The following is a 112,966-nucleotide window of genomic DNA, read 5'->3' on the forward strand; positions in this document are numbered from 1 at the left end:
TCGTGGTCTTCCCCGCGCCGTTGGGCCCCAGCAGGACCACCACCTCGCCGCGGCCGGCGGTGAACTCGACCCCGTCGAGCACCTCGGCCGCGCCGTACCGCATCCGGAGCCCGCGCACGTCGATCACCGGCGAGCTCGGGCCGAGCACCGTATCCATGCCACAGAAGATAGCAGAAGTACTACACAAGGGAGTAGAAATACTCTCGCCGTGTACTCCACGTCGTCGCGGTGCCGGTGCGCGCCGTGCCACAGGCCCCGCGTATATCGCACACGGGCCGGCGGACTTCAGCCACGGCTTGAAGCGTGCGGCGTTCATGGCCGCGGTGGCGCCCACGCCCAGGTGGACGGCGTTGAGCACGACCCGTCGTCCTCGTCGACCATCAGGTCCAGCTCTCGTACCTCGCCGTCGCCGAGCACGCGGCCGGCCCCGGCCGGGTCGAGCGGGATACCGAGGTTACGGGCGAGGTCGTTGCCCGTGCCGAGCGGTAGGAGCCCCACGGTCCGCTGGTCCAGTTCGCCGCGTTCGTACAGGGCCGCGACCAGCCGGTGGATCGACCCGTCGCCACCGGCGGCGACCACGGTCTCATCCCCTGGATCCTTCCGGTCCGGCGCGTGTCCGAGTTCCTCCGCCGTACCGCACTGGCGGATGGTGACGGGCTCGCCGCCCAGTTCTCCGGTCGCCTTATCCAGCGTCTCGTCGTCGTAGCGGCCGGCACCGCCGTGGGTGATGATGACCACTGTCGCCTTTCCTCCGCGCGCTGTCGGGGCCGGCGTCCGGTGGGCGCGTGTTCACCCGCGGTTACCCGGACAGGCCGGGAGAAACCCCGGCACTACGCTGACATGCATGCGTCCGGTGATCGCGGCGGTACTCGACCTGTGCTGTGTGCTGGTGTTCGTCCTCATCGGGCGGGCCAGTCACAGCGAGGGCGAGACCGCCGCCGGGCTGGCGAGGACGGCCTGGCCGTTCCTGGCGGGGCTGGCGATCGGCTGGGCGGCGACCCGGGCCTGGCGCCGGCCCGCCGCCCTCGTACGCACCGGGGCCGGGGTCTGGCTGCTGACCGTCGCGGGCGGCATGGTGTTCCGCGTTCTCTCCGGGCAGGGGACGGCGTTCACCTTCGTCGTGGTCGCCCTGGTCTTCCTCGGGCTGACCATGTACGGCTGGCGCGTCGTGGCCCGCCTGGCGACGCGATCGGCCGATGTCTGATTGATTCAAGACCCGCCGCCGGGCGGCGGGCTAGCCTCGCCGCATGACTCCCACGTTCAGTGTGATCGGCATCGTCACGGCCGACCTGGCCGCCTCGCTGGCCTTCTACCGCCGCCTCGGGCTCGTCTTCCCGGACGGCGCCGAGAACGAGCCGCACGTCGAGGCCGAGCTGGCCGGCGGCCTGCGGCTGGCGATCGACACCGAGGAGACCGTCCGCTCCTTCCACCCGGCGTGGCGTCCGCCGGCCGGCGGGAGCCGCGTCTCGCTGGCCTTCGCCTGCGACTCCCCGGCCGAGGTGGACGCCGCGTACGAGGAGCTGGTCGGCGCCGGCCACCACGGCGAGCTCAAGCCGTGGGACGCCTTCTGGGGCATGCGGTACGCGGTCGTCCACGACCCGGACGGCAACGGCGTCGACCTGTTCGCCGCACTCCCCGCCTGACGGCCGTGTTGGCCGGCCGGCCGGGCGGGCCGGGTCGTGGGCCGGCATTCCGGTCAGGTGGGTGAGAGGCCGGGGTGTTCGCGTGGCAGGTGGGCCGGCGGGTCGCACTTGGCGGTCGGGGGCTGCGGTCTGCCGGCGGCGGGCATCCGTGTACCGCCCGGGAGGTGCTCCGGCCGGCAAGCCGGCCGCCACCACTCCGGCGGCCCTCATCCTCTCGCTCCCCGAATCGCCGGGCACGCCTCAGGGCAGGCCGATGCGGGCGGCGGCGTGGTCCCAGGCGGTCTCGTCGCCCTGTGGGAGGTACGTCGTCAGGTTCTGGGTGCGGCGTACGAGGTCGCGTGGGTCGCCGGTGAAGCCGTGGGCGCGGGCCTGGACCAGGGCGTTGCCGATCGCGGTGGCCTCGACCGGGCCGGCGATCACCGGTAGCCCGCACGCGTCGGCGGTCAGCTGGCACAGCAGGGTGTTGCGTGCGCCGCCGCCGACCACGTGCACGACCTCCACCGCGCGGCCCGACAGCCGTGACGCCTCGCGTACGGCGGCGCGGTGGCCCAGGGCCAGGCTCTCCAGGATGCACCGGACCGTCTCCGCGCGCCCTGAGGGCGGGCGCTGGCCGGTTCGCTCGCAGTGCGCGGCGATGCGGGCCGGCATGTCGCCCGGCGGCAGGAACTCCTGGTCACCGGGGTCGACGAGCGCGGCGAACGGGGGTGCCTCGGCCGCGGCGGCCAGCAGCGCGGGCAGCGACGCCGAGCCGCCCCACGTGCGGAGCGACTCCTGCAGCAGCCACAGCCCCATGACGTTGCGCAGGTAGCGGATGGTCCCGTCGACGCCCACCTCGTTGGTGAACCCGGCCGCCCGGCTCTCGGCGGTCAGCACCGGGGCGGTCAGCTCGACCCCCGCGAGCGACCACGTGCCGCACGAGACGTACCCGAAGCGGTCGCCGGACGCCGGCACCGCGAACACCGCCGAGGCCGTGTCGTGCGAGCCCACGGCGGTCACCGGCACCGAGGCGGGCAGCCCGGTCTCGGCGGCGACCTCGGCGCGCAGGGTCCCGATGCGCGAGCCCGGCCCCCGCAGCGGGGGGAACAGCTCACGCGGCAGGCCGAGCCGGGAGATCAGGGGGTACGCCCAGTCGCCCGCGCGGACGTCGTACAGGCCGGTCGTGGAGGCGTTGGTCGCCTCGGCGCCGGTCGAGCCGGTCAGCCAGTACGCGAGCAGGTCCGGGATCATCAGCAGCGTACGGGCCTGGGCGGGCAGGTCCGCGGCGAGCAACTGGTAGATCGTGTTGAACGGCAGGAACTGCAGGCCGCTCACGTCGTACAGCGTCTCCGCGCCGATCGAGCCGGAGACCTGCTCCATGACGCCGTCCGTACGGCCGTCGCGGTAGTGCACCGGGTTGCCGATGAGCGCGCCCGAGTCGTCGAGCAGGCCGTAGTCCACCGCCCACGAGTCGATGCCGATGGAGTCGGCCGGCCCGGCCAGGCGCAGGCCGTCGAGGATCTCGCGGTACAGCCCGAGGACGTCCCAGTGCAGCGTCCCGGCCACGCGTACGGGCCGGTTGGCGAAGCGGTGCGCCTCGCGCAGGGTCAGCTCGCCGGGGCCGACGCGGGCGAGCATGACCCGGCCGCTGGAGGCGCCAAGGTCGACCGCGGCGTACGTGCCCACCTCAGCCGCTCGACTCGCGTACGACCAGCTCGGGCTGGAACATGATCTGCTGATGCGCGTGTCCCCCGGGGTCGTCGCACTCCTCGAGGAGCAGCTCGGTGGCGATCTTGCCGAGCTGGTAGGTCGGCTGGCGGATCGAGCTGAGGGGGACGGCGGCGGCCGAGGTGAACTCGATGTCGTCGTAGCCGATGAGGGCGACGTCGTCCGGTACGCGCACGCCCGCCTGCGACAGGGCGCGCAGCACGCCGAGAGCGAGCAGGTCGTTGGCGCAGAACACGGCGTCCGGCAGCCCGTCGCTCAGCATCCTCTCGGCGGCGAGCCGCCCGCCGTGGGCGTTCATCTCCGGGACGACGATGTCGGTGAGGTCGCCGGCGCGACGGCCGGCCGCCTCCAGCGCCCGCTGGGCGCCGCGGCGCCGGTCGCCGCACTGGCGGATGGCCGGAGGGCCGCTCACGAACGCGATGCGCCGCGCGCCGCGCGCAAGGAGGTGGCCGGTCGCGAGCTCGCCGCCGGCCACGTCGTCGACGGCGACCGAGCACACGTCGCCGGAGGCGTAGTGGTCGACGAACACGACGGCGACCCCGCGGTCGCGCAACCGCTGCAGGCCGGAGGTGTCGTCCGCGGCCGGGGTGATGAGCACGCCGCGGACCCGCTGCTCGGCGAGGACCCGCAGGTTGCGCAGCTCCTTGTCCGGCGACTCGCCCGAGTTGCACAGGATGACGGCGTGGTCGCGGTCGCTGACGACGTCCTCGACGCCGCGCGCGACCTCCACGAAGAAGGGGTTGCCCACGTCGAGTACGACCAGCCCGATCGCGCGGCTCTGCCCGGCCCGTAGAGTCGACGCCGAGCCGTTGCGCACGAAGCCGAGCTCCTTGATGGCCTGCTCGACCCGCTCGCGCGTGCCGGGGGCGACGCGTTCGGGGCGGTTCAGCACGTTCGAGACCGTGCCGGGAGACACGCCCGCACGGCGCGCGACCTCCTTGATGCCCACGGTGACCATCCGCGCCCTCTCTCCCAGCAGTGGCGTTCACTTTGGCGAAACTATTAAAACGTGTCAACAGGTCGCCTCCGCCCGCCCCGATGCCCGGCGACAGTGACCGTCTCGTTATCCGGACATCGTTTTTGCAGCTCAGAGCCCAATGGCTAACGTGGGTCCGGAAAAAACCACCGAAGTCACCTCTTGACGGATCCGGTCGTCAGACCTAGCGTCCCGGGGCAACTTGTTAAAACGTTTTTACATCGTTCACATTCCGGGAGCGCAGCATGAGCGAGCCGCCTCCGATCCTCGCGCTCGAGGACGTAAGTAAGGCATTCGGCGCGGTGCGGGCCCTCCAGGACGTTTCCCTGGACCTGCGCGGCGGAGAGATCCACGCGCTCGCCGGCGAGAACGGGGCGGGCAAGTCCACCCTGGTCAAGATCCTGGCCGGGGTTCACCGCCCCGACGAGGGACGGGTCCTGTTCGACGGCACGCCGCAGGACCTGCGCGGTCCCGGCGACGCGCAGCAGGCCGGCGTGGCCGTGATCTACCAGGAACCCACCCTGTTCCCCGACCTGTCGATCGCGGAGAACATCTTCATGGGCCGCCAGCCGCGCGCCCGGTTCGGCCGGATCGACCGGCGTGCCCTCCGTACGGCGGCGTCGGACCTGTTCGAACGCCTCGGCGTCACCCTCGACCCGGACCGCCCCGCGCGCGGCCTGTCGATCGCCGACCAGCAGATCGTGGAGATCGCCAAGGCGCTGTCCCGCGACGCACGCGTGCTGATCATGGACGAGCCGACCGCGGCGCTGTCCGGCAACGAGGTCGCCCGGCTGTTCACCGTCGCCCGCACGCTGCGCGACCACGGCTGCGCGCTGCTGTTCATCTCCCACCGGCTGGAGGAGATCTTCGCGCTGTGCCACCGGGTCACGACGCTGCGCGACGGGCGGCTCATCGCGACCGAGGACCTCGACGGCCTCACGCCGGACGACCTCGTCCAGCGGATGGTCGGCCGCGAGCTCGACACGCTCTACCCCAAGCAGGACACCACCGTCGGCGAGCCCGTGCTGGATGTCGCCCGGCTGACCCGCGAGGGCGTCTTCACCGACGTGTCCTTCGAGGTGCGCGCGGGGGAGATCGTCGCGCTCGCGGGGCTGGTCGGGGCCGGCCGCAGCGAGGTGGCACGCGCGGTGTTCGGCGTCGACCGCTACGACGCGGGTTCGGTCACGGTCGGCGGGAAGCGGCTGCCGGGCGGCAGCCCCACCGCGGCGATGGCGGCCGGGATCGCGCTCGTGCCGGAGGACCGGCGCCAGCAGGGCCTGGTCATGGACGGCTCGATCGAGCGCAACATCGGCCTGACCACGCTGCGGACCCTGCGCCGTGGACCCGTCGTGTCCCGCAAGGCCGAACGCGACCGGGCCGCCGACTGGGCGATCCGGCTCCAGCTCAAGTACGCGCGGCTGAGCGACGCCGTCGGCGTGCTGTCCGGCGGAAACCAGCAGAAGGTGGTGCTCGCCAAGTGGCTCTCGACCGAGCCGGCCGTCCTCATCGTGGACGAACCGACCCGTGGCATCGACGTCGGCACCAAGGCGGAGGTGCACCGCCTGCTGTCCGAGCTCGCGGCGGACGGGCTGGCGGTCCTGATGATCTCCTCTGACCTGCCCGAGGTGCTCGGCATGGCCGACCGGGTGCTCGTCATGCACGAGGGGCGCCTGGCCGCCGAGATCCCGCGGTCCGAGGCCACCGAGGAGACCGTGGTCGCCGCCGCGACCGGCCGTACCCGGCAGGAGGCGTGATGGCGACCACCACAGCGGCGAAGGACACCGCGACAGCGGCCGCGACCGGCGGGCGCCGCCTCGTCGACACCGTCCTGCGCGCCCGCGAGCTCAGCATCCTCGCCGCGCTCGTCGTGCTCGTCGTCGTCACGACCGCGGCCAACTCCTCGTTCCTGTCCGAGCAGGGCGTCAAGGACATCTTCCTGAACGCCTCGATCCTGGCGCTGCTCGCCGTCGGGCAGACGATGGTGGTCATCACCCGCAACATCGACCTGTCGGTCGGTTCCGTGGTGGGCCTGGTCGCCTTCGCCTCCGGCAAGTTCGTCCTCGGCCACGACCGCAACGTGCTGCTCGTGCTCATCCTGGGCATGGCCATCGGCGCGGTCTGCGGCCTGGTCAACGGCGTGCTCGTCAGCTTCTTCCGCGTACCGGCGCTGGTCGTCACGCTCGGCACCCTGTACGTCATCCAGGGCCTGGACTACTACTGGGCGCACGGGCAGCAGATCAACGCCGCCGACGTGCCGAACTCCCTGCTCGAACTCGGCAGCGGCAGCGTACTGGGCATCCCGTACCTGCCGTTGATCACCGTCGTCGTCATGCTGGCCGTCGGCTACTACCTGCGCTCGTTCCCCTCGGGCCGGGAGTTCTACGCCATCGGCTCCAACCCCGACGCGGCCCGGCTCGCCGGCCTGGCCATCCGCCGGCGGATCCTCACCGCGTACGCCTGCAGCGGCATCCTCGCCGGGCTGGCCGGCGTGCTGTGGCTCGCCCGGTTCGGGACCGTCGTCGCCGACGCGGCGCACGGCTGGGAGCTGCGCGTGGTCGCGGCGGTCGTGGTCGGCGGCGTCGCCATCGTCGGCGGGCTCGGCACGGTGTACGGCGCGGCGCTCGGCGCGCTGCTGCTCACCACCATCGGCAGCGTCCTGGTGGTCCTGAAGGTCAACTCCTTCTGGCAGGACGCCATCGCCGGCCTGCTGCTGCTCCTGGCCATCAGCGTCGACCGCCTGCTCGGTCTGCGCGTCACCCGCGCGCTGCGAAGGAGGAACGTCCGCCATGGCGCCTGACGTGAAGAGGACCCCGCTCCAGGCGGCGTCCCGCCTGCTCCGCTGGGACGTCATCGTGATCGCCCTGCTGATCGTGGTGTTCCGCGCGGGCGCCCTCAGCACGCCCGACTTCGCCACGAGCGACAACCTGTCGTTCGCCTTCGACGACATGTGCGAGATCGCGCTCATCGCGCTGCCGATGACGCTGCTGGTCGTGGCCGGCGAGGTGGACCTGTCGGTCGCCTCGGTGCTCGGCATGTCCAGCGCGCTGTTCGGCTCCATGTGGGACGCCGGCTGGTCGATCGAGTCGATCATCCCGGTGCTGGTCGTCGTCGGCGCGGTCGCCGGGCTGGTCAACGGCCTGCTCGTCACCCGTCTCGGGCTGCCGTCGCTGGCCGTCACGATCGGCACGCTGACGCTGTACCGCGGGCTCGCCTATGTCGTGCTCGGCACCAAGGCCGTGGCGGAGTTCCCGCAGAACTACGCCGACCTGGCCACCAAGACGATCCCGGGTACCCCGATCCCGTACCCGTTCGCGCTGTTCATCGTGGCCGCGGTCCTCACCGCGATCGTGCTGCACGCGACCGGGGCCGGCCGGGCGATCTTCGCGATCGGCGCGCAGGAGGAGGCCGCGTTCTTCGCCGGTATCCGGGTGAAGCGCATCAAGCTCCTGCTCTTCGTTCTCTCCGGCGTGGTCTCGGCCTTCGCCGGAGCGATCTACACGTTGCGCTACGGGAGCGCACGTGCCGACAACGGTCTCGGGATGGAGCTGGCCGTCATCGCGGCGGTGCTCCTCGGCGGGGTCGACTTCGACGGCGGCCGCGGCACTCTCGCGGGCGTCGTAGCGGGTGTCCTGTTGATCGGACTGCTCCGCAACCTGCTCATGCTCCGTGACGTCGCGACCGAGATCCAGTCGATCGTCACGGGCCTCCTCCTCATCGTCTCGGTGCTCACGCCGCGGATCGCCGCGGGAGTACGCGAGATGCGACGACATCCCCGCGGGTCCATTTCCGCCTCCTCCAATAACTGAGAAGGAACCGAAATGCTGAAACGTCCAATGGCGGCCGTGGCACTCGTGGCCGCACTCGCCCTCGGCGCCGCCGCCTGTGGCGGCACGACCAAGAACTCCTCCTCCGGCGACAACGGCGCCGCCGCGACCAGCGGTACGAAGGCCGACCCGAACGCGCCGCTCAAGAAGAACCTCAAGATCGCCTTCCTGCCCAAGCAGGTGAACAACCCGTACGAGACGCTCGTGGACAACGCGGGCATCGCCGGGGCCAAGGAGTTCGGCGGCACGGCCAAGGAGGTCGGCCCGTCCGACGCCTCGGCCTCCTCCCAGATCTCCTACCTGAACACGCTGATCCAGCAGCGGCAGGACGCGATCCTCATCGCGGCCAACGACCCGAACGCGGTCTGCGGGCCGCTCAAGCAGGCCATGTCCCGCAAGATCGCGGTCGTCACGTACGACTCCGACGCGGCCAAGGAGTGCCGCGACGTCTTCATCAACCAGGCGAGCTCGGAGGAGATCGGCCGCAGCGAGGTCAAGGTCATCTCGGACCTGCTCGGCGGCAAGGGCAAGATCGCGATCCTGTCCGCGACCGCCAACGCCACGAACCAGAACACCTGGATCAAGTTCATGAAGGACGAGCTGAAGAAGCCGGAGTACGCCGGCATCAAGCTCGTCAAGGTCGCCTACGGCGACGACGACGACCAGAAGTCCTTCCAGCAGACCCAGGGCCTGCTGCAGGCGTACCCGGACCTCAAGGGCATCATCGCGCCGACCACGGTCGGCATCGCCGCCGCGGCCCGGTACGTCTCCGGCTCCAAGTACAAGGGCAAGGTCGAGGTCTCCGGTCTCGGCACGCCGAACCAGATGCGCAAGTTCGTCAAGGACGGCACCGTCCAGAAGTTCGAGCTGTGGAACCCGGGCGACCTGGGCTACCTCGCCTCGTACGCCGCGGCGGCCCTCGCCTCCGGGCAGATCTCCGGCGCCCAGGGCGAGAAGTTCAAGGCCGGCCGGCTCGGCGAGCGGACCATCGGCGCGGACGGCGAGGTCATCCTCGGCCCGCCGACCGTCTTCGACAAGGACAACATCGACAACTTCCACTTCTGACCGAATCTCGATCGGGGCGGGGCCGCGCGGGCGCGGCTCCGCCACCGGCCTCACCATCGAGGAGCCCTCTCGTGCAGCGCGTCTGCTTCCTGCTGAAGGTCCGCACCGACCGGCTGGAGGAGTACCGGTCCCGGCACAGCGCCGTCTGGCCGGACATGCTGGCGGCGCTGCGCGAGACGGGCTGGCACAACTACTCCCTCTTCCTGCGCGAGGACGGCCTGCTCGTCGGATACCTGGAGACCGAGGACTTCGCGGCGGCCCAGGCGGCGATGGAGCGCACAGAGGTGAACGCCCGCTGGCAGGCGGAGATGGCGCCGTTCTTCGAGGACCTCGACGGGCGTCCCGACGAAGGCATGACGCCGCTCGCCGAAGTTTTCCATCTGGCCTGAAGCTCGACTGAATCGGGGAATCTCTTGTGACCACTGACACTGCGCAGGTGAAGGCGGCACTGCGGACGCAGCACATCGAGACGCCGTCCTGGGCGTACGGCAACTCGGGCACGCGCTTCAAGGTGTTCGCCCAGCAGGGCGTGCCGCGTACGCCGCAGGAGAAGATCGACGACGCGGCGCAGGTGCACCGCTTCACCGGCGTCGCGCCGACCGTGGCGCTGCACATCCCCTGGGATCGGGTGGAGGACTACGCGGCCCTGGCCACGCACGCCCGCGACCGCGGCGTCGGCCTGGGCGCGATCAACTCCAACGTGTTCCAGGACGACGACTACATGCTCGGCAGCGTCACCAACCCCGACCCCGCCGTGCGCAAGAAGGCGCTGAACCACCTGCTGGACTGCGTCGACATCATGGACGCGACCGGCTCGCGCGACCTGAAGCTGTGGTTCTCCGACGGCACCAACTATCCGGGCCAGGACGACATCCGGGCCCGCCAGGACCGGCTCGCCGAGGCGCTCTCGGTCGTCTACGAGCGGCTGGGCGACGACCAGCGGTTCCTGCTGGAGTACAAGCTGTTCGAGCCGGCGTTCTACACGATGGACGTGCCGGACTGGGGCACCGCGTACGCGCACTGCGCACGGCTCGGCCCCAAGGCGCAGGTCGTCGTGGACACCGGGCACCACGCGCCGGGCACCAACATCGAGTTCATCGTGGCGTTCCTGCTGCGGGAGGACAAGCTCGGCGCGTTCGACTTCAACTCCCGGTTCTACGCCGACGACGACCTGATGGTGGGCGCCGCCGACCCGTTCCAGCTCTTCCGCATCATGCACGAGGTGGTCCAGGGAGGCGGATACGGCGAGCACGTGGCCTTCATGCTCGACCAGTGCCACAACATCGAGCCGAAGATCCACGGCCAGATCCGCTCGGTGATGAACGTCCAGGAGGCCACGGCCAAGGCGCTGCTCGTGGACATCGAGGAACTGAGCCGCGCCCAGCAGAGCGGCGACGTGCTCGGCGCCAACGCCGTCCTGATGGACGCCTACAACACCGACGTACGCCCCCTGCTCGCCGAGCTCCGTACGGAGATGGGCCTGGACCCCGACCCGGTGGCCGCCTACCGGCGGTCCGGCTACTTCGAGCGGGTCAGCGACGAGCGCAAGGACGGCCAGGCGGCCGGGTGGGGCGCCTGATGTCCGGGAACACGAATACCGTCGACGATCTGTTGAACCGCTCGCACGCGCTCGGCTCCGACCCGCGCAACACCAACTACGCGGGCGGCAACACCTCGGCCAAGGCCGTGGCCACCGACCCGGTCACCGCCGCGCCGGTCGAGCTGATGTGGGTCAAGGGCTCCGGCGGCGACCTCGGCACGCTCACCGCAGGCGGCCTGTCAGTGCTGCGCATCGACCGGCTGCGCGCCCTCGTGGACGTCTATCCGGGCGTCGAGCGCGAGGACGAGATGGTCGCCGCGTTCGAGTTCTGCCTGCACGGCAAGGGGGGCGCCGCGCCTTCGATCGACACGGCCATGCACGGCCTGGTCGAGGCGCCGCACGTCGACCACCTGCACCCCGACTCCGGCATCGCGATCGCGACCGCCGCCGACGGCGAGGAGCTGACCCGGCGCGTCTTCGGCGACCGCGTCCTGTGGACGCCGTGGCGGCGGCCCGGCTTCCAGCTCGGCCTCGACATCGCGGAGATCCGGCGGGCCAACCCGAACGCGATCGGCGTCATCCTCGGCGGCCACGGCATCACCGCCTGGGGCCGTACGAGCGAGGAGTGCCAGGCGAACTCCCTGGAGATCATCCGCACCGCCGAGGCGTACATCGCCGAGCACGGGCGCGCCGAGCCGTTCGGCCCGGTGCTGCACGAGCCGCTGCCGGAGGCCGAGCGGCACGCGCGGGCCGCCGCGCTGTTCCCGCTGGTCCGGGGCCTGGCCTCGACGGACCGGCCGCAGGTCGGCCACTACGCCGACACCCCCGAGGTGCTGGAGTTCCTCTCCCGCGCCGAGCATCCGCGGCTGGCCGCGCTCGGCACCTCCTGCCCGGACCACTTCCTGCGCACGAAGGTCCGCCCGCTGGTCCTCGACCTGCCCCCGGACGCGCCCCTGGACGACGTACGCGCCCGGCTGCGGGAGCTGCACGAGGCGTACCGGGAGGAGTACCGCGCCTACTACGAGCGGTACGCCGGGCCGGGCAGCCCGCCGATGCGCGGCGCGGACCCGGCCGTCGTGCTCGTACCCGGGGTCGGCATGTTCGCCTTCGGCAAGGACAAGCAGACCGCGCGGGTCGCCGCCGAGTTCTACCTCAACGCGATCAACGTGATGCGCGGCGCCGAGGCGATCTCCTCCTACGCCCCGATCCCCGAGTCGGAGAAGTTCCGCATCGAGTACTGGGAGCTGGAGGAGGCCAAGCTCCGGCGCATGCCGAAGCCCAAGGCGCTCGCCACCCGCGTCGCCCTCGTGACCGGCGGCGGCTCCGGCATCGGCGCGGCCGTCGCGCGGCGGCTCGCCGCCGAGGGCGCCTGCGTCGTGATCGCCGACCGGGACCTCGCCGCGGCCGAGAAGGTCGCCGCCGAGCTGGGCGCCTCCGCGTCGCGGCCCGCGGACGCGGCCGTCGCGGTGGCCGCCGACGTCACCGACGAGGAGCAGGTGGCCGCGGCGATCCGGCAGGCGGTCCTCGCCTTCGGCGGCCTCGACCTGGTGGTCAACAACGCCGGCCTGTCGCTGTCCCGGCCGTTGCTGGAGACCACGGTGGCCGACTGGGACCTGCAGCACGACGTGATGGCCCGCGGGTCCTTCCTCGTCTCCCGCGAGTCCGCGCGCGTGATGACCGAGCAGGCGATGGGCGGCGACATCGTCTACATCGCCTCGAAGAACTCCGTGTTCGCCGGCCCGAACAACGTCGCCTACAGCGCCGCCAAGGCCGACCAGGCGCACCAGGTACGGCTGCTCGCGGCCGAACTGGGCGAGCACGGCATCCGCGTCAACGGCGTCAACCCCGACGGCGTCGTACGCGGGTCCGGCATCTTCGCCGGCGGCTGGGGCGCCGAGCGCGCCGCCGTCTACGGAGTGCCCGAGGAGAAGCTGGGGGAGTTCTACGCCCAGCGGACCCTGCTCAAACGCGAGGTGCTGCCCGAGCACGTCGCGAACGCCGTCTTCGCCCTCACCGGCGGAGACCTGACCCACACCACAGGGCTGCACGTCCCCGTCGACGCGGGGGTGGCAGCCGCGTTCCTCCGCTGAAGTCCACCTCGTGGCCACCGGCCCCAGGCAGCGCGCTGCCACGCGCCGCCACGCGGGGCCGGTGACCACATCGGGGCCGCCGCATCCTCCGGCGCCCCGAGAAGGGAACAACGATGCGATCGGTACAGAGAGCCCACCGACGACCGCTGCCCGCCCTCATCATCCTCGCCGTCCTGACCATGCTGTTCGCCGGGGTCTCGCCAGGCCCGGCGTCCGCCGCGACCGCCTCCTCGCCCCTCCGGGTGTCGGCCGCCACCACCGAACGCGCGACGAACCCCGTCGGCGTCGACGCCGCCAAGCCCCGCCTCGGCTGGCGTCTCTCCTCCTCCGCACGCGGCCAGGCCCAGTCCGCCTACCAGATCAGGGTCTCCTCGCCCCCTGGTGACGGCGTCTGGGACAGCGGCCGGGTCCGGAGCACCCAGTCCGTCGACGTGCCCTACGGCGGCCCCGCGCTGAAGTCGGGTCAGCGCTACCGCTGGCGGGTCCGCGTCTGGGACGCGCGGGGCAAGGCGTCGGCCTGGAGCACGACGTCGTCCTTCGAGACCGGCCTGCGGGCGCAGGACTGGACCGCCAAGTGGATCGGCAGCCCGGCCACGACCCCGAGCCTGAGCGGCGCGAACTGGATCTGGTACCCCGAGGGCGACCCGGCCTCCAGCGTCCCGGCCGCCACCCGCTACCTCCGCCGTACGGTCGACCTCGGCGCCGGCGCGATCACCAGCGGGCAGTTCACCCTCACCGCGGACGACCAGTTCACGCTGTGGGTCAACGGCAAGAAGATCGACGCGACGCCGCCGACCACGGACATCTGGAAGCAGGCGCGGCTCGAGGACGTCACGTCCGCGCTGCACGCCGGCGTGAACACCGTCGCGATCCAGGCGACCAACACCAGCGCGGGTCCCGCCGGGGTGATCGGCCGCCTGCACGTCGAGCGGTCCGGCGCCGCCGCCGTCGACGTCGTCACCGACACCTCCTTCAAGGCGGCGCAGACCGCCGCCGCCGGCTGGGAGCAGCCCGGTTTCGACGACTCGTCCTGGCCCGCCGCGAAGGACGCCGGAGCGTACGGCTCGGGTCCGTGGGGGAGCCAGGTCATCCAGCCGTCGCCGCCGGTGCCGTACCTGCGGCACGGGTTCCAGCTCGGCAAGCCCGTCGCGAGCGCACGCCTGTACGTCTCCGCGCTCGGCCTGTACGAGGCCCACATCAACGGCAGGCGGGTCGGGAACGACGACTTCACGCCGGGCTGGACCGACTACAACAAGCGCGTCCAGTACCAGACCTACGACGTCACCTCGCTGCTCCACCAGGGCGACAACGCGATCGGCGCGCTGCTCGGCGACGGCTGGTACTCGGGCAACATCGGCTTCGCCGGCACGCACGTGTACGGCCGGCAGCCGTGGTTCCTCGGCCAGCTCCAGGTCGACTTCACCGACGGCACGTCCCAGACCGTGGGCACCGACGGCTCGTGGAAGACGGCCGCCGGCCCGCTGCGGTCCTCCGACATCTACATGGGCGAGACCTACGACGCACGGGCCGAGCGGCCCGGCTGGGACGCCACCGGTTTCAACGACGCGTCCTGGCCGGCCGCCAAGGTCAACACGACCGTGACGCCGAACCTCGTCGCGCAGGCCGGGCCGCCGGTACGCGTCGACACGGTGATCAAGCCGGTCAAGCGGACCCAGCCCACGCCCGGGGTCTTCGTCTTCGACCTCGGCCAGAACATGGTCGGCTGGAACCGCCTGACGGTCTCCGGCGCGGCCGGCACCACGGTGACCCTGCGCAACGCCGAGGTGCTCAATCCCGACGGCACGATCTACACCGCCAATCTGCGCGGCGCGGCCGACACCGACCACTACACGCTCAAGGGCGGCGGCACCGAGACGTACGAGCCCCGGTTCACCTACCGCGGGTACCGGTACGTCGAGGTGACCGGCTATCCGGGCACACCCGCCCTGGACGCGGTCGCCGGGGTGGTCGCGCACGCGGACGCGCCGCCGAACGGCACCCTGACCACATCCGATCCGCTGGTCAACCAGATCCAGCACAACATCGTGTGGGGGCAGAAGGGCAACTTCTTCAGCGTCCCCACCGACTGCCCGCAGCGCGACGAGCGGCTCGGCTGGACCGGTGACATCGGCGCGTTCGCGCCGACCTCGACGTTCAACATGAACGCCGACGCGTTCCTGGCCAAGTTCACCACCGACCTCGCCGACGCCCAGACCTCCGACGGGGCCTACACCGACGTCGCCCCGGCGGTCTCCGGCGGCTCCGGCACGGCCGGCTGGGGCGACGCGGGCGTGATCATCCCGTACACCCTGTGGCAGCGCTACGGCGACCTGCAGGTCGTACGGGACCGGTACTCCTCGATGCAGAGGTGGATCGACTACCTCAAGGCGCACAGCACCGGGCTGATCCGGCCCGCGCAGGGCTACGGCGACTGGCTCAACGTGGCCGACGACACGCCGCTGGACCTGATCGGCACGGCCTACTTCGCCCACTCGGTGGACCTGGTCGCGCAGATGGCGGACGGTATCGGCGACCACGCCGCCGCGGCGACGTACCGCACGCTGTGGGGTCAGATCCGCGACGCGTTCGACGCCAAGTACGTCAAGTCCGACGCCACGGTGGGCGGCGGCAGCCAGACCGCGTACGTCCTGGCGCTGTCGGACGACCTGCTGCCCTCCGCCCAGGTGACGCCGGCCGCGAACAAGCTCGTGGCCAACATCGCCGCCCACGGCGGGCACCTCACGACCGGCTTCCTCGGCACCGGCGAACTGCTGCCGACGCTCACGAGGACCGGCCACAACGACGTCGCCTACCAGATCCTGCAGCAGAAGACGTTCCCGTCGTGGGGCTATGAGATCGACAAGGGCGCGACCACGATCTGGGAGCGCTGGGACGGCATCAAGACCGACGGCACCTTCAACGACCCCGGCATGAACTCCTTCAACCACTACGGGCTCGGCTCGGTCGGCGACTGGATGTACCAGAACGTCGCCGGCATCGCGCCCGCGGCGCCCGGCTACCGGCGCGTCGTGGTCCACCCGAGGCCCGGGGGCACGCTGACCTGGGCGAAGGCGAGCTACCGGTCCGACTACGGCGACATCACCAGCACGTGGTCGGTTGCGAAGGGCCACTTCAGCCTCGACGTCGACGTCCCCGTGGGCACCACCGCCGAGGTGTGGGTGCCGGCCGGGGGCACCACCAAGGTCAGCGCCGACGGCGCGACGTTCGCCCGCACCCAGGGCGGCGACGCGGTGTACACCGTGGGCTCGGGCGCCTGGCACTTCCACACCTGATCAACCCGTGGCGGCGGGCCGCGCGCGGGCCCGCCGCCACACCGACCGTTGGGAGCATGGATGACCGTCGGCAAGCGGGTCCGGATGCGGGCCGAGCGAGCCTGGGTGAGGACCGGGGCGGCCGCCCTTCTCGCGCTGTCCCTGTTCGCCGTCGCGCCGGCCACGGCGGAGGGATCCCCGGTCCCCGCCGCGGCGGTCCCGGCACTGACCCGCGCCACCTTCGCCGACCCTCCCGCCTCCGTACGGCCCAAGTACCGCTGGTGGCAGCCGCTGGCCTACACCCAGGACGGCGAGCTCGCCGCCGAGCTCGACCAGATCAAGAAGGCGGGAGGCGGCGGCGCCGAGGTCGCGCCCTTCAACGTCGAGGGCACGGGGAACAACACCGATCCCTTCCTGCAGACGTACGGCTGGGGCACCCCGCTGTGGGCGGGCAAGACCAAGACGATGCTGGCGGCGGCCAGGTCCGACGGGCTCAGCCTCGACTTCACGATCGGCCCCCGCTGGCCCGCGACCGTCCCCTCGGTGACCGACGTCAACGACCCCGGCGCGCAGCAGCAGATCGTCTTCTCCCATGAGTTCCTGCGGGGCGGCACCGGCAGGTCCGGGCCGCTGCCGGCCGGCCTGAACGTCGCGCCGCCCGCGGGAGCGAACACGACCCTCATCGCGGCGCTCCTCGCCAGGTGCGCCGACCCGGCCTGCGGCGACGCCTCCAGCGCACCGCGGCTGCTCGACCGGTCCAGCGTCGTCGACGTGACCTCGAAGGTGGACGCACAGGGCGACCTGTCGGTCGAGGCCCCGGGAGACGCGAGCAGCACGTACGCGCTGATCGCCTTCTACCAGGCGCCCACCGGCCAGTCGCTGTCCGGCTACACCGCCACCGGCACCAACTACGTCCTGGACACTTTCGGCAAGGCCGGCGCCAGGGCCACCACGGACTTCTACGACGAGCACATCCTCACCCCTGACGTGCGGAAACTGCTCGCCCAGATGGGCACCGGCGACCTGTTCGAGGACTCCCTCGAACTCGGCAGCACGCAGAAGTGGACGCCGGACCTGCTCACGCAGTGGCGGAGGCTGCGCGGATACGACCCGGTCGACGTTCTCCCGGCGCTGGCCGGCGCGGGCGACCAGGGCATCACCGCCCAGCCGTTCTTCGACTTCGGCGACGGCCTCGGCGCCCGCGTGCGCACCGACTACCGGCAGACCCTCAGCGACCTCTACATCGCGAACCGGCTCGACGTGCTGCGTCAGTGGGCCCACGAACACCACCTGAGCACGCGCGTCCAGCCGTACGGCATCCCGGTGGACATCTCCGACGCCGCCTCGCACATCGACGTCCCCGAAGGGGAGTCGCTCGCGTTCGGGCAGTCGGCCGGCGCCTACAGCAACGTGCAGGACTACCGGGTGGTCGCCACCGGGGCGCACCTGTCCGGCCGTCCCGTCGTCTCGGACGAGTGCTGCGCCTTCTCCGGCGCGGTCTGGGGTTCGACCGCCGGCGCCGGCTCGGACGCCTCGAACCTGCAGGCCGTGTACCGCGGCTTCGCCGGCGGGGTGAACCAGCTCGTCTGGCACGGCTTCCCCTACCTGACCAAGGGCCCGCAGGGCGCCGGCGCACAGGAGGTGTGGCCCGGCATGAGCTACGGCGGCAACACCTCCTACTCCGAGGCGTGGGGCGCCAAGGGCGGCCCGAACTGGGCCGACTACCGTTCGGTCAACGACAGCCTGGCCCGCATGCAGCTCGTGCTCAGGCAGGGCGAGCCGAGGTTCGACCTGGCCGTGTACTGGCAGGACTTCGGGCTGAACGGCACCGGGACCACGGGGACCGGCTCGAACAGGCTGGTCCAGAGCTCGTCGGCACTGGCGGCCGCGGGCTACACCTATGAGTACCTCAGCCCGGCCCAGCTCCGGAGCGAGGACGCCGCGTACCGTGACGGCGCCCTGTTCGGCGACCGCTCGGCGTACCACGCGGTGCTGCTGAACGACCAGGCGACGATGCCGGTCGACGCCGCCGAGAGACTGCTGCGGCTCGCGCGGCAGGGGCTGCCCGTGGTCATCGCCGGCGACCTGCCGAGCACCGTCCCCGGGGCCCGGGACGCGGCGGCCCAGGACGCGAGGCTCAGGTCCGTCGTCACCCAGCTGGCCGGGCAGCGCAGCGTCGTACGGGTGGCGAGTGAGGCGGACGCGCCGGCCGCCCTGGCGCGCCTGCGCGTGACGCCCGCCGCCACGCCGCAGAGCGGCGCCATCCTCGACGTGCGCAGGCACGCGGACGCGGCCGACTACTACTACCTCTACAACCAGACGAACACCACGACCGCGCAGACGCTCACCCTCACCGGCGACGGCACGCCGTACCGGCTGAACACCTGGACCGGTGAGATCACCCCGATCTCCGGTCACACGTCCGGGCACGGCACGGTCACCGTTCCCGTACGGCTGGCCGGCGGCGACGCCGAGATCATCGCGGTCACGCCACGGCACGACGCCACCTTCGGCGGTGCGCCGCCGCGGCCCCGTGCGGAGAGCGCCCCGGCCGGAACGCCGGAGCCGGTGGCGCTGGGCGACTGGTCGCTCTCGGTGGACGGCTGGGGACCCGGCGCGTCCGGCCTGCCGGGCGACACCGCGCACAAGACGCTCGGGCCGGTCACGCTCAAGGCCGGCGCGGACGGCAGGCTGCCGGCATGGTCGGCGATCACGCCCGGCAACGGCTACCCCGCAGACCTGAAGGACGTATCCGGGACGGGCACCTACACGGCGCACGTCACCCTGGGCGCCGAGTGGAAGGGCGTCAGCGGCGCGAACCTCGATCTCGGCGTCCCGGTGGACACCGTGACCGTACGGGTCAACGGGCACGACCTGCCCCCGCTCGACCAGGCCGACCTGCGCCAGGTCGACGTCGGCCGGTACCTGCGCGCGGGCGACAACACGATCACGGTCCGGGTCGCCTCGACGCTGCTCAACGCGGTACGCGTCGCACCGGGCACGGGCGCGTCGTCGCGGACGCCGATGGACTACGGGCTGTTCGGGCCGGTCACCCTCACGCCGTACGCCGGCACCCGGCCGCTGCTGACCGCCACGGCGCTGGAGACGTCGCTGCCGCTGGCCGAGGGCGGGTACAACCGGGCCACCGTGCTGGTCGGCAACGGCTCCGGCCGGCCGGTCGGGGTGACGCTCAGCGCGTCGGCCGCCCCGGGGATCACCGCGACGCCGCCGAAGGGGCGCGTCACGATCCCGGCCGGCGGCTCGGTGGCACTGCCGGTCGAGCTGCGCGACTCCGGCGTCGCGACCGGGACGAGCACCCTGACGGTGACGGCGCGCGGTGACACCGGCCTGACCTCGATGACCTCGGTGACCCTGCGGCATTCGGCCGACCTGGCCCTCAACCCGGGCGGCACGCCGTTCCCGCGCGTGGTCGCGGACGCGAGCCAGGACCGCTATCCGGCCACCCTCGCGGCGGACGGATCGGCCGACACCTTCTGGGTGTCCTGGGGCAGGGCCGCCGGGCAGGGCCCCAGCGCGAGCCGTCCGGTGCGGTACGGCCTCGACTTCGGCGCGGCCGTCGGCATCGGCTCCGTCACCGTCGGCGGGCGGTCCAACTACGGGCCGCGCGACTACGACGTCCAGGTGTCCTCTGACGGCCGGAACTGGCGGACGGTGGCCACCGCGACAGACACCCCGAAGGCGGGGGGAACGACGGCCTTCACCCCGGTGAGCGCCCGCTACCTGCGGCTCAGCATCATCAGGAGTTGGGACTCCGTCAACGCCAACGTGCAGATGAGCGGGCTCACGGTGCGTCCGTGAGGCCTGAAGGGATCGATATGACCGAGAACAAGGGACAGGTACGCGTCGGGCTGGTCGCCGGAGGGCTCGGGGCCTACTGGCCGCAGTTCCCCGACCTGCTGCCGCAGTTGCGCCGCTCGGCGACGCGCGTGGTGGAGCGGATGCGCGGCCTCGGCGCCGACGTGGTCGACGCCGGGTTCGTCTCCGACGAGCGCGAGGGCGCGGCGGCGGCCGAGAAACTGCGGGCGGCGGGCTGCGACATCATCGTGGGCTTCCTCACGACGTACATGACCGCGACCATGCTCGTGCCGGTCGCCCAGCGCAGCGGCGCGCCGGTGCTGCTGATCAACCTGCAGCCGACCGAGTCGATGGAGCACGAGACCTTCGACACCGGGCAGTGGCTGGCCTACTGCGGAGCCTGCCCGCTGCCGGAGATGGCCAACGCGTTCCTGCGCTGCGGCATCCCGTTCCGTTCGGTCTCGGGCTACCTGGAGGACGAGCGGGCCTGGGAGAAGATCGGCCGCTGGGTGCGCGCGGCCGGCGTACGGGCGGCGCTGCGGCGCGGGCGGCACGGCCTGATGGGCCACCTCTACCCGGGCATGCTCGACGTCTCGACCGACCTGACGCTCGTGAGCGCCCACTTCGGCGGCCACATGGAGGTCCTGGAATTCGACGACCTGCGGGTCCGCGTGGAGAAGGTCACCGACACCGAGATCGCGGCCAAGAAGAAGGAGGCCACGGACGTCTTCGCGCTGGACGACTCGGTGAAGGAGGACGACTTCGGCTGGGCGGCGCGCGTCGCCGTCGGACTGGACCGGCTCGCGGACGACTTCGGGCTCGACAGCCTCGCGTACTACCACCGCGGCCTGGACGGAGAGGTCCACGAACGCCTGGGCGCGGGCATGATCCTCGGCGCCTCCCTGCTGACCGCGCGCGGCGTCCCGGCGGTCGGCGAGTACGAGCTGCGCACCTCGCTGGCGATGCTGATCATGGACCGGCTGGGCGCGGGTGGGTCGTTCACCGAGTTCCAGGCGCTCGACTTCGCCCGGGGCCACGTCGAGATGGGCCACGACGGGCCCGCCCACCTGGCCATCAGCGACGGGCGGCCGCTGCTGCGCGGACTCGGCGTCTACCACGGCAAACGCGGTTACGGCGTCTCGGTGGAGTTCGACGTGAAGCACGGCCCGGTCACCGCGTTCGGCCTCCGGCAGGGCCGCGACGGGGCGTACGCCTTCGTGGCCTCGGAGGGCGAGGTGGTCGGCGGCCCGCTCCTGCGGATCGGCAACACGACGTCGCGGGTGGACTTCGGCGTCGACCCAGGAGAGTGGACCGACGCCTGGAGCGCGACGGGCATCTCCCACCACTGGGCGATCGGCACCGGCCACCGGATCGCCGACCTGCGCGCCCTCGCCGACCTCATGGAGTTCGAGCTCATCGAGGTGCGCCCCTGACCGACGGGTGCCCCGCGCACCCTTCCCACCTGACGGCCGAGCCACGGGACGCCGCGGACCCGCTCGGCCGGCACGTCCGGAGATTCGTCCAGGCGAGCGGTGCGGAGGCGGTGATCCGCTCGCCGAGCCCGGGCGGGAGGGCGTTGCCCCGCCCTCCCGCCCGGTGAATCCCTCATCCCGTCATGTCCTAGGAGTGCGAGGAACCCATGTCATCGAGAGTACCCAGCCGGCGACCGATCGCAGTCGCCTTCGCGCTGGCCGCGGCGGCGATACCGGCCGTCCTGTCCGGCGGGCCGGCGACGGCCGCGCCGAGGCCCGTTCACCGTCCGGCCCGTCCCTGGGACGCCTACAACTACTCGCCCACGTCGCGGACCGTGAAACCGGTCGCGGTCCATGCCACGACGGGCACCGTCGCCGACGCCGCAGCCGTGCTGAAGGGCCACCGCACCCGGCTGAGCGGCACAGGGTCCGCGGTCACTCTCGACTTCGGCAAGGACGTCACGGGCCTGGTCACCCTCCACTTCGCGGGTTCCGACGGCGCGCAGCGGGTCGGGCTGGCCTTCAGCGAGTCATCGGACTACGCGGGCACCGGCACCGACGCCTCGACCGGCGGCCCGCGCAGCAGCGACGGAGCCCTGTACGCCGACGTCGACGGCGCGACCACCTACACGATGCCCGCGGCGAACCTGCGCGGCGGCTTCCGCTACCTGACGATCTTCATGGACTCGGCCGGGCGGGCCGACCTGGACCGGGTGTCGCTCCACTTCACCGCGGCCCCCACGATGAGGAACCCCGCCGACTACGCGAACTACTTCTACTCCAGCGACCCGCTGCTCAACCGGATCTGGTACGCGGGCGCCTACACGATGCAGCTCGACACCATCGACCCGAAGACCGGTCGCGTCTGGGAGGCGCCCGGCGCCGACTGGGACAACAGCGGCGACGTGGGCGTGGGGGACACCATCCTCGTCGACGGGGCCAAGCGCGACCGCACCGTGTGGCCGGGCGACCTCGGCATCGAGATCCCCTCCTCGTACGCGGCCTTCGGGGACACCGTCTCGGCGCGTAACGCCCTCACGACGATGTACCAGCACCAGCGGGACACGGGCGAGCTGCCCTACTCCGGTCCGATGATGAACAAGTACGGCTCGGACACCTACCACCTGTGGACCCTGTCGGCGACGTCCGACTACTACCGTTACACCGCCGACCGGAAGTGGCTCGCCGGCATCTGGGACGGCTACAAGCGCGGCGTCGACTTCATTGGCCAGAAGGTCGACGACAAGGGCCTGGTGTCCATAACGGGCACCTCCGACTCGGTCCGCATCCTGGCCAAGGGCGAGAACCTCACCGCCAACGTGCTGATGTGGCACGTGCTGAGCACGGGCGCCGAACTCGCGTCCGTCGAGGGTGACAAGGAGCTCGCGGCCTCGTACGCGTCGCGCGCCGCGGCCCTGCGCACCGCGATCGAGGCGAACTTCTGGGACGAGAGCGCCGGGGCGTACCGGTTCTACCCCGGCCAGACCGTTCATCCGCAGGACGGCAACGCCCTCGCGGTCTGGTACGGCCTCGCCGGCCAGGCGAAGGCCCGGCGCATCAGCGAGGTCCTCAAGGGCGGCTGGAACGACGTCGGCTCGACCGCGCCGGAGAACAAGGGAAACCCGGGTGTCTTCTCCGGCTCGATGGAGGTCAACGCGCACTTCGCGGCGGGCGGCCAGGCCGCCGACCAGGCCGGAGTGGACCTCATCCGCCGTGAGTGGGGGTACATGCTGGACAGTCCGCACGGCACGGGCAGCACGTTCTGGGAGTCCTATCGCGCGGGCGAGACGTGCGTCTTCTGCAGCTCCTATGTCAGCCTCGCGCACGGCTGGGCCACCGGGCCGACCCCGGCGCTGACCTTCTCGGTGCTCGGCGTCGCCCCGGACGACGCAGGCGGGCGCACCTTCCACTTCGTCCCGCACCCTGCCGACCTGAGCTTCGCCCAGGGCCGGATCACCACCACGTACGGGCGGGTCGACGCGTCGTGGCGGATCGACCACGGAACCTACTCGGCACGTCTCACCGCGCCGAGGGGCACCACCGGCCGTACCGGGATCCCGGTCCTCGGCGGCCGCGTGCAGGTCTTCGTGAACGGTCGGCCGGCTTGGAACGGTTCCAGGGGCACGGCGTACGGCGCGCACGCCGACGGTGACTACGTGTACCTGGAGGGCCTGCGCGCCGGTACGTACACGATCACGAGCAGGCGGCTCGGAGGCGGGTGACTTCGCGGTATCCCTTAAAAAATAAATGTTCGTTCACTATTCTGGCGGGCATGCGAGACAGACCGAGCCGGACCGCGCAGCACGTCGCGCTGTTCCGCGCCCTGGAGTCGGTGCGGCGCGGGCCGCGGCTGTTCGAGGACCCGTACGCCACCTCGTCGCTGGACGCCGGCTACCGGATGGTGGTGGCCCTCGCCCGGCTCCCGCGCGCCGGGCGGCGGATCGAGCGCTACATCGACGAGCGCTGGCCGGCCGGGCCGCGCGCCTCGGCCGTCGTACGGACACGGTTCATCGACGAGCGGGTCGAGGCCGCGCTGGCCGGCGGCGTACGGCAGGTCGTGCTGCTGGGTGCGGGTTTCGACAACCGCGCGTACCGGATCGGGGCCATGCGTGACGCGGCCGTGTTCGAGATCGACCATCCGGCGACGCAGGCGCTGAAACGCCGGCTGGCCGGGCGGGCCGTCCCGGCCGGCGAGCGCGGGCACGTGCGTTTTGTGTCCGCCGACCTGATGCGGGACGGCCTCGCGGAGGTGCTGCGCGAGGCCGGCCTGCGCCGCGAGCGTACGGCCGTGGTGTGGGAGGGCGTGACGAACTACCTCGACGCGCGCTCGGTGGACGCGACCCTCACCGCGCTCGTCGCGGAGACGGCGCCGGGCAGCCGGATCGTCTTCACGTACATGGACCGCCGGGCGCTGGACGGCACCGGCGGCTTCACAGGTGTCGCCGAGTGGGCCGCGCAGGTCAGCGACGCGGGCGAGCCGTTCACCTTCGGGTTCCTGCCGGACGAGGTCCCCGCCTACCTCGCCGCCCGAGGGCTCCGCCTGCTCGTGGACCGCTCGACGCGCGAGTGCGCCGCGGAGTACCTCGAACCGCTCGGCCGCCGCGAGCCCGCCGCGCCGTTCTACCGCGTCGCCGAAGCCGAGGTGGAGTAGGTGCCCAAGGTCAGCGAGGAGCACCTGCGGGCGCGGCGCGAGGAGATCCTCGACGGCGCCGCCCGCTGCTTCGCCCGCGCCGGATTCCACCGGACGACCGTCCAGGACATCGCCGCCGAGACCGGACTCAGCCCCGGCCTGGTCTACCGCTACTTCGCGGACAAGGACGACATGGTCGCCGCGATCGCGACGCGCTGGCACGAGCACAACGAGCGGCGGCTGCACGTCGACGATCCGGGCACGCTCGACGCCATGGCGGGGAGCTACCTCGCGCTGCTGCGGTCCATCGCCGAGCCCGGCGAGCGAGAGCGGGTCCGGCTGAGCCTCCAGGTCTGGGCCGAGGCCCTGCGCGCCCCCCGGATCCACGCCGTGGCCCGCGAGGGCGTGGACACGCCGCGCGAGGTCATCACCGAGCTGCTCCGCGCCGCCCAGGCGCGGGGCGAGGTGTCCCCGGCGCCGCCGCCGGACGGCCTCGCCCGGGTGTTCGTCGCGATCTACCAGGGACTGGAGCTCCAGACCGCCTGGGACGAGGGCCTCGACAACGAGGCCTACGTCCGCGCCGTCGAGGCCCTCATCGTTTCGCTGACCCGGTGACACGGCGCGCTCCGGGCCGTACTAAGGTCTCCTGAGTTACTCAACTTCCCTTGTGTGCTTTGTGAGGAGACATACCGTGGCCAAGCTGGAGATCATCATCGCGAGCACCCGTCCCGGGCGGGTCGGGCTGCCGATCGGGCAGTGGACCGAGACCCAGGCGCTCGCGCACGGCGGCTTCGCCGAGATCGAACTGGTCGACCTCGCCGAGGTGAACCTGCCGTTCATGGACGAGCCCAACCACCCGCGCCTGGGCCAGTACACGCACCAGCACACGCGCGACTGGAGCGCGAAGGTCTCCGAGGCGGACGCGTTCGTCTTCGTCATCCCGGAGTACAACTACGGCTACACCGCGCCGCTGAAGAACGCCGTCGACTACCTGCACAACGAGTGGCACTACAAGCCGGCCGGCCTGGTCAGCTACGGCGGCGTCGCAGCGGGCACCCGGTCCGCCCAGATGTTCAAGCAGGTGCTCACCACGCTCAAGGTGACGCCGGTCGTCGAGGCGGTCGCCGTCCCGTTCGCCGGCAAGTTCATCGACGAGGAGGAGAACTTCGTCCCGGACGAGGGGGTGGGCGTCGCCGCAAAGGCGATGTTCGACGAGCTGGTCCGCGTGAGCGAGGCCCTGCACCCGCTGCGAGCCGGGGCGCGATGAGCCCCTCCGAGGTACATCGGGTCTGCACGCGCTTCCACGCCGCGATCGAGCTGATCGGGGCACGCTGGACCGGTGCCATCCTCCGCGTGCTCTTCACCGACCAGCACCGGTACGCCCAGATCAAGGCCGCGGTGCCTGGCCTGAGCGACACGATGCTGGCCGAGCGGCTGCGCACGCTGGAGGCGGACGGCCTGGTCGAGCGGCGGGTGATCCCCTCCTCGCCGGTGCAGGTGGAGTACCACCTCACCGACAAGGGGCTCGACCTGGAGCCGGTGCTGGAGGCCGTGATGTCCTGGTCGCACCGGTGGATCCCACTCCCGGGCGAGAGCGTCTCCGCCCGGGACTGAGCCCCCGGTCAGGCGTTCCAGGCCTTGATGAACTCCGCCTGGTTGATCTTGCCGTCGTCGTCCTTGTCGGCGTGGCCGAAGATGGAGTCGATCTCGTCGCCGGTGACCTGCTCGTGGCGGGCGGTCATGGCGAGTTTGAACTCCATGGCGGTGACGAAACCGTCGCCGTCGTAGTCGAATTCCTGGAACGTCTTGGCGGCTTCCTCGTCGGGTGTGGTCATGGCGGACTCCTGAGACGTCGGGTGCGGCGAGACCTGCATGAAAGCACAGATACCTCGTGTGATGCGTCATAACCCTGCGCCTCGGACGAACGGGCGGCCGGCGGGCAGGTGGCCCGCCGGCCGTTCGCTCAGGTGCAGGGGCCTTCGTCGGACCAGACGTCGGCCTTGCCCGGGGTCTCGCCCTGGGTCCACCACTTCGCCTTGTAGGTGTGCTTGGTGTAGGTGACCTCCATGCCGCCGGTGTAGACGGCCGAGGCGCTCCACGCCGGCGCCGCGCACGCGCCGGCGGGCGGGTCCGGGGGAGAGGTCGGCGGGGTCGCCCCGCCGAACTTCGCCGTGTACTTGGTGAAGTCCCAGGCGCCCTGTGTGACGCTGGAGCAGGTGCCGGAGGTCTGGCCGTTGTCCGGCGGGCTGCACTGCCGGTCCCGGTTGACCGACCAGTACGTGTAGCGGGACAGGCCGTGGGAGGTCGCGTAGTCCAGGACGGCCTGGAAGTCGGCCTGCCGGAAGTACTCACCGGTGTCGGAGCGGCCGTTCATCAGCGACACGCCCTCATGGGCGTATGCGGTCGCGCTGCTCCAGCCGAACGTGCTCATCAGCGTGGTGTGGAACCCCTCAAGTGCGCTGATCTGCGCGGACGAGCCGTTGAAGCCGCCGTCGAACGGCATGATCGCGTAGTTGGCGGGCGTGAAGCCCTGGCTCTTGGCCTCGGCCAGCATCTGCTTGCCGAACCACCCGGTGCCCTCGCCGCCGGTCGTGCCGGCCGTGGTGACCGAGACGTACAGGCCGGAGTTGTTCTGCTGCAGGATCTTCGCCGCGCCGATCTCGTTGTGGATCGCCGCCGTGTTCTCGTACTCCGGCTCCTCCAGGTCGAAGTCGATCGCCTTGAGGCCGTACTTGGTGATCACCTGCTGGTACGCGGCCGCGGTCGAGGCCGGGTCGCCGCAGGTCTGGCCGAGCTTCGTGCCGCCGTACCCGCCGGCCGAGACGGTCACGTCGCCGCCGGCCGCGCGGATACCGTCGATCATGGCCTTGGCCTGCGTGTCGGAGGAGACGGGGTGGCTGCCGTCCCAGGTGGGGCTGCATCCGCCGCCGCTCGGGGCGAGGATGAACGCGAGCTGGAACGACTTCTGCCCGGTCGCGCTCATGACCGGCCCGAGGTCGGGCGGGCTGTTGTCGAACGGCATGACGTACGGCGCCGCGCCGTACCAGTTGCCACCGAGCGCGGCGGCCTGAACCGCGGCGGCGGGCGTGATCGCGGCGGAGGTGCCGGCGTCGCCGAGGGCGCTGACGGCCGAGACCGTGCCGAGCGCCGCGGTGACCGCGCCGACGGCCGCGGCGGCGAGCCTACGCCGCCGTCGGGTCACGCGTGTCGTCCATCGCATGTCGCTTTCTCCTTCGGAGGGGGATTGACGTACGGGCCGGCCGTCGTCCTGGCGGGGACATAACCGGAGTTAAAGCGCTCTTAAGGTTCTCTTAGGAAACCTTCCTATTGATTATCTGGAGAGTACTCCCACGGCGGCGTCCGTGGGAGACCCGATTCAGGAAGGCTCAGGAATGGCCGGGCGCCGACGTGTTCCATCGCGACTTCTGCACGACGTCATCGCCGTGTTCCGCGTGATCTGATGGCCTTCCACCGCCATTACGCACTACACCGCGACCGCGGCGCAGATGCCGATGAGGCAGGCCAGGCCGGAGAACCGGAAGCTCTGCTCGAACGAGTGGTCCAGCGCCGCGTCGATCGGCGCCGCCCGCCGCCACCTACCCGCGGAGCGCCGCCGCGCCGTCAAGACTCCGCCGGCGAGCGCCCGCCTCACCGGCCACGCACGGAGTCCCGGTAGGCGCAGATGGCACGGCACGGATCGTGCACGGGGTCAGTAAGGTGCCCGCCTATGGGAAATCTGCGCGTGCGGTTCTTTCAGGTCACGGTCTCCCTGAACGCGAACGGCATCCCCGAGGTCGCCGGTATCGCCACTCCTGACGAAGTAGATCTCACCGTCAATCTGGCGAGTGCGGTCAACGTGAACACTCTTGCCACTCCTGCACAGGGACCCGCGCGGTACGCGACGCTGCAGCACGAGGCGCGCCTTCTCAACTGCCTCCTGCTCGGGGCATCGTCCACATCGTCGGCCCTGCACCTCGATCCCGCCTTCAAGTGGAGCGCTCGCCACATCCGGAGCTTCGTCGCGGAGTGTGCGGGGCTCGGGCTCCTGACCGTGGCGGCCGAAGAATTCTTCGGCTGGCGAGCGCACCGGAACCTCCTGCACCATTTCGATGCGCTGCCGACCCGGCTCATCCCGCAATATCGTTCCCGCGGGATCCGGCCAGACCTGTTGTTCGATTTCGGCAGTTCAGGAGGGATTGCGGGCGAGGCCAAGGGACGTTCTCGGAAACCGCCGACCAAGGTGCTGGCCGAACAGATCACGTTCATGGACAAACTCCTGTACTGGAGCCATCGGCACGACGACCACCCGGTCGTACTGAGCTGTGCCTACCTCACGCCGGAGAACGTGACCGTCGATCTGTTCTCCCTCGGTTCCAACGCGAGGTCTCTGCTGCTCGACGTGGCCCGGGACCGAGGCGGAGAGGAGTGGGCCGATCGGGACACGACTCCCGATTCCCGATACGACGAGGCCATCGCTCAGGCACGCCGCGAACAGGCAGTCCAGAGCCGGCGTCGCCTGACACGCGATCAGGCCGACCAGGAGGATTTGCTGCAATACGTCGCCGATGAGCCAACTGGCGACGATTCGCCGGGATACGCGCGTGTCCCCGATGCCGATCATTATGAGGACTTCGATCGGAACGTCGGGGGTGGACAGGATCCGGCCTCGGTGCGGCTCGCGGCGGAGGCCGCGCGGCGGGCGGCCGAGATAGAGGACGAGCTTTACCGCGATGCCGTCCAGCTCACCGCATCCGACCGGACCGACCGCAGGACAGTGCTGGGGCGTTCGGTCGTTGGTTCGTGGACTCCGCTGAACTTGTTCTCCGGGACCGCGCCGACACGCCACCTCTTCCTCGGGGTGCTCGACGAAGAACTCACTGCAGACGAGATCAGCGAGCGACGGGTCGATCGCAGGGAGCGGCGGGCCGACGACACGGAGATCGACGTCGACGTCACCAGCAGGATGATGGTGGCGATCACGAAGCGGCCTTCGTGGTCGCCGCCCGCGTGGGAGGGCGTACGGGAGGTCGTGGAGCGCTGACGGCGAGCCGTACGGCTCACCGACCGCGTACGGAGTCCAGGTAGGCGCTGATGGCGTTACGGTTCTTGGCGAGGCAGGCGATGCGGGCGTCCATCTGCTCGCGTTGGTGTTCGAGGGCGGCGATGAGTTCCGGCGTCGCGTCCGTGACGTGGATCGTGCACGGGTCGTCGAGGCAGGGGAGGATCTGCCGGATGATGGCGGTCGTCATCCCCGCGTCCAGCAGGCCGCGGATCTGGACCACGCGGTCGACCAGGCGTTCGGAGTAGTCGCGGTACCCGTTGGCGGCGCGGTCCGGTGTGAGCAGGTCCTGGTCCTCGTAGTAACGGAGCAGCCGCGTCGACACGTTCGTGCGCTCGGCCAGTTGCCCGATCCTCATCCGCCCTCCTCGGCTGGGCTTGCCTTCACACTAGTGTGAAGGTCCGAGCATGGTCCTTCACCCCCGCGGAGGAGCGAGATGAAGGACCTGACCGTCGGCCGGAACCGGTCCGGTGAGTGCCCTCGGACATCGGCGTTGCGCGATCCGGCGTCGTCGCCCGTACCCTCGGCGGCATCCACCTCCCCGACGACGGAGTCCTTCGTGACCGTTGTGACAGCGTCGGCCGCGCCGGCGACCGTACGCCGATCCTCCGCCACCCTGGCCGTGCTCTCGGTGGCCCAGTTCCTCATCGCCCTCGACTACTCGATCATCTACATCGCCCTGCCGAGCATCGCCGGCGACCTCCACCTCGGACCGGCGCTCGCGCAGTGGGTGGTCAGCGCGTACGCCGTCCTGTTCGCGGGGTTCCTCGTCGTCGGCGGCCGCCTCTCGGACCGGGTCGGCCCGGCGCGCCTGTTCGTCGGCGCCATCGTCACCTTCGGCATCGCCAGCGCGGTCGGCGGGGCCGCCGAGGACGGTACGGTCCTGCTGACGGCGCGCGGCGCCCAGGGGCTGTGCGCGGCCCTGCTGCAGCCCGCGATCCTCGGCCTGATCGGCACGACGTTCCCGGCCGGGCCCCGGCGCAGCAAGGCCCTGGCGGTCTGGGGCTCGGTCGGCGCCTCGGGGCTGGCGGCGGGCGCGGTGCTCGGCGGGCTGCTGACCACAGCCTCGTGGCGGCTCACGTTCGTCGTCAACGTCCCGCTCACGCTCCTGTGCGCGCTCGGCGCGGCCGTCTGGATCGGCACCGACCGCGAGGGCGTCGCGACCGGCGGCATCCCGATGCTCGCCTCGATGCTCGGCACCGGCACCGTCCTGACACTGGTCCTCGGCCTCACGCTGGGCTCCGACCGGGGCTGGCACTCCGCCCCGACGCTCGCCTTCCTCGGCGTCGCGCTGACGCTGTTCGTGCTGTTCGTCCGCAACGAGCGCGTCTCGCGCAACGTCCTGATCGACCCCGTCCTGCGGCGTACGCGGTCGCTCCGCGTCGGCGCGGCGGCCACGGCGCTCTACATGGCGAGCGTCGGGTCGGAGTTCTACCTGCTCACGCTGCTCCTGCAGGCCATGAAGCACTACACGCCGTTCGAGGCCGGTCTGGCGTTCCTCCCGCTCGCGGTCATGGTCACCGTGGGCAACACCGTCGCGGGCCGGACCGTCCGGCGGCTGGGGCCCTCGCGGCTGCTCGCCGGCGGTTTCGCCATCGCCACGGCCGGCCTGCTGTGGCTGGCGCTCACCCTGCACGGCGACTCGTACGCCGCGGACCTGCTCCCGGGCCTGCTCCTCAGCGGGTTCGGGCACGGAATGATCTACACCTCGATGTTCATCATCGGCACCCACGACGTGCCGGCCGAGCATCAGGGCACGGCCGGCGCGCTGCTGACCACCTCGCAGTACTTGTCCGGAGCGCTCACCATCGCCGTCCTGACGCTCGCGCTCGGCTCGGCGACCGGCCCCGCGCGCTTCAGCGTCGCCTTCGTGCTGACGGCGGCGGCGGGCGCGGCCGGGCTCGTCCTCGCCGCCGTACGACGCCGCCGGCTCACCTAGCCAGGGCCTGTCTCGAAGTCCGCTGCGCGGCTCGCTGTGGCGGAGGGCCGGACCGGTCCGCCTCTCAGCGGCGGATCAAGCCAGATGAGACCGGCCAGCACGGCCACACCGACGCCGAGCACGCCCACGAGAATGACCAGCTCCCAGAGTCCGAGGTCCATCATGGTCAGTTCCTTTCTCCGGTGGTGAATCGTCTGCGTATGGACCGTCCGCCGCGGCGGAAAGACGGGGGTCAGGTGGTCTGGAATGTTCCGCCGGGGTTGATGACCCAGCCGTACTCCTCCGAGCCGTCGAACGCAGGGGCGGTGGTCGCCCGCTCGGCGATGTCGGCGTCCACCAGGAGGACGTGCCCCTGCGCCCGGACCGTGCACACGTTGGTCCCGATCACACCGCGTCCGGGAAAGTGCTTGGCCGTGTAGAAGGCGCCGCAGGTCGTCTTGCCGGAAGTGACCGGCCGAGGTGCTGCGTGCCCGGCGGGGAACGCCGAGGTGTGGGAGGGAGTGAGGCTGACCGCCGTCGGCGCCGCGATGATGAGCAGGACCGCCGTCCCGCCGGCCCAGGCGAGCGGTCGTGGCCGGCGGCCCGGCCGTACGGCCAGGTGACCCGCGCCGGTGACCGGCGCGACCGGCCCGGCGACGATCAGGGCCGCCAGTGCGCTCAGGCCCATCCACGAGCCGAACCGGCGGCGCGCCTCATCGGCGATCTTCCGCGGGTCGCCCAACCGGTCCAGGATGGCGTGGGGGTCCGTCTCCGTCTCCCGCGGGTACATCGGCGCGGCGCTCGGCGAGGTGATCCCGGATCTCATCAATGATCTCCCGCCGCTGCCTCGCCGGCAGCACGCCGAGTTCGTCGTTCAGCCGCCGCAGGTAGTCCTCGACGATCCGGTCGATGTGGCGAGTGGTCATGGGGATTCTCCGGTCCACTGATCGACCGCGTTCTTGAAGCGGTCCCATTCCGCACGGAACGTTCGCAGCGATTGACGTCCTGGCTCGGTCAGCCGGTAATAACGTCGCGGCGGACCGCTGTCCGACTCTCGCCAGAAACTCTCGATCGCGCCGTCCCGTCGCAGGCGGCTCAGCAACGGGTAGATGGTGCCCTCGCTGACGCCGCAAGGTACGTCCACCGGAAATCCCGCCCGCGGGAGCGGGGACGTCCAAGACGGCGTTACGGCGATCGAACACCTGTTTGAGTCGTGGCGTACACTCGGCCTCATGACGCTTGCGCTCCAGGGATCGCTGCTGGACTGCGGCGACGAGGTCGAGCTGGGCGGGCTCGGCGCGTCGGTGCGGCGCACCGCGCTGAGCCGCGGCGCCTGGATCGACCTGCGGCCGGGCTGGGTCACCGGCGCCGACACGCTGTTCGACCGCCTCGCCGCCGCGGTGCCGTGGCACGCCGAACGACGCCAGATGTACGACCGCGTCGTGGCGATCCCGCGGCTGCTGAAGTTCTACGACGAGGACGAGACGCTGCCCGACCCCGTGCTCGCCGCGGCCAAAGGGGCGCTGAGCGACCACTACGCGGCCGAGCTCGGCGAGCCGTTCCGTACGGCCGGCCTGTGCCTCTATCGCGACGGCGCCGACAGCGTCGCCTGGCATGGCGACCGCATCGGCCGGGGCCGGGACGAGGACACCATGGTCGCGATCGTCTCGGTCGGCGCCCCGCGCGGTCTGTTGCTGCGCCCGCGCGGCGGAGGGCCCACGCTGCGCCATGACCTGGGCCACGGCGACCTCCTCGTCATGGGCGGCAGCTGCCAGCGCACCTGGGAGCACGCCGTGCCCAAGACCGCGCGCCCGGCCGGGCCGAGGATCAGTATCCAGTTCCGCCCGCGCGGAGTGCGCTGACCGTCGGATTTGCGCCGTTTTCCAGAAAGCTGCCGGATCCGGCCACCTCGGGCGTTGCCTTTGTCACGGTCCATAGGGAATGACCTGCGGAGAGAGTCTGATTCACGAACGCGGCAGCGTTTGTTGGGATATTTTCCCACCTTTTCTACGGGCCGTGCGGAAGATATCTACCTACTAGTGGGTATCTTATTCGCGAAAGGAGCCCCCGCCCATCCCCGCGGTTTCCCCGCCGCCGTGACCGAGACAGCGCGAGCGTGCCGCCGCGGAGCACACGACAGTCCCCAGGTCTCCCCCTCCTTGGAGGATCACGTGTCACTACTCAAGCGCGCGCCTCAGACGGTGCGCACCTCCCGTCTCGCCGGCATCTCCGTCGCGGCGGCCCTGTGCGGCGCGCTGTTCGCGGCCGCCCCGCCCGCCGGCGCCTCCGCCGACCCCATGACCCACCCGGAGCGCGACTGGCTCGGCTCACAGGTGGCCAGGCACGAGCCGGGATCGGGCAACCTGATCATCAGGCCGAACGTCACCCAGACCCCCGGCCTGGACGTCAGCAGCTGGCAGGGCAACGTCAACTGGTCGACGGTGGCCGCCAACGGCGCGCGGTTCGCCTATTCGAAGGCGACCGAGTCGACCAATTACACGAACCCGTATTTCAGCCAGCAGTACACCGGCGCGTACAACGCGGGTCTCGTGCACGGGGCGTACCACTTCGCCACGCCCAACACCTCTTCCGGCGCGGCGCAGGCCGACTATTTCGTCGCGCACGGCGGCGGCTGGTCGCGCGACGGCAAGACCTTCCCGGGCATGCTCGACATGGAGTGGAACCCCTACGGCGCGGCGTGCTACGGCCTGTCCGCCTCCGGAATGGTCAACTGGATCCTCTCCTTCAGCAACGAGTACCACGCCAAGACGACCCGCTGGCCGGTCATCTACACGGCGACGAGCTGGTGGAGCCAGTGCACCGGCAACACGGGTGACTTCTCCTCCACGAACCCGCTGATGCTCGCCAACTACAACGGCTCGCCCGGCGCCATGCCCTACAACTGGGGCTTCCAGACCATCTGGCAGTTCGCCGACTCGGGCACCTTCCCCGGTGACCAGGACTACTTCAACGGCGACTACTCACGCGTCCAGGCGCTCGCCAACGGCTGAGCACGGCGACCTCGTCCCGCCCCGGCGTGAGCCGGGTCCCCCGCACCGCCGCCCCGGCGGCGAAACCGAAGGAAGAGAGGCAGCGCGCCGCTTCGGCCGCCCCGCCGGAGAAGGTGCGCGGACACAGCGATGAACGACAACTCGATGACGAGGCGTAACGCACTGATAGCCGGAGCCGGCGCGGCCGTCGCCACGATGGGCCTGGCCGGGGCCGCGCGGGCGGCCGGCCGGAGCCCGCGTGCCGCCGCGGCCCTGACGCCGGAGCAGCAGGCAGGACAGCGGGTGATCTACTCCTACTCGGGCACGACGGTGCCGCAGTCACTGCTGAACGCCATCTCCTCCGGCCAGGCGGCGGGCGTCATCTTCTTCGGCGACAACATCTCCAGCCTCACCCAGATCAGCTCGGTCTGCCAGCAGCTGAACGAGGCCAACGCCTCCAGCCCGGTCACCGCGCCGCTGCTTCTGATGACCGACCAGGAGGGCGGCCAGGTACGGCGGCTGCCGGGCGGCCCGACGATGTCGGAGAAGCAGATCGGCCAGTCCTCCAACCCGGTCTCGGCGGCCACCAGCGCCGGCAACGAGGCCGGCGAGCTGCTCGCCAGCGTCGGCATGAACGTCAACCTCGCCCCCGTCCTCGACGTCTACCGCACCGCGGGCGACTTCGAGGACCAGTACGGCCGGTCCTACAGCAAGGACCCGGCGGTCTGCGGGCAGCTCGGCAGCGCGTTCATCCGGGCGCAGCAGCAGGTCGGCGTGGCGGCGACCGCCAAGCACTTCCCCGGGCTGGGGTCGGCGACCGCGAGCCAGAACACCGACTCCAAGCCGGTCACGCTCAACGTCTCCGCCGCGAACCTGCGCTCCATCGACGAGGCGCCGTACGGCCCGGCGATCAGCGCGGGAGTCAAGCTCGTCATGCTGTCGTGGGCCACCTATCCGGCCCTCGACCCGAACTACCCCGCGGGCCTGTCGTCGACCATCATCCAGAACGAACTGCGGGGCCGGCTCGGCTTCACCGGCGTGACGATCACCGACTCGCTCACCGCCAACGGCCTCACCAACTTCGGCACCACGGCGCAGCGGGCGGTCTCGGCCGCCAAGGCCGGCATGGACCTGCTCCTGGTGTGCGGAGAGAACCCGACCAACGGCAAGAACGCGGTCACGGGCCTGGCCAATGCCCTGCGGAGCGGGCAGCTCGGCCAGAGCGCCTTCGACGCCGCCCGCAGCCGCGTCACCAACCTGCGCAACAGCCTGGCCTGAGCGCGTGTACGCGCGGTGCCGGCGTACGCGTGGCGGCACCACGCGTACGCGGGCGACGGCCGGTCGACCAGACGTTCAGCTTCGGCTTTCGGGCGAGGGTGGTTGGAAATGGCAGTGAGCACGACCGTCAGGCGCAGGCGAGGCCCGGGGCGCCCGCCGAAGGCCGAGGCGGGTGACACCAAGGCGGCGCTGATCGGCGTCGCGCTGAAGCTGTTCGCGCTGCACGGGTACGCCGGCACGTCGATACGGGCGATCGCCCGCGAGGTCGGCCTGAGCGAGAGTGTGCTGTACGCCCACTTCGACAGCAAGCGGGCGATCTACGACGAGACGATGAAGCTGATCGGGCCGCAGGTGACGGTCACCGCGCTGGACGGGGCCGACTTCGCCGCCGACCCCGGCGAATTCGTCCGGATGTTCGCCGACCGCGTCATCGCCGCCTGGGACACGCCCCAGGCGCGCCAGGTCATCAGCCTGATCTCACGCGACGGCCTCGTGCACGAGACCATCCTCACCGAGGGCATGGAGCGGGCGATCGGCCGGCTGAGCGTGATCTTCGAACGGTGGATGGAGGAGCGGAAGATGCGCTGCGACCTCGGCTCGGCCGAGGACCTGGCGTACGCCCTGCTCTCGCCGATCGCGCACGCCCGGCTCCTGTGGCTGCACGGCGGCGCGACCGACGAACGCCGCAAGGCGGCACGCGAGCGGGTGGTCCGGCACGCCGACCTGTTCGCCAAGGCGGTCACCCTGGGCCTGCCCTGACCCGGCCCTCCAGGTGTCTCAGCGGAGGTCGGCGGCGTGGTCGCGGGCCCACCGTGCGTGGGTACGGCCGGAGCGGCCGGTGACGGGCTCGCAGGTCGGCAGGGCCCAGCGGTGCGCCTCCACCGGCCTCCGCCGTCGGCGCCCCGGAGTAGTCCTCCAAGCCGAGCAGGAGCGCCGCGTTGTCCGCGGCAGCGCGGCCTGCCCGACCGCCCGGAGCGAGTCGGTGACGACCGCGCCGGGCAGGGCCTCGCGGCCGGGGAGGTGGGGGCATCAGTGGTTCAGTTCGCGAGCCGTGCGTTGTCCAGCAGCTCCCGCTGGCGGCGCCAGTCGGCGGCGGCCTGTTCGGGGGCGTCCGTACGGAAGGTGATCCCGCTGGTCACCGGCATGCCGGCGTGGGCGTCGGCCCGTACCTCCGTCACCGTCAGCTCGAAGCACTCCAGCTCGGCCGGCTCCGGGACCGCCAGCCGGGCCGGTCGGAGGCGGACGTAGATCACCGATCCGGGGGAGACCGCCCCGAACAGCGCGGTACCGCCACGGGTCAGGTTGGCGGCGGACCGCGTCCCGCGCCACAGTCCCAGCCGGAGCGTTCGCTCGTCCCGTACGAGGAGCTCGCCGGCGCTCACCATCGAGATGCGAGGCGCGCCGTCCTCGTCGCCGGTGACCAGCAGGAACGCCGGTTGTTCGGCCTCGGCCAGGGTCGCGTCGCCGAGCGCGCGGATGAGTTCGTCCGGAAGCCGGTCGGCCATGCTGATCAGGCCTTTCTCGAAAAGGGCCACCGTACGCGAAACAGGAGCGCCCCCACGAAAGCGGGGACGCTCCTGTGACGGAACCGGGAGATCAGGCGCGCCAGACCCGGCGGCGCTTGTCGTCCAGCGGCTGGGTCGAGGCCCAGATGCGGCGCCAGTGCGACACCTGCTCGGCGGCGCCCTCCGGCTGGGGCTCCGTGGGCTTGAGCGCGCCCGGCCGGACCGGGCGGGCACCGCCCGGGAGCTCCAGGGAGTCGTCGGCCGCCGCGCGGAGCGCGCCGTACCAGCCGAGGTCCTCCTCGGCCGCGAGCTGGCTCACGGCCTTGGCCATCCGGACGCGGAAGGCGCGTACCTCCTCGCCCTCCTCCGGGAGGATCGGGCGGCCGTAGCGTACGGTGACGCGCGGCTTGCCCGGCTGGGGCCAGTTGCGTCCCCGGGGCATGGCGGCGTAGGAGCCCCGCAGCGCGATCGGCACGCACGGGATGCCCTTCGTGACGCACAGCATCGCGGCGCCGAGCTTGAAGGGGTTGATCCAGCCGTCCTCCGAGCGCGTGCCCTCGGGGTAGAGCAGGAGGCTCCAGCCGTCGTCCACCAGGTCCAGCGCCAGGCTACGCAGCCGCCGCGAGCCGTAGCGCTCGACCGGGAACGCGTTGAAGAAGATCGCGGTCAGCGTCGCGCGCCAGCGTACGTCGAAGAAGTAGTCCGACGCCGCGCCCACCGCGACCCGGTCGGCGAACCGCTCCGGCAGCGAGCCGAGGATCAGCGGCGTGTCCAGGTGGCTGGAGTGGTTCGCCACGAAGACCACGGGACCGCGCACCCCGTCGAGGTACTCGGTGCCCTCGATGACCGGCTTGATCTGGCTGAAGGCGACCGGCTTCAGCAGCGTGCGGCGCAGGCCCTTGCGTGCCGTCACCGCGACCCGCGTCCGCGCCCAGGCGGTCGGGAACTCCCGGCCCTCCTGCTCCACGACGTGCGGCTCGGCCGACTGCGGCACCGTCGACCGGCCCCGCCAGTCGCGGCCGTGCCGCAGCAGCTTGATCTCCCGTCTGATGCTCATCGGCCGCTCACCACTCCTCGCTCGCTTCGTGGGCGGCCTCGTACCTCGGCCGCTCACTCCGCTCGCCGCGTCGGATTCGCTCCCGGCTCATCGCACGTCCGCCAGCGCCAACGGCGGAGCGTGCTGGTAGGTGATCGACGGGCTGGAGCCGACCGTGTCCTTGGCCATCTCCAGGGCGTCCGCGAGCGTCGTCGCCGCGCGGAAGCCCATCCGCGAGGTCGTCTTGCGGTTGCCGCCGACGAAGATCACGTCACCCAGGTGCTCCAGGGCGTGCGCACCCCAGTACCACATGTAGAACGGGTGAACGCCGTGGTAGGCGTAACTGTTGCGGTAGAGCTGGATGTACCACGGGTCCGTCGCGAACTGCTCCTCGTACTTCGTCTCGAGCAGCACCGGGTCGGTGCTCTCGGTGAGGATCTCCTCGAAGAAGTCGATGTAGCTCGGGTGGTGCACCGGGTGGAACTCGTTCGGCACCGGGTGGTAGAAGATCGCCACCCCGCCCTGCCGGACGATCGGCTTGTTCTTGTACAGGTTGAAGAAGTAGCCGAGCCCGAGCGACATCACGAGGATCGGGTTCATCACGGAGTTGACGTTGTACGGGCAGATGTAGGGCAGCCCGTAGATCGCGACGTCGGACTGGCCGTTCACCTCGGTGAGCTGCTGACGGTGGACGTTGTTCAGCGTCAGCGGGTGCACCTCGGACTGCAGGCCCGCGTGCACGCCGGTGACGCCGTACGGCGCCGCCGTCGACTGCCAGATGCGCCGCCGGGTCTTGGCCGGCATCAGCTCGTTCGCCCGCTTGACCGCGACGTAGGACGCCTGGTCGCGAACGTTCCACTCCCACTCGCGCTTGTTCAAGAAGCCCATCGAGGACGGGAAGGTGTCGTTGTTGACCGTCGTCTCGACCGTGAAGACCTTGACGTGCTCGTCGATGACGTCCTTCATCCGGTCATACGAGTGGTGCATCGCGGAGTTCGGCGGGTCGTTGAACGAGTTGGAGTGCCGCAGCGTGTGCACGTTGTGGTGGTGCTTGAGGCTCTTGTAGCTCGCCAGGCCGACCGAGACCGACTTGGACCCGCCGCTCATCGCGGTGAGCGTGATGTTGACGTAGACGATCAGATCGCTCTCGGCGGCCCGCCGGTTGATCTCGACGTCCTCACCGTGCTTGGTCGTGCCCATGTGGAGGAGGTTGTCGTGGTCCTCCGCGTCATGGTTCTTCAGGTGCTCGGGGAAGAACGCCTGGTAGACCCGGTCGCCGACGGTGCGCCGCAGCTCGGCCGGGGTCATCCGGCGGTGGAGCGCGTTGCCCGCGATCAGCTCGACGTCGTCGACGCCCTTGGCGGCCGCCATCTCCAGCACCTGCTCGATGATGCGCTGGCGGACGTCCGGCGTCTGCATCGGAGGCAGCGGCAGCGAGATGTCATCGAAGACGATGGTCAGCCGCATCCCGGGCGTGAGGAGCTCGGGGAGCGGTTCGGTGCCGTGCGGGTTGAGCAGCGCGTGCCTGATCGCGGCATCGACGTTCCGGATCCCCGGAAGGGAGTCCGGCGGGTAGATGACCCTGGCACCGAGCGGCAGCCGCTCCAGCCGGAAGCCCTCACCCTGGTGCATGAGCAGCGGCGGTGTCCGCTCATCCACGTCGAGTACGAAGCCTGGTCTGCTCACTCGTAATCGTTTCCTTTCCCTACCAAACCGACACCCGGCCTAACGGGCAGGATCGAAGGCGACTTTGACGGTGCCGAGACGCCCCGCGTCCGCGGCGTGATTGAGAGCCTCACGCCAGCGGGCGAGGGGGTAGGTCGTGCCTACGTATCCGTCGAGGGGCGCGGTACCGGCGAGACGGATGGCGTCGTCGAAGTCGGCCCCGTCCGCGCCGGAGCAGTAGGCACCGACGAGCTGTAGCTCGCGGTACCACAGCGGGGTCAGGTCGACCCCGCCGGACGGCATCCCGGACACGACGACCGTACCCCCGGCGCGGACCAGCCGCAGCGCGGTGTCCAGCCCGCTGGAGCCGCCGGTGCACTCGAAGGCGGCGTCGACGCCGCCGAGCAGGAAGTCGCCGCCGATCTCCGGCGTGTGCATCCGCGCGGCGGTGACACGCCGCAGCGCGCGTACGGCCTTGCGCGGCTCGATGACGGCGGTCGCGCCCAGGGCCTTGGCCTTCTCCTGCTGGTGGCCGTGCTTGGCGACGACGTAGACCGCGCCGACGTTGGTGAGCTGGCGCAGGGCGAGCAGCGTGAGCAGCCCGACGGTGCCGGCCCCGATGATCACGGCGGTCGAGCCTGCGGCGATCTCCACCCGGCGTACGGAGTGGACCGCGCAGGCGAGCGGCTCGGTGAGGACCGCGCGCTCGTTGGGCAGGTCGTCCGGCACGGCGTGGAGCTGGCTGGCGTGCGCGACGAACTGCCGGCTCCAGCCGCCGCCGGTGTCGGCGCAGCTTCCGGTCTGCAGCCCCGAGGAGATGCGGCCGGTGGTGATGTGGTCGCAGCGGCTCTGGTGACCCGCCGCGCACCAGCGGCACTGCGCGGTGCCCCGGGCGGCGCAGGACAGGACCGGGTCCATCACCACACGCGTGCCCTTGGGCATGCCGGGCAGGTCGTCCTGGGTCTCGCCGACGACCTCGTGACCGGGGACGAACGGCATGGACGTCATCGGCGAGAGGTACGGCGAGGAACGCCCGGTCAGCAGCCCGAGGTCGGAGCCGCAGATGCCGGACAGCCGGGGCGTCACCCGGGTCCAGCCCTCTCCGGGCAGCTCGGGCGCCTGGCGGTTGACCAGGCGGAGCGGCGAGAGGTTACCGGCGATCATGCCGCTCATGCGGCCGCCGACCTTGGTGGAGGTCAGCCCGCGCGCGGCGATGAACCGGCCCGGTGACCGGTGGTACTCGAGCGCGAGGATCATCGGGCGCTCACCGTACCGGTGATGGTGTCCATCAGAACGTCTCCGCGTCCACGGGTATGGGCGCCCCACTCGTGGATGCGCCAGTGCTTGCGTTTTGCGTGGCGGTACAGCGACGGGTCCGGGTTGACGGCGGCGGGGTTGCCCACCGCCTCCAGAAGCGGCCGGTCGGAGTAACTGTCCGCGTAGGCGTAGGACCCGGCGAGGTCGATGCCCTCGTCGGTCGCGTGGCGGCGCAGCCAGGCGGCGCGGGCCTCGTCGACCAGGGGAGGGGAGTCGAGGTAGCCGGTGAGCACGCCGTCGCGGGCGTGCATGCGGCTCGCGACGACCTCGTCGAACAGCGTCGCGAGCGGCCGTACGAACACGTCGACCGTGCCGGTGATCAGGATGGTCTTGTGCCCGGCGGCGCGGTGCGCGCGGATCTTGCGGACGGCCTCGGGCATGACCCGCTGCAGGAGCGCGTCGCCGAGGACGTCGTCCACGAGGTCGCGCAGCTCGGCCATGTCGGCGCCCTCGTAGCGGCGCAGGAACGCGCGGACGAAGTCGCCGCGGTCGCGCCGCTCGGCCCGGAGGTAGCGGGGGAGCGAGCGGGCCAGGTCGGCCAGCTCGCCGCTCCACTGTGAGCGCGGCATCGAGGACAGCCGGGCCCAGAGGTAGGACTCGATGAGGTTGGAGGCCACGATCGTGCCCTCCAGGTCGAACACGGCCGCGATGTCGGTGCGCTCGGGCAGCGCGGGGGCCGCCGTACGCCGGCTGCCGCCGCGTCCGCGCGAGAAGCCGCGCATCAGCTCGGTCACGCTCGGCGAGTGCACCTCCTGGAGATAGTGCTTCCAGTCGATGACCGAGGGGTCGAAACCGTCGAGGTCGACCTGGCCGGGCGGGAGCCGCCGGTGCAGGGCGTTGGTGCGGCTGTCGTCGTAGATGACCTCGGCCTGGGTGTAGGCCTGGTAGAGGTCGGCGTAGCGGCGCAGGAAGTCGAGGTTGGTCTGCTGGCGGTGCACCGCGGTCATCCAGTCGCGGGTCTTGCCCGAGGCGGGCAGCCGCAGCAGCGCGCGCTCGGCCACCGAGGCCGCCCGCTCGCCGCCGCTCAGCATCATCTCGACCTGCCGGCTGCCGGGGAACCGCCAGGTCGGCACACGGATGTGGCCGCGCTCGCCGGCCGGCATCGGGTGCCGCTGGAAGTAGTCGCGGACGTTCTCGTACAGGCCGCGGAAGGACAGCGGGTTGCGCGAGCCGGAGCCGACGTGGAAGTAACCGGTCGTGCCGGTCTCGGGCGGGACGGCGGCGACCGCGAGGGTCGCGTTGACGACGAGGTCGACCGGGATGATGTCGACCACGCTGTCGGGCAGGCCGGGGAACTCCGGCAGCACGCCGCGGCCGTACGCGATGATCAGCGGGTCGGCCATCTTGTAGCCGTCGATCCAGCCCGGGTACGGGTGGCGCAGCGAGCTCTCCACGATCGCGGGGCGCACGATCGACAGGCGGCGCCCGCCCCACATCTCCTCGGCCGCCCGCTCGCCGAGGGCCTTGGTGAAGGTGTAGACGTCCGGCCAGCCGAGGCTCTGCGCGCGGGCGCGGCCGTAGTCGACCAGGCGGTCGGTCACCCATTCCTGCCGGGCCTCCTCGGCGGCCGAGACGACCGACTGGGGGCCCGCCTTGCGGTGCTCGCCCTGGGCGCGCGACATCGACTTGCGCAGCACCTCGGGCCGGCGCGAGTCGCGCTCGACGTCGGCGCGGGCGGCCAGCGCGCCGGCCAGCTCGGTGCGCCAGTCGACGGTGTGGTCGAGCCGGTCCTCGGGCACGACGCCCTTGCGGACGCCGGCCACGTAGGCCGTGGACACGTGCACGACGTGCGGGTCGGCGCCGGCCTTCTGCAGGGCCTCGTACAGCGTCACGACGCCGGAGACGTTGGTGCGGAAGGCCTCGTCGATCGGGGGGTCGAAGGACACCGTGGAGGCGCCGTGGACCACGACGTCGAGGTCGCCCGGCAGCGTCACCTCGCCGAGGTCGCCCTCGATCACGTTGACGCGCTCGGCGGCGATGCGGCGCAGCTCCTCCTCGCCGATGCGCTCGCGCAGCTCGCGGAAGACCGGCTTGCGCAGGAGCGCGTCGAAGCGGCGCTGCGCCGGCTGGCCGGGCCGGGGGCGGATCAGCACCGAGACCCGTACGTCCGGGTAGGAGGACAGGAGCTTCTCCAGCGTCGCCTGCCCGAGGAACCCGGTGGCGCCGGTCAGGAGGAGGTGTGAGCTGCCGAGACGGTGGAACTCATGTCGGTCTGGCGTCATCCGCTGGCTTTCTCCGTTCGTGGGCATGAGCCGTCCCGTCGCGAGCTGTCCGGGCAAGACTAACGGCTGGGCGTCCGGTGACCAACGGCCGGGAGTGCCCGACCGAATTCAGGACCCGTTCATTCTCGCGTATCCGAATCGGCCAGAAGGTCGTTCATCGAGCCCGACCGGAATGTCTCCACTCGGATGGGGGCGGAGGCGAACCCGGCGTCCCGGATCGCGAGCCCGACCGCACGGTCGTCGCGAGCGCGTTCGACCAGGTCAGAGTCTACTTCGAGGCGTACGGTATCACCGAGGTCACGGACCCGGAGATCGCGCGCCGTACCGCCGAGAACGGCCCGGACCGCTGTTTCGGCCCGTTCAATACGGGCCAGGCGGGCCGGCGTGACCGAAATCCCGTACGCAACCCGGCTCGCCATGCAGGCGGCGGCCGGTTTGTCCCAGACGAGGAGGCCCCAGTGACGGGCGATGGCACGCACCGCGGCCTTGTCGAGGCCGGCGTCGGCGAGCGGCGTGCGGGCGCCGCGCTCGGCCGCCGCGCGGATGCCGGGCCGGAAGCCGGCGACGACGTCGGAGGCGTTCGTCCCGGTCGTGATCGTCGCGAAACCGAGCTCGCCGGCGAGGGAGCCCGCGGTGTCGAGCAGGACGCTCTTGCAGAAGTAGCAGCGCTGGGAGGTGTTCTCGCGGTAGCCCGGCACGTCCATCTCGTCCGTGGCCGGCGTGTGGTGCGCGACGCCGAGGTCGGCGCAGAAACGCCGCGCCGCGGCGAGCTCGGCGGCCGGCAGCGACGGCGAGACCGCGGTGACGGCCGCGACCTGCCCGGTGCCGAGTGCGCGTACGGCCGCGGCGAGGACCACACTGGAGTCCACACCACCGGAGAACGCCACCAGCGTTCTGCCGTAGCCTGCCATCTGCGCCAGTAGATCCTCGGAGAGGACCACAACGTCCACCATGCAACACCTATCAGTCGAGGGACTCCGATGACGGTATCTCAGCCTGACGGAGTCACCGATCTCGGCTTCGCCCGCCTGGACACCGGACGCGCCGCCCGCACCGGCGACCCGGAGGTGGTGTACGGGCAGGGCAAGACCCCCGCGCAGATCGTCGCGGCGCTGCGGGCGCTGCACGAGGCCCACCCCGGGCGCGCGATCCTCGCGACGCGGCTGTCGGAGGCCGCGATCGAGGCGTGCGCCGAGCACCTTCCCGGCGCCGTCCTGGACCCGGTGGGCCGTACGGCGGTGCTGGGTGAGACCGAGACGCGAGGCCGGGTCGCGGTGGTCGCCGCCGGCACCTCTGACCTGCCGGTCGTCCGCGAGTGCGCCGCGACCATCGGCGTCTTCGGCTCCGAGGCCGACGAGATCGTCGACGTCGGCGTCGCCGGCTTGCACCGCCTCCTGGCCCAGGTCGACCGGATCAACGAGGCCGACGTGGTCGTCGCGGTCGCCGGCATGGAGGCCGCCCTCCCGTCGGTGCTCGGCGGCCTGGTCGGCGCCCCGCTGATCGCCGTGCCGACCAGCGTCGGCTACGGCTGGAACCTCGACGGGGTCACCGCCTGGCTGGCCACCGTTAACAGCTGCGCCCCGGGCGTGGTCTCGGTCAACGTGGACAACGGCTTCGGCGCCGGGGTCGCCGCCGCCCGCATCGCCCGGAGGACCGCACGGTGAAGACGCTCTGGATCGACGCGGGCAACGGCGCGGCCGGCGACATGCTGCTCGCGGCGCTGCTGGACGCCGGCGCCGACCTGTCCGCCGTACGCTCCGGGCTGGACGGGCTGGGCGTCGGGCCGCTGGAGGTCGAGCCCGCCCAGGTGCGCCGGCACGGGCTGCGCGCCGTGCACGCCGACGTGCGCGTGCCGCCCGACGACGTCACGCGCGACCTCGCCGACGTGACCGCGATCCTGACCTCCGCGACGCTGCCCGAGGCGGCGCGCTCCTTCGCCCTGGCGGTCTTCGAGCGGCTGGCCCGCGCGGAGGCGCGCGTGCACGGCGTCGACGTCGCGCAGATCCACTTCCACGAGGTGGGCGCGCTCGACGCGATCGCCGACGTCACGGGCTGCGCGCTCGCCCTGCACGACCTCGGCCTGCTGGAGGCGGCCACGCGCGTCGTGTCGCCGGTGGCCGCGGGCTCGGGCGTCGTACGCGCCGCGCACGGCCCGCTGCCCGTGCCCGTGCCCGCCGTCCTGGAGCTGCTGACCGAGGCCGGCGCGCCGATGCGCTCCCACACCGCCGCCATGGAGCTCTGCACGCCGACCGGCGCCGCGCTGCTCGCCACGCTCGCCACCGCCTGGGGCCCGATGCCCGACTGCGTGCCCGCCTCGGTCGGCACGGGCGCCGGCACGGCCGACCCGCCGGGCCACCCGAACGTCCTGCGCGTCGTCATCGGGACGGCCGCGGAGGCCGCGGACTGGATGTCGGCCGAGCTGCACCGGGTGGACAGCACGATCGACGACCTGGACCCCCGGGTCTGGCCGGAGGTGCTGGAGGAGCTCCGCTCGGCCGGCGCCGCGGACGCCTGGTGCTCGCCGGCGCTGATGCGCAAGGGCCGCCCCGGCCAGGTCCTGAGCGTGCTCGTCGAGCCCGCCCGCCTCGACGCGGTGTGCCGGGTGGTCTTCGAGCAGACCACGACGCTCGGCGTGCGGGTCTCCTCGGTCGAGCGGCGTTCGCTGCGCCGCGACCGGATCGAGGTGACGTCCGGCGGCGTGACCGTCGGCGTCAAGCGCGGCCTGCTGGGCGACCGCGTGGTGACCGTTCAGCCGGAGTACGACGAGGTGCGCGCCGCGGCGCTGGCGGCCGGCCGCCCGGTGCACGAGACGCTCGCCGAGGTGCGCGCGCTGGCCGTCAGCCCGGGGCGTTGACGACGACGAGCCACTCGGCGTTCTTGACGTAGTAGCGGAACTCTCCGCGCAGGTGCTCCACGACCGCGGGCATGTGACCGGCGCCGTACACGACCGCCACGGTGATCGGCCGCTCCCGGTGCTCGTCGTGGAGCGCGGTGAGCCGGCGGTTCAGCGTGTCGTCGCGGCGGTCGACGACACGGTCGCGCAGCCACCGCCCGTACCGTCCGGTCGCCCAGCGGTCGTCGTGGTCGTCGGCCTCGTCGAGGCCGGCCAGGTCGAGCGGGTCGCCGTACCGGCCGAGCAGGCGCAGCGCGACCGCGCCGACCGAGTCCTCGGCCGTGTGGGCGATGCGCTCGGCCCGCGACCTCGGCGGCGGCGCGGTGTACTCCCAGAAGACCGGGATCCCGAGCGAGCCCAGGTCCAGTGCGCCGATCTGGTCGACGAGGCGGTCGGTGCGGATCCGCGACATCCGTTCCCGCACCGGGTGGGAGCCGTTCGGCGAGCCCTCGGCGACGATGACCGCGCAGTCGCGGAGCCGGACGGTGACGTCGCGGAAGAACGCCGGCTCCCCGACGTGGACCATCGGGAAGAGCATGAACCTCATCGGGCTCGCCCGGCACGCCAGTGTCAGGACGGCGGACCGCACTCCCACGATGCTCGACTCGATGAACTGCATCGCCCACCCCCGGTACGAGAGCCGCCCCACTGTTTGGACGCCGGCGGCGGTCGTACGGTTTCGCGGTTCACCACGGGCGGTTCACCACGGGCGGCGGCCCCAGGCCGAGACCATCGGCGAGGTGGCGAGGTCCATGCCGCCCGCGGCGATGTTCGCCAGGTGCCGCGCGACCTCCTCCTCGGTGGCGTGCCCGGCGGCGACGAGCCCGTCGCGGATGTGCGCGATCGTCGCCGCCTCCAGCAGGTCGCAGTGGCGTGAGGCGATCGGGAAGTACGCCTCGGCGGCAACCTCGGCCAGGCCCGCCTCGCGGAGCAGCCGGGGGATCCGCCGCCCGTACGCGAGGTCGGCGCCGCGCTCGGCCAGCATCGCGCGAAAACCGGTCCGGATCCGGTTGGCCAGCCGCTCCTTCGGCCCATGCTCGTCGGGCGAGCTCAGCGGCTGGAGCGCGGGGTCGGCGTCCTCGACGAACAGCCACCCGCCGGGGCGCAGGGCGGCCACCATCGACCGCAGCGCCCGGTCGCGGTCCGCGACGTGCAGGAGCACGAGCCGCGCGTGGACCAGGTCGAACTCCTCGCCGGGCGGCTCGTCGCGGGCGATGTCGTGGCGCCGCACCTCGACGACGCCGCCCGCGGCCTCGCGGGCCCAGGAGACGTCGATGTCGGTGGCGAGGACCCGGCCGCCCGGCCCGACGCGCTCGCCGAGCCGGCGCGGCACCGACGCCCCGCCCGCGCCGACCTCCCAGCACCGCCACCCGGCCGTGACGCCCAGCGCGTCGATCCTCCGGAACGTCGGCGGATCGAAGATCGCCGCCAGGGCCGCGAACCGGTCTCCGGCCGCGGCCCGCGCGTTGTCGAGGAGGTACTGGTGCTCATCCGTCATGAGGAGAGGATGCACCGCCGGGAGGGCCGCCGTTCCGCGCGATCGCGGAGAGCCGCGCGAGGTCGTGGATGACGTGCCGGCGCGGCATCGTCGAGACGATCCCGCGCTCGCGCCAGTTGTGGAGCGTTCTTTCCACGATGCCGGTACGGGCACAGATGAGCTGGCCGAACTCCGCCTGCGTCAGCGGGATGTCCAGGACGATCCCATCGGCGGTCTCGACGGCCCCTTCGGCGAGTTCGAGGAACAGGCGCGCGAGGCGCTTGTCGCTGTTGCTGTTGCGCACGTCCATGCGCTTGCGGTCCGACTCGGCCTGGCGGTCCCAGTGCGTCCGCGCCAGCGCCGTGGCGGCGGCGGGGCGGTCGCGCAGGAGCCCGGCGAACCGGTGCGCGCTGATGGTGAGTGCGTGCACCTCGCCGAGGGCGACGACCGTGGCACGGCGCGGGCGGTCGGCCGAGGCGCTCTCCCCGACGAGGTCGCCGGACCTGCGCAGGGCCAGCACGGTCTCCCCGTCCTCGGCCAGACCGGCCACCTTCACCCAGCCGGACCGCAGGACGAGCGCGAACTCGGACGGCTCTCCCTCGCGGAAGATCCGCCGGTCCGACTTGTACGTGATCGGCTGGGCGACCTCCGCGAGTGCGTCCCTCTCCGCGGGGTCGAGCATGTCCCAGAATTTGTCCATGGCCCGCTCTTCCGGTGAACACGAGATCTTCCGCGCGGTCGTGGAAATCGTTCCCCCGCGGATGTCTTCATTCTCAGGGGGAGGCGGGCGGTGAGGCCAGTGACGGGCCGGGGGCCGGATCCGGGAGGAAACGGGAGACGGGCCGTGTCGTGTGCCCGTGCCACCTGCGGCGACGCGAGACGGGCGAGCGCTGTCAACCGGACGGCCGGGGTCTCGCGTCCGTAATATTCGGGCAGGGGAGCCGACGCGGCAGGCGGCCGTCAGGGACGAGCCTAGGTCGCGCCCGCGCGCGCGTGTGTTGCGGACGACGCAGAGCAGCCTACGGGTTGGAGTAGACGCGGTCCGGGGTCAGGAGGACGGCGGTGCGGCGTTCCTCGGCCATGACGCGGTCGTAGGTGGCCCAGTCGTCGTGCTCGCCGCCCGCCGCCTGGAAGATCGCGCGTAGGAGCCCCGGCAGGGCGTCCGGGGCGAAGCCGGTCAGCTCGTCGCGGGGGCCCGCCAGCTCGGCCGGGCCCTCGGCCGAGGCCCACTGCCAGTCGGCGCGGATCACGATCGTGGCCCTCGGGCGCTCGCGGAGGTTGTCCAGCTTGCGGGCGCCGTCGCGTACGACGAAGCCGATGGCCGGGCGGCCGGTCACCGGGTGGTCGAGCACACCCGCGTTGACGACCGAGGACTGCACGCTGCCGTCGGCCCGTGTCGTGGAGACCACGCAGAGTCCATGGTCCCCGGGGACCAGCGCGGCGAAGTCGGTGAGAGCGGTCACGGTCGGAGCCTAACCGACGAGAGCGGCCTTTCCGGAGCCGCGACGCCGCTACGGTGGTGCGCCGAACGGTCAATTCGGGCGAACCGCATCTGGCCGGAAAATCATGAATAACTCTGATTTGAAGGGCATTACAGCTCATGAGTGGCTTCAGGAAGTTCATCCTGCGGGGGAACCTGGTCGATCTGGCCGTCGCGGTCGTGGTCGGGACGCAGTTCAGCAGTCTGGTCAAGACGTTCGTCACCGCCTTCGTCAACCCGCTGCTCGCACTCGTCGGCGGCAAGCCGGACTTCTCGAGCCTCGTGCTCACGATCAACGACGCGAAGTTCAGGTACGGCTTGTTCCTCACCGAGGTGATCTCGTTCCTGATCTCGGCCGCGGTCGTCTACTTCGTGATCGTGCTGCCGGCCGCGCGGCTGCTGGCGCTGTTCGAGCGCGACGTCGAGGCCACCGAGCGCGACTGCCCCGAGTGCACGATGAGCATCCCGATCAGGGCACGGCGCTGCCCGGAGTGCACCACCCAGCTCGCCGCACCCTCGGGCCCGCCCCCCACGGGCACCTCGCCTCACCGAGTGTGATCCACCGAGTGGTTCTGATCACGATTCGGCATTGAAACCGCTGAGACGCCGTTGACGTCTGAGGTGGGCTTGCCATGCTCGGATTCCCGGTACGGGACACCGGGCCACGGGGGAAGAGGTGTTCGTGGAGATGAACCATGACGTTAGACCGCTATGGAGATCGAGCGGCAAGCCGCTGTCTCAGCTGACCAGCGAAGAGCTCACCGAGGCCATCCAGTACGTCGACGGGCAGGCGGAGAGCGACGCGCCACTGCTGAAGGCCCTGCGCGAGCTGCACGCCCGGCGTGCGACCGGCGAGGAGGAACGGGACGAGTCGGGCCCTCCGCTCCTGGCCTGCGGCTGACCGCACGCACGTGCCCGTCCCCGCCCCCGTCACGGCGGGAGGGCGCCGCGTGTCGCGCGCCGCGCAGGGGCGTGTCCGGCCGCGCCGGCGGTTAGGGTCGCCGATGACATGCTGCGAACACGACGTACGGCGGTCGCCGCGCTGGCCGGCGGTCTGCTGACGGCGGGCGCGTGCGCGCCGGCCAGGACGACACCGCCGATCAGGGTGGCGGCGCCCCGGATCGGCACGCCCACCGTGTCGCCGCCCCCGGCCGAGGCCGACGGGCTGAGCCGGTTCGACAGCTGGCCCAAGGCCTGCGACCTGCTCACCGCGGCGGACGTCAGGGCGGTGCTGCCGCAGATCACGAAGATCACGCAGACGCCGCGCGAGCAGCAGATCAAGGTGACGAACCTCGGCGACGGCGAAGGCGACGACCGCGACGCCCCGGACACCTCCTGCGAGACGCGCTTCTGGGTCGCCGGAACCGAGAAGAAGCGCCATGCGGAGCCCGACCTCATCCGCGTCGAGGACGTCGCGGTCGGCGACACCGACACGGTCAAGGACAACTACGAGACGCTCGCCGGGTCCCGGCCGCGGATCCCCGGCGGCCTCGGCGCCCTGGAGTGCGTACGAGACGTCACCGACTACTACTGCCGCACCTCGCGCGTCGCGTTCTCCGTCGGCACGGGCCCGTCGCTCTACATCGACCGCTTCGTGGGCCAGCCGAAGAAGGTCGAGGCGCGGACGTACTGGGTCGGCACCGTGCTCCCGGAGTTCGTCCGCTCGATCGCGGCCAAGTTGCCGCGCGGCCGACCGGGGTGAGGACGGGACCGCCCGGAGCGTGATCCCGGCCCCACCCGGGTCCTTCTCGCCGCAGGGGCGACGGCGTCACAGGGCGGCCGCGGCGGTCTCCGGCATCCTGTGCGTCTCGCTCACACGGACCCGTACGCCGCCGCGCGGGGACATCGCGGTGAAGCCGCCCGGCTCCACGTCGTGGGACAGCAGGTCCAGCTCGGTGCGCTGGAGCAGGCGGGCGAGCGTGAGGGTGATCTCGGCGCGGGCCAGGTTGGAGCCGAGGCAGCGGCGCGCGCCCACGCCGAACGGCAGGTACTCATAGCTCGACGGCCGCCGGTAGCCCGGCCGGTCCCGGTCCCAGCGCTCGGGCCAGAAGCGGTCCGGGTCGACCCACAGCCGCGGAAGGCGGTGGGTGACGTACTGGCTGAAGACCACCATCTCGCCCTTGCGCACACGGTGCCCGCCGAAGGTGAACGGCTCCGCGGCCTGGCGCGCGCCCGCCATCGCCGGCGGGTACATCCGCAGGATCTCCGAGGTCACCCAGTCCAGGTACGTCAGGTCGCGCAGGTCGGCCAGTGCCGGCGTCCGGTCGCCCAGCTCCGCCCGTACCTCCGCGCGCGCCTTCCGCAGCGAGTCGCGCGAGGACCACAGGGCGTACACCGCCCACGCGAGCGCCGAGCTCGTGGTGTCATAGCTCGCGACGATCAGGCTCACCACCATGTCGCGCAGCTCGGGGTCGGACATCTCCCCGCTGTCCAGCAGCAGCCCGAGGATGTCCTCGCCCGGCTCGCCGGACCGCCGCCGGGCGATCTCTGCGAGGACGCGCCGGTCGATCCGGGCGATCGCGGCCTGCGCGCGGCGCCAGATCGGGTTCGGCACGCGCTGCAGGATCTGCTGCTTGGGCAGCGAGTAGTTCATCGTGTCCAGGACGAGCTCCATGTCGGCGCCCAGGCCGGCGCGCTCGGCCTCCGCGAGGTCCGGGCCGAAGAACCCGCGTACGGTCGACCGGCGTACGAGCGGGCGGAACAGGTCATAGACGTTCACCTCCTGCCCGGGCCGCCAGTCGTCGACGAGGGCGTCGACGTTCTCCCGCAGCACGGTGAGGTAGGTGTCCAGACGGGTCCGGTGGAAGGCGGGCAGCACGAGCTCGCGCCGCCGGTCGTGGCCGGGGCCGTCGCTCACCAGCAGAGCCGTCTCTCCGGCGAGAGGGATGAGCGTCTCGAAACCGCCCCGCCAGCGGAACAGCCGCGCGTTGCGGAAAATGAACTCATTCGCCTCCGGGCCGAACATGAAAGTGATCCGGACCGGGCCGGATCCATAAGTGCAGACAGGGCCTGACTCGGCATTGAGTTCGGTCATCGCTATGGCCATTCTGCGGTCAAAGTCGATTGCCCGCTTAATGGCCCGGAACGGCGACAGCGCCATGTCCTCCCCATCCTGTGCCCGACGGCAGTGCTGTACAAGTACGGCCACGTCAAGGTCATGATAGGGCAGCAGGATCGATTTTCGATAAAGCGAGGATAAAGCGTTTCCGCGCGTGACTGTAACACAGAGTCGATCTTTCTGGTGCGTAATGTCCGCAGGTGGCCCGGAGGGTTGAGATTGTGGTCGATACCAAATGACACTCCGCTCATCGGCGGCATTCATGAAATGCTAATCGGCGAGCGCTGCCGCCCTCCAATCGCAGGAGGTCCTCTTGGGAACGTCACTGAACGAGCTGCGGCCCTCGTCGGCGGTGAACACCGTCCCGGCCCCGGCCACCGTGTCGCCCGACCGCCATGCCATCCGCCGCCGCACCGTCGAGCTGCTGGCCTCGGCGCCCCACCGGTCCGTCGCGGGCTTCGTCGGCGAAGGGCGGCTCGCCGCCGACCTGGACGACTGTGCCGACGGAGTCGTGAGCGCCGTCGCCGGGGACGTGCCGATCATCGGCGAGGCGGTGACGGACATCCTCGCTGGCGGCAAGCGCCTGCGCCCGCTGCTCGTGCTCGCCGCCGCGTACGCCGGCTCGCCCCAGCGTGACCGCGCGATCCGCTCGGGCGTCGTCGTCGAACTGCTGCACCTGGCGAGCCTCGTGCACGACGACGTGATGGACGAGGCCGCCCAGCGGCACGGCGTCACCAGCGCGAACGCGCGGATGGGCAACGTACGCGCGGTGCTGGCCGGCGACTACCTTCTGGCCCGCGCGCTCGCCACCGCCTGTGAGCTGGGGCGAAGCGAGGGGGCGCTGGCGGCGAGGGCGTTCACCCGGCTGTGCGACGGCCAGGCGCGTGAGTCCGCGACGCTGTTCGACGCCGACCGCGGCGAGAGGGCCTACTACGCGGCGATCGAGGGCAAGACCGCCGCGCTGTTCGCCACCGCGTGCCGGCTGGGCGCGATGGCCGGCGGGCTGGGGGAGGGCGCCACCGAGGCCCTGGCGGAGTACGGGCTGCAGCTCGGCATGGCGTTCCAGCTGGTCGACGACCTGCTCGACTTCACCTCCTCCTCCGACGCGATGGGCAAGCCGGCCGGCCACGACATCGTCGAGGGCGTCTACACGCTGCCCGTGCTGTACGCCCTGCGCGAGCGCCCGCGGCTCGCCACCGTCCTCGACCGGGCACGCCCGAACCCGGTCTCCGGCGCCCCCGCCGACCTCGCCGCCGTACGGGAGGCGGCCGACATCGTCCGCGACAGCGGCGGGCTGACCGCGACGCGGCGGGCCGCCGAACAGCGGACGGGCCGGGCGGTCGGCGCGCTGTCCGGGGCGGCCGGCGAGATCGACGCCACCGGGATCGCGATGCTGTCCGAACTCGTGGCCGCCCTGGTCGGCCGGCTGAGCTGAGGAGACGCCATGGCCACCTCCCACGCGCCGGTCGAGCTCGGCCCGGCCGCCTTCCGCGCGCTTCCCCCCGCCGCCCAGGCCAAGGCCGTGATCGGCGGGCGCACCCGCTTCCGGCCCGGCGAGGCGCTCCGCATCCTGATCATGCTGGGCCGCCCGCGTACCTGCGTCCCCGGGCTCTTCGCGTACGGCCTCGGGCTGGCGTACGCGGGCGTGCCGTCCGCGCTGTCCATGCCCTACACAGTGCTCGGCGGCGTCCTCGCGCTGCTCGTCGGCTTCTCCGCCAACCTGCACAACACCTATACCGACATCGAGGAGGACTGCCGCAACCTGCCGGGCCGTATGTGGCTGCTGTACCGGTTCGGCCGGCCGCGCCTCCTCCTCGTGCTCGTCGCGGCCGACGTCTTCATGGCCGGCGCGGCGCTGACGTACGGCCGCGGCTTCTTCGTGTACGTGGTCATCGGCCTCATCGGCCTGCACCAGTACTCCTTCCGCCCGCTGCGGATGAAGGCGCGGCCCCTCCTCGGGCTCTACGTCTTCGCCCAGGCGGTCGTCGGCCCGTTCCTGATCGGCTGGTTCTCCGCGGGGATGCGGGTGCCCACCGGGCCGGTCTGGGCGATGCTCGCCTTCCTGTTCTTCTGGTTCGTGGCCAAGGGCCTGTTCAAGAACGTCCCGGACTACGACGGCGACCGCGCCGTCGGCCTGCGCACGTCGGCCACCGTCTTCCCGAGCCGGGTCACGGCGGCGCGGGTCGCCGCGGCCGTGACGGTCCTGGCCTACCTGGCCCTGCCGCTGCTCGTCGTCGCCGGCGCGAGCCCGCCGCGGGTGCTGTTCGCGCTGCCGCTGACGATCGTGGCCGCCGTCCAGGCCTGGACGCTGGTGCGCGCCGCCGACGGCACCGAGGCCAACACCGTGCTGCGCCGCGACATGGTCCTGTCCAGCGCTTTCCTCGGCGTGGTGCTCCTCCTGCAGGCGCCGACGTGGACGAGCGTGCTGCTCGTCGTGGTGGGAGTGGGGGTGATCGCCGGCACGGACCTGCTCGCGATGGACTCCCGCCGCTCCGGTGACGCGGCCTCCGCGCCACCCCCTGTACGGCCGGGACCGCCGCGAGATCCCCGGCGTTCCCGGCCCGCCACCCCGCAGGAGCTCTTCGACCGGGTCGCGCCGCGGTACGACCTGTTCAACTCGCTGCTCAGCGGAGGTTCGGACCGCCGCTGGCGGCGCCGGGCCGCGCGGCTGGTGGCCCCGCCGCCGCCCGGCGGCACGGTCCTCGACGTCGCGACCGGGACCGGGAGCCTGGCCATCGCCGTGGCCGACGCCGCGCCGGACGCCGAGGTGACCGGCTGCGACATCAACGCCGCCATGCTCGCCGTCGGGGAGAAGAAGATCGCCGAACGCGGCCTGGCCCGCCGGGTGCGCCTCGTCCGCGCGCCCGGTGAGGACCTGCCGTTCGAGGACGGATCCTTCGACGCCGTCTGCATCGCGTTCGCCATCGACGACATGTCCGACCGCCGCCGCTGCGCCGCCGAGATGACGCGCGTCCTGCGGCCCGGAGGCCGCCTGGTGCTGCTGGAGCTCGCCGTGCCCGAACAGCCCGTGCTCCGCTCGGCGTACCTGGGCGGCCTCGCCGTGATGAGCCTGCTCGGCCGGGCGCGCGGGATGGACGGCTACCGCCACCTGCGCGAGGAGATCACCACCTACCGCGGCGCGGACGCCATCCGCGCGCTGCTCACGGACGTGGGGCTGCACGGCTACGGCCGTACGCCGCTCACCGGCGGCATCGCGGTCCTGCACGCGGCGACCAAGCCAGGAGGGAGCGAGGATGCAGGCCAATAGGCACGTCTACGCCGACCTGCTCGGCCGGCGGCGGTTCGCGGACGCCGCCGTGTCGATGCTGGCCGACGCCGGTACGCGGGTGCTCTTCGGCATGCCCGCCGAGTCGCTGAACGCGCTCATCGACGCGGTGCGCCGCGACGGCCGGATCCAGCTCATCGGCGTACGCCACGAGGGCGCCGGCGCGCTCATGGCCGCGACGTACGGCAAGCTGACCGGCGAGCCGGGCGTGTGCATGGGCACCGCCGGCCCGGGCGCCACCCACCTGCCGCTCGGCGTGTACGAGGCGCGCGCCGACCGCGCGCCGCTCGTCGCGCTGTCCGGCCAGGTCCCGGCCGAGCACCTCGGCCTCGACTCCTTCCAGGAGATCGACCCGGTCGCGCTGATGGGCGGCGCGGCGCTGTACAACCAGCACATCGGCTCGCCCCGGCAGCTCGGCGTCCTCGGCCGGGCGCTGGCCGAGAGCGCGCTGCGGCGCGGCCCGGCGCACGTCGCGTGCTCCTCGGACGTCTTCGCCGCTCCGGTGGCCGGCGCGCCCGTCGCGCGCATCGGCCGCCCGGGCGCCGGCACGACGGCGGACAAGACCACGCTGACCGGGGCCGCCGCGATGCTGTCCGAGCCCGGGACGCTGCTGGTGGTCGGCGCGGTCAACGGCGAGCTGGCCCTCCCGGTCGAACGTCTCGCCGAGCGGATCGGCGCGCCCGTCCTCGTCCTCGCCGAGGGCCACCGTCACCTCGGCGCGGTCCCCGACGGGCGGGCGGTGCCGGTGCTGAGAGAGGGCGCGGAGGCGCATGCCGAGCTCCTCGCACGCTGCGCGCGCGCCGTCGTCGTCGGCCCCGCCACAGCGTCGGTCGAGGCGCTGGTGGGCGGGCGTGTCCCCGTCATCCAGGTGGCCGACGGCGCCGAGGGCGCGCACCCCGGCCCGGCCGGGTGGCTCCGGCTCCTCGGCGACCCGGCCGGGATCATCGACCGGCTCGCCGCGCTCGCGGACCGGCGCCCCGACGGCGCGCTCGCCGCGGAGGCGGACAAGCTGCGAGGGCGCGCCCGGACCCCGCTCTGGGACGCCCTGGACGACGCCCTTCCCGACGACGCGATCCTCGCCGTGGAGAGCGGCGCGCTCCTGGACGGGGCGCTGCGCGGGCTGCCGTTCCGCGACCGCCTGATGACCTCCTCGTACGGCCTCGGCGCCGGAGGCAATGCGGTGCCCGCCGCCATCGGCGCCTGCTTCGCGCGCCCGGGCCGGCCGGTCGTCGCGGTGACCACGGACGGCGGCCTGCAGGACTTCGCCGCCGAACTCCTCACGCTCAGCCGCTACCGGATCCCCGTCACCGTCGTCTGTGTCGAGGGGACGGGCGAGGCCGACACGCGCCGCCTCGCCGCCGCGAGCGGGCTGCGCGCCCGCCGCGTCGAGGACGTCGCCCGGCTCGCGGACGCCGTCGCCACGGCCGCCGAGGGACCGGGCCCGGCGCTGGTCACGGTGCCGGCCGCACCGCCGGAGCGCGAGAAGATCGCCGTACGGGCCGCAGGGGCGGGCACGATCGCCGCCGCGCTGGTGGCCCTCCTCGCCGAGACGGGCGCGGAGGAGGCGTTCGTGCGGCCGTCCGACGCGACCGCGCCGCTGACCGAGGCCTGCCGCGCCGCCGGCGTCGCCGTGCGCCCGGTGCGCAACCCCGAGTCGGCGGCGATGACCGCCTCGGCCGTCGCCAAGTACACCGGCCGTACGACGCTGTGCGTCACCGCCGGGGGAGCCGACGCGATCCTGCAGCTCAACGGCGTCTTCGACGCCTGCTTCGACCACGCCCCGGTGGTCGTGCTCGCGGCGCGCGCGGCGGTGGTCGACGGCACCCGGCTGTTCGACGGCGTCGCGCGGACCGTCCGGCTGGACGGCACGCCCGGGTCCCTCGCCGAGACCGCGCGGGTCCTGCGGGGCACCGCGCGCGGCGTCGTCCTCGTCGAGGTCGACACCACCGCGCTGGACCGTACGGCCGAGGAGTACGTGACCGAGCCTCCCGAGCACGCCCCCGCGCCGGTGCTCCCGTCCGAGGCCGACCTGGACGCGGCGGTCGGCCGCCTCGCCGCCGCCCGCCGTCCGGTCATCCTCGCGGGCCGGGGCGGGCGCGGCGCCGGCAACGAGATCGCCGAGCTGGCCGCGATGCTCCAGGCGCCGGTCGTCACGACCATGCCGGGCCGGGGCACGGTGCCGGACGACCATCGTCACTTCGCCGGCGCGGTCGGGTCCTCCGGCCACCAGTGCGCCACCGAGACGCTGGAGTCGGCCGACGTCTGCCTGGCCTTCGGCATCTCGCGGCGCGGCGCGTCGGCGTTCGACCTGCCCGGCGACTTCGCGCTCATCCAGGTCGACCACGACCTGGTGCAGCTCGCCAACGCGCCCCGCGCGGACCTGGCCCTCAACGGGGCGGCGCGGGAGACCGCGCAGGCGCTGACCGAACGCCTCGGCGCCGCCGCCGTGCCGGACCCGGCGAAGGCCGCGCTCGTCCGCGAACGCCACCGGCGCTTCCTCGCCACCCGCCGCCGTACGAGCCGGATCCCGGCGCCCGCCGCCCGGCCGATCCGCCCGTCCTCGCTCGCGCTCGCGATGGCCGCCGCGCTGCCGAGGTCGCTGGTCACCGTGGACGTCGGCCTCACGACGCTGTGGGTCTACCGGTACATGACCGGGCGGCACGACTTCGTCTGGACCAGCTCCTTCGCCACGATGGGCTTCGCCGTGCCCGCGGCGGCCGGCCTGGCCCGTGCCGCGGGCGACCGGCCCGTCGTCGCGGCGGTCGGCGACGGCGGGATCGCGGTGACGCTCAGCGAGCTGGGCAGCCTGCGCGACCTGGACCTGCCGGTCGTGGTCGTGGTCTTCAACAACGGCAAGCTCGGCGCGATCAAGTTCGAGCAGGAGATCATGGGCTGGCCGGAGTACGGCTCGGCCCTGCACAACGGCGACCTGGCCGAGATCGCCCGCGCGTACGGGCTGGCCGCCGAGCGCGTCACGACCATGGCCGGGCTGCGCCGGGCGCTGAACGTCGCCGCCCTCGCCAAACGGCCCTTCCTCATCGACGTCGTGTGCGACTGGGGCGAGATCCCCTCACCCGCCCAGGGACGCCCGGCGGCGTCGCAGGTCGCCGGCTACCTGCTCGCCCTCGCCCGGGAGGGACGGCGCCGGCTGCGCGGCGGCGGCCCCGAGGACGGCCCGCTCATCTCCGGAAGGACCTCATCGTGATCGGTATCGTCATCCAGTCGTTCGCCGGGCTGCTGTGGACCCTCGCGTACATCCTGATCATCCGGAAGGGCCGCCGCGACCGGGTGTACGGCATGCCGATCGTCGCGCTCAGCGCCAACCTGGCCTGGGAGTTCTGGTACACCTTCGTCGAGCTCCCGCCGCATCCGGACCCGACGAAGCACGCCGCGCAGTTCGCGGTCAACTTCGTGTGGTTCGTCTTCGACGTGGCGATCCTCTGGCAGACGCTCCGCTACGGGCCCAAGCAGTTCGCCTGGCTCGGCCGTGCGGGCTTCTACGCGATGTTCACCCTCGCGCTGGGCATCACCGGCGCCACCGTGATCCTGCTGAACAAGGAGTTCCACGACGTCTTCGGCGTCCGCGCCTCGTTCGTGCAGAACCTCATGATGTCCGGGCTGTTCCTCGGGATGCTCGACGCCCGGCGCTCGCTCGCCGGGCAGTCGCTCGGCGTCGCGCTGTCCAAGATGGGCGGGACGTTCCTGGCCGCCCTCGGCGTGCTGCTGTACCCGCCGGCCCCGATCTACAAGCACTCGGTCCTGCTGCCCTTCCTGTACGTCTCCATTCTCGTGCTCGACCTGCTCTACACGGGCCTGGTCTGGCGGCTCGGGAAGACCGCCGGGCCCGGTGAGCGCGGCGGTGCCGGCGTGAGTGAACCGGTGATATTCGAGAACGGCCCGGTGGAGCTCCGCCCGGCCACGAGAGGAACCTCATGACCGGCTGCCCGCACTTTCCCTTCCCCGTGCCGTCCGACCCGCTCGACATCACCGACGAGGCCCGCCGGCTCCAGGACGCGGCCCCGCTGTCGAAGGTGGCGCTCCCACCCGGGCAGGACGACACGGAGGCGTGGTTCGTGACCGGCCACGCCGAGGCGCTCCGGGTCTACCGCGACGCCGAGACGTTCGAGCGGCGCAGCGCCGACGGCGTCCTCCCGTTCCTCGCGGCCTATCCCGTCATCGTCGCCCTGGACGGCGAGCATCACCGCCGCGTCCGCGGCCTCGTCCAGAACGGCTTCGCCCCCGCCCGCGTCCAGCGGCTGCGCCCCGAGATCGAGGACCTGGCCGCCGGGCTCGTCGACGAGATGGTCCTGGCGGGGGAGCCCGCGGACCTCGGCGACGCCTTCGCGGTCCCGCTGACCCTGCACGTCATCGCCCGCATGTTCGACCTGCCCAAGAGCGACTACGAGCGGTTCCAGGGCTGGGCCGACACGCTGGCCACCGCCGACGTGTCGACCGCGGCGCAGGCCCAGGAGGCCATGCAGGCGATGGTCGGCTACGCCGCGGCACTGCTGCCCGAGCGGGCCGCCGACCCCGGCGACGACCTGCTGTCCCTCGTGGCCGTGAACGCCCAGGCGAACGGCGTCGACGCCTTCGAGGCGGCGCTGCTGGCCGCCAGCCTGGTCGTCGCCGGGTGGGAGTCCACCCCCGCCGCGCTGGTCTCCTCCGTGCACCGGCTGCTCATCACGGACGGCGGCGACGGCCGGAGCCTGTACGCGCGGCTGTGCGACGAGCCGGGGCTGATCCCGACGGCCGTGGAGGAGATGCTGCGGATCGTGCCCAACAGCGTGCTCGGGGCCGCCAATCCGCGCCGCGCCACCCACGACATCGAACTCGGCGGGGTCCTGGTCCGCGCCGGAGAGCTCTGCATCCCGGCGCCCGACTCGGCGGCCCGGGACGCGAGCGCGTTCACCGACCCGGAACGCGTCGACCTGGCGCGGTCCCCCAACCCGCACCTGGCGTTCGGGAACGGTCCCCACGTGTGCGTCGGCGCGCCCGCCGCCCGGATGGAACTGCAGGTCGCGCTGGAGACGCTGACCTCACGGCTGCCGGACCTGCGCCTCGCGGTCCCCGCCGAGGACCTGGAGTGGCCCTTCGACCGGGGTGTCGCACGGCGCCCGGCGCGCTACCCGGTGGCCTGGACCGCGCACTAAGGTGCGTCAATTGTAGATTGACGACTGAAGGGTCGTCAATCTACGATTGACGCATGAGTCCACTCAACATCAGCCTCGCGGACCTGATCGCCCGTCTCGACGAGGAACTCCCCGACGCGGGCGGCCTGGCCCGCATCAGCGAGGCGCAGGTACGCGCCCTGACCCTGTCCGACCTCGGTGACCAGCTCGTCGACCACTACGTCGGCAAGGCCAGGCAGTCCGGCGCGTCGTGGAGCGAGATCGGCGACGCCATCGGGGTGTCCAAGCAGGCCGCCCAGCAACGCCACAAGCCCACCCCGTTCGAGCGGTTCACCGATCTGAACCGGCACAGCATCGTGCTGGCGCAGGAGGCCGCCCGGACGTACAAGCACGACTCCATCGGCACCGAACACCTGTTGCTCGGCCTGCTCGGCGAACCGCGGGGCCTGGCGCACGAGGTGCTGATGGCCAAGACCGAGTCGGAGCGGCGCATCCGCGACGCGATCGAGGAGGCGATGCCGCCGGCCGGGGAGAAGGCGCTGCGGGGCCACATCGCGTTCCGGCAGGAGAGCAAGGAGGCCATCGAGCAGGCGCTGCGCGCGGCGGCCGACCTCGGCCACGACCGGGTCGGCACGGAACACTCGCTGCTGGGCCTGATCCGCGTCGAGGAGAGCCCGGCCGCGCGGATCCTGCGCAACCTCGGCTTCACCTCCGACGAGCTGCACGAGACGGTCGGGACCGCGACCGCCGCGCGCGACAGGTAGCAGGCGGGCCGGCTCGCCGTCCCCAGGGCGCCCTGGGGATGGGGCCCGTCTCGAAGTCCCGCTGTTCTACTGCGCGACGCCCAGACGACGCCTCGCCGCGTTGTCGTCGGTCGCCGGCCGGCACCAGGCCGACTCCCTCCTCCGCCTTGCGAGACGCCGCCTGGACGCCGCTCGCCACGAACGGGACTTCGAGACAGGCCCTACCTGGCCCGGCCGTCGCCGACGACGATCGCCTCGCCGTCGCGGAGCGTACGGTGGGCCGTCTCCTCGGTGCGGTACCGCGCGGCGAGCAGCTCCACCGCCGCGCTCTCGGGGTGGCCCGAACGGTAGTGCGGCACGATCGCGTACTCCACGAGGCCCAGCCCGTCCCACACCGGCTCCGTGCCGTAGCAGCCGAGGACGGCGCCCGGGTCGTCGACCTGCTCGATGCCGCGCAGGCTCGGCGCGAGGACGCAGCACCCGGCGCTGTAGCCGCCCCAGACGACCGTGTCGGCCCGTACGAGGTCGGCCAGCACGCGGTCGCCGCCGCTGAGGGCCAGCGCGGCGCGCAGGACGAAGGTGTTCCCGCCGCGGAACCAGACCAGCTCGTAGCGCTCCAGGTCCGCGGCGAGGCGCTCGGCCTGGCCGAAGTAGGCCCGCAGGTCTACCTCCTCCGCCGTCAGGCCGAGGCCGGCGAGCGCGGTCACCTCACCCGCGACGCCCTCGGCCCGCAGGTCGGCGGGCAGCATGTCGACCGCGTTCGCGACCACCGCGGCGGGCCGCGGCGTGCGCAGCAGCGCGGTCAGGCGTTCCGGTTCGTCGCCCAGGCGGTAGGACGACAGGTACAGGCGCATACCGTCATCAGTACCAGTTGTGAGCCTGCCAGAAGCCCCAGGCCTTGCAGGGATCGCCGTAGCGGGAGCCGACGTAGGCCAGGCCCCAGGCGATCTGCGTCATCGCGTTGTTGCGCCAGTCCGCGCCGGCCGAGGCCATCTTCGAGCCGGGCAGCGCCTGCGGGATGCCGTACGCGCCGCTGCCGGGGTTCTCGGCGTGCTCGTTCCAGCCGCTCTCGTGGTTCCACATGGTGAGCAGGGAGCTCCAGCAGCCGCCCCAGCCCTTGAGCGCGCTCATCTTCTTGGCGTACTGCTGGTTCTCGGCCGCGCTCGGGTCGTGGCTCATCCGGGCCTTGAGCGCCTCCCACTCGCGCTTCTTCTTCAGCGCGGCGGCCTTGGCCTTCGCCTTCTTGGCGGCGGCCTTCTCGGCGGCGACCTCCTTCTCGTACGCGCGCCGCTTGGCGTTGGCCTCGGCGCCGGCGACGACCGGGTCCATCTGGTAGCCGGAGAGTTCCTGCATCAGCTCGTTCGTCGAGATGTCCGCGGCGCCGGGGGGTGGTTTGCCCTTCCCGAAGTTCACGTTCGCGACGACGACGAGCACGAGTACGACGATCAGCGACATGATCACAACGGTGCTGGTGGCGGCCCGCTTGGCCAGACGGAAACCCCAGAAGCCCTTCGGCTTGTCGAGGTCGCCGGCGTAGGGGTCTCGCCTCGAGTCGTACGAACCCGTGAGTTCATCCAAGTCGTAGGCGTTTTGGGGGCGCCGCGGTGCCTGATGCCGATGTTGCATAGCAACATAGCTTGCACCATCTCACCGCTTCTATGGTCGTTTGTCCGTGGACTCACACTCGCGGCCTGCGGTGCGTTACGTCATACGAACCTCATTCGCCCAGCGTGCGGGACGCTTCCAGCTCGGCACGGGTCGGCGGATCGGCGCCCTGACGCGAGCAGGTGATCGCGGCCGCGCGGGCCGCCTCGTCGAACACCGCGCCGAGCACCGCCGGCCCGGCGGACCGCAGTGCCTCCCGCCGCTCCGCGCCCAGCAGCCCGCGACGGCCGAGCCCGGCGAGAAGCGCGCTCATGTACGAGTCGCCGGCCCCGACCGTGTCGACGAGCTCGGCCGGATGCGCGGGCACGCGCAGCGGGGGACACCCGCGGCCGGTGACCACCGACCCGGCCGCGCCGTGCGTCACCGCCACGACGCCCACACCCGCCGACACCAGCTCGTCGGCGAACCCCTCGTGCCCGCGGCCCGGGCGCAGCCACGCCAGGTCCGCGTCGCTGACCTTGACCACGTCGGCGACGAGCAGCAGCGCCTCGACGCGCGCCCGCGCGTCGTGGACGCCGTCCATCACGGCGGGTCGGCAGTTGGGGTCGTAGGTGATCGTCGCCTCCTCGCGCAGCCGCCGGGCCAGCCCGGCGAGCACGTCCGCGCCCGGGGGCATGACCAGGGCGAGCGAGCCGATGTGGAGCGCGTCGAGGCCCTCCAGGTACGGTCCTTGCCCGGCCGCCTCCGCCTCGGTCCACTGCCAGTCGGCGGTCCCGGCGATCCGCAGGTCGAAGGAGGGCACGCCGTCGGCGCCGTGGTGGACGAAGGCGACGGACGAGGGTTCGGGCGCCTCGACGACGGCCTCGGTACCGATGCCGTTACGGACGAGATGGTCGAGGAGCGTACGGCCGAAGGGGTCCGCGCCGACGCGAGCGATCATCCGCGTGCCGACCCCGAGCCGCGCGAGCCCGACGGCGACATTGGCCGGACTCCCGCCGGGCAGGGGCCGGTAGACGCCGCCGGGCTCGGCGACGAGGTCGACGACACACTCCCCGGCGACCGCGACGACCGGCGTTTCATCGGCCGGTGCTTCATCGGCCGGCGTTTCATCGGTCGGCAAGGACGCTCCTCATCGCGGGACCGCCGACGCGACCCGGCTCCCGCCGCGCGCCGGCGGCCGGAGCCTCCCCGGCGACCGGTCGTTCATGGCTCGGCAACGATGCTCCTCACGACGTCGGGCCGGGGACACCGGCCGCATTCCCGCAGGGTAGCCGGGGTCCGCAGGTGGCGGGCCGGTCCGTGGCCGGCCGGTCGTCCGTAGGGTCCTGCCGGGCCGCGTACCTCTGGCCGGGGTCGGCCGGGGCGGGGGCGCGCCGGGGAGCGCGACGGCTCCCCGGCGGGCGGGGCGGTCGGGGCGGGTCGGTTCTCACCACGGGTCAGGTGGAGTCGGGGATGTTGCCCGGCGCCGCGCCCGCCATGATCGCGACGGCCTCCGCCATGTCGACGTCTCCCGGGCGTACGACGGCCACGCGGCGGCCCAGGCGCTGGATGTGGACGCGGTCGGCGACGTCGAACACCGTCGGGATGTCGTGGCTGATCAGGATGACCGGCAGGCCCCGCTCCCGTACCTCGCGGATCAGGTCCAGGACCATGCCCGACTCCTTCACGCCCAGTGCGGCGGTCGGCTCGTCCATGATGACCACGTGCCGCGCGAACGCCGCGCCGCGGGCCACCGCCACGCCCTGGCGCTGGCCGCCCGACAGGGTCTCGACCGACTGGTTCATCGAGTTGATGCCGATCTTCAGGTCCTGCATGTGCGCGCTCGACTCGGCCTCCATCCGCTTGGTGTCGAGCAGCCGGAAGACCCGCCCGAGCACGCCCCTGCGGCGTACCTCGCGGCCGAGGAACAGGTTCGCGGCGATGTCCAGCGCGGGTGCGACCGCCAGGTCCTGGTACACCGTCTCGATGCCCGCCCGCCGGGCGTCCGCCGGGTTGTGGAAGTGCACCGGCCGGCCGTCCAGCAGGATCCGGCCCTCGTCCGGGATGAGGGCGCCCGAGAGCGCCTTGATCAGGCTGGACTTGCCAGCTCCGTTGTCGCCGATCACGGCCAGGATCTCGCCGGGCAGGAGTTCGAAGTCGACCCCGTTCAGGGCCGTGACGTGCCCGTACCGTTTGACGAGGCCGTACGCCTCCAGGACCGGGCTCACGCGCGCCTCCTCCGGGCGATCTGGTCGACGCCGACGGCGAGGATGACCAGGATTCCGGTGATGAGCACCTGGTAGATCGAGGCGACCCCCATGAGCTGCAGGCCGTTGCGGATCACGCCGACGATCAGCGCGCCGAACAGGACGCCGACGATGCTGCCCCGCCCGCCGAACAGGCTGACGCCGCCCAGTACGACCGCGGTGATGCTGTCGAGGTTGTCGGTCTGGCCGGCCTGCGGGTCGCCGACCGCCGTACGGCCGACGAGGAGCAGGCCCGCGACGCCGTACACCGCGCCCGCGACCGTGTAAACCGTGATCAGCAGGCGCCGGGTCGAGATGCCGGTGAGCCGCGCCGCCTCGGGATTGTCCCCGACCGCGTACACGTGCCGGCCCGCGGCGGTGTGCCGCAGGACGTACCAGGCGATGAGGAACATCACGAGCATGACCACCGACCCGTACGTCACGTCGGTGTTGCCGAGCGGGAACGTCTGCCCGAGCGCCGTCAGCATCTTCGGCAGGCCGGTGACCGTCTGGTCCTTGGAGTAGATGTGGGTGAGGGCGAAGGCGATGTTCAGCGTGCCGAGGGTGACGATGAACGCGGGCAGCCGCGCCATCGTCACCAGCGTGCCGTTCAGCGCGCCGAACGCCGCGCACACGCCGATGCCGAGCAGGATCGCCAGCGGCGCGGGCACGCCGCCGCCGACCGCGAGCCGGGTCATCACGATCGTGCCGAACGCCATCACCGCGCCGTTGGACAGGTCGATGCCGGCCGTGAGGATGACGACCGTCTGGCCGATGGCGAGGGTGCCGACCTCCATCACCTGCTGGACGACCAGCGAGAGGTTGCCGCCGGTCATGAACCGGTCGGTACGCAGCCAGAAGAACAGACAGGCCAGGATCAGCGCCGCGAGGGGACCCACGGTCGGCAGGGCGGCGAAGCGGGTGATCTGCGAGGGCACGGTCCGTACGCCCGGCTCGGCGGCCGTCTCAGGCATCGGCTCAGCCCCAGCAGTTGCTCAGGCCGAACTGGACGTCCTTGGAGTCCAGCCCCGGCTGCGGCTTCGCGGTGATCAGGTTGACGCCCGTGTCGGTGTAGCCGCTGGCCTTCTTGCCGCCCTTGGCCCACGCGACGATGGAGTCCACGCCCTGCGCGGCCATCTTGAGCGGGTACTGCTGGGCGGTCGCCGCGATCTGCCCGGACTGCACCGCCTTGACGCCGGTGCACCCGCCGTCGATCGAGACGATCATCGTCGTCTTGTCCTTGCCGGCCGCCTTCAGCGCGGTGTACGCGCCGAGCGCCGCGGGCTCGTTGATCGTGTAGACGAGGTTGATGCCGGGGTCCTTCTGGAGGCAGTTCTCCATGGCGGTCTGGCCCTTGGCCTGGTCGCCGGCGGTGTACTGCGTGCAGGAGATGCTCGGGTCGCCCTCCTTGATCCCGTACCCCTGCAGGAACCCGTTGTGCCGCAGCACGCCGACGGTGATCCCCGGGTTGAGGTCCAGCATCGCGATCTTGACCGGCTTGGCGCCCTCGACGCTCTTGGCGTACTTGCCGATGAGGATCCCGGCGGTGAGGTTGTTGGTCGCGAAGAGCGCGTCCGCCGAGTTCTGCGGGTCGGGCGGCGTGTCGAGCGCGATGACGTCGATGTTCTTGGCGCGGGCCTTGGCCAGGCTGGGCACGATCGCCTTGGTGTCGCTCGGCACGATCAGGATGCCCTTGACCCCGGCCGCGATCATGTTCTCCATCGCGGTGACCTGGCTGGCGTTGTCGCCGTCGAACTTGCCCGCCGCGGTCATCAGCTTGACGCCCTTGGCCTTGGCCTCCTTCTCCGCGCCCTCCTTCATCTTCACGAAGAACGGGTTGGTGTCGGTCTTGGTGATGAGGCCGATGGTGATGTCCTTGCTCGAACCCTTGGCTCCGCTGCCGCACCCGGCCGCGGCGAGCGACAGGGCCGCGACCGCCGCGAGGCATCCGGCGAGGCGGCCTGGTGTGGAGATCCCGTGCTTCATACCGACTCCTCCGACAGCGCCGCCTGCGATGGGTACGGCGCGTGACTTGACAGTTGACGGCACCTGGGAAACGTTTTCAGGAAACGTTTCCCAGAACGTAGATCGCGAAAGCGGACCTGTCCAGGGGTGAACGCGCTTGAAAGATCTCGGCTCGCGGCGAGGGACGTCCGGGCGGCCGGAGAGGGCGCGAGCGGCCCCGGACCGGGCCGGGCGACGGCAGCGCCGAGGCGCGAACCCGCCGCCGGTGCCGCGCCACCGATCAGCCGCCGGCGGTGACGTGTGGCCGGTGATGTGTTCCCGATCGCGTGCGGTCGGCCGCGACCGGACGCGGGGCCGACATGGACCCGTGGCCGGTCGCGCGAAGCGCGGTCCGCGACCGGCGGTCCGCGAGCTTCACGGGGCGGGTCCTCAATGTGGGCGTGCCTTACGGGTGGCCAGGCGGTTTACCCGTTCCCACCCTGGTGCAGAATTGACCGGCCGGTCCGAGCGGGGGAGGGACGGATGGCAGGCGACGGGGACAGTGCCCGGCGTACGGTCACGATGCGGGACGTCGCCCGGCAGGCCGGGGTCGGCCTCGCCACCGTCTCGCGGGTGATCAACGGCAAGCCCGGCGTGGCGCCCGAGCTCGTCCGGCGGGTCACCGAGACCGCCCGCGCCCTCGGGTACCGGCACGATCTCACCGCCAGCAGCCTCCGCCGTGCCGACCGGCGCACCGCCACGATCGCGCTGGTCCTGGAGGACGTCGCCAACCCCTTCTCCTCCGCCCTGCACCGCGCCGTCGAGGACGCCGCCCGCGAGGCGGACATCCTCGTCCTCGCGGGCAGCAGCGACGAGCACCCCGACCGCGAGCGCGAGCTCATCGACGCCTTCACCCTCCGCCGCGTCGACGGGCTGATCGTGCTGCCCACCGGTGGCGCGGACGAGCAGCTCGCCGCCGTACGCCGCCACGGCACGCCCATCGTCTGCGCCGACCGGCTCGTCGAGATCGACCGCGTCGACACCGTCACCGTCGACAACCGTGACGGCACCTGGGCGGCCGTCCGCCGCCTGAGATCCCGGGGGCACCGGCGGATCGCGTTCCTCGGCGACCAGGAGACGATCTGGACGGCGCGGCAGCGGTACGCCGGGTTCGCCGGAGAGCACGCCGAGGCGCGGGCGGAGATCGACGAGCGGCTCGTGCACCGTGACCTGCACGGCGCCGAGGCCGCGCGCGAGGTCACCGCGCGGCTTCTCACCACGGCCCACCCGCCCACGGCGATCTTCGCCGCGCAGAACCTCCTCACGATGGGGGCGCGGCGCGCGCTGCAGGATCTCGGGCTGCAGGACGGCGTCGCGCTCATCGGCTTCGACGACTTCCCGGTGGCCGACATGCTGGCCCCGGGGATCTCCGTCGTCTCCCAGGACGCCGCGCGGGTCGGGCGGACCGCCGCGCGGCTGCTGCTCGGCCGGGTGCGGGGCGGCGAGGACCAGCTGGCCGCCCGGCACTCGGTCGTGCCGACGAGGTACGTCGCGCGGGGCTCGGGAGAGATCCCGCCCGGTCAGTAGTCGAGCTGGAAGGACAGGTCCGGCTCGATCGTGGCGACGTCCATCTGCGCCTTCTGCAGCCGCCCGGAGTAGTCCCAGTTGAGCGACTGCCAGCGGGTGAACTGGTCCAGCACCCACTGCCCGGACTGACGGCTGCCGTTGCCGGACCGGCCGTTGCCGCCGAACGGCAGGTGCGCCTCGGCGCCGGAGGTCGAGTTGTTGACGCTGATCATCCCGGCCCCGATCCCGGAGCGGAAGGCGAACACCTTGGCCGGGTCGGTCGTGTAGATCGCCGACGACAGGCCGTACCCGGGCAGGTTCGCCAGCTCGATCGCCTCGTCCAGCGTGTCGTACGGCAGGACGCCCACGATCGGGCCGAACGTCTCCTGCAGGAACAGCTCGTCCTCCCGGCCCACTCCGTCGACGATCACCGGGTGGTAGTACAGGCCGCGCTCGGGATCGCCGACGAAGCCCTCGCGCGGGTTGTCCGCGGTGATCCGGCCGACGCCGGTCGAGCCGTACGTCGGCAGGTCACCGATCCAGCCGAGGTACTTCTCGAAGGATTCGGCGAAGCGCTCGGACAGCATCGGGCCGAACACCACGTCCTCCGACGGGTCACCGACCCGGGCCGCGCGCGTCGCGGCGTCGAAGCGGCGGATGAAGGCGCGGTGCATCGACTCGTGCACGATCACGGTGCCGAGCGAGGTGCAGCGCTGCCCGGCGGTGCCGAAGCCGGAGAACAGCGCGGCCTCGACCGCCAGGTCCAGGTCGGCGTCCTCGGTGACCACCATCGGGTTCTTGCCGCCGAGTTCGAGGCAGGGCGACTGGAGGTGCAGGCCGCACAGCGAGCCGATGCGCGAGCCGACGCGGGAGGAGCCGGTGAAGCCGACCTTGTCCACGACCCGCTCCACCAGCGCGTCCGACAGCCCGGCGAACGTGTCGGCGCCCTCGGCGAAGACCAGGTTGAACACCCCGTCGGGCAGCCCGGCGTGCACGAACAGCTCGTGCAGCGCCTTCGCCGACGCGGCGGCGTACTCCGCGGGCTTCCACACGACGGCGTTGCCGCACAGCAGCGCCGGCACGACGTACCACGACGGCACGGCCACCGGGAAGTTGCCGGCCGTGATGATCATCGCGGTGCCGACCGGGACGCGGAAGGTGAACAGCTGCTTGTCCGGCATCTCCGACGGGACCGTCTGCCCGTACAGCCGCCGTCCCTCGCCGAGGAAGAAGTCGCAGGTGTCGATGATCTCCTGCACCTCGCCGAGCGATTCCGCGTACGGCTTGCCGATCTCGCGGGTGACGAGCCGGGCGAGGCGCTCCTTGTTGCGCTCGACCAGGCGGCCGGCACTGGAGATCACACGTCCGCGCACCGGTGGGGGCACGTCGGCCCACGCGCGCTGGGCCTCACTCGCCGTACGGCACGCGCCGACGATCTCGTGGGGCCGGGCGAGCCCGACCTCGGCCACGACATCGGACAGGTCGGCCGGGTTGACGGAGTTCACGGTGTGGTCCGCGGCCGGGAACGGCCGGCCGCCCACCACCGACGTGACGGTCTGCATCTGGGGTCCTCCTCAGGAAGCGTCCGTCACATGGTGCCGTGTCCGGCCCCCGGTTCACGAGGTTCGGCCGCCTCCGGCAGGAGCACCTCGGCGAGGTGGACCGCCCGCCGGCCCGTGAGCTGCTCGATCTGCGTACGGCAGCTGAATCCGTCCGCGAGCACGATCGTCTCCGGCGCCGCCTCGCGTACGGCCGGGGCCAGGGAACGCTCGGCCACCGCGACGGACACGTCGTAGTGGCCGCGCTCGAAGCCGAAGTTGCCGGCCAGCCCGCAGCACCCGGAGTCGGGGATGCTCACCTCGACCCCGGCCTTGGCCAGCAGGCGCAGGTCGGCGTCCTGGCCCAGCTCGGCGTACTGATGGCAGTGGATCTGCGCGAGGGCCCGGCGCGTCTCGCGCGGCGGCGTCCAGCCGGCCTCCTCCAGGAGCTCGGCGAAGGTACGGACCTTCAGGTCGGCCAGACGCTCGTCGCCGGGCAGCAGCTTCGCCCAGTCCGAGCGGAGCGCCGCGGTGCAGCTCGGCTCCAGGCCGACGATCGGGATGCCGCGCGCGGCGTACGGGTGGATCGCCTCCAGCGAGCGCCGGGCGACCTCGCGGGCCACCTTGAGCTGGCCGGTGCTCATCCAGGTGAGCCCGCAGCAGACCTGGGCGCGCGGGAGGAGCACCTCGTACCCGGCGTCCTCCAGCACGCGTACGGCGGCGCGGCCCGCGGACGGGGTGAAGTAGTTGGTGAAGGTGTCCGGCCAGAGCAGTACCTGCGGCCGGTCGCCGGACGGCCGCTCGCGCCGCCGGAACCAGCGGGTGAACGGCTGCCGCGCGGGAGCGGGCAGGTCGCGTTCGGGCGCCACGCCGCCGAGGCGCTTGCCCAGCCCGGCGAGCGCCTGCGCGAGGCGGCCGGGGGAGGACGCGGCGCGCAGCGGCAGGCGCGCCAGCCGCAGCCACACCGGGAGCCAGCCCATGGAGTAGTGCGCCATCGGCCGTACGCGCCGGCGGTAGTGGTGGTGCAGGAACTCGGACTTGTAGGTGGCCATGTCGACGTTGACCGGGCAGTCGGACGAGCAGCCCTTGCAGGACAGGCACAGGTCGAGGGCCTCGTGCACGGAGTCGGACCGCCAGCCCTCGGTGTCGAGCTCGCCGCGGAGCATCTCCTCCAGCGCGCGGGCACGCCCCCGGGTGGAGTCCTTCTCGTCGCGGGTGGCCCGGTAGCTCGGGCACATGACCCCGCCGTGCTCACTGCGGCACTTGCCGACGCCCACGCAGCGGTGCAGCGCCTGCCGAAGGTCGCCGTTGTCCTCGGCGAACGGCAGGAACGTGCGCGGGGCCGGCGGCATGCGGTCCGTGCGGAGCCCGGAGTCGAGAGGGTCGGGGTCGACGAGGATGCCCGGGTTCATCCGGCCCGTCGGGTCCCACGCGCCCTTGAACTCGCGGAACGCCCGCAGCGTGTCACCGTCGTAGACGAGCGGCAGCACCTCCGAGCGGGCCCGCCCGTCGCCGTGCTCGCCCGACGGCGAGCCGCCGTGGGAGGCGACCAGCCGGGTCGCCTCCTCGATCACCGAGCGGAACGTCGCGCGCCCGCGGTCGGTGCCGAGGTCGAAGTCGATGCGGATGTGCAGGCAGCCCTCGCCGAAGTGCCCGTACGCGGCGCCCTGCACGCCGTGGCGGGCGAACAGGGCGCGCAGGTCGCCGAGGTACGCGCCGAGGCTGGCCGGCGGGACCGCGGAGTCCTCCCAGCCCGGCCACGCCTGGGAGCCGTCCGGCGCCCGCGTCGCCAGGCCCGCGCCGTCCGTACGGATCTTCCACACGGCGGCCTGCCGCGCCGGGTCGGTTTCGACCAGCGCGCCGGGGAACTCGCGGGCCAGGATCCGCGCGCGCTCCTCCGCGTCGTCGCCGGTGAGCTCGACGAGCAGCCAGGACCCGCCCTCGGGCAGGCCGGACCGGTCGGCGCCGCGTGCCATCTGGACGATCTGCGCGTCCAGCCCCTCGCACGCGCTGGGCCCGTGCTCCAGGATCTGGGGGACGGCCTCGCCGGCGGCCACGAAGTCGGGGAAGCCGGCGATGACGAGGACCTTGGTGTCCGGCTCGGAGACCAGGCGGAGGGTGGCGCCGAGCGTGATCGCGCAGGTGCCCTCGCTGCCGACGAGCGCGCGGGCGACGTTGAAGCCGTGCTCGGGCAGCAGGTGTTCGAGCCCGTACCCGGACACCTGGCGGGGAAAGCGGCCCAGCGACGTACGGAGCGAGGCGAGATGCCGGTCGCGCAGCGCCCGCAGCCGCTCGATGAACGGGTCCCCGGTCTCGTCCTTGTACGCCCCGACCGTCATCGGCGTGCCGTCGTAGCGCAGGACGTCGAGCCGGTCCACGTTGTCGGACGTACGGCCGTAGACGAGCGCGCGCGTGCCGCACGCGTTGTTGCCGATCATGCCGGCGAGGACGCAGCGGCTCCGCGAGGAGGGGTCGGGCCCGAACCGCAGCCCGTACCGGCCGGCCTCGGCGTTGAGGTCGTCCAGCACGACACCGGGCTGGACGACGGCGATGCGCCGGTCGGGGTCGATCTCGACGATGCGGTTCAGGTGCCGGGAGAAGTCCAGCACGAGCCCCTCGCCGATCGCGTTGCCGGCGATGCTCGTGCCGGCGCCGCGCGCGGTGATCGCGACGTCGTGCTCACGGGCGGCCTGGACCGCGGCGACGACGTCCTCATCGGAGCGGGGGAAGACGACGCCGAGCGGCACCCGCCGGTACACCGAGGCGTCGTAGGAGTACTCCGCCCGCCGGCGTACGGAGAAGTCGACCTCGCCGCCGAGCGCCGCGCGCAGGTCGTTTTCGAGTGTGCTCATCGGTTCAAGCGTGGCAGATCTGGTGGGGGCGGCGACGGGCGGGCCGTCGTTCCGGCGATGTGCGGGCCGTCACATTGTCAGCCGGCGCTCACCTGGTGGAAGGTGAGGGCGCGGACCCGACCGTACCGGAGGGACCATGCCCTACGTTCTCCTCGCCTCTGGGCTTCTCGCGCTGCTCACCACGGTCAACGCCATCCGTCCCCGGCACTCTCTCCTGCTGCTGGTCGCGGGCTTCTTCGCCGCGTGGCTGACCATCGAACTGGCCCCGTGGGTGCTCGCCCTGGAGGTCGTGGCCACCGCGCTGCTCGCCGCCGGCGGCGGGCTGTCCGGTTTCGGGTGGCTCGGGCTGGCCGCCACGGCGATCGGCTGGGTGGGACTCGCCGTCGTCATGGTCCGGGCCCTCCGTACGACGCTGACCGTACGGGAGTGGACCGCCGAGCTCGACCCGGGCGAGCAGGCGCCGGCGTTCCCCCTGTCCCACGTGGCCCTCCCGTTCCTGATGACCCGGCGGCGCGGGGTGACGCGTGTCCGGGACCTCGCGTACGGGGACGATCCGCGCCTGCGCCTGGACGTGTACAAGCCCACCTCGCCGGGCGCGCTCCGGCCGGGGATCATGGAGGTGCACGGCGGGGCGTGGACGATCGGGAGCAAGCGCGAGCAGGGCATCCCGCTGCTGAACCACCTCGCCGCCAACGGCTGGGTCGGCCTGAACGTGGACTACCGGCTGAGCCCGCGCGCGAAGTTCCCCGACCATCTGGTGGACCTGAAGCGAGCGATCGCGTGGTACCGCTCGCACGCGGAGGAACATGGTGCCGACCCGTCGTTCCTGTGCGTCACGGGCGGCTCGGCGGGCGGCCATCTGGCGGCGCTGGTCGCCCTGACCGCGAACGTCCCGGAGTACCAGCCGGGCTTCGAGGACGTGGACACCTCGGTACGCGCGGCCGTCCCGTTCTACGGGGTGTACGACCTGCGCGCGCTGCTGGACGGCGCGCCGGGGGTGTTCGCGTCGTTCCTGGAACGGCATGTGATGGGCGTACGGCGAGCCGAGGACCCGGAGGCGTACGCGAAGGCCTCGCCGGAGCACTGGATCCGCGAGGACGCCCCGCCGTTCCTGGTGGTCCACGGCGACCTGGACACACTGGCCCCGGTGGCCCAGGCACGCACGTTCGCCGAACACCTCCGCGAGAGGTCGGCGGCCCCGGCGCTGTACGCGGAGATGAAGGGCGCCCAGCACGCCTTCGACATCTTCCCGTCCTACCGCTCGGCCCGCGTCATCGAGGGCACCGAACGCTTCCTGACCTCCGTACGGCAAGCCGAACGGCGCCAGACGACCTAGGCCGGCCTGCGGCCGAAGTGGCGGGCGAGGGTGTGGAAGGCCTCCTTCGGCTCCCAGTGCCAGTGCTCCGTGGGCGCGTCGCGGGTCTTCCAGACCGGTTTGACGATCGCGTAGCTCGCCAGGTCCAGGTCGTGGCGCGGGTCCTTGCGGTGCGGGGCGTCGGGGGTGACGAAGTCGTACGCCAGGGCCGCGTACAGGCCCATCGACTCGAAGACGCCGAGCAGGACCCCGAGGTACTCGGCCTGGGAGCGCTCGCTGCGGACCAGGTGGCCCTTGATCTCGGGCCGGGGTCTGCCGTAGTCGACGACGTCCCAGCCCATGCCGCCGCGTTCCGGGGCGCCCTCGTACGTGCAGGTGCCGAACTCTGAGATCACCACCGGCTTGCCCCAGCGCCGGTACTTCGTGAGCTCGCGCACGTGGCCGGACCGGCGGGGGAAGTAGGAGTAGTAGTTGACGCTGACCAGGTCGAACAGGTCCCAGTCGACCTCGTCGTCCTCCGCCGCGCCGTACGTCATCGGGCCGCCGAACACGGACCGGCCGACCTTCGCGGCCCGGGCCGTGAACGCGCTCAGCCGTCGCATCATCTTCTCCGGATCGTAGTTCCCGCTGGTCAGGTTCTTGATCCGCTCCAGGGCGTCGTCACCCGGCACGATGCCGGGGACGAACAGCACGAACTCGCAGCCGACGCTGAGATGCACCTTCGCGCCCTGCCGCCGCAGCCGCTCGGCGTGCCGGCCCGTCTCGGCCAGGTGCTCCAGGATCTCCTTCGGCGGCCGGTCGCCCAGCCGTGGCTGGAGCCAGACGTTCAGCCCGCGCTCGGCCGCCTCCGACGCCGTGGCCCCGAGCCGTTCGACGCCGTCACCGAAGACCGAGACCGAGTCGGCGTGCAGCCCGTCCTTGATCGCCCGCAGGTCTCCGCGCATCCGCGTGGCGTTCCATCCGGTCGCGGGCGTCTCCCCGTCCGTGACCTCGTACGAAACGCCGCGGTACCTCAGCCCGGTCGCCGCCTCGGCACGGCCCCCCACGCCGAGTGCCCCGACGGCCGCCATCCCGGCCAGGAACCGCGCCCGGCTGATCCCCTCACTGCGCACCATGTCTCCATCCGTCCGGCGAGAGTGTCCTTTCCGGACGAGTCTCGTGAGCGGAGGTACGGACGGCACTCGGCCGATGGTCTATCGCGGCACGCCCTTGGTATGCCGGTGAGCGTCCGGCCGCAGACCTGTGTCTACGCCCGGCGCCGTCAGTCGCCGAACTCGTTCTGGACGCCGGGCGGGGTCAAGGCGGTGATGTAGTGCTGCGGGCGGTGATCCTCGAAGGAGTACACGACCGGCAGGGAGCGCAGCGGCTGGACGCGTCCGCCGACGAACGCCAGGGCCGCCAGACCGAGACCGCCCAGGAAACTCGCCGTCTGGCCCGTCGCGCCGGTCTCCCGCAGGCCCCCCTTCCTGGCGTCGTACGGGTGGCCGAGGAAGCGCGTCAGGCCGAGCATGCTGTGGCGCAGGTTCGGGACCTCGTAGCGGAACTCCCGGCCGAAGTGGCGGTACGGGCCGGACGTCTTCGGCGGCAGGTGCGGGACGACGTCGCTGTCGTAGACGTAACGGATGACGTTCTCGCGCAGGAAGGCGTCCTCGCCGCAGGCACGGGTGAAGCGCGGGTCGCCGAGCATGGGCTGCCCGAAGGTGTAGACGGCGCGGAGCCGGTCGGTCAGGTCGCCGTCGCGGCTGAACTTGCGCTCGTGCCGCAGCATGACGGCGATCATCGCGGCCATCGCACCGCCGAGGCTGTGCCCGGTGACGTACAGCGCCTCCAGCTCGTCCATGTGCGGCACGTCGGTCTCGCCGGTCTCGCCGGGCAGCGGGGTGCGGACCGAGAGACCCCGGCAGGCGCGCTTCAGCGCCGAGACGACCTCGTACCGCGTCGCCCGTACGTTGCGGTAGAAGCCGGCGTGCACGGTCGCGTGCGGGTCGCCGAACCGGCACGGCATCCGCTCCGGCATGACGTCGGCGTCGGTCATCCAGCCGACGACGTCGGTGGGTTCGGTGCCGCGGTAACAGAGGATCGCGACCTTCCCGCTCCGGCTCTGGATGAGGAACGCCGTCGAGCGGATGAACATGGCGTCGACGGACGAGCCGACCATGCGGCAGTGGTTCTCCTCCAGTCCGAGCCGCGCCATGATCATCGAAACGGTCTCGGCGTCGGAGTAGGCGTAACCCGCGCAGGTGGCCAGGGCGTGCGCGATCGCCAGGTCCGGGTGGCGGACGGCCCGCAGCAACCGAGTCTCCAGGTCGGGGTAGACGGGAAAGCCGGGCGTCCTTGCGGGCCCGTACGGCCGGAGCCGCGCGTAGTCCGGGCCCCGCGTGTCGCGCGTCCACAGCCCGCCGGTCTCGAGCTCGCGGCGCAGCGTCCGCTCCCACTCCAGGGTGGACGGCGTGCCGAGCTCGATGGGTTCCGCAGCCATCGGGTCACCTCCGGCTCACGGTAAGACTGTCGCCTGCGGTGATTTCCGCGCGGTGCGGACCGAACCCCAAGCTCGCGCAAATTCGCCGGTCAGCCTCCCCACCGTCGCCGGAGCCTGGTCAGGAGGTGCGGGCGTCGTAGCCCTCGCGGTGTGCGCGGACCTCGTCCATGTGGGTCTGTGCCCAGTGTCTGAGGCCGCGTGTCATGTCGTGGAGAGAGAGGCCGAGTTCGGTCAGCTCGTAGGAGACGGTGACGGGGACGGTCGGCGTCACGGTGCGGGTGAGCAGGCCATCGCGTTCCAGCGACCGTAGGGTCTGGGTCAGCATCTTCTGGCTGACGCCGGCCAGCAGGCGGGAGAGCTCGGAGTAACGCATCGCTCTCGCGGCATCCGACGCATCGAGCCGGCCGGAGGCGTCGCCGCCCAGCGCGCACAGGATCAGTACGACCCACTTGTTCGAGATCCGGTCGAGGAGCTGGCGACTGGGGCATACCGTCAGGAATGCGTTGTACTCCGTCTTGGCCTGAGCCCTCTTACCGGCCTTCGTCGTTGCCACTGATCTCGCCGTTTCCCTGTGGGGGGTTACGCACTTCAAGGTGCCTATTTCCCTAGGGGAAGTTGCTCTCCAATACTGATGCAAGGAGGCCGGAGACGCCACCCCGGGTGAAAGACGAAAGGCACCACGATGAACGCATCCCCACGAGCGACGCGTACGGGCCGCGGGTCACGAATGAGCTGATCCGCGAAGCGCTGCACCCGTACCCGGAGTCGTTGTTCATCGCCACCAAGGTGGGGCGAGCCGCGACGCGCAGGGCGGCTGGCCCACGGCCCGGCAGCCCGAAGATCTGCGCAGGCAGGTCCACGAGAACCTTCTGTCCCTCGGGGTCGAGGCTCTCGATCTGGTGAACCTGCGGCATGGGCGATGCCGAAGGCCCCCGGCCCGAGTCTCTCGCGGAGGCGTTCGAGACGCTCGTCGACCTCCGGCAGGAAGGTCTGATCCGCAACCTCGGGGTCAGCAACGTCACCGCCGAGCAGGTCGCCGAGGCGCGCGGTATCGCGCCGATCGTGTGCGTGCAGAACATGTACAATCTCGCTCACCGCCACGACGACGACCTCATCGACCGGCTCGCCACCGACGGCATCGCCTACGTGCCGTTCTTCCCGCTCGGAGGGTTCACCCCGCTACAGTCCGAGGCCCTCTCGGGAGTCGCAGCCCGGCTGAGGGCGACGCCGATGTCCGTCGCGCTGGCCTGGCTGTTGCGGTGCTCACCGAACATCCTGCTCATCCCCGGCACATCGTCGACGGCGCATCTGCACGAGAACATCGCCGGCGCCGGACTCTCCCTCTCCAACGAGGACGCGGCCGAGTTGGACGGCATCGGCCACTGACCGGCACACGGGCCATGCCCCGGGGTCGATCGGCACGTGTGGCGCCACACCGGGCGCGGCGACAAGTACGTGACGGTGATCTCCAGCGGTCGTGGCGCGGCGGTATGGGCGGGGGCCCTCACGTACGCCGCCGACATCTTCACGTCCGGCGACCAGGACGTTCGTCTCGCCGGGCAGCCTCCCCATCGTCGCCGGTTCACCAGCCATGGGTCGAGTAGGGAGTGCCGGTCAGGTACGACCTGATCCCCGTGGCGGGATAGCCGATCGTGTTGGAGGGAAGCATCGAGGGGTCGCACCACAGGAGTTTGCCGCACTTGTGCGGCTCGGCGTTGAACGGTTCGCCCTGCCAGCGGCCGGTGGCGAAGAACATGCCGACACGGGCCAGGTCCGCGTGTTGCCGGTGGTGGACCACGGTGGCCAGGCGTAGGTCGGTTGGGTCGATGCGGATGCCGACCTCTTCACAGGCCTCGCGGGCCGCTCCGTCGCCGATGGTCTCGCCTTCGTCCAGGTGTCCGCTGGGCAGGTGGAGCATGCCGTCGCAGTAGCCGGTGCCTTGGCGTTCCAGGAGCAGGATCTCGGAGTTCCGTTCGAGGATGACGTGGACGTCGATGATCGACCGATAGCGCTCTGGCATTCGCCCTCCCAGGCCGGGGTCACTGGTGCGGGAGTGACCGTAGTGCCTGGATGGAGGCGGTGAGCCGTCGGGCGAGGAAATAGGCATGGTGGCGGGTGGAGTCGAACACGATCGTGTGCATTTGGTCGAGCGCGAGCATCGTGGCGATCTGGCGGTAACGCTCGAGTTCGGCGCGTGAGACCTCTGGATCGTCCTCGAACCGGCCATGTGAACCGCGGATCGCCAGGCGCCGCTGGAGTTCATCGGCGTCACAGGTCAGGATCACCGCCAGGTCGGGTCGTGGAGCGTGGGCGTTGATGTGGGTGATGAAGTCCTCCTCGACGCCGTCGAGGACCTGCAGGGCATAGGAGGAGGGGACGTACCGGTCACAGATGACGACCTTGCCCGCGTCGAGCGCCGGTTGAATTTCAGTCTGCAGGTGGTGGTAACGGTCGGCGGCGACAAGGCAGGCCAGGGCGTGACCGTGGAAGATCGCGGTGTTGTCTCGCGCCAGCTGACCGGCGGGGCCGCCGGAGGGTTCGGTGGTCGCGTGCACAGGAACGCCCACTGCGTTGAGTTGGCCGGTGACCAGGCTCGCGAGGGTGGATTTACCTGCGCCGCCGGGCCCGTCGAGCGTGACGAAGTAACCGCGGCTCATTTGGCGGTTCCTTTTCGCTCATGCTCCCGTTTTGACAGCTCCACGAGATGGCGGCGGATCTCCGCGGTCGTGGGTTCGCCGAACTGGATGCCGACCGAGAAGTTGAACTCATCGCGTTGGCGCATCGACTCATCCACCCCGTGGTCGGTGAGATCGACGGCGGTGTAGTTCAACAGTTGGGTGGTGGTGTAGCGACCTGTGGCGATAAGTCGTCCCCATTCCGGAGTGCCCGGGTAGGGGCGGAACTCGAAGACCGAGGAGCGGAAAGTGCCTGGGTGAGCGTCGGTGAGGTCCCAAAGCTGGTGGACGAGCCGGACGGTGTCGGCGAGCTCGGTACGGGTCTCGGTGGGGAACCCGAGGATGAAGTAGCCCTTGACGTTGATGCCGCAGGCGGTGAGCCGGGTAACGACCGAACGGATCATGTCGGGTGTGATCCGCTTGTCGATGTAGGACAGCATGCGTTCGCTACCGGATTCGATGCCGAGTGCGACCTCGCGCAGACCGTTGGAGACGAGCCTGTCTAGGGTGGGATCGTCCGCCCGGTGCAGGACGTTGATCCGCCCGGTCGCGTCCCACACTGCCCAACCGCCGACGTCCGCCCCGGTGAACGCGGTCATCATCTGATCGATGACGCGGCGAGCCCCGAGGAACAGGTCATCGACGAACCGGAACGCGGTGACACCATGCATTTCGCGGAGTTGATCCATCTCCCGCAGGATGCTGTGGGGGCCGCGGGTACGGATCACTACGTCGGGATTGGCGGAGACGGCTGCGCCGCAGAAGGAACAGTCATAGGGACACCCGCGTGCGCCGACCATGTTCGCTTCGATACGGCCCGCCGCCGGGTAAGGGTCCTGAGCCAAGAAGGCCCGGTCGACGAACGGCAGGCGGTCCACCTCCGGCGCGAGGTGGTGGCCTGCGCCGAAGCGGCCACCCGTCACGGGCTGGTTGAGGATCGGGTCGATCCACATGACCGAGGGAAGATCGGTGCGGTGGCGGTGATCGGCCAGCAGCTCTGCGACGCGTGTTTCGGCCTCGCCTAGGACCAGTGCTTTACATTGCCGCATGCGCGGGTCGGCCAGAATCGGGGTGGGCATTGCCTTGGCTTGATGTCCACCGGCCATGACCATGATTTGCGGATCCAGCCGGCCGGCGATGTCCGCCGAGATCTCATAGGTCGGCGCGAGTAGATTGAACCCGGCCCACCGGGGAGCCAGGTGATTGACGACACCGACGACATCGGTGACGGGGGTGCCGTGTGCTTCGGCGTCTAAGACACCGACATTGAATCCCTGTTGGGCGGCGTAGGTGGCGATATAGGCCATGCCGAGGACGGGCAGCGTGTAGTCGTTGACACGTGGTCGGGCGGCGTAGTCACGCAGCGGCGCGTTGACGAACACGCAGTCGAGCGGGCGGGTAAGGTCCGCTCCCAGGACCAGTGACGAGTCACGATGTGTTTCCATGATGTGCTCCCCAGGCCAGGGTGAACAGAGTGAGGGCTCCCAGTTGGTCACCGCAGACGCGTCGCCATCTGGTAGCGAAGTCGCTTTCTTTGGTGGGCCAGTCGACGTCGGGAGCGGCCAGTGCCGCCCACTTGCGGACGGCGAGGTCTCCATGGGGGTAGAGCGTCCAGTCGTGGGTGAAGTCCGCGGTGGCGGCGCCGGCCGTCCATCGGCCGACCCGAGACACGGTCTGCAGCTCTTCCACCAACTGTGCAGGCGGGAGCTCACGCCACTTCGCCCCCTGCTCGAGATAGGCGGCAGCCGCGGCCTGAAGTGGGCGGCGTTTGAACGACAACCCGAGCACGCTGAACGCCTCCTCCGGCAGGTCCGCGACGGTGCCCGCATCAGGCATCAGGTGGAGCTCGCCGTGCGAGGTCGCGACAGGCTGACCGTGAGCGATGCGGAACCTTAGATGCAGGGCGCGGGCTTGGTCAGCACGGATGACCTGCCTGATGATGGCCGTCGCCATGGCGTCCCACAGATCGTGGGTAGGCCACCGTGCTACAGCGCCGATCGCCGTGAGGTTGCGCTTCAGCGAGGCGGGAACTGAGGGTGCAAGCGACGGCAATTCGACCACATCTGGTTCCAGCGGAGCCGGTCCGTGTAGGCGCCAGTCGTCGCCCGTGACAACCGCCATGCTCTGCGAAGGCGGGGGAAACGCCCGGAGCCAGAGGCCGTTCACCAAGGTCCATGCTGGGTGCTCATGCATCACGATCGTCATGGGCTCATCGTCTCTTCACCACCTCGTCCAGGGGCGGGTTCGCCATCACCGTGTACGAATTTTCTTCCGCCCCTGGACCTCAGGGGCGTACGTCTTTGCAGAATGTGGCGCATGGCGCCGTAGCCGTAGTCGAACTTCTCGGCGACGAGGCGAATGCTCCAGCCCTGGTCATAGAGCCGTGCTGCGTCTTGCTCCAGCGTCTCCTGATCGGCGTCGATTCCGACAGGGTCCATGAGCGCTCGGATCTGTGCCCATCGGTAGCGGCGGTGGCCGCCGACGGTCAGACTCGAGGGAAGTCTCCCGATACGCGCCCATCGCGCGATCGTCGTCGTTCTGACTCCGAAAATGTCTGCTACCTCCCTTGGCTTGAGTAAGAAGTCGTCGGGGAGATCGTTAAAGGGAAAAGGCACGAGTTTTTCAATCCGGTCAGAGGTGTGAGGTTGGGTTGCGCGTCGTTTGTTCGTTTGTGTCCGCCGTGTCATCCGAGGGTGAATCCTCGGGATCGCGGAGGCGAACGACCTTGACGATGCGGTCGGTTGCGAACTGGATGTCGCCGGCCGGACACAGGGCTTCGATCTGAGGTGGTGGGTCCGGTACGCCGCGTTCGCCCGAGCGCATACCGGGCCACACCCAGCACCAGGTCGGTCCACGCTCCTCGTCGTCGAGGAGCAGGACCTCCTGTGTCATCCCGGGGCTCATCAGCCTGCCGTGCGCATCCGTCCCGGCGACTCTAGGGTTCTTCACTGCCAGGACGGGCGGCCGCGCCGCGACCTCCAAGCCACGCTTCTCCAGTGCGCAGACGAGCCGGTCGACATGGGTTTCGGCGTCCGCCATGGTGGTCACCGTCTCGGCTGTGTCCGTCTGATCAGACACCGTTGTCCTCCGTCGGCCGTCGCTCGCTTCAGCGCTGAGGCGTGAAGTCAGCAAACCCTTTTGACCTGCGTAGACCCAACGGCGGAATGGTCACAGAGATGCCGCAGAACCGTTGCACAAAGTGGTCTGACCTGTGCGAACGGTGAGGAATGACTATCCTGGTGTGGCTGGTCGAGGAGAGGGCGCGGAGATGGCGAGCAAGCGCGTGCGGCTTGCCCGGAGCCGCAAAGCGGCGGGCTTCAGTCAGGAGAGGCTGGCCGAGCATCTAGGCGTGGAGCGTACGACTGTTGGGCGCTGGGAGTCCGCGGAGACTGAACCACACCCCTGGACGCGGCCGAAGCTGGCTCGTGCCTTGAAAATCACGGCTGATCAACTGCAGGAGTTATTAGACGATGTCGTCCAGGTGCAGAAACGGGGCAGCGAGCGCTTGTCTTACGTCCTGCAACATCCCTCCAGCGTCGATCTGGTCGCAGTGGCCTACCTCCACGAACGCGTCCGTGAGTTGGACCAGTCCTACGACCAGTCGCCTTCGACCGCGCTGCTGGGGCCGACCGGGCATGTCCACGGGCAAGTCGGCTATCTCCGCGAAAACGCCACCAACGCGCGGGTGAAAAAGGCGCTTTACGAGGTCGAGGCAGGATCGGCAACGTTGATGGGTCAATTGGTCTGGGATGTCAGCCAGAGACGTGATCTTCAGGGACCGAATCGCTACTTCGATGAAGCCGTGCGGGCCGCCAGGCTGGTTCGGGATCCGTGCGCCGAGTCCTATGCGGTGCTCCGAAAGAGCTATGTGGCCCTGTATGGCGAAAAAGACCCCGAGAAGGGGCTGATGCTGGCCGACGAGGCTGCCGAGGTCGCCAAGCTGTGCAGTCCGTCGCTCACCGGGTTAAGTCTTCTCCATGCAGCCGAGAGTCATGCCATTACCGGCAGGCTCAAGGAAACGGAAGATGCGCTGAGGAAAGCCGAGGCCCAGTTCGAACGGATCGACGGGGACGACGTCGCGTCCGAGCACTACACGATCAACGAGTTCAACCGGCTGGTCGGCTCGTGCTACCTCTTCCTCGATCTACCGGATCGGGCTGAGCCGATCCTTCAGTCGACCGTCCAGGCTCTGAGTGCCAAGAAGAAGAGCCAGTCCATCGCGCTGGCCAACCTCACGTTGAGTCTCATCCGCCAACGTAAGTTGGACGAGGTGGTGGTGACCATGCACCGGACCATCGACGCCGTGGAACAGACCCGCGGCGGTGGTGGGCTGAGCCTGGCCTTCGCCGCGGGCCGGGAACTGCGGCAGTGGCACGGCGAGGCCTGGGTACGAGATATCCACGATCGCCTCCTTTCCCTGATGGCCGCCGTCTAGAGAGAGGTTCACGTGGGAATCGACCAGGACAAGCAGGTGGTCCGTGACAAGGCGTGGCGTCTGCTCGACCGTGAAGGTGTCGTGCCCGGGAATTCGTATGGGAAAATCCCGGCTTTCAGCGGTGCTGAACTCGCCGCCGAGCGACTGGCCGGAACACCTGAGTGGGGACGTGCGGTAACGATCAAGGCCAACCCTGACTTCGCGCAGTTGCCGGTGCGGGTTCGTGCGCTGAATGACGGCAAGCTTGTCTACATGGCCGTGCCGAAGATCGCCGGTGAACAGCCGTTTTTCTTGCTCGATCCCACGGACACGACGGTCGATCCTCGGCAGGCGGCGGAGAAGAGAAGCGCTGGACAGAACGCACCGCGCGTCGGTATCGAGGAGATGCGGCCGATCGACATGGTCATCTGCGGGAGCGTGGCGGTGAACCGCTCGGGTGCGCGGCTGGGCAAGGGGGCGGGCTACTCCGACCTGGAAGTCGCGTTGCTCGTCGAAGCGGGTCTGGTGACCTCGCAAACCGTCATCGTCGCGCCTGTGCATCGGCTCCAAGTCATCGACGACGTGATCCCGGAGACGACGCACGACTTCAGCGTGGACCTCATCGTGACGCCCGAACAGGTGATCCGCTGCGGCAATCCACGGCGGCCTGAGGGCATCATCGGGGAGGCGCTGAAGGAAGAGCAGATCACCACCATTCCGCTGCTCTCGAAGCGGCGCGCCTCGCGGTAGCGGTCAGCGGAAGTCGCGGCTCTTGCTCATCGTGGTCACTGGGAGGCGCTGCAGGCGGGTGGCGACCAGGTTGGCCGCGCCCTCGTGGCGTTCGAGGTGGGCGTGGACGAGCATCGCCTGGGCCTGGAAGGCCATCGTCCGGTAGCGCTCCCAGACCTGGGGGCGGCAGATGACGTTGGCCATGCCGGTCTCGTCCTCCAGGTTGAAGAAGATCACTCCGCCTGCCGTTCCCGGGCGCTGGCGGTGTGTCACCACGCCCGCGACCAGCACGTTCGTGTCGCCCGGCACCTCCTTCAGCGCCTCCAGCGACGTCACGCCGCGTTCGTCCAGCAGCCCCCGTACGTGGGCGATCGGGTGCAGTCCCGAGGTTCCGGTGGCCCACAGGTCGGCGATGGTCTCCTCGATCGGGGTCATCGCCGGGAGTTCGGGCGCGGTCGTGCCCGGGGTGGTGCCCGGCAGGAGTTCGGCCCGCCAGGAGCGGGAGGCCGGCGCGGCGCCCCGGGACAGCGCGCCCGCGGCCCACAGTGCCTCGCGGCGGCCGAGGCCGAAGCAGCCGAACGCGCCCGCGGTGGCGAGTGCCTCCACCGCCGGGGTGGGCAGCGGTACCCGGCGGACCAGGTCCTCCAGGCTCTCGTACGGCCGTCCGGCGGCGATCCGCGCAGCGCCGTCCGCGCCGAGGCCCCGCACGTACTCCAGGCCCACCCGTACCGCGGGCTGCGCCGAATCAGGGGAGTGCGGTGCGTCCCCCGCCGCGGCGTACGGCTCCTCCAGCGTCGCCTGGTCCGCGCTCGCGTTGACGTCCACGCCCAGGACGCGTACGCCGTGCCGGCGGGCGTCGCCGATCAGGGTCTGGGGGCTGTAGAAGCCCATCGGCTGGTTGCGCAGCAGCGCCGCGGTGAACGCCGCCGGATAGTGCCGTTTGAGGTACGCGCTGGCGTAGACGAGGTGGGCGAAGCTCTGGGCGTGGGACTCGGGGAAACCGAAGCTGGCGAAGCCGAGGATCTTCCCGTACACCTCCTCGGCGATGGCGCCGGAGATGCCGCGTTCGGCCATGCCGCTCAGCAGCCGGTCGCGGAGGCGCTCGATGCGCTCGGGCGCGCGCTTGGCGCTCATCGCCTGCCGTAGCGCGTCCGACTCCGCCGGGCTGAACCCGGCGCAGTCCACGGCGAGCTGCATCATCTGCTCCTGGAACAGCGGCACGCCCATGGTCCGCGTGAGGGCGCCCCGCATCAGCGGGTGCGGGATGTCGGGCGGCTCCTGGCCGTTGCGGCGGCGGAGGTACGGGTGGACCGAGCCGCCCTGGATCGGGCCGGGCCGGATCAGCGCCACCTCCACGACCAGGTCATAGAACCGGTCGGGCTTGAGCCGGGGCAGCGTGGCCATCTGGGCGCGCGACTCCACCTGGAACACCCCGACCGTGTCGGCGTCGCGCAGCATGGCGTAGACGTCCGGGTCCTCGGGCGGGATGTTCTGCAGGTCGAAGCGGCGGTCGTGGAAGCCGGCCACGAGGTCGAACGTGTCGTGCAGCGCCGACAGCATGCCCAGCCCGAGCAGGTCGAACTTGACCAGCCCCTCGGCGGCGCAGTCGTCCTTGTCCCACTGCAGCACGGTACGGCCCGGCATCCGCGCCCACTCGACCGGGCAGACCTCGCCGATCGGACGGTCGCAGATGACCATGCCGCCCGAGTGGATGCCGAGGTGGCGGGGGAGGCGCTGCATCCGGTCGGCCAGCTCGGTGACCGACTCCGGGATGCCGTCCGGCGGCAGCGGTTCCTGCGGAGAGAGCTGCCGGGACCAGGCGTCCTGCTGACCGGGGGAGAAGCCGAGGGCGCGCGCGGCGTCGCGTACGGCCATGCGCGGCCGGTAGCTGATCACGTTCGCGACCTGCGCGGCGCGGTCCCGGCCGTACTTCTCGTAGACGTGCTGGATGACCTCCTCGCGTCGGCGGTGCTCGATGTCGAGGTCGATGTCGGGCGGCCCGTCGCGCCCCGGCGACAGGAACCGCTCGAACAGCAGGTTGTGCCGTACGGCGTCGACGCCGGTGATGCCGAGTGCGAAGCAGACCGCGGAGTTGGCCGCCGAGCCGCGGCCCTGGCACAGGATGTCGCTGTCGCGGCAGAACTCCACGATCTCCTGCACGATCAGGAAGTAGCCGGGGAAGCCGAGCTGGTCGATGACGCCCAGCTCGTCGTCGATCTGCCGGTACGCCTTGCGCGCCCGCCGGCGGGGGCCGTACCGCTCGGCGGCGCCCTCGGCGACGAGGTGCCGCAGCCAGGTCGACTCGGTGTGCCCCTCGGGGACGAGCCAGTCCGGCAGGTCCGGCGCGACCAGCCTCAGGTCGAAGGCGCAGGCCCTGGCCAGCTCGACCGTACGCTCGACGACGCCGGGGAAGCGCGCCATCCGCGCCCGCATCTCCTCCGCCGACCGCAGGTGCGCGGTGCCCGTGGCGGGCAGCCAGGACACCATGTCATCCAGCCCGCGCCGGGCGCGTACGGCGGCGAGCGCCTCGGCGAGCGGGGCGTCCTTCGGCGCGGCGTAGTGCACGTTGTTGGAGGCGACAACGCCGATCCCCTCGCGTTCGGCCAGGTCGTACAGGGCGTCGTTGCGCGCGTCGTCCAGCGGCTGGTCGTGGTCGATCAGCTCGGCGTAGACGTTCGGGCGGCCGAACAGCTCGATGAGCGTGTGGAGCCCGCCGTCCTCCCGCCCCAGGCCCTTGCGGCAGCCGGTGAGGATCGCCCAGTGCCCGTCGTGCGCGTCCGCCAGCTCCGCGAGGTCGTAGACGGGCCGGCCCTTCTCTCCGCCGGCGAGCTGGGCCCGGGTGATCGCGCCGCTCAGCCGCCCGTACCCCTCGACGTCGCGGGCCAGCACCAGCAGGTGCCGCCCGCCGGGGTCGGGCTCGCCCGGCCCGGCGGGCAGGGTGAGGCTCAGCTCGGCGCCGAAGATCGTACGGACGCCCGTCCCCTTGGCGGCCTCCTTGAGCTGTACGGCGCCGTACATGCCGTCGTGGTCGGTGACGGCCACGGCCTCCACGCCGAGCCGGATCGCCTCGTCGACCAGCTCGCGCGGGCTGGAGGCGCCGTCGAGGAAGCTGTAGGAGGAGTGGCAGTGCAGCTCGGCCCAGCCGCCGGCGTCCGCCCGCGCCCGTGGCCGTACGCGCTCCGGCGGAGGCTCCGGGGCCGGCTCGCGCGACCCCCACGACAGCTTCCGTTCGAACTCCCACCAGGGGATGTCCGGGTTGTTCCAGCCCATGGCCCCTCCTTCTCAGGCGTATCCGGCCTCGGCGTACCAGCGGCCGCCCTCGACGACGAGCAGGTGGGCCCCGCCGTCGTCGGTGACCACCTGGAACCGGGCACGGCGTCGCGTACGGGCCGGGTCCCACCAGCGCTCGCGGGCCGGCCACGGGCCCGTCCACGCGGTCACCCCCAGGCGGCGCCCGGCGATCTCGACGTGCCGCGGCGGCGCCGACACCGCGCAGCGGGCGTCCACCGTGACGGGTGCGCCGCCGGCGTCGGTCACCGCGGCGGGCAGCGGCTCGCGGTGGACGGTGGACGGCGGCGGGTCGGGGATCCTTCCCGGCCACGGCCCCGCGGCGGCCTCGGCCGGGGGCAGGTCGCCGAAGGGCACCCGGACGACGTGCTCCGCGGGGCCGCGCCCGCCGGCGGGGTACGGGCGGGTGATCGCCTGGTGGCCGAGCATGGCCTGGACCCGCGCGGCGGCGCGGGCGACGCGGTCGGAGACCGAGGTCCCGCCCCACAGGGCCTCCTGGTGGCCGTCGTCGGCGACGAGCTGGTCGGGCAGGAGCCGCAGCAGCGCGACGCCGCCCTCCCCCTCCTCGTCCCTGGTCTCCCACGACGAGAGCTGCCAGCGGACGCGCTCGGCGACGGCGAGGGCGGACAGCGCCCCATCGTGCCGCCACAGGCGGGTGAGGGTACGCCCGTCGGCGCCGGTCACCTCGATCCCGAGGCGTACGCAGGTCAGGGCCTCGGCGGCGAGCGCCGCGTGCAGGCGCTCGGCGAGGGACTTGGCGGCGAAGATGACCTGTTCGGCGGCCGCGGCGGGCGGGTCGAACTCCGCCGTCACGCTGAGGTCGGCGAGCGGCGCGCGCGGCGCCGGCGGCCGGGGGGACAGCCCGCGGGCCAGCCGGTGCGCCCGTACCTCGTCCGCTCCGAAACGCCCCGTCACGTCCCGTGCCGGCAGCGCCGCGAACGCCCCGAGCGTGCGGACGCCGAGCCGGACGAGCAGGCCGGCGAGCTCGGGCCGGCCGAGCACGCTCACGGGGTACGGGGCGAGGAAGGCGGGCGTGCCGCCCTCGGGCACCACGAGGCCGCCCTCGCCGGCACGGGCGGCCAGCTCCGCCGCGAACAGGCCGTCGGCGACGCCCGCGCCGCAGTCGAAGCCGAGCTCGACCACGGTGTCCTGCACGTGGACGCGCAGGGACTCCTCGTCGGAGGCGCCGCCGCCGTGGAAGCGGGCCGCGCCGTGCGCGGGGATCGCGCAGACCCCGGGCCGTACGATCTCCACCCAGGGCGTGACGCCCGAGACGGCCACCGCCACCGACTCGAAGCGCCGCCCCTCGGCGTCGGGGTCACGGTCACGGACCTCAAGGCCGGGACAGTGCCGCTGCGCGTCGCGCACCCGCTGCCCGCGCCGTACGCCCGACGCCCGCGCCGCCGCCGAACACGCCTCGACCAGGGCCCCGGAGACCACGGCGGCCGGTGTGGCGGCGTCCATCCCGAGCGCGGTGATCGGCCAGTCGGGACACCACACCACCAGGGCCCGCGCGGCGGTCATCCGGCCACCGCGATCGTCCGGGTCCCGGCCGCGACCTCGGCCGGGCGGAGGGAACCGTCCGGGCCGGGCAGCCAGAGCCAGGCCCGCCGTCCGGGCCCGGCCGCCCCGCGCCCGGAGGAGACCACCAGGGCCTGGCGTCCGCGCAGGTGCCCGGTGCCCGCGCCGAGCCCGGACCAGCGGCTCGTCTCGACGTGGAGCCGGAGGTGCGCGCCCTCCCACGGCCCGGTCACGACCAGGGCGCAGCCGTTGCGGCGGGCCAGCGCGGTCAGCCTCCGCGTCACCTGCGGCGCGGGCCGGTCCGGCGGCCGGGTGAGCACCAGCGCGCAGCCGTCGGTCAGCGCGGCGACGACGTCGGCCCATCGCGGGCCGGGCTCGTCGACGAGCAGCACCCGCGTGGGGTCGCCGCCCATCGACATGGCGGCGGCGAGATGCGCCTCGGGCAGCCCGACGACGGCGCACCACCGCTCCCCGAGACCGGCCGTCAGCGCCAGCGCCAGGGCGGCCGAACCCTCGACGGCGGTGATCGTCCCGGGGCGCAACCCGCCCTCGGGCACCACGTCGTGCAGTACGGGGGGTACGGGAATCAGCACAGGGGGTGGCAGAGGCGCCAACCCGTGCGTGACCTGCGCTGATAGTTCGCCCACGCCGACCATCATCGAACATGAGTTCGACCGAAATCAAGTCGAGGTGCGCCTGATTCGTCACCTTTGAGGCTGTGGCACTCCGCCGGTGACCATCACTTGCTCATATAAAGATCGTCGGTATATAACGTTGGTATGAGTAAGGCCATGCAGGAACCCACGTTCCTGATCCTGACCGCGCTGGCCGACGGGCCGCAGCACGGGTACGGGATCATCTCCGACGCCGAACGGATCTCCGCCGGGCGCACCCGCCTGCGCGCGGGCACCTTGTACGCGGCGCTGGACCGGCTCCAGTCCGATGGGCTGATCACCGCCGACCGCGAAGAAATCGTGGACGGCCGGCTACGCCGCTACTACCGGCTGACCGATGACGGCGCCGCCGCCCTGGCGGCCGAGGTCGACGCGCTCCGCCGCCGTACCGAGGCCGCCGCCCGCCGCCTCGCCTCCCTCACGCGCCTGGACCGCGGCGCATCCCCCGCCTGATCGACCTCCCGGAAGGACCGCGTTGAGCACGCTCGAGGACCGTTACCGCCGCCTGCTGGCCTGGTATCCCGCCGACCATCGGTCGGACCATGAGCAGGAGATGCTGGGTGTACTGCTGGCCGGAGCACGTCCCGGCCAGGCCCGCCCCTCTGCCGCCGACACCTTCGACCTGCTGCGCGGCGCCGTCCGGGTGCGTCTGCGCAGAGCCGTCAGTGCATCCGATGCCCCGGGCTGGCCTGCCGCCACCGCCATCGCCGGGTTCCTGGCCGCCCTCCTGCTCGTCGCGGACGGCCTGCGATTCGCCGTCGAGATGCCCCAAGCCGTATCCCAATTCGCCGATACACGAGCACACAGCTCCTTCTCCCTGCCGCACCTGCTGGCCTTCTACTTCGGCCCCGCTCCCTACTGGCTGGCCTGGCTCACCATCGCGGTCCTGGCCTGGCGCGGCGGCCGACGTCCCGCCACGCTCGCCGCGTGTACGGTCACCGCCGCCCAGCTCCTGCTCGCCCTCTACGGGACGGGCACGACGATGTGGGGGTCGTCCTATTCCGTGGTCCTGGCGAACATCTCCCTGCCGCTCGCGCTCGTGGTCACCGCCTCGCTGCTGGCGTCCCCGGGCCCCCGCCACGGCGCGGAACTCCTCGGCCGCCGTGCGATCCTCGGAGCGGCGGCCACGGCCGCCATCCTCGTCGCACTGACCACGTCGCCGCTGTTCAGCCTGCTCTTTCCCACGCCGACCTTTCCTGCGACACCCGAGTCGTTGCACGCCTTCCTGAGCCGGGGGCACCGGTGGAACGTGCTGCAACTGGTCGCCTTGCTGACGATCGCCGTCCTCCTCCTCGTCGTCTTGGCCCGCACCTACGAGGGCCGGCGCGCCTGCGCCCTGCTGGCCTTCCCGGCCGCCCCCGTGATCGCCAGGTGCGGACAGGCGGTCGCCAGCGGAACCATCGACGGCAGTGCCAGCGTCTCCCGCCTGCTGGTCGACGGCCTCGTCGGCTTCGCCCTGGTCATGCTCTGCGTCCGCCTCGCCGAAATCCCGTCCAGAAACCGCACCGGCGACCGCGAGCGGCACCCCGCCTGACGGGCCGGGCGCCGTGGGTCAGCTCATCGCCCAGATCTCCGCGTCGTGGTGCGTCGCCGGTGCCGAGGCGTCCCGCCGCCTCCCCGGCTGTTCGCCGGAGCCGCCCGAGATGATCGCGAGCGCGTCGGCCACGTCGGACTCGTCCACCCTCGCGGCCGCGGCGAGTCCGGCCGTCTCCATGTCCTTCCGCTCGCGCGTCAGCTTCTTCATCGTGTCGAGAAGCGCCGCCGCCCGTACGAAGTCCTGGGAGTCGATGTAGAACTCCTTCTCCCGGCGGGCGGCGGCGATCCTCTGGTCCAGGTCGCGTAACCCGGGGTCCGTCGTCGCGCGCATGTGGACCTGCGCCCCCGTCAGGTCGAGAAGGTCGATCGCCTTTCCGGGCATCGGCCGGTCGGGGAGGTGCCTCCCGGCGAGGCGGGCGACCGCTTCGAGGGCGGCGTCGGTGAACTCCACCTGGTGGTGGGCCTGGTAGCGGCAGCGGAGGGCCTTGAGGATCTCCAGGGTGTCCGCGATCGTCGGCTCGGCGACCTGGATCGCCTGGAACCGGCGTTCGAGGGCCGCGTCGCCCCGCAGGTAGTGGCGGTGTTCGGCCGGTGTCACCGTGGCGATGACGCGTACCTCGCCCCGGAGGAGCATCGGCTTCAGGATCGAGGCGGCGTCCATCGCGTCTTCCGTTGCGCTCGCGCCGGTCAGGGTCTGGACGTCCTCCACGAAGACGACGATGTCCTCGTGCCTGCCGATCTCGGCCTGGATGACCTCCTGCTGCCTCCTGAGGTCGACCGGCCGGGAGCCGTTCCGGAGAGTTCCCAGTTCGAGGGCGTGGATCCGCACGCCCCGCAGGGGCGACGGCACCTGGGAGCCGGCGATCTTGTGCGCGACCCCCCTGGCCACGGCCGTCTTTCCCACACCGTGCTCGCCGATGAGCATCGCGCTGTTCCTGGTGCGGAGCATCAGGACCCGCATGACGCGCTTGATCTCCTCCTCACGCCCGATGACCGGATCGAGCCTGCCCTCGGACGCGGCCCGGGTCAGGTCGCGGCCGAACTGCCCGAGCACGAGAGCGTCCGGCCGGACCGCTTCCACGACCGGGTGCCCGCCCAGTAACTGGATCATCTGTGCCCGCACCCGGCCCGGGTCGGCGCCCAGCTTCGCCAGGATCCGGACGCCCGCGCCCTCTCCCTCGCCGATCAGCCCGAGCAGGATGTGCTCGGGCTCGATGTCGTCGTGGGCGAGCTCCCGCGCTTCGCGCAGCGAGAGGTCGAGGGCCTTCTTGGCCTGCGGGCTGAACGGGATGTGGCCCGCGAACGGCTGCCGCTCCGGTTCGGCGATCTCGTGGACCTGCGCGCGTGCGGCCTCGACGCCGACGCCGAAGTACTCCAGGGCCTTGGCGGCCACACCCCCGCGCTCATGGAGGAGACCCAGGAGGAGGTGTTCGGTGCCGGTGCGGCCGGCCCCGAGCAGCCTGGCCTCTTCCTGGGCCGCGACGACGGCCTGCCGTGCGCGGCCGGTGAACCTCTCATACATCGGTGCCCCCGGATCGCCGGCTCAGTAAGGCGTCGAGATCGCTCCGCGCGCGCCGGGTGTGCGGATGATCGGGGGCCAGGGTGCGTTCCCGCGTCGCGATCACCTCGCGGAGCAGCGCGGACGCCTCGTCCAGGTCGCCGGTCAAGGTAAGGTTGCGGGCCAGCATGTGCCCCGTGCGCAGCGTGTCCGGGTCCTCCGGGCCGAGGATCCGCCGGCGGTCGGGCAGCAGGACCCGCAGGAGGGCGACGGCCTCGTCCCGGTGGCCGGCCTCCCCGAGGTTGACGGCCAGGAACTGGCGGGTCCGCAGCGTGTCCGGCTCGGCCTCGGCGCCGCGCCGCCGTAACTGTTCCGCGAGGAGTTCCCGCAGCATCGCCGCGCCTTCCAGGGGGTCGCCCGCACCGCCCAGGCCGTGGGCCAGGAACTGCCGGGTACGCAGGGTGTCAGGGTGGCCGGGTCCCAGCACGCGCGTCTGCTCGGCCAGGATCACGCGGAGCAGCTCGACGGCACCCGCCCAGTCGCCGCCTTCGCCCAGCGCGATGGCCGCGGCCTGGCGCTCCAGCAGGAGCGGCACCGCCGTCGCCGCGTACGCCCGGTTGCGTGCGAACGCGAGCAGCTCGGCGGTGCGCGTGCAGCGCTTCTGGGGCTCTGACAGGCCCTCCGCCTTCATGGTGACCCGAAGGTGGAGGTACAGGTCCTCGATCGTGAACAACTCGGGCCCGTCGGCGACGCCCTCGCGGAGCAGGCGGAGCAGCCGGCCGGTGAACGCGGTGTGCTCCTCGCCGGGGAGGATCAGCGCCACCTGGTCGCGCTGCGCGGAGGCGAGCACGTAGGTGCCCTCGACGTCGATCTGGCCCATCATCGCGGTCACCGGATCGGCCATCGCGTCGGTGGTCACCCGGCCCGAGAAGCAGCAGTCCAAGATGATGATCTTGGTGGCGGCCGGGCTGTCCAGCACCGCGTTGCGCAGCTTGTCGTACTCCAGCGAGCTGAACTCCGGATCGCCCCACTCGCTTTCCGGCAGCGCTAGGTACAGGTCGTGCCGCCGGCCGCCCACCAGGCCGTGACCGGTGTAGGAGACGAGGAGGAGGTCGCCGGCCTGCCTGGCCGAGGCCCGGAGCTCCCGGCCGATCAGGCGGAGATCGCCTTCGTCCATCAGCACGGTGCAGTGGGATTCGGGGACCAGCCCGTAGTCCGGATCGGTCAGGGCCGCCGCGAGATCGCCGACGGTCCTGCCGACCGCCGGGAGGTTCGGCAGCTTCTCGTCGTCATAGGCACCGGCGCCGATGAGTACGACACGAGAGCGTTGCGGGTCCGGGACGTGCACGACCACTCCTCAGAAATCCCGCCGCCGGGCGCCCGGCGTACCGGAGCATTCACCCTGTTCGGTGTCCACGGCGGAAACGTGCCCCCTCCGCCGCGACACCGGCCTGGTCCGAGCCCCAAGTCTGATGGTCGCGGCGGGGAGACGTACGCCTTTCGTGACATTTCCAAGAGCATCGGCACATCGTCGCTATCGGCTTTTCCTCAAGGAGCTTTCGATATCCAGGTTTCGGTCCTTAATTAGGGTCCTAAACGACGCGTTCTTAGCCTTTCGTACGGCGTCAGGCCGTGCGGAGGGCGCAGAGGACGCGGTTGTTCCCGTGCTGCCAGATCGTGCCCACCTCTCCGAAGCCCGCCTCGCGGAGGGCGGCGGCGTGCTCGGCCAGGCGGGTGGACTCCGAGCCGTGGTGGGCGGCGGCCTCGGAGCGGGCGGCGATCAGGTCGGACAGCGCGGGGTCGGCGGCGGCCGCGTCCCACCACTGCCGCCAGTCCTCCGGCCCGTCGTCGCCGAACCTTCGGCGCGTGGCGCGCTCGGTCAGCGCGCGTTCGAGCCGGGACAGGCCCGGCGTCGAGGCGTCGAGGTTGTCGCCGTTCAGGAACAGCCCGCCCGGCCGGAGCGCCGTGGCGAGTTCGGTGTACGCCGCGCGCAGGGCGTCCGGGGAGAGCCAGTGCAGCGCGGTGGTGCTCACGGCCACGTCCGCCGGGCGGTCCAGGTCGAGTGCGGACGCCCAGCCGGGGGTCCGCAGGTCCAGGTCGGCGAACCGCAGCTCCCGCCGGCCGGGGTGGGCGCCGCGGCCCAGCGCGAGCAGCAGCGGGTCGGTGTCGATCGCCACGACCGTGGCCCGCGGCAGACGGTCGAGGATCCGGGCGGACAGGGAGCCCGGACCGCAGCCGAGGTCGAGGACGAGAGGGTCGGGGCGGCCCGCGCCCGCCTCGACCGCGTCGATCAGGGCGGTGAAGCGTTCCTCGCGGTCGGGGACGTAACCCTCCTGCTGGCGGTCCCACCGGGTGATCCACGTCTGTGCCACCGTGGTCGTGAGCATGAGCGGCTCCTGTAACTGTCGTCTATGATTTCGACAGTCACAAAATAAGGTGAGCGGGTGTAACTGGTCAAGTGAACTTCAACAGTCACACGGATCTGGCGGTCGGCCTGGCCGTACGTACGGTGAACACGCTCACCCCCGGTGAGCAGCGCGGCCGGCCGTACGCCCCGCCGGAGGGCAAGGCGCGGCACGACGTCCTGCTCGAGATGGGCATGGGCGACCTCGACGACCGCGACGCCTCCGTGCTCACCGAACTGGCCGCCGAGCTGCGCGTCGTCTTCGCCTCCGTCGCGGAGGGCGACATCGACGCCGCGGCCCACCAGATCAACCATCTCCTGGAGGTCACCCGGGCCCGCCCGCACCTGAACCGGCACGACGACGAGCCCTGGCACCTGCACTTCCACGGTACGGGCGGGACCGTCTCGGCCGACTGGGTCGCCGGCCTCGCCACCGGCCTGGCGGTCGTCCTCGGCAGTGAGTTCCACGAGCGCCTGGGCGTCTGCACGGCCCCGCACTGCGACCGCGTGTACGTCGACACCTCGCGCAACGGCACCCGCCGCTTCTGTTCGACCGCCTGCCAGAACCGCGTCAAGACCGCTGCCTTCCGCGCCCGCGGCCGGTGAGCCCGCATCAGGCCTGGCGCCCCCAGACGAACATCCCCAGGCCGGCCAGGACCATGCTGAACAGGGAGGACACCGTACGGAGGTGGTTCCACGCGGTCCAGCGGGACGAGTAGTCCGCCCAGACGCGGGCCGCCTCGCCGGCCGAGGGGCGCGCGGCGTCGAGCGCGTCGTTCATCGGGATGTTGACCGCGAAGCTCGGCACGAGCGCGCCCAGGACGTACACCGCCCCCGCGAGGAGGAACACGACGCCCGCCGTACGCTGCCCCAACACGAGGAGCAGGACGCCCGTCACGGCCGCCGCGACCGGCGAGAGGAGGAAGGCCGTGAGGAACAGAGCGTTCTGGATCTTGTCGTTGATGCCGCGCATGGCGGCGATGGCCTGCTCGGGCCCGATCGCGTCGAGTCCCATCATCACGGACACGGAGTAGGCGAAGAAGACGCCCGCGACGGCGCCGGTCAGGAGCAGTGTGGTGGTGGCGGACAGGCCGGCCAGAATCCTCATGCCGACCAGTGAAGTCCCGCCCGCCGGGCGGGGCCATCCGCGAGAGGCTCAAGGGGATGTCCGTGCGTCTAGGGTGAGGCCAATGGACGCACTCGCGAGCCTGCTGGACGGGCCGAGAGCCCGCGGCGCGTTTCTTCTCCGGTCGATCCTGCGGCCGCCCTGGGGGCTGCGGATCGAGGACCGGGCGCCGCTCACGGTGGTGTCCGTCGTACGGAGCGAGGCGTGGGTGCTGCCCGGCGACGGCGAGCCCGTACGCCTGCGCCCGGGCGACGTCGCGGTGATCCGCGGCCCGGACCCGTACGTCGTCGCCGACGACCCGGCCACGCCGCCGCGCGTGGTGATCCACCCGGGCCAGCACTGCACGACGCCGGAGGGGGAGTCCCTTTCGGAGGCGATGGCGCTCGGCCTGCGGACGTGGGGCGACCGGGACGGCGTCGCCACCCTGTTCACCGGCACGTACCAGCTGCACGGCGAGATCGGCGACCGCCTGCTGCGGGCGCTGCCCGCCCTGATCGTGCTCCCGGCCGACGCCTGGGACGCCTCGCTGCTGCCGTTGCTCGACGAGGAGCTGAACCGCGACGTCCCAGGTCAGGAGGCCATCCTCGACCGGCTGCTCGACCTGCTGCTCACCGCCGTGCTCCGGGCGTGGTTCTCCCGCCCGGAGGCCGAGGTGCCGGGGTGGTACCGCGCCCAGGGCGACCCGGTGGTCGGCCCGGTGCTGCGGACCCTCCACGAGGACCCGGCCGGCCCGTGGACCGTCGCGAGCCTGGCGGCGCGGGCGGGCGTCTCACGCGCCGCGCTGGCCCGGCGCTTCACCGGCCTGGTCGGCGAGCCGCCGATGACCTACCTCACCGGCCTGCGCCTGGCCCTGGCCGCCGACCTGTTGTGCGAACCGGAGGCCACGCTGGGCGCGGTCGCCCGCCGGGTCGGCTACGGCAGCGCGTACGCGCTGAGCGCCGCCTTCAAGCGCGAACGCGGGGTCAGCCCGCGGGAGCACCGCAGCGCCGTCGCCGGCCTCAGATGACGCCGGCGGCGGTGAGCATCGCCGAGAAGCCGTCGGGCCGCTCCTGTACGGGAAGCGGGTCCACGAAGAACGTCCGGATGCCGACCGCCTCGGCGCCCCCGTCGGCCGGGCGGCTGTCGCCGACCATGAACGTACGGCCGGGCTCACCGCCCACCCGCGCGCACGCCTTGTGGAAGATCGCCGGGTCCGGCTTCTGGCACCCTTCCTCGTAGGACAGCAGGATGGCGTCGACCAGGTCGGCGACGCCGTGCGCGGCCAGCACGCGGCGGTTGTCCCAGCCGATGTTGCTGACCACGGCCGTACGTATCCCGTTGCGTGAGAGGGCGGCGAGGGCCGGCAGGGTGTCCGGGTACGGCGCCCATTCCTCGGGCCGGGTACACCGCTCGTAGACGGCGTCGGCCAGCTCGGGCCAGGGCCAGCCGGAGTTCTTGATCAGCCAGGTGTAGGAGCCACGGTGCGCGGCGGGATCGAGGTCCCGCCGCTCCCAGGTGGCCCGGATCTCGTCGGGGATGACCGCCGGGAAGTGCCCGCCGGGCAGCCCGCCGGACTCCTCCAGCCGCCGCGCCCACGCTGTGATCTCCGAATCCAGCAGCCCGACACCGGCGTCGGCGAGCACGGCCGCGACCCTGCGCTCGGGCGGCTCGGCCCGCATCAGCGTCCCGGAGAAGTCGAACAACACGGCGTCCACAGGCTCAGACATGAACGTGGACCCTACCGCTCGCCGCCGACCACCCCCTGAACCCCGGCCGGGCCCGGGAACAGCGAGACCGAGGCCCTTGGGGGAGGGGCGCGTCCGGGAGGTTCCGCGAAGTGGCTGGTGGGAGCGGTCGGCGACGAGACCGCGCGGGCATCGGCGCGCGCTGCGGCCTCGGCCGGCGGCCCCTTCGCGCGACAGGCCGTGTGACGAGCACCTCACGCCCGCGCGCGTGAGGGAACCGCCGGGTAACCTCGTAGGTCGCGAGCGCGCCACCCTCACGCCCGTGCGCGTGAGGGGGTCGGCGTGGCCGCGGTAGCACCCGGAGAATTTCACGATCGTCACGCCCGCCCGCCCGTGCGCGTGAGGGGCGGGCGGGTCCTCGCCAGGGCTCGCGGTGACGTCTCGGCCAGCGGTTCCCGAGGGTCTCGCCGGCGACGCGCTCCCGGCCGCCAGGGCGGACAACACCACCCGACCGCCGCCCCCGCGTGCCGGAGACCAAGGTGTCGTATGCGGGACCGCGGACCGCGGACCGCGGGCCGTAGACCGGAGACCGGAGACCGGAGACCGGAGACCGTGCGCCGGAGACCCGAGTTGGGTGCCCGCTGTGGTCGCCGCGTGGCATCGGCCGTGTGGCCCTCGGACCGGCGAAGCCTTGCGACGCCCCTGGGGCACGTGGGCCACGGTCATGTGCGGGCGTGACGTCGGCGCGTGACGGGCGTGCCGGGCCGTTCCGATCGTTCGGGGTGCGACAGCGCCGCCAGGTCCCGGCCGTGCAGGCGGGCCGGTGATCGGGATGCTCGCCGAGAGTGCCGAGAGCCGAGAGTGCCGAGAGCCGAGAGTGCCGAGAGCCGAGAGTGCCGAGAGCCGAGAGTGCCGAGAGCCGAGAGTGCCGAGAGCCGAGAGTGCCGAGAGAGCTGCGAGGGCGGGGCATGTCGCGCCGTGGCCCGGATGGAGCCGTCCCGGGCGCGTTCGGTGTCTGTGCTGGGTCCCTGAGGGCCGCCGTTACCGCCCCATCGGCCGGTCGGTGTGGGCCGGTGGGGCGGTGGTCCGGTTCGGTCAGGCGCTCTTGGAGCGGCCGCGCAGGCGGGCGAACAGGCGGCGGAAGATGCCGGCGATCATCACCTTCAGCAGCGTCGTGGCCTTGATGGCGCCCGCAGGTTCCGAGGACGCCGCGGGCGCGGGCTTCGTGGCCGGGGCGGGTTTCGTCGTGGCGGCGGCCGTCGCCGTCTCCGTCGTCGCGCCGGACGTCACGCCCGAGTCCGGGCCGGCCTCCTCCGCGCCGCCGGACGCGGTCTCCGTCGGTACGTCGGCCGGGGCTTCGGCCACGGTCTTCGACTTACCGCCGGTCGCGGCCGGGGGCTCTGCCGCCGTCTCCGGCTCGGCCTTCGGCGTGGCCGGGGACTCGGCGGCCGTCTCCGGCCCGCCTTCCGCCGCCGCCTCCAGCTTCTCCTCCGGTGCGGCCGGGGTCACCGGCGTGGCCGGGGACTCGGTGGCCTTGTCCGCTGACGTCTCCGCGGCGGCCTCCAGCTCGGCCTCCGGGGCGGCGGTCTTCGGCTCGCCGCCGGTGGCGGCCGGGGCCTCGGTCACCGTCTCGGGCCCGCCGGCCGGAGCGGCCCCAGCCGCGGCGGACGCGGCAGACGCGGCCTCCGCCTCGGCGGCCTCGGCGCTCTCGCCCTCGATGCGCTCCCGCACCCGTACCGCCAGGTCGTTGACCATGCGACCGGACACGTCCGCCATGATGCCCCGGCCGAACTGCGCCAGTTTGCCGGAGATCGTGAGGTCCGTCTTCAGCAGGACGTTCGACCCGCCGTCCTCCTTCGCCTCCACGCGCATCGTCGCGGTCGCCTTCGCCGTGCCCGACCCGCGGGCGTCCTTGCCCTCCGCGACCAGCACCGCGACCCGCGCCGCGTCGTCCTTCTCGGTGATCCTCGCGATCCCGGAGAACGCCGCCGTCACCGGGCCGAGCTTGATCTTCACCTTGCCGCGGTACTGGTCGTCGCCGAGGTCTTCGGTCAGCTCCGCGCCGGGAAAGCAGGTCGCCACATTGTGCGGGTTCTGCAGGAATTCGAACACCCGATCCGGGTCGGCATCGATGTCGAAGGAGTTCTCGATCAGCACTTTTCAGGGTCCTTCCGAAAGAAGATCAGAGCCGTAGATCGCCTCCACGATGCGGGCGGGGGTCACGGGGGCGCGGGTCACGCGGGCGCGGAGTGGCCGCAGGGCGTCCTCCACCGCGTTCGCGATCGCGGCCGGGGCCGGGATCGTGCCGCCCTCCCCGGCGCCCTTGGCGCCGAGGGGGTTCAGCGGGCTCGGCGTCTGGATGTGGAACAGCTCGGCATCCGGCACCTCGGTGGCCGACACGAGCGCGTAGTCGAGGTAGCTCGCGGCCTGCGGCTGTCCCTCCGCGTCGTAGACGGGCTCCTCGTACATCGCGTTTCCGATGCCGTGCGCGAAACCACCCAGTACCTGACCGTCCACCAGCAGCGGGTTGATGACGTTGCCGCAGTCGTGGCCGATGACATAGCGCAGGATGGTCACGCCTCCCGTCTCAGGGTCGACCTCGACGAGTGCGGCATGCGCGCCACTGGCGTACGCGGCGCGTTCCGGCGCGAAGTAGCTCGAGGTCTCCAGCCCGGCTCGGATGCCTTGGGGCAGGGTGATCCCATGCTTTCCTATGTTGGCCACCCGGGCAAGATCGAGCAGAGAGACCGATTTCTCCTCGGATCCTCCGAGACAGGCCAGGTCGCCGACGAACGACACGTCCGACGGATCGCCGCCCAGCACCTGCGCCGCCGTCTCGGCCAGCCGGTCGCGCATCAGGCTCGCCGCCTCCAGCACGGCCGGGCCCGCCGTCGCGGTGATGCGTGAGGCGAACGTTCCCTGCCCGAAGGGAATTCTACTGGTGTCACCCGTCACGACCTGGATGTAGTCCATGTCCAGCCCGAGGGCGTCCGAGGCGATCTGGGCGTACACCGTCTCGTACCCCTGTCCCTGCGGCGCCGCGGCCAGCGTCACCAGGATCCGGCCGGTGTTGGTGAGCCGCACCCGGGCACCCTCGTACGGACCGAGCCCGCACCCCTCGACGTAACAGGCGAGCCCGATGCCGACGTACCGGCCCTCCGCGCGCAGTTTCTCCTGTTCAGAACGCGCCTCCGCGTACCCGAGCCGCGACAGCGTCCCCGACAGCAGCGCCGGGAAGTCACCGCTGTCGTAGGTCAGCGGCGAGCCGTCGCGGAACATGATGCCGACCTTGTACGGGAACTCATCGGCCTGGATCAGGTTGCGGGCGCGGACCTCCGCCGGGTCGAGCCCGAGGTGGGAGGCGATCCGGTCCATCATCCGCTCCATCGCGAACACCGCCTGCGGCCGGCCCGCGCCGCGTACCGATGAGGTCGGGACCATGTTGGTGTAGCAGGCCCGCAGCTCGGTGTGGATGTTCGGGATCTTGTACGGCCCCGGCACGGTGCTCGTCGTGATCGAGGGCACCTGCAGGCCGGCGCAGTACGCGCCCTGGTCGTGCTCGATGACGTCCTTGACCGCGAGCAGCAGGCCGTCGCCGGTGAAGCCGACCGAGATCCGGTGCGTCTGCGAGCGCTCCATCATGGTGGAGACGAAGTTCTCCTGCCGGTCCTCGATCCACTTGACCGGCCGCCGGAGCTTCTTCGCCACCCACGGGATGACGACCTCCTCGCCGTAGAACTGGGCCTTGGGCCCGAAACCGCCGCCGACGTCGGGCGGCGCGATGACGCGGATGTCGTCCTCGGCCATGTCGTAGATCAGCGAGAGCTGCTGGCGCGCGTAGTGCGGCGACTGCGTGTTGTCCCAGATCGTGAGCTGGCCGGTCGCGGGCTCGTACCGCGCGGCGACGGCGCGGGCCTCCATCGAGTGCCCGCCGCCGCGCATGACGTAGAACTCCTCCGACAGCGTGTGCGGCGCGGAGCGCAGCGCCTCGTCGGCGTCGCCGGCCCGCTGGAGAAGGTGGACGGCGACGTTGTCCTCGGCGCCGGAGTGCGCGAGCGGCGCGCCGGGCGCGAGCGCGGCGGCCGTGGAGGCGATCGCCGGCAGCACCTCGTAGTCGACGTCGATCAGCTCCAGCGCGTCCTCGGCGACGTACCGCGAGGAGGCCACGACGACGGCCAGCGGCTCACCGACGTAGTGCAGTTCCTCCGGCGGCATCGGCAGGCGTGGGAAGTCCTTGAGCCTGGGGTGCAGGACCTTGGGCGCGAGCGGTTTCTGGATCTCGGCCAGGTCCGCGCCGGTGTAGACCGCGACGACGCCCGGCAGGGCGCGCGCCTCGCTCGCGTCGATGGACAGGATGCGGGCGTGGGCGTTCGGCGACCGTAGGAAGGCGGCGGCCAGGGCGTCCGGCAGGTCGAGGTCGTCGAGGTAGCGGCCCCGCCCGGTCAGCAGCCGCTCGTCCTCGCGGCGTGGCACGCGCGCGCCGATCATGGCGGTCACCTGACCGTGTCCTTCCGCTCGGCGCCGGCCTCGGCGACGGCCTTGATGAGGCCGGTGTATCCGGTGCAGCGGCAGATGTTGCCGCTGAGCACGTCGCGGGCCTGCTCCTCGTCGCGGACCGGCCCCTCCCGGAGCGCGGCGGTCACGCTCATCAGGAACCCCGAGGTGCAGAAGCCGCACTGCAGGGCGTGGTTGCGCGCGAACGCCCGCTGCAGTGGGTTCAGCTCCCCGTCCACGGCGAGGCTCTCCACGGTCTCGATCTCCGCGCCGTCGCTCTGCACCGCGAGCATCAGGCACGAGCGGACCGCGTCGCCGTCCACCAGCACCGTGCAGGCGCCGCAGACGCCGTGCTCGCAGCCCAGGTGCGTGCCGGTCAGCCGCAGCCGCTCGCGCAGGAAGTCGGCGAGGGTGAGGCGGTCGCCGACCGTCTCCTCCCGTACGGTGCCGTTGACGGTGACCGAGATCCGGTGACCTTCGCTGTCAGGCATGGGCGGCCTCCCGTACGTCGGCGAGCGCCCGCCGGACCAGGACGCCGGTGAGGCGCCTGCGGTACGCGGCGCTCGCGTGGATGTCGCTCGTCGGGTCGATCTCCGCGCGCGCCGCCGCCTCGGCCCCGGCCAGCAGCGCGTCGTCGAGCCGGTTCCCGACGGTCAGGCCCTCGACGGCGGTGAGGCGCCGGGGCGTCGGGGCGATGCCCGCCGCGGCCACGCGGCAGCCGGTGACGACGCCGTCGTCGTCCAGCCCGCAGGTCACCGCGACGCCCGCCAGCGCGAAGTCGCCCTGCCGTGTGGCGAACTCACGGAAGGCCGAGTGGGTGCCCGCCGGTGGCCGGTCGATCGTGACCTCCAGCAGCAGCTCCTCCGCCTCCAGCGCGGTGGTCAGGTGGAACAGGAAGAAGTCGGCGGCGCCGAGCGTACGGACGCCGTCCGCCGAGACGACCGTGAATCTGGCGTCCAGGGCCGTCATCACGCTCGGCAGCTCCGCCGCCGGGTCGGCGTGCGCGAGGCTCCCGCAGACCGTGCCGCGGTTGCGGATCTGCGGGTGGGCGACCTGCCGCAGCGCGCTCGCGAGCAGCGGCAGCGCGCGCGTCAGCTCGGGGGAGCGCTCCACCTGCCGCTGCCGGACCAGGGCCGGGATGGTGATCGTGTCCGCCTCGACGCGCGGCTCGTCCAGCCCGCCGCCGAGCCGGTTGACGTCGATGAGGTGGTCGATGCGGGCGAGCCGGAAGTTGAGCATCGGCATCAGGCTCTGGCCGCCGGCCAGCACCTTCGCGTCGTCGCCGTACTCCTTCAGCAGCGCGAGCGCCTCGTCCAGCTCACGCGGCGCGTGGTAGGCGAACCGGCCGGGCTTCACCGCGGGTCTCCGGCGACCGGATCGCCGGCGAACACCCGGCGTACGACGTCGGCCAGCTCAGGCCGCTCGACGAGGGACAGGTGGCGCAGGCCGGGCAGGGACAGCAGCGTGGCGCCGGGGATGCCCTCCGCCAGCCCGCCGGCCATGGCGGGCGGCGTCGCGTAGTCGTCCTCGCCCACGATCACCAGCGCCGGGGCCCGTACGGCGGACAGCAGGGGGCGGGCGTCCAGGCGGCCCATGGCGAGGGACGCGGCGGCGTGGGCCCGGCTGTCGGTCCGCAGGAAGATCTGCGTCACGCGGTCGACCTCCGCGGGCTCGCGATCCGGGAAGGCGGGGGAGAACCAGCGGTCGATCTGGAACGGGAGCTGCTCGGCCCGCGGCACCTCGGCGGCGCGGCGGGCGCGCTCGGCCCAGGCCGTGGCCGCGTTCTCGCCGTACCAGGCGGTGGTGTCGGCCAGGATGAGGGAACGGGCGCGCTCGGGGAACAGCCCGGCGAACGTGACCGCGACACTGCCGCCCATCGACATGCCGAGCAGTCCGGCGGAGGGGAGTTCGAGCGCGTCGAGCACCGCGGCGACGTCGCGGGCCATGTCCTCGATCGAGAACGGCCGGCCGTCCCATCCGCTCTCGCCGTGCCCGCGCAGGTCGAGCGAGAACACCTCGAAGTCCTCGCCCAGGGCGTCGGCGAGGGGCCGCCACAGCGCGCCGGACAGCGCCAGCGGGTGGAGCAGGACCACCGGCTCGCCCGATCCGTGCGTACGGACGGCGAACCGCCCGTACGCCGTCTCGACCGATCGTTCGCTCATGAGGGCCTCCGGAAGATCGTGTCGGCGTTGGCGCCGAGGACGGCCGCCGTCTCGTCCGGCGTGAGGCCGGCGTCGAGGACGGTCCGCACCGGTTCGGGGTCGGACAGCGCGAAGGGGTAGTCGCTGCCGAGGAGGACCCGGTCCGCCCCGGCGAGGCGGGTCAGGAAGGCGATCGCGGGCGCGGAGAGCGCGGCCGTGTCGTAGTACAGGGACGGCAGGTAGGCCGAGGGCAGGCCGCGCGCCAGCTCGCCGGCGAAGATCTCCTTCGTCCGGTAGCCGCCGTCGAGACGGGCCGCCTGGTAGGGCAGGAACCCTCCGCCGTGCACGAGGACCAGCGTCAGCCCCGGGTGCCGGTCGAGCAGGCCGTGCAGGATCAGCTCGGTCACCGCGAGCGTGTTGTCGATCAGCCGGCCGTGCACGTTGCCCATGCCGCCGAGCGTCGGGAGGGCGTTCGAGGGACCGCAGGTCGGCGGGTGCAACATGATCGGTACGCCGTACCGCTCCGCGGCCGCCCAGAAGTCCGCGAACTCCGGGTCGTGCAGCGCGGCGCCCTCGCGCGGGGCGGTGTTGAGCAGCACCCCCGCCATCTCGGGCCGTGCCCGTACGTCCTCCAGGCCCTCGACCGCGCTCTCACCGTCGCAGGTCGCCACGGTAGCCAGCGCGCGGGTGCCGTTTCCCAGCGTGGCGGCCGTCTCGGCCATCGCGTCGTTGAGCCGGTTCGCCCAGTCCCGCGCGGCCCCAGGCTCCAGGGCGCCGGACTGCACGTCCATCCACGGGGAGAGGATCTGCTCGGAGACCCCCGTACGGGACATCCACGTGCGGCGCGGCCCCACCTCGGTCATCCGGGCGCCGACCGGGCGGGTCGGGCCGGAGCCGGGGACCGTGACGACCCAGCCCCGCTCGACGCGTTCGGCGGTGAAGCCGTGGATCGGCGCCGAGGACAGGCCCGCCAGCAGCGACGGGGGGACGACGTGGGCGTGGACGTCGATGGCGGCTCTGGTCGGCCCGATCGGTCCGGTCACGGGGTCCTCTCTTCGCGTTTCGCCTTCTGCCAGCGACGCTAAGGACCCCTCACGGCCCCCACAAGCGGCGTTTGCCGGGGGGAGCGGTTAGTAGGACTTACATCCCGTATGTGGCGACTGTTTGAATGGACATGGTGTGATGACCTGGACATTCATCCGTCGAGGTGAGGTGCGGTGACGGGTCCCCACGAGGACGTGACGCGGAAGATCATCGTCGCGATCACGGGCGCCAGCGGCGCGCCGTACGGCCTGCGGATGCTCACATTGCTGCGCGACCAGCCGGGGATCGAGACGCACCTCATCGTGTCCCGCGCCGGGGCGATGACGCTGCGCCAGGAGTGCGGCGTCTCGGCGCGCGAGGCCGAGGCGCTCGCCGACGTGACGTACCGCCCGGCCGACGTCGGCGCGACCATCGCCTCGGGGTCCTTTCCCGTCGACGCGATGCTGGTCGCCCCCTGCTCGATCAAGACGCTCAGCGCGATCGCCTGGACCTACGACGACGATCTCATCAGCCGTGCCGCCGACGTGTGCCTCAAGGAGGGCCGGCCGCTCCTGCTCCTCGTACGGGAGACGCCGCTGCACCTCGGGCACCTGCGGGCCATGACCGCGGCGGCCGAGGCGGGTGCGATCATCGCGCCGCCGGTCCCGGCGTTCTACGCCCAGCCCGTCTCCATCGAGGAGATGGTCGACCACACGGCGCGGCGGGCGCTCGCCCGGGTGGGCGTGAGCGAGCTCGCGCCCAAGCCGTGGCAGGGTGAGATCGGCGGACGCGGCTGAGGGGGGACACGCGATGCTCGACGTACGGCGGCTGCAGATCTTCTCGGCGGTGGCCGAACACGGGTCGTTCACGGCCGCCGCCGAGTCCCTGTTCATGACCCACTCGGCCGTCTCACAGCAGATGGCGCTGCTCGAACGCCAGCTCGGCCTGTCCCTGATGACGCGCGGGCCGCGCGGCGTGGAGCTGACCGAGGCCGGGCGCGTCCTCGCCGAGCGCAGCACGGTACTGCTGGGGAGCATCGCCGGCATCGAGCGCGAGATGCGCGACCTCACCGCCCGCCACGCGTGCGTACGGCTCGCGGCGTTCCCGACCGCGGGCGCCGACCTCATTCCGCGGGTGGTCCGCGAGTACCAGAAGCGCTTCCCGGACGTGCGCGTCGAACTCCGCTCGGCGCACGCCGGCGACATCGCGGCGTGCCTGCGCGACGGCGACGTCCACCTGGGGCTCGTGTGGGACTACGACTTCGCCCCGCGGATGTTCGCCGCCGACATCGACCGGATCCACCTGACCGACGACCCGCTGTGCGTGTTGTTCCCGCTGGACCACCCGCTGGCCGAGGAGCCCGCCGTCGACCTGGCGGACCTGTCCGGTGAGACGTGGGTGGTCCGCTCCCACCGGCCGCCGTACGACGAGGCGTTCGTGACGATGTGCCGGCTGGCCGGTTTCGAGCCCGACGTCGGCTTCGTGACGGAGGACTACCAGTCCGCGCAGGGCCTGGTCGCGGCCGGGATCGGCATCAGCGCCGTACCCCGCCTCTCACTGATCGCCCGGCACCCGGAGGTCGTGGCCGTGCCGATCGCCGCACCGGCGCCGTGCCGCCGGATCGCCGCGGTACGGTTGCGTGGCGCCGGCCACCCGCGCGCCGCCCAGCAGATGCTCGACGTCCTGCGCGACGGCACCGCCGTCAAGGACACGCCGTGAGGATCCGATGACCGCCGAGGAGCCGCTCGCCCCGGGCCCGTCGCCCGGCCAGGGCATGCTCGCCGCGCTGCTCCGCGAGGGACGGCCGAACACCTCGCTGGTCGACCACATCGTCGAGGACGTCGCGATGCAGATCATCCTCGCCAAGCTGCCCCCGGGCGCCGACCTCAACTCCGTCGACCTGGCCCGCCGCTACGGCAGCAGCCGCACCCCCGTACGCGAGGCGCTGCTGACACTGGAGCGCGAGGGCCTGGTGGAGATCCCGGCGCGCCGCCGCCCCCGCGTAGCGCTCGTCACCCTTGAGCAGGTACGCGACATCTACCAGGTACGCGCGAGCCTGCACGGCCTGGTCAGCGAGCTGATCGTCCGCGAGGCGAAGGACGAGAGCCTGGCCGTCCTCGCCGAACGGCAGGAGGAGCTGCGCGCGGACGCCGAACGGGGCGACGTCGACGCGTACTTCTGGCACAACGTGGCCTTCCGCCAGGCCGAGGCCGAGATCACCGGCAACCGGCAGCTGATCCGCACCCTGGGCTCGCTGGGCCTGCGCACGCTGCAGCTCCGCCACCTGAGCCTGTCGTTCCCGGGCCGGCTGAAGCGCTCCCTGGACGACCACGACCGCCTGATGATGGCCTACGCCGACCGCGACACGGCGTTGGCGGTCGCCATCACCAAGTCCATCATCAACGCGGGCTTCCGCGCCATCGAGACCTCAGGCTGGTTCTGAGCCGCCCCCGGGATGGCACCGAGCCGTGGTCGATGCTCTCGGTCACTCCGCTTTCCCAGAACGATCCGCCACGCCGGCCGCAGTGAGCGGCCGGCCGCCGGAGCCGTCGTCCACACCCATGGCATGACATGAGGCGCGGGAGCGTCGCCGTTCGTCTCCTCGTGGAGCGAATTGACGCTTACTCCGCGTCCCGGCCGTCGATGATCGTCCGGAGGAGACGTTCGACGTCCTCGGCGTCCGCGCGCCGGGCGTCGATCTCGATCCGGCGGTCGTCCGTGCCCTCGACGACGATGCGGATGTCGGACCGGCGCGGGTGGGCGAGCCACGTCTTCAGGGAGGTCGCGAGGATCGAGACCGTGCCCCCGGACCCGACCCCGACCACCAGGGCCTCCGTCAGCGCGCCGAGCTCGCCCGGACGCGGCGCGGCGAGAGCCGGGCGAACACGGAGGTCCGGTTCGCCGCGCAGCCAGTCCGCTAACGACTCGAGTGCCTGGACGTCACCGTTCGCGACCCGGACCCGTACGGCCATCGTGACCCTCCAAAGCTGTGGCTGAAGGGAACAGGTTAGAACCGGCCCGAGCGCTCGATGGCGTGATAGCCCCGCAAGACCAGGGATCGGGTGACCGCGACCGCCAGCGCCACGTCGCGCTCCGTATAAGCGCGCACCAGACGCTCGTGGTCGGACAGCGAGTGCAGCAGGCGCCCCGGCAATGACAGGCTGACGTACCGGAAACGCTGCATCTGCAACCCCAGCGAACTCAGCCGCCGCTGAAGCTCGACGTTCTTCGACAAAGCGGCCTCCGCATTACGGAAGCCCACGTTGTGCCAGAAATAAGCGTCCACGTCGCCCGCCTCCACGTCGCGTTGCAGCATCGCCTGCCACGACAGCAGCCCGCAGATGTCATCATCCGTCGCCCGTTCCACCACGAGCTCGCTGACCAGCGCGTACAGGCTCGCCCTGATCTCGTAGATCTCCTTCACCTGGGAGATAGCCACGGGCGAGACGTACGGGCGGCGGCGCGGGGGCACGATGACCAGGCCCTCGCGTTCCAGCAGCAGCAAAGCCTCGCGGACCGGCGTACGGCTCGTGCTGAAACGCCGCGCCAGCTCCGCCGAGTTGACCTCCGCGCCCGGAGGCAGCCGGCCCTCCACGATGGCCGTGGCCAGCTCCTGGAAGATCGTGAAGGACAGCGACGAGCCGCCCGAGCTGCCGCGCAGGGCGTTGAACACCATCTCCTGCCGTAGCTCGCGCAGGTCCGCCTTCACCGGAGACCGCGCCCGGTCGCCGTACGCACTAGCCCAGCACCTCCGGCCACCGGCGCGTTACCGACGCGATCAGCTCCTCGCTCGCCGAGGCGACCTGCGGGAAGTCGTCCAGGCGCTCGTACGGCCGGCACGCGTCGATGATCGCGCGGCTGTTGAACGCCATCGCGCCGGGCGGGGTCAGCGGGTCGACCCGGCTGCCCCAGGTGCGCTTCATCACCTCGATGTCGACCGACGGGTCGGTACGGCCGGTCATCGCCCAGACCACCTCGCCGAGGTCACGGGGGTTCACGTCGCCGTCGACCACGACCGTGAAGCGGTTCATGTACGCCGCGCTGGGATGCTGCGCGGCCAGGTACGCGGCCTGGCGCGCGTGGCCCGGATACCGCTGCTCGATCGAGACGATCAGCAGCGACCGGCCCCCTCCGGCCTCGTGCGCCCACACGCCGCGTACCCCCGGCAGGCCGGTCCGGCGCAGCCCGTCGGTGATGATCGCCGACTTCATCACCGTGCGCATGTAGGAGTAGTCGTGCGGCGGCTTGCCCGGCGGCGCGCCGAGCAGGATCGGGTCGTCGCGGTGGTAGACCCGCTCCACGTCGATGGTCAGGATCGGCTCGCGGGACCCGGAGTAGTAGCCGGTCCACTCCCCGAACGGGCCCTCGGGACGTACGTCGTCCGGCCGTACCCAGCCCTCCAGCGCCAGTTCGGCGTCGTGGGGCAGCGGCAGCCCCGTGACCTGGCCTGCGATCGTACGGACGGGGGCGCCCATCATCGCGCCGACGTAGTCGTACTCCGACACGTCGGCCGGGACCTCGACTCCGGCGGCGACGAGGTAGGCCGGGTGGTGCCCGAGCGAGACCGCGATCGGCGCGCGGCCCTCCGCCGCGAACCAGCGGCGCAGATGCTGGGCGCCGTGCTTGCCCGCCTCGATGTTCACGCTGGCCGAGCGCCCGTCGTCCTGCACCTGCATGCGGTACGCGCCGAGGTTGATCCGCCCCGTGTCGTGGTCGCGGGTGACGACGGCGCAGCCGGTGCCGATGTAGCGTCCGCCGTCGCCCTCGTGCCAGCGCGGCACCGGAAAGTCCAGGAGGTTCACCTCCGGCTTGGCGACGACGTGAGCGAGCACCGGCCCGTCGGGAACCGAAACCGCCGCGAACGACGAGGCCCGCGCGGCCCACTCGCCCGGCCGGGCGGCCAGCGTCTCGACCAGGTCGGCGTCCGTACGGTCCCAGCCGAGGCCGAGCACCGACCCGAGCAGCCGCGGGTTGCTGACCGTGCCGCTGAGCACGCGGTGGCCGCGCGGATAGCCGGCGATGCCGTCGAACAGCAGCGCCTTGGGATTGGTCCTGCGGTAGTTGACCTGGGACAACGCGCCGATCTCCAGGTCCCAGCCGGCGCCCTCGACGGTCTGTAGCTCGCCGCGATCGCCCGCCTCGCGCAGCCAGGCCCGCAGATCCGCCGGGGCGCCTTCGGAGTCGCTCATGCCACCTCTCGTCCTTCGGCCGCACCGCGCAGGTACGCCGCCGCGCGGTCCGCGGAGAGCACGTCCGCGTACTTCTGGTCCAGGTCGAACAGGCTCACCCAGTGGGAGGCCTCGAACCGGTCGAAGCAGCAGTCCCCGACCACGCAGACGCGGTAGCCGCGCGTGCACGCGTCGACCGCCGTCGCACGTACGCAGCCGCTGGTCGCCTCACCGCAGACCAGCACGGTGTCGACGCCGCGCGAGCGCAGCACGGTGTCCAGCGGCGTCTCGTGGAAGCCGCTCGGGCCGGCCTTGGCCAGCACCACGTCGCCGTCGCGCGGCGCGACCTCGGCCACGATCCCGTTCGGGTCCTTCCCGCCCGGGCGCGGGGCCAGTCGCGCGGACGGCTTGCGGTTCCACCGCCCGTACGAGGCCGGCGCCTGGTGGAAGTAGACCACCGGCACGTCCGCGGCCCGCGCGGCGTCGAGCAGGGGAGCGGTACGGTCGACAGCCTCCCATCCCGGGCGCCCGCAGGCGCTCGGCCAGTCGGCCACGGCGTCCGTGATGTCCGCCCTGGGGTACCCGAGCGCCGCGTAGTACAGGTCCACGACGAGCACCGCCGGCCGCGTGCCCAGGCCGAACGGCGCGCTCTTGGCCCACGACGTGGCGGCCAGGACGGCGTGGTCCCGCTCGGTGAGGAAGCCGGTCCAGCTCACGAGGCGCCCAGCGTGTTGTCGATGTACTTCGTCACGTCGGCCGGCGGCTTGCCGTGGGAGTTCCGCGCGGCCTCCTGGAACCCCTGCTGGATCACCTTGGGGTCCACCGCCGGGGTCGTGGCCCACACGTCGAGGAAGAAGTCGTAGGCGTACTCGGCCAGCGCCGGGCTCTTGACACCGCTGTACTTCTGGATGCTCGCCATCGTCTCCTTCTTGTGCGAGCGCAGGAACTGGAGCGCCTCGGCCTCGGCCGCGACGAACCGCTTCACCACCTCGCGGTTGTTCTTCAGGTAGCTCGCCTGCACGGTGTACGCGCCGAGCGGGAAGGGCAGGCTCGCGAGCGTGGCCAGCCGGTGCGCGCCCTTCTCCCGGCTCTGCGTGCCGTTCGGCGGCTGGGTCAGGATCGCCGACACCGCGCCGCTCTCCAGGGCCGCGACCTCGGCCGGGATGCCCTTGACGAAGATGGACGTGACGTCGGAGCGCTTCATGCCCTTGCTCTGCAGCAGCGCGGTGAGGCCGTAGTCGCTCTCGGAGCCCGGCGAGGTGATCGCCACCTTCTTGCCCTTGAGGTCGGCGAACGTCGTGATGTTCGGGCCGGCCCACATCTCCAGGTTGTAGTGCGGCTCGGACATCGCGACGAAGCGCAGGTCCGAGCCGCGCATGATGGCCGCCGCGCTGTCCTGCGCGACGCCGACGCCGATCTGCACGCTGCCGCTCGCGAGCCCGGGGACGAGCTGGGAGCTGTCGTTGAGCCGTACGATCCGGGCGTTCAGGCCGTGCTTT

At 71.8% G+C, this 112,966-nt stretch carries 104 protein-coding genes and 1 pseudogene (2 of these 105 cut by a window edge); 46 read left to right on the forward strand and 59 right to left on the reverse strand.

Annotation, left to right across the window (positions count from 1 at the left end; all coding sequences use genetic code 11):
• Both QWU11_RS00785 and QWU11_RS00790 read right to left on the reverse strand, forming a co-directional pair.
• A protein-coding gene (locus QWU11_RS00785) for an ABC transporter ATP-binding protein (protein ID WP_290102977.1) crosses the window boundary here: on the reverse strand, nt 1-157 show its 5' portion. It extends 764 nt beyond the left edge of the window; the window shows 157 of its 921 coding nt (coding positions 1-157); its start codon is at nt 155-157; the stop codon falls past the left edge of the window.
• A gap of 155 nt (nt 158-312) precedes the next feature.
• The gene (locus QWU11_RS00790; protein ID WP_290102978.1) at nt 313-738 is read right to left on the reverse strand and encodes a diacylglycerol kinase family protein; all 426 of its coding nucleotides are present in this window, start codon (nt 736-738) and stop codon (nt 313-315) included.
• Between the two features lie 106 nt (nt 739-844).
• Between QWU11_RS00790 and QWU11_RS00795 the strand changes: the two genes are divergently transcribed.
• A complete protein-coding gene (locus QWU11_RS00795; RefSeq protein ID WP_290102979.1) occupies nt 845-1,204 on the forward strand; it encodes a DUF3054 domain-containing protein in 360 nt (119 codons plus the stop codon).
• Between the two features lie 43 nt (nt 1,205-1,247).
• A complete protein-coding gene (locus QWU11_RS00800; protein WP_290102980.1) occupies nt 1,248-1,643 on the forward strand; it encodes a VOC family protein in 396 nt (131 codons plus the stop codon).
• Nucleotides 1,644-1,883: 240 nt separating this feature from the next.
• Here the strand turns inward: QWU11_RS00800 and QWU11_RS00805 are convergent, their stop codons facing one another.
• Together QWU11_RS00805 and QWU11_RS00810 are read right to left on the reverse strand one after the other, a co-directional pair.
• Complete coding sequence (locus QWU11_RS00805; protein WP_290103325.1) at nt 1,884-3,257, reverse strand: rhamnulokinase family protein; 1,374 nt, start codon at nt 3,255-3,257, stop codon at nt 1,884-1,886.
• A 49-nt stretch (nt 3,258-3,306) separates the two neighbouring features.
• Nucleotides 3,307-4,305 (reverse strand): substrate-binding domain-containing protein, encoded by a 999-nt coding sequence (locus QWU11_RS00810; protein WP_290102981.1) that lies wholly within the window; start codon nt 4,303-4,305, stop codon nt 3,307-3,309.
• A 263-nt stretch (nt 4,306-4,568) separates the two neighbouring features.
• Here QWU11_RS00810 and QWU11_RS00815 point away from each other — a divergent pair, with 263 nt between their 5' ends.
• The 15 genes from QWU11_RS00815 to QWU11_RS00885 all read left to right on the forward strand — a co-directional run bounded on the left by QWU11_RS00815 (nt 4,569) and on the right by QWU11_RS00885 (nt 26,146).
• Complete coding sequence (locus QWU11_RS00815; RefSeq protein WP_290102982.1) at nt 4,569-6,077, forward strand: sugar ABC transporter ATP-binding protein; 1,509 nt, start codon at nt 4,569-4,571, stop codon at nt 6,075-6,077.
• Complete coding sequence (locus tag QWU11_RS00820) at nt 6,077-7,120, forward strand: ABC transporter permease (protein ID WP_290102983.1); 1,044 nt, start codon at nt 6,077-6,079, stop codon at nt 7,118-7,120. Before QWU11_RS00815 ends, QWU11_RS00820 begins: the two co-directional genes overlap by 1 nt.
• Complete coding sequence (locus tag QWU11_RS00825; RefSeq protein ID WP_290102984.1) at nt 7,110-8,129, forward strand: ABC transporter permease; 1,020 nt, start codon at nt 7,110-7,112, stop codon at nt 8,127-8,129. Before QWU11_RS00820 ends, QWU11_RS00825 begins: the two co-directional genes overlap by 11 nt.
• A gap of 12 nt (nt 8,130-8,141) precedes the next feature.
• Nucleotides 8,142-9,212, forward strand: a complete 1,071-nt coding sequence (rhaS, locus tag QWU11_RS00830; RefSeq protein ID WP_290102985.1) for a rhamnose ABC transporter substrate-binding protein — start codon at nt 8,142-8,144, stop codon at nt 9,210-9,212.
• A 71-nt stretch (nt 9,213-9,283) separates the two neighbouring features.
• A complete protein-coding gene (locus QWU11_RS00835; protein WP_290102986.1) occupies nt 9,284-9,601 on the forward strand; it encodes an L-rhamnose mutarotase in 318 nt (105 codons plus the stop codon).
• A gap of 26 nt (nt 9,602-9,627) precedes the next feature.
• Complete coding sequence (rhaI, locus tag QWU11_RS00840; protein ID WP_290102987.1) at nt 9,628-10,791, forward strand: L-rhamnose isomerase; 1,164 nt, start codon at nt 9,628-9,630, stop codon at nt 10,789-10,791.
• Nucleotides 10,791-12,842, forward strand: a complete 2,052-nt coding sequence (locus QWU11_RS00845) for a bifunctional aldolase/short-chain dehydrogenase (RefSeq protein ID WP_290102988.1) — start codon at nt 10,791-10,793, stop codon at nt 12,840-12,842. Before rhaI ends, QWU11_RS00845 begins: the two co-directional genes overlap by 1 nt.
• A gap of 113 nt (nt 12,843-12,955) precedes the next feature.
• Nucleotides 12,956-16,135 (forward strand): family 78 glycoside hydrolase catalytic domain, encoded by a 3,180-nt coding sequence (locus QWU11_RS00850; RefSeq protein ID WP_290102989.1) that lies wholly within the window; start codon nt 12,956-12,958, stop codon nt 16,133-16,135.
• Nucleotides 16,136-16,195: 60 nt separating this feature from the next.
• Nucleotides 16,196-19,933: a glycosyl hydrolase gene (locus QWU11_RS00855; RefSeq protein WP_290102990.1), complete on the forward strand. Its 3,738-nt coding sequence runs from the start codon at nt 16,196-16,198 to the stop codon at nt 19,931-19,933.
• Between the two features lie 17 nt (nt 19,934-19,950).
• The gene (locus tag QWU11_RS00860) at nt 19,951-21,363 is read left to right on the forward strand and encodes an L-fucose/L-arabinose isomerase family protein (RefSeq protein WP_290102991.1); all 1,413 of its coding nucleotides are present in this window, start codon (nt 19,951-19,953) and stop codon (nt 21,361-21,363) included.
• A gap of 206 nt (nt 21,364-21,569) precedes the next feature.
• Nucleotides 21,570-23,624, forward strand: a complete 2,055-nt coding sequence (locus QWU11_RS00865; RefSeq protein WP_290102992.1) for an alpha-L-rhamnosidase C-terminal domain-containing protein — start codon at nt 21,570-21,572, stop codon at nt 23,622-23,624.
• Nucleotides 23,625-23,674: 50 nt separating this feature from the next.
• Complete coding sequence (locus QWU11_RS00870; RefSeq protein ID WP_290102993.1) at nt 23,675-24,553, forward strand: class I SAM-dependent methyltransferase; 879 nt, start codon at nt 23,675-23,677, stop codon at nt 24,551-24,553.
• Nucleotides 24,554-25,147 (forward strand): TetR/AcrR family transcriptional regulator, encoded by a 594-nt coding sequence (locus tag QWU11_RS00875; protein WP_290102994.1) that lies wholly within the window; start codon nt 24,554-24,556, stop codon nt 25,145-25,147.
• A gap of 76 nt (nt 25,148-25,223) precedes the next feature.
• Complete coding sequence (locus QWU11_RS00880; protein ID WP_290102995.1) at nt 25,224-25,799, forward strand: NAD(P)H-dependent oxidoreductase; 576 nt, start codon at nt 25,224-25,226, stop codon at nt 25,797-25,799.
• Complete coding sequence (locus QWU11_RS00885; RefSeq protein WP_290102996.1) at nt 25,796-26,146, forward strand: helix-turn-helix domain-containing protein; 351 nt, start codon at nt 25,796-25,798, stop codon at nt 26,144-26,146. The genes QWU11_RS00880 and QWU11_RS00885 overlap by 4 nt, the downstream gene beginning before the upstream one ends.
• Before the next feature lie 8 nt (nt 26,147-26,154).
• Here QWU11_RS00885 and QWU11_RS00890 read toward each other — a convergent pair whose 3' ends face one another.
• From QWU11_RS00890 to QWU11_RS00900, 3 genes are all read right to left on the reverse strand, one after another.
• Entirely contained in the window at nt 26,155-26,367 is a 213-nt protein-coding gene (locus QWU11_RS00890) for an EF-hand domain-containing protein (RefSeq protein WP_290102997.1), read from the reverse strand.
• 128 nt (nt 26,368-26,495) lie between these two features.
• Nucleotides 26,496-27,752 carry a carbohydrate-binding protein gene (locus QWU11_RS00895; RefSeq protein ID WP_290102998.1) on the reverse strand — a complete coding sequence of 419 codons (1,257 nt, stop codon included), beginning with the start codon at nt 27,750-27,752 and terminating at the stop codon, nt 26,496-26,498.
• Between the two features lie 264 nt (nt 27,753-28,016).
• Nucleotides 28,017-28,157, reverse strand: a complete 141-nt coding sequence (locus QWU11_RS00900) for a hypothetical protein (protein WP_290102999.1) — start codon at nt 28,155-28,157, stop codon at nt 28,017-28,019.
• Between the two features lie 102 nt (nt 28,158-28,259).
• Between QWU11_RS00900 and QWU11_RS00905 the strand changes: the two genes are divergently transcribed.
• Complete coding sequence (locus QWU11_RS00905; RefSeq protein WP_290103000.1) at nt 28,260-29,573, forward strand: hypothetical protein; 1,314 nt, start codon at nt 28,260-28,262, stop codon at nt 29,571-29,573.
• A gap of 16 nt (nt 29,574-29,589) precedes the next feature.
• On the opposite strand, the gene QWU11_RS00910 is transcribed toward QWU11_RS00905, so the two are convergent.
• Entirely contained in the window at nt 29,590-29,949 is a 360-nt protein-coding gene (locus tag QWU11_RS00910; RefSeq protein ID WP_290103001.1) for a MerR family transcriptional regulator, read from the reverse strand.
• A 201-nt stretch (nt 29,950-30,150) separates the two neighbouring features.
• On the opposite strand from QWU11_RS00910, the gene QWU11_RS00915 reads away from it, so the two are divergent.
• Nucleotides 30,151-31,530 (forward strand): MFS transporter, encoded by a 1,380-nt coding sequence (locus tag QWU11_RS00915; RefSeq protein WP_290103002.1) that lies wholly within the window; start codon nt 30,151-30,153, stop codon nt 31,528-31,530.
• Here the strand turns inward: QWU11_RS00915 and QWU11_RS00920 are convergent.
• The 3 genes from QWU11_RS00920 to QWU11_RS00930 all read right to left on the reverse strand — a co-directional run bounded on the left by QWU11_RS00920 (nt 31,527) and on the right by QWU11_RS00930 (nt 32,743).
• On the reverse strand, nt 31,527-31,694 hold the full coding sequence (locus QWU11_RS00920; protein ID WP_290103003.1) for a hypothetical protein: 168 nt from the start codon (nt 31,692-31,694) through the stop codon (nt 31,527-31,529). The two genes, QWU11_RS00915 and QWU11_RS00920, sit on opposite strands and share 4 nt — an antisense overlap.
• Nucleotides 31,695-31,762: 68 nt before the next feature.
• Nucleotides 31,763-32,335 carry a hypothetical protein gene (locus tag QWU11_RS00925; protein ID WP_290103004.1) on the reverse strand — a complete coding sequence of 191 codons (573 nt, stop codon included), beginning with the start codon at nt 32,333-32,335 and terminating at the stop codon, nt 31,763-31,765.
• A gap of 96 nt (nt 32,336-32,431) precedes the next feature.
• On the reverse strand, nt 32,432-32,743 hold the full coding sequence (locus QWU11_RS00930; RefSeq protein ID WP_290103005.1) for a PadR family transcriptional regulator: 312 nt from the start codon (nt 32,741-32,743) through the stop codon (nt 32,432-32,434).
• Here QWU11_RS00930 and QWU11_RS00935 point away from each other — a divergent pair.
• From QWU11_RS00935 to QWU11_RS00950, 4 genes are all read left to right on the forward strand, one after another.
• The gene (locus tag QWU11_RS00935; RefSeq protein WP_290103006.1) at nt 32,742-33,371 is read left to right on the forward strand and encodes an alpha-ketoglutarate-dependent dioxygenase AlkB; all 630 of its coding nucleotides are present in this window, start codon (nt 32,742-32,744) and stop codon (nt 33,369-33,371) included. The two genes, QWU11_RS00930 and QWU11_RS00935, sit on opposite strands and share 2 nt — an antisense overlap.
• A gap of 309 nt (nt 33,372-33,680) precedes the next feature.
• Entirely contained in the window at nt 33,681-34,520 is an 840-nt protein-coding gene (locus tag QWU11_RS00940) for a lysozyme (protein WP_290103007.1), read from the forward strand.
• A gap of 129 nt (nt 34,521-34,649) precedes the next feature.
• Complete coding sequence (locus QWU11_RS00945) at nt 34,650-35,777, forward strand: glycoside hydrolase family 3 N-terminal domain-containing protein (RefSeq protein ID WP_290103008.1); 1,128 nt, start codon at nt 34,650-34,652, stop codon at nt 35,775-35,777.
• Between the two features lie 108 nt (nt 35,778-35,885).
• The gene (locus tag QWU11_RS00950; RefSeq protein WP_290103009.1) at nt 35,886-36,536 is read left to right on the forward strand and encodes a TetR/AcrR family transcriptional regulator; all 651 of its coding nucleotides are present in this window, start codon (nt 35,886-35,888) and stop codon (nt 36,534-36,536) included.
• A gap of 278 nt (nt 36,537-36,814) precedes the next feature.
• On the opposite strand, the gene QWU11_RS00955 is transcribed toward QWU11_RS00950, so the two are convergent.
• The 6 genes from QWU11_RS00955 to larE form a co-directional block, all read right to left on the reverse strand.
• Nucleotides 36,815-37,282: a hypothetical protein gene (locus QWU11_RS00955; RefSeq protein ID WP_290103010.1), complete on the reverse strand. Its 468-nt coding sequence runs from the start codon at nt 37,280-37,282 to the stop codon at nt 36,815-36,817.
• 91 nt (nt 37,283-37,373) lie between these two features.
• Nucleotides 37,374-38,339, reverse strand: coding sequence for a lysophospholipid acyltransferase family protein (locus tag QWU11_RS00960; protein WP_290103011.1), 966 nt, complete (start codon nt 38,337-38,339; stop codon nt 37,374-37,376).
• Nucleotides 38,340-38,426: 87 nt separating this feature from the next.
• Entirely contained in the window at nt 38,427-40,004 is a 1,578-nt protein-coding gene (locus tag QWU11_RS00965) for a lactate racemase domain-containing protein (RefSeq protein ID WP_290103012.1), read from the reverse strand.
• Nucleotides 40,005-40,043: 39 nt separating this feature from the next.
• A complete protein-coding gene (locus QWU11_RS00970) occupies nt 40,044-41,240 on the reverse strand; it encodes a zinc-binding dehydrogenase (RefSeq protein WP_290103013.1) in 1,197 nt (398 codons plus the stop codon).
• Nucleotides 41,237-43,522, reverse strand: coding sequence for an HAD-IB family hydrolase (locus QWU11_RS00975; protein WP_290103014.1), 2,286 nt, complete (start codon nt 43,520-43,522; stop codon nt 41,237-41,239). The genes QWU11_RS00970 and QWU11_RS00975 overlap by 4 nt, the downstream gene beginning before the upstream one ends.
• A 119-nt stretch (nt 43,523-43,641) precedes the next feature.
• Nucleotides 43,642-44,475: an ATP-dependent sacrificial sulfur transferase LarE gene (gene larE, locus QWU11_RS00980; RefSeq protein ID WP_290103015.1), complete on the reverse strand. Its 834-nt coding sequence runs from the start codon at nt 44,473-44,475 to the stop codon at nt 43,642-43,644.
• Nucleotides 44,476-44,502: 27 nt separating this feature from the next.
• On the opposite strand from larE, the gene larB reads away from it, so the two are divergent.
• Nucleotides 44,503-45,186, forward strand: coding sequence for a nickel pincer cofactor biosynthesis protein LarB (gene larB / locus QWU11_RS00985; RefSeq protein WP_290103016.1), 684 nt, complete (start codon nt 44,503-44,505; stop codon nt 45,184-45,186).
• Complete coding sequence (gene larC, locus QWU11_RS00990) at nt 45,183-46,376, forward strand: nickel pincer cofactor biosynthesis protein LarC (RefSeq protein ID WP_290103017.1); 1,194 nt, start codon at nt 45,183-45,185, stop codon at nt 46,374-46,376. The genes larB and larC overlap by 4 nt, the downstream gene beginning before the upstream one ends.
• On the opposite strand, the gene QWU11_RS00995 is transcribed toward larC, so the two are convergent.
• From QWU11_RS00995 to QWU11_RS01010, 4 genes are all read right to left on the reverse strand, one after another.
• Nucleotides 46,360-47,034: a hypothetical protein gene (locus tag QWU11_RS00995; protein WP_290103018.1), complete on the reverse strand. Its 675-nt coding sequence runs from the start codon at nt 47,032-47,034 to the stop codon at nt 46,360-46,362. The genes larC and QWU11_RS00995 overlap by 17 nt on opposite strands.
• Before the next feature lie 81 nt (nt 47,035-47,115).
• Nucleotides 47,116-47,913 (reverse strand): methyltransferase, encoded by a 798-nt coding sequence (locus QWU11_RS01000; protein WP_290103019.1) that lies wholly within the window; start codon nt 47,911-47,913, stop codon nt 47,116-47,118.
• Nucleotides 47,903-48,592 carry a Crp/Fnr family transcriptional regulator gene (locus QWU11_RS01005; RefSeq protein ID WP_290103020.1) on the reverse strand — a complete coding sequence of 230 codons (690 nt, stop codon included), beginning with the start codon at nt 48,590-48,592 and terminating at the stop codon, nt 47,903-47,905. The genes QWU11_RS01000 and QWU11_RS01005 overlap by 11 nt, the downstream gene beginning before the upstream one ends.
• A gap of 319 nt (nt 48,593-48,911) precedes the next feature.
• On the reverse strand, nt 48,912-49,355 hold the full coding sequence (locus QWU11_RS01010) for a pyridoxamine 5'-phosphate oxidase family protein (RefSeq protein ID WP_290103021.1): 444 nt from the start codon (nt 49,353-49,355) through the stop codon (nt 48,912-48,914).
• A gap of 137 nt (nt 49,356-49,492) precedes the next feature.
• Between QWU11_RS01010 and mscL the strand changes: the two genes are divergently transcribed.
• The 3 genes from mscL to QWU11_RS01025 all read left to right on the forward strand — a co-directional run bounded on the left by mscL (nt 49,493) and on the right by QWU11_RS01025 (nt 51,074).
• A complete protein-coding gene (mscL, locus tag QWU11_RS01015) occupies nt 49,493-49,930 on the forward strand; it encodes a large conductance mechanosensitive channel protein MscL (RefSeq protein WP_290103022.1) in 438 nt (145 codons plus the stop codon).
• Nucleotides 49,931-50,060: 130 nt separating this feature from the next.
• On the forward strand, nt 50,061-50,273 hold the full coding sequence (locus QWU11_RS01020; protein ID WP_290103023.1) for a hypothetical protein: 213 nt from the start codon (nt 50,061-50,063) through the stop codon (nt 50,271-50,273).
• 108 nt (nt 50,274-50,381) lie between these two features.
• Complete coding sequence (locus tag QWU11_RS01025) at nt 50,382-51,074, forward strand: hypothetical protein (RefSeq protein WP_290103024.1); 693 nt, start codon at nt 50,382-50,384, stop codon at nt 51,072-51,074.
• 66 nt (nt 51,075-51,140) lie between these two features.
• Here QWU11_RS01025 and QWU11_RS01030 read toward each other — a convergent pair whose 3' ends face one another.
• Nucleotides 51,141-52,694 carry a cytochrome P450 gene (locus tag QWU11_RS01030; protein ID WP_354670793.1) on the reverse strand — a complete coding sequence of 518 codons (1,554 nt, stop codon included), beginning with the start codon at nt 52,692-52,694 and terminating at the stop codon, nt 51,141-51,143.
• Nucleotides 52,695-52,743: 49 nt separating this feature from the next.
• Between QWU11_RS01030 and QWU11_RS01035 the strand changes: the two genes are divergently transcribed.
• From QWU11_RS01035 to QWU11_RS01060, 6 genes are read left to right on the forward strand one after another with little or no spacing between them, the layout of a single operon-like run.
• Nucleotides 52,744-53,865 carry a polyprenyl synthetase family protein gene (locus QWU11_RS01035; RefSeq protein WP_290103026.1) on the forward strand — a complete coding sequence of 374 codons (1,122 nt, stop codon included), beginning with the start codon at nt 52,744-52,746 and terminating at the stop codon, nt 53,863-53,865.
• A gap of 9 nt (nt 53,866-53,874) precedes the next feature.
• On the forward strand, nt 53,875-55,698 hold the full coding sequence (locus tag QWU11_RS01040; protein ID WP_290103027.1) for a ubiquinone/menaquinone biosynthesis methyltransferase: 1,824 nt from the start codon (nt 53,875-53,877) through the stop codon (nt 55,696-55,698).
• Nucleotides 55,685-58,921, forward strand: coding sequence for a thiamine pyrophosphate-dependent enzyme (locus QWU11_RS01045; protein WP_290103028.1), 3,237 nt, complete (start codon nt 55,685-55,687; stop codon nt 58,919-58,921). Before QWU11_RS01040 ends, QWU11_RS01045 begins: the two co-directional genes overlap by 14 nt.
• Nucleotides 58,918-59,652, forward strand: coding sequence for a hypothetical protein (locus tag QWU11_RS01050; protein WP_290103029.1), 735 nt, complete (start codon nt 58,918-58,920; stop codon nt 59,650-59,652). Before QWU11_RS01045 ends, QWU11_RS01050 begins: the two co-directional genes overlap by 4 nt.
• Nucleotides 59,649-60,866, forward strand: coding sequence for a cytochrome P450 (locus QWU11_RS01055; RefSeq protein WP_290103030.1), 1,218 nt, complete (start codon nt 59,649-59,651; stop codon nt 60,864-60,866). The genes QWU11_RS01050 and QWU11_RS01055 overlap by 4 nt, the downstream gene beginning before the upstream one ends.
• A gap of 53 nt (nt 60,867-60,919) precedes the next feature.
• Complete coding sequence (locus QWU11_RS01060) at nt 60,920-61,609, forward strand: Clp protease N-terminal domain-containing protein (RefSeq protein WP_290103031.1); 690 nt, start codon at nt 60,920-60,922, stop codon at nt 61,607-61,609.
• Between the two features lie 200 nt (nt 61,610-61,809).
• Here the strand turns inward: QWU11_RS01060 and QWU11_RS01065 are convergent, their stop codons facing one another.
• From QWU11_RS01065 to QWU11_RS01090, 6 genes are all read right to left on the reverse strand, one after another.
• Nucleotides 61,810-62,442, reverse strand: a complete 633-nt coding sequence (locus QWU11_RS01065; protein WP_290103032.1) for a Type 1 glutamine amidotransferase-like domain-containing protein — start codon at nt 62,440-62,442, stop codon at nt 61,810-61,812.
• 7 nt (nt 62,443-62,449) lie between these two features.
• Entirely contained in the window at nt 62,450-63,166 is a 717-nt protein-coding gene (locus QWU11_RS01070; RefSeq protein ID WP_290103033.1) for a lytic transglycosylase domain-containing protein, read from the reverse strand.
• 139 nt (nt 63,167-63,305) lie between these two features.
• Entirely contained in the window at nt 63,306-64,313 is a 1,008-nt protein-coding gene (locus tag QWU11_RS01075) for a carbohydrate kinase (RefSeq protein ID WP_290103034.1), read from the reverse strand.
• A 316-nt stretch (nt 64,314-64,629) separates the two neighbouring features.
• Nucleotides 64,630-65,400, reverse strand: a complete 771-nt coding sequence (locus QWU11_RS01080) for an ATP-binding cassette domain-containing protein (RefSeq protein WP_290103035.1) — start codon at nt 65,398-65,400, stop codon at nt 64,630-64,632.
• Entirely contained in the window at nt 65,397-66,392 is a 996-nt protein-coding gene (locus QWU11_RS01085) for an ABC transporter permease (RefSeq protein ID WP_290103036.1), read from the reverse strand. Before QWU11_RS01085 ends, QWU11_RS01080 begins: the two co-directional genes overlap by 4 nt.
• 4 nt (nt 66,393-66,396) lie before the next feature.
• Complete coding sequence (locus tag QWU11_RS01090; RefSeq protein ID WP_290103037.1) at nt 66,397-67,404, reverse strand: sugar ABC transporter substrate-binding protein; 1,008 nt, start codon at nt 67,402-67,404, stop codon at nt 66,397-66,399.
• A 501-nt stretch (nt 67,405-67,905) separates the two neighbouring features.
• Here QWU11_RS01090 and QWU11_RS01095 point away from each other — a divergent pair.
• Nucleotides 67,906-68,949 carry a LacI family DNA-binding transcriptional regulator gene (locus QWU11_RS01095; RefSeq protein ID WP_290103038.1) on the forward strand — a complete coding sequence of 348 codons (1,044 nt, stop codon included), beginning with the start codon at nt 67,906-67,908 and terminating at the stop codon, nt 68,947-68,949.
• Here QWU11_RS01095 and QWU11_RS01100 read toward each other — a convergent pair.
• Nucleotides 68,943-70,490 (reverse strand): aldehyde dehydrogenase family protein, encoded by a 1,548-nt coding sequence (locus QWU11_RS01100; RefSeq protein WP_290103039.1) that lies wholly within the window; start codon nt 70,488-70,490, stop codon nt 68,943-68,945. The two genes, QWU11_RS01095 and QWU11_RS01100, sit on opposite strands and share 7 nt — an antisense overlap.
• Before the next feature lie 26 nt (nt 70,491-70,516).
• Complete coding sequence (locus QWU11_RS01105) at nt 70,517-73,318, reverse strand: FAD-binding and (Fe-S)-binding domain-containing protein (RefSeq protein WP_290103040.1); 2,802 nt, start codon at nt 73,316-73,318, stop codon at nt 70,517-70,519.
• 136 nt (nt 73,319-73,454) lie between these two features.
• Between QWU11_RS01105 and QWU11_RS01110 the strand changes: the two genes are divergently transcribed.
• Complete coding sequence (locus QWU11_RS01110; RefSeq protein WP_290103041.1) at nt 73,455-74,654, forward strand: alpha/beta hydrolase; 1,200 nt, start codon at nt 73,455-73,457, stop codon at nt 74,652-74,654.
• Here QWU11_RS01110 and QWU11_RS01115 read toward each other — a convergent pair.
• The 3 genes from QWU11_RS01115 to QWU11_RS01125 form a co-directional block, all read right to left on the reverse strand.
• Nucleotides 74,651-75,748: a hypothetical protein gene (locus tag QWU11_RS01115; protein ID WP_290103042.1), complete on the reverse strand. Its 1,098-nt coding sequence runs from the start codon at nt 75,746-75,748 to the stop codon at nt 74,651-74,653. The two genes, QWU11_RS01110 and QWU11_RS01115, sit on opposite strands and share 4 nt — an antisense overlap.
• 146 nt (nt 75,749-75,894) lie before the next feature.
• The gene (locus QWU11_RS01120; RefSeq protein ID WP_290103043.1) at nt 75,895-77,112 is read right to left on the reverse strand and encodes a lipase family protein; all 1,218 of its coding nucleotides are present in this window, start codon (nt 77,110-77,112) and stop codon (nt 75,895-75,897) included.
• Nucleotides 77,113-77,230: 118 nt separating this feature from the next.
• Nucleotides 77,231-77,665, reverse strand: coding sequence for a helix-turn-helix domain-containing protein (locus QWU11_RS01125; protein WP_290103044.1), 435 nt, complete (start codon nt 77,663-77,665; stop codon nt 77,231-77,233).
• A gap of 359 nt (nt 77,666-78,024) precedes the next feature.
• On the opposite strand from QWU11_RS01125, the gene QWU11_RS01130 reads away from it, so the two are divergent.
• On the forward strand, nt 78,025-78,498 hold the full coding sequence (locus QWU11_RS01130) for an aldo/keto reductase (protein WP_290103045.1): 474 nt from the start codon (nt 78,025-78,027) through the stop codon (nt 78,496-78,498).
• A gap of 196 nt (nt 78,499-78,694) precedes the next feature.
• Here QWU11_RS01130 and QWU11_RS01135 read toward each other — a convergent pair whose 3' ends face one another.
• From QWU11_RS01135 to QWU11_RS01165, 7 genes and pseudogenes are all read right to left on the reverse strand, one after another.
• A complete protein-coding gene (locus QWU11_RS01135) occupies nt 78,695-79,132 on the reverse strand; it encodes an NUDIX domain-containing protein (RefSeq protein ID WP_290103046.1) in 438 nt (145 codons plus the stop codon).
• Nucleotides 79,133-79,151: 19 nt separating this feature from the next.
• Entirely contained in the window at nt 79,152-79,769 is a 618-nt protein-coding gene (gene tmk / locus QWU11_RS01140) for a dTMP kinase (protein ID WP_290103047.1), read from the reverse strand.
• A complete protein-coding gene (locus tag QWU11_RS01145; protein ID WP_290103048.1) occupies nt 79,766-81,232 on the reverse strand; it encodes a radical SAM protein in 1,467 nt (488 codons plus the stop codon). Before QWU11_RS01145 ends, tmk begins: the two co-directional genes overlap by 4 nt.
• Complete coding sequence (locus QWU11_RS01150) at nt 81,216-81,992, reverse strand: hypothetical protein (protein ID WP_290103049.1); 777 nt, start codon at nt 81,990-81,992, stop codon at nt 81,216-81,218. The genes QWU11_RS01145 and QWU11_RS01150 overlap by 17 nt, the downstream gene beginning before the upstream one ends.
• Nucleotides 81,989-82,225, reverse strand: a complete 237-nt coding sequence (locus QWU11_RS01155; protein ID WP_290103337.1) for a hypothetical protein — start codon at nt 82,223-82,225, stop codon at nt 81,989-81,991. The genes QWU11_RS01150 and QWU11_RS01155 overlap by 4 nt, the downstream gene beginning before the upstream one ends.
• Nucleotides 82,223-82,402 (reverse strand): annotated as a pseudogene (locus QWU11_RS01160) (helix-turn-helix domain-containing protein); the annotation flags it as partial. The gene QWU11_RS01155 and the pseudogene QWU11_RS01160, both read right to left, overlap by 3 nt.
• Before the next feature lie 16 nt (nt 82,403-82,418).
• Nucleotides 82,419-82,865 (reverse strand): hypothetical protein, encoded by a 447-nt coding sequence (locus QWU11_RS01165; RefSeq protein WP_290103050.1) that lies wholly within the window; start codon nt 82,863-82,865, stop codon nt 82,419-82,421.
• A 190-nt stretch (nt 82,866-83,055) separates the two neighbouring features.
• On the opposite strand from QWU11_RS01165, the gene QWU11_RS01170 reads away from it, so the two are divergent.
• Together QWU11_RS01170 and QWU11_RS01175 are read left to right on the forward strand one after the other, a co-directional pair.
• The gene (locus QWU11_RS01170; protein WP_290103051.1) at nt 83,056-84,222 is read left to right on the forward strand and encodes a helix-turn-helix transcriptional regulator; all 1,167 of its coding nucleotides are present in this window, start codon (nt 83,056-83,058) and stop codon (nt 84,220-84,222) included.
• A 12-nt stretch (nt 84,223-84,234) separates the two neighbouring features.
• A complete protein-coding gene (locus QWU11_RS01175) occupies nt 84,235-84,951 on the forward strand; it encodes a 5-formyltetrahydrofolate cyclo-ligase (RefSeq protein ID WP_290103052.1) in 717 nt (238 codons plus the stop codon).
• 3 nt (nt 84,952-84,954) lie between these two features.
• Here QWU11_RS01175 and QWU11_RS01180 read toward each other — a convergent pair whose 3' ends face one another.
• Genes QWU11_RS01180 through QWU11_RS01190 form a run of 3 tightly spaced genes read right to left on the reverse strand, consistent with a single transcriptional unit; the run spans nt 84,955 to nt 90,386 of the window.
• Nucleotides 84,955-88,200 carry an error-prone DNA polymerase gene (locus QWU11_RS01180; RefSeq protein ID WP_290103053.1) on the reverse strand — a complete coding sequence of 1,082 codons (3,246 nt, stop codon included), beginning with the start codon at nt 88,198-88,200 and terminating at the stop codon, nt 84,955-84,957.
• Nucleotides 88,201-88,212: 12 nt separating this feature from the next.
• Entirely contained in the window at nt 88,213-89,742 is a 1,530-nt protein-coding gene (locus QWU11_RS01185) for a DNA polymerase Y family protein (protein ID WP_290103054.1), read from the reverse strand.
• Nucleotides 89,739-90,386: a hypothetical protein gene (locus QWU11_RS01190; protein ID WP_290103055.1), complete on the reverse strand. Its 648-nt coding sequence runs from the start codon at nt 90,384-90,386 to the stop codon at nt 89,739-89,741. The genes QWU11_RS01185 and QWU11_RS01190 overlap by 4 nt, the downstream gene beginning before the upstream one ends.
• Before the next feature lie 132 nt (nt 90,387-90,518).
• Here QWU11_RS01190 and QWU11_RS01195 point away from each other — a divergent pair, with 132 nt between their 5' ends.
• A complete protein-coding gene (locus tag QWU11_RS01195; RefSeq protein WP_290103056.1) occupies nt 90,519-90,866 on the forward strand; it encodes a PadR family transcriptional regulator in 348 nt (115 codons plus the stop codon).
• Nucleotides 90,867-90,888: 22 nt separating this feature from the next.
• Nucleotides 90,889-91,947, forward strand: coding sequence for a hypothetical protein (locus QWU11_RS01200; protein ID WP_290103057.1), 1,059 nt, complete (start codon nt 90,889-90,891; stop codon nt 91,945-91,947).
• An 18-nt stretch (nt 91,948-91,965) separates the two neighbouring features.
• On the opposite strand, the gene QWU11_RS01205 is transcribed toward QWU11_RS01200, so the two are convergent.
• The 3 genes from QWU11_RS01205 to QWU11_RS01215 form a co-directional block, all read right to left on the reverse strand.
• Nucleotides 91,966-93,471, reverse strand: coding sequence for a Clp protease N-terminal domain-containing protein (locus tag QWU11_RS01205; RefSeq protein ID WP_290103058.1), 1,506 nt, complete (start codon nt 93,469-93,471; stop codon nt 91,966-91,968).
• Entirely contained in the window at nt 93,464-94,795 is a 1,332-nt protein-coding gene (locus QWU11_RS01210) for a tetratricopeptide repeat protein (protein WP_290103059.1), read from the reverse strand. The genes QWU11_RS01205 and QWU11_RS01210 overlap by 8 nt, the downstream gene beginning before the upstream one ends.
• 277 nt (nt 94,796-95,072) lie before the next feature.
• Nucleotides 95,073-95,834 (reverse strand): class I SAM-dependent methyltransferase, encoded by a 762-nt coding sequence (locus QWU11_RS01215; protein WP_290103060.1) that lies wholly within the window; start codon nt 95,832-95,834, stop codon nt 95,073-95,075.
• A 71-nt stretch (nt 95,835-95,905) separates the two neighbouring features.
• Here QWU11_RS01215 and QWU11_RS01220 point away from each other — a divergent pair, with 71 nt between their 5' ends.
• Entirely contained in the window at nt 95,906-96,457 is a 552-nt protein-coding gene (locus QWU11_RS01220) for a CGNR zinc finger domain-containing protein (RefSeq protein ID WP_290103061.1), read from the forward strand.
• Between the two features lie 7 nt (nt 96,458-96,464).
• On the opposite strand, the gene QWU11_RS01225 is transcribed toward QWU11_RS01220, so the two are convergent.
• The gene (locus tag QWU11_RS01225) at nt 96,465-96,959 is read right to left on the reverse strand and encodes an anthrone oxygenase family protein (protein ID WP_290103063.1); all 495 of its coding nucleotides are present in this window, start codon (nt 96,957-96,959) and stop codon (nt 96,465-96,467) included.
• An 82-nt stretch (nt 96,960-97,041) separates the two neighbouring features.
• Between QWU11_RS01225 and QWU11_RS01230 the strand changes: the two genes are divergently transcribed.
• Nucleotides 97,042-97,983: an AraC family transcriptional regulator gene (locus tag QWU11_RS01230; protein ID WP_290103064.1), complete on the forward strand. Its 942-nt coding sequence runs from the start codon at nt 97,042-97,044 to the stop codon at nt 97,981-97,983.
• Here QWU11_RS01230 and QWU11_RS01235 read toward each other — a convergent pair.
• From QWU11_RS01235 to QWU11_RS01265, 7 genes are all read right to left on the reverse strand, one after another.
• Nucleotides 97,976-98,683 carry an HAD family hydrolase gene (locus tag QWU11_RS01235; RefSeq protein ID WP_290103065.1) on the reverse strand — a complete coding sequence of 236 codons (708 nt, stop codon included), beginning with the start codon at nt 98,681-98,683 and terminating at the stop codon, nt 97,976-97,978. The genes QWU11_RS01230 and QWU11_RS01235 overlap by 8 nt on opposite strands.
• A gap of 1,053 nt (nt 98,684-99,736) precedes the next feature.
• Complete coding sequence (locus QWU11_RS01240; RefSeq protein WP_290103066.1) at nt 99,737-100,798, reverse strand: SRPBCC domain-containing protein; 1,062 nt, start codon at nt 100,796-100,798, stop codon at nt 99,737-99,739.
• A gap of 3 nt (nt 100,799-100,801) precedes the next feature.
• Complete coding sequence (locus QWU11_RS01245) at nt 100,802-103,129, reverse strand: xanthine dehydrogenase family protein molybdopterin-binding subunit (RefSeq protein ID WP_290103326.1); 2,328 nt, start codon at nt 103,127-103,129, stop codon at nt 100,802-100,804.
• Between the two features lie 5 nt (nt 103,130-103,134).
• Entirely contained in the window at nt 103,135-103,626 is a 492-nt protein-coding gene (locus QWU11_RS01250) for a (2Fe-2S)-binding protein (RefSeq protein ID WP_290103067.1), read from the reverse strand.
• Nucleotides 103,619-104,491 carry a xanthine dehydrogenase family protein subunit M gene (locus QWU11_RS01255; RefSeq protein WP_290103068.1) on the reverse strand — a complete coding sequence of 291 codons (873 nt, stop codon included), beginning with the start codon at nt 104,489-104,491 and terminating at the stop codon, nt 103,619-103,621. The genes QWU11_RS01250 and QWU11_RS01255 overlap by 8 nt, the downstream gene beginning before the upstream one ends.
• Nucleotides 104,488-105,297, reverse strand: a complete 810-nt coding sequence (locus QWU11_RS01260) for an alpha/beta fold hydrolase (RefSeq protein ID WP_290103069.1) — start codon at nt 105,295-105,297, stop codon at nt 104,488-104,490. Before QWU11_RS01260 ends, QWU11_RS01255 begins: the two co-directional genes overlap by 4 nt.
• Nucleotides 105,294-106,319 carry an amidohydrolase family protein gene (locus QWU11_RS01265; RefSeq protein WP_290103070.1) on the reverse strand — a complete coding sequence of 342 codons (1,026 nt, stop codon included), beginning with the start codon at nt 106,317-106,319 and terminating at the stop codon, nt 105,294-105,296. Before QWU11_RS01265 ends, QWU11_RS01260 begins: the two co-directional genes overlap by 4 nt.
• Nucleotides 106,320-106,493: 174 nt before the next feature.
• Here QWU11_RS01265 and QWU11_RS01270 point away from each other — a divergent pair, with 174 nt between their 5' ends.
• Genes QWU11_RS01270 through QWU11_RS01280 form a run of 3 tightly spaced genes read left to right on the forward strand, consistent with a single transcriptional unit; the run spans nt 106,494 to nt 108,742 of the window.
• Nucleotides 106,494-107,096: a UbiX family flavin prenyltransferase gene (locus QWU11_RS01270; protein WP_290103071.1), complete on the forward strand. Its 603-nt coding sequence runs from the start codon at nt 106,494-106,496 to the stop codon at nt 107,094-107,096.
• Nucleotides 107,097-107,109: 13 nt separating this feature from the next.
• Complete coding sequence (locus QWU11_RS01275; RefSeq protein ID WP_290103072.1) at nt 107,110-108,018, forward strand: LysR family transcriptional regulator; 909 nt, start codon at nt 107,110-107,112, stop codon at nt 108,016-108,018.
• 7 nt (nt 108,019-108,025) lie between these two features.
• Nucleotides 108,026-108,742 (forward strand): GntR family transcriptional regulator, encoded by a 717-nt coding sequence (locus QWU11_RS01280; RefSeq protein WP_290103073.1) that lies wholly within the window; start codon nt 108,026-108,028, stop codon nt 108,740-108,742.
• A gap of 178 nt (nt 108,743-108,920) precedes the next feature.
• Here QWU11_RS01280 and QWU11_RS01285 read toward each other — a convergent pair whose 3' ends face one another.
• The 5 genes in view from QWU11_RS01285 to QWU11_RS01305 are tightly spaced (at most 35 nt apart) and all read right to left on the reverse strand, a layout consistent with a single transcriptional unit that may run on beyond the window.
• Nucleotides 108,921-109,271 (reverse strand): hypothetical protein, encoded by a 351-nt coding sequence (locus QWU11_RS01285; RefSeq protein ID WP_290103074.1) that lies wholly within the window; start codon nt 109,269-109,271, stop codon nt 108,921-108,923.
• A gap of 35 nt (nt 109,272-109,306) precedes the next feature.
• Nucleotides 109,307-110,008 carry a GntR family transcriptional regulator gene (locus QWU11_RS01290; protein WP_290103075.1) on the reverse strand — a complete coding sequence of 234 codons (702 nt, stop codon included), beginning with the start codon at nt 110,006-110,008 and terminating at the stop codon, nt 109,307-109,309.
• A gap of 28 nt (nt 110,009-110,036) precedes the next feature.
• A complete protein-coding gene (locus QWU11_RS01295) occupies nt 110,037-111,488 on the reverse strand; it encodes a UbiD family decarboxylase (protein WP_290103076.1) in 1,452 nt (483 codons plus the stop codon).
• The gene (locus QWU11_RS01300) at nt 111,485-112,183 is read right to left on the reverse strand and encodes an isochorismatase family protein (protein ID WP_290103077.1); all 699 of its coding nucleotides are present in this window, start codon (nt 112,181-112,183) and stop codon (nt 111,485-111,487) included. The genes QWU11_RS01295 and QWU11_RS01300 overlap by 4 nt, the downstream gene beginning before the upstream one ends.
• Nucleotides 112,180-112,966: the 3' portion of an ABC transporter substrate-binding protein gene (locus QWU11_RS01305; RefSeq protein ID WP_290103079.1), read on the reverse strand. Its footprint extends 188 nt past the window's final position; the window shows 787 of its 975 coding nt (coding positions 189-975); its start codon lies beyond the right edge, outside the window — the gene reads right to left on this strand; it ends in the stop codon at nt 112,180-112,182. The genes QWU11_RS01300 and QWU11_RS01305 overlap by 4 nt, the downstream gene beginning before the upstream one ends.

The organism is Actinomadura sp. DC4 (assembly GCF_030406325.1).
GTDB lineage: Bacteria > Actinomycetota > Actinomycetes > Streptosporangiales > Streptosporangiaceae > Actinoallomurus.

Excerpts from the sequence above, each read along its gene's own strand:
- QWU11_RS00795 (WP_290102979.1), top strand. The coding sequence starts at position 845 with ATGCGTCCGGTGATCGCGGCGGTACTCGACCTGTGCTGTGTGCTGGTG.
- QWU11_RS00800 (WP_290102980.1), top strand. The coding sequence starts at position 1,248 with ATGACTCCCACGTTCAGTGTGATCGGCATCGTCACGGCCGACCTGGCC.
- QWU11_RS00805 (WP_290103325.1), bottom strand. The coding sequence starts at position 3,257 with ATGCTCGCCCGCGTCGGCCCCGGCGAGCTGACCCTGCGCGAGGCGCAC.
- QWU11_RS00810 (WP_290102981.1), bottom strand. The coding sequence starts at position 4,305 with ATGGTCACCGTGGGCATCAAGGAGGTCGCGCGCCGTGCGGGCGTGTCT.
- QWU11_RS00815 (WP_290102982.1), top strand. The coding sequence starts at position 4,569 with ATGAGCGAGCCGCCTCCGATCCTCGCGCTCGAGGACGTAAGTAAGGCA.
- QWU11_RS00820 (WP_290102983.1), top strand. The coding sequence starts at position 6,077 with ATGGCGACCACCACAGCGGCGAAGGACACCGCGACAGCGGCCGCGACC.
- QWU11_RS00825 (WP_290102984.1), top strand. The coding sequence starts at position 7,110 with ATGGCGCCTGACGTGAAGAGGACCCCGCTCCAGGCGGCGTCCCGCCTG.
- rhaS (WP_290102985.1), top strand. The coding sequence starts at position 8,142 with ATGCTGAAACGTCCAATGGCGGCCGTGGCACTCGTGGCCGCACTCGCC.
- QWU11_RS00845 (WP_290102988.1), top strand. The coding sequence starts at position 10,791 with ATGTCCGGGAACACGAATACCGTCGACGATCTGTTGAACCGCTCGCAC.
- QWU11_RS00850 (WP_290102989.1), top strand. The coding sequence starts at position 12,956 with ATGCGATCGGTACAGAGAGCCCACCGACGACCGCTGCCCGCCCTCATC.
- QWU11_RS00855 (WP_290102990.1), top strand. The coding sequence starts at position 16,196 with ATGACCGTCGGCAAGCGGGTCCGGATGCGGGCCGAGCGAGCCTGGGTG.
- QWU11_RS00860 (WP_290102991.1), top strand. The coding sequence starts at position 19,951 with ATGACCGAGAACAAGGGACAGGTACGCGTCGGGCTGGTCGCCGGAGGG.
- QWU11_RS00865 (WP_290102992.1), top strand. The coding sequence starts at position 21,570 with ATGTCATCGAGAGTACCCAGCCGGCGACCGATCGCAGTCGCCTTCGCG.
- QWU11_RS00870 (WP_290102993.1), top strand. The coding sequence starts at position 23,675 with ATGCGAGACAGACCGAGCCGGACCGCGCAGCACGTCGCGCTGTTCCGC.
- QWU11_RS00885 (WP_290102996.1), top strand. The coding sequence starts at position 25,796 with ATGAGCCCCTCCGAGGTACATCGGGTCTGCACGCGCTTCCACGCCGCG.
- QWU11_RS00890 (WP_290102997.1), bottom strand. The coding sequence starts at position 26,367 with ATGACCACACCCGACGAGGAAGCCGCCAAGACGTTCCAGGAATTCGAC.
- QWU11_RS00895 (WP_290102998.1), bottom strand. The coding sequence starts at position 27,752 with ATGCGATGGACGACACGCGTGACCCGACGGCGGCGTAGGCTCGCCGCC.
- QWU11_RS00905 (WP_290103000.1), top strand. The coding sequence starts at position 28,260 with ATGGGAAATCTGCGCGTGCGGTTCTTTCAGGTCACGGTCTCCCTGAAC.
- QWU11_RS00910 (WP_290103001.1), bottom strand. The coding sequence starts at position 29,949 with ATGAGGATCGGGCAACTGGCCGAGCGCACGAACGTGTCGACGCGGCTG.
- QWU11_RS00920 (WP_290103003.1), bottom strand. The coding sequence starts at position 31,694 with ATGATGGACCTCGGACTCTGGGAGCTGGTCATTCTCGTGGGCGTGCTC.
- QWU11_RS00925 (WP_290103004.1), bottom strand. The coding sequence starts at position 32,335 with ATGAGATCCGGGATCACCTCGCCGAGCGCCGCGCCGATGTACCCGCGG.
- QWU11_RS00935 (WP_290103006.1), top strand. The coding sequence starts at position 32,742 with ATGACGCTTGCGCTCCAGGGATCGCTGCTGGACTGCGGCGACGAGGTC.
- QWU11_RS00930 (WP_290103005.1), bottom strand. The coding sequence starts at position 32,743 with ATGAGGCCGAGTGTACGCCACGACTCAAACAGGTGTTCGATCGCCGTA.
- QWU11_RS00945 (WP_290103008.1), top strand. The coding sequence starts at position 34,650 with ATGAACGACAACTCGATGACGAGGCGTAACGCACTGATAGCCGGAGCC.
- QWU11_RS00950 (WP_290103009.1), top strand. The coding sequence starts at position 35,886 with ATGGCAGTGAGCACGACCGTCAGGCGCAGGCGAGGCCCGGGGCGCCCG.
- QWU11_RS00955 (WP_290103010.1), bottom strand. The coding sequence starts at position 37,282 with ATGGCCGACCGGCTTCCGGACGAACTCATCCGCGCGCTCGGCGACGCG.
- QWU11_RS00960 (WP_290103011.1), bottom strand. The coding sequence starts at position 38,339 with ATGAGCATCAGACGGGAGATCAAGCTGCTGCGGCACGGCCGCGACTGG.
- QWU11_RS00970 (WP_290103013.1), bottom strand. The coding sequence starts at position 41,240 with ATGATCCTCGCGCTCGAGTACCACCGGTCACCGGGCCGGTTCATCGCC.
- QWU11_RS00975 (WP_290103014.1), bottom strand. The coding sequence starts at position 43,522 with ATGACGCCAGACCGACATGAGTTCCACCGTCTCGGCAGCTCACACCTC.
- larE (WP_290103015.1), bottom strand. The coding sequence starts at position 44,475 with ATGGTGGACGTTGTGGTCCTCTCCGAGGATCTACTGGCGCAGATGGCA.
- larB (WP_290103016.1), top strand. The coding sequence starts at position 44,503 with ATGACGGTATCTCAGCCTGACGGAGTCACCGATCTCGGCTTCGCCCGC.
- QWU11_RS00995 (WP_290103018.1), bottom strand. The coding sequence starts at position 47,034 with ATGCAGTTCATCGAGTCGAGCATCGTGGGAGTGCGGTCCGCCGTCCTG.
- QWU11_RS01000 (WP_290103019.1), bottom strand. The coding sequence starts at position 47,913 with ATGACGGATGAGCACCAGTACCTCCTCGACAACGCGCGGGCCGCGGCC.
- QWU11_RS01005 (WP_290103020.1), bottom strand. The coding sequence starts at position 48,592 with ATGGACAAATTCTGGGACATGCTCGACCCCGCGGAGAGGGACGCACTC.
- mscL (WP_290103022.1), top strand. The coding sequence starts at position 49,493 with ATGAGTGGCTTCAGGAAGTTCATCCTGCGGGGGAACCTGGTCGATCTG.
- QWU11_RS01020 (WP_290103023.1), top strand. The coding sequence starts at position 50,061 with ATGAACCATGACGTTAGACCGCTATGGAGATCGAGCGGCAAGCCGCTG.
- QWU11_RS01025 (WP_290103024.1), top strand. The coding sequence starts at position 50,382 with ATGCTGCGAACACGACGTACGGCGGTCGCCGCGCTGGCCGGCGGTCTG.
- QWU11_RS01030 (WP_354670793.1), bottom strand. The coding sequence starts at position 52,694 with ATGAATGCCGCCGATGAGCGGAGTGTCATTTGGTATCGACCACAATCT.
- QWU11_RS01040 (WP_290103027.1), top strand. The coding sequence starts at position 53,875 with ATGGCCACCTCCCACGCGCCGGTCGAGCTCGGCCCGGCCGCCTTCCGC.
- QWU11_RS01045 (WP_290103028.1), top strand. The coding sequence starts at position 55,685 with ATGCAGGCCAATAGGCACGTCTACGCCGACCTGCTCGGCCGGCGGCGG.
- QWU11_RS01055 (WP_290103030.1), top strand. The coding sequence starts at position 59,649 with ATGACCGGCTGCCCGCACTTTCCCTTCCCCGTGCCGTCCGACCCGCTC.
- QWU11_RS01060 (WP_290103031.1), top strand. The coding sequence starts at position 60,920 with ATGAGTCCACTCAACATCAGCCTCGCGGACCTGATCGCCCGTCTCGAC.
- QWU11_RS01065 (WP_290103032.1), bottom strand. The coding sequence starts at position 62,442 with ATGCGCCTGTACCTGTCGTCCTACCGCCTGGGCGACGAACCGGAACGC.
- QWU11_RS01085 (WP_290103036.1), bottom strand. The coding sequence starts at position 66,392 with ATGCCTGAGACGGCCGCCGAGCCGGGCGTACGGACCGTGCCCTCGCAG.
- QWU11_RS01090 (WP_290103037.1), bottom strand. The coding sequence starts at position 67,404 with ATGAAGCACGGGATCTCCACACCAGGCCGCCTCGCCGGATGCCTCGCG.
- QWU11_RS01095 (WP_290103038.1), top strand. The coding sequence starts at position 67,906 with ATGGCAGGCGACGGGGACAGTGCCCGGCGTACGGTCACGATGCGGGAC.
- QWU11_RS01100 (WP_290103039.1), bottom strand. The coding sequence starts at position 70,490 with ATGCAGACCGTCACGTCGGTGGTGGGCGGCCGGCCGTTCCCGGCCGCG.
- QWU11_RS01105 (WP_290103040.1), bottom strand. The coding sequence starts at position 73,318 with ATGAGCACACTCGAAAACGACCTGCGCGCGGCGCTCGGCGGCGAGGTC.
- QWU11_RS01110 (WP_290103041.1), top strand. The coding sequence starts at position 73,455 with ATGCCCTACGTTCTCCTCGCCTCTGGGCTTCTCGCGCTGCTCACCACG.
- QWU11_RS01115 (WP_290103042.1), bottom strand. The coding sequence starts at position 75,748 with ATGGTGCGCAGTGAGGGGATCAGCCGGGCGCGGTTCCTGGCCGGGATG.
- QWU11_RS01120 (WP_290103043.1), bottom strand. The coding sequence starts at position 77,112 with ATGGCTGCGGAACCCATCGAGCTCGGCACGCCGTCCACCCTGGAGTGG.
- QWU11_RS01130 (WP_290103045.1), top strand. The coding sequence starts at position 78,025 with ATGGGCGATGCCGAAGGCCCCCGGCCCGAGTCTCTCGCGGAGGCGTTC.
- QWU11_RS01135 (WP_290103046.1), bottom strand. The coding sequence starts at position 79,132 with ATGCCAGAGCGCTATCGGTCGATCATCGACGTCCACGTCATCCTCGAA.
- tmk (WP_290103047.1), bottom strand. The coding sequence starts at position 79,769 with ATGAGCCGCGGTTACTTCGTCACGCTCGACGGGCCCGGCGGCGCAGGT.
- QWU11_RS01145 (WP_290103048.1), bottom strand. The coding sequence starts at position 81,232 with ATGGAAACACATCGTGACTCGTCACTGGTCCTGGGAGCGGACCTTACC.
- QWU11_RS01150 (WP_290103049.1), bottom strand. The coding sequence starts at position 81,992 with ATGACGATCGTGATGCATGAGCACCCAGCATGGACCTTGGTGAACGGC.
- QWU11_RS01155 (WP_290103337.1), bottom strand. The coding sequence starts at position 82,225 with ATGGACCCTGTCGGAATCGACGCCGATCAGGAGACGCTGGAGCAAGAC.
- QWU11_RS01170 (WP_290103051.1), top strand. The coding sequence starts at position 83,056 with ATGGCGAGCAAGCGCGTGCGGCTTGCCCGGAGCCGCAAAGCGGCGGGC.
- QWU11_RS01180 (WP_290103053.1), bottom strand. The coding sequence starts at position 88,200 with ATGGGCTGGAACAACCCGGACATCCCCTGGTGGGAGTTCGAACGGAAG.
- QWU11_RS01185 (WP_290103054.1), bottom strand. The coding sequence starts at position 89,742 with ATGACCGCCGCGCGGGCCCTGGTGGTGTGGTGTCCCGACTGGCCGATC.
- QWU11_RS01195 (WP_290103056.1), top strand. The coding sequence starts at position 90,519 with ATGAGTAAGGCCATGCAGGAACCCACGTTCCTGATCCTGACCGCGCTG.
- QWU11_RS01205 (WP_290103058.1), bottom strand. The coding sequence starts at position 93,471 with ATGTATGAGAGGTTCACCGGCCGCGCACGGCAGGCCGTCGTCGCGGCC.
- QWU11_RS01215 (WP_290103060.1), bottom strand. The coding sequence starts at position 95,834 with ATGCTCACGACCACGGTGGCACAGACGTGGATCACCCGGTGGGACCGC.
- QWU11_RS01225 (WP_290103063.1), bottom strand. The coding sequence starts at position 96,959 with ATGAGGATTCTGGCCGGCCTGTCCGCCACCACCACACTGCTCCTGACC.
- QWU11_RS01230 (WP_290103064.1), top strand. The coding sequence starts at position 97,042 with ATGGACGCACTCGCGAGCCTGCTGGACGGGCCGAGAGCCCGCGGCGCG.
- QWU11_RS01235 (WP_290103065.1), bottom strand. The coding sequence starts at position 98,683 with ATGTCTGAGCCTGTGGACGCCGTGTTGTTCGACTTCTCCGGGACGCTG.
- QWU11_RS01245 (WP_290103326.1), bottom strand. The coding sequence starts at position 103,129 with ATGATCGGCGCGCGCGTGCCACGCCGCGAGGACGAGCGGCTGCTGACC.
- QWU11_RS01250 (WP_290103067.1), bottom strand. The coding sequence starts at position 103,626 with ATGCCTGACAGCGAAGGTCACCGGATCTCGGTCACCGTCAACGGCACC.
- QWU11_RS01260 (WP_290103069.1), bottom strand. The coding sequence starts at position 105,297 with ATGAGCGAACGATCGGTCGAGACGGCGTACGGGCGGTTCGCCGTCCGT.
- QWU11_RS01275 (WP_290103072.1), top strand. The coding sequence starts at position 107,110 with ATGCTCGACGTACGGCGGCTGCAGATCTTCTCGGCGGTGGCCGAACAC.
- QWU11_RS01280 (WP_290103073.1), top strand. The coding sequence starts at position 108,026 with ATGACCGCCGAGGAGCCGCTCGCCCCGGGCCCGTCGCCCGGCCAGGGC.
- QWU11_RS01285 (WP_290103074.1), bottom strand. The coding sequence starts at position 109,271 with ATGGCCGTACGGGTCCGGGTCGCGAACGGTGACGTCCAGGCACTCGAG.
- QWU11_RS01295 (WP_290103076.1), bottom strand. The coding sequence starts at position 111,488 with ATGAGCGACTCCGAAGGCGCCCCGGCGGATCTGCGGGCCTGGCTGCGC.